This is a genomic window from Pseudomonas sp. H26/SER47-MNA-CIBAN-0231, from assembly GCF_040310465.1.
Taxonomy (GTDB): Bacteria; Pseudomonadota; Gammaproteobacteria; order Pseudomonadales; family Pseudomonadaceae; genus Aquipseudomonas; species Aquipseudomonas atacamensis.
Window position 1 is genome coordinate 1 of the sequence record NZ_JBEOPW010000011.1, and the last position, 113,811, is coordinate 113,811.

Here is a 113,811-nt window from a genome sequence, read left to right on the forward strand (position 1 = left end):
CCGACTTGAACGATTTGTATTGAATCCATAATCAACTCGGTCTTTCAGGTCGATGTATCCCGCAAGACAACTCGGTCGGTCCCCTCTCCCAGAGGGAGAGGGGGCTGAATGGGGAATATTGCAGAGGTTCACCGACTTGAACGATTTGTATTGAATCCATAATCAACTCGGTCTTTCAGGTCGATGTATCCCGCAAGACAACTCGGTCAGCTCCCTCTCCCTCTGGGAGAGGGCTGGGGTGAGGGTGTGCTTTTATTCGTGATGCGGCTCGCCAAGGAATGTCAGCGAACTGAACAACCCACGACTGTCCACATCCGCGCTGTCCCTCACCGGCACCTCGACCTGCGCCGCAATCACATTCAACCCTTCATTACGCACCAGCACCTGCGCACGCCCATCCTTGTCAGTCTCGGTGCTCAGCGTGTTCGGCGCGCTGCGATAGTCGCCATACAACTTCACCCCCGCCGCCGGTTTGCCATCGAGCAGCACCCGCACCGGTAACGATTTGCCCGGCCCGACGGTCAGCGGATCGACCTCCGGCAGGATCAGCAGTTTGATCTGCTCCAGTTTCGGCAACTTCGCCCCCGGCTGATAGATCGCCAGGCTGTACTTGAACGTCTGCGTGGCCTCGGTAGCGCCGGGCACTTTGCTGCGTCCTTCGTTGATCCACTTCTTGTCCGCCGTCTGCGACCACATGCCGTTGTTCAGCGCCACGGCCATCAGCGCCGGCGGCTTCAATGGTTTCAAACGGGCATGATCGGCCAGGCGCTCGACGCTGACCGGGATCATTTTGCCGCTTGCGTCATAAGCCCAGGCACCGCTGATTTTCTGCGCCTTGAAGGCGTTGTCTTCGGCGCCATGGCCGTAGATCACTTCGATGTTGCCGCGTCGCTCCTCTGTCCACAGGCCGTGGGCCGACACCTGACCGGTGAACAGCGCGGCGATGAGCAGAAGGGATTTGCCGTAGTGCATGGTGACGTCCTTTTACAGGTTGAGTGTCAGGCTGACAGTGAAATTGCGTGGCTCGCCGGGGTTGACCCAGTAGTTGCTGTAGGAGCGCTCGTAGTATTTTTCGTCGAAGATGTTGTTCAGGTTCAGGCCGACCGTGACGTTGTCGCTGGCCTTGTAATGCGCGAGCAAGTCGACGGTCTGGTAGGCCGGCAATTCGAAGTCGCTGCCGGATTCGCCCGAGCGATCGCCAACATAAGTGAACGCTGCGCCGACGTCTGAACCGCGCAGTCGGCCATCCTGAAATTCATAAACACCCAGCAGACTGCCGCTGCGTTTGGCCACGCCGAGGATGCGGCTGCCGGTGGGAATGGCCGCGTCGCCCTTGGTCACCTCGGCGTCGATGTAGGCGAAGGCGCCGATGACCCGCACCGCGTCGGTCACCTGGCCGCTCACTTGCCAATCGAAACCCTGACTGCGCGCCTTGCCCATGGCGCGGCTGGTGTCGGTGCCCGGATCGAGGGCGAGAACGTTTTCCTTGTCGATGTGGAAGAAGGCGAGGGTGCTGCTCACGCGCTCATCGAACAGTTCGTTCTTGATCCCCACTTCGTAACCGACGCCTTCTTCCGGGTCGAAGGATTTGCCGGAGGCATCCAGGCCGTTGTTCGGTTTGAACGAAGTCGAGGCGTTGGCGAACAGGCCGGTGTTCGGCGTGAGCTGATAGAGCAGGCCGGCGCGTTGAGTCAGTGCGTCGTGGCGCTGCTGGCTTTTGGCGTTGCGGCTGTGATCGTCGATGCGCTGATCGAAATGCTCGAAGCGCGCGCCGACCATGCCGCGCAGCTTGTCGGTGAAGATGATCTGGTCCTGCAGATTCAGCGCATGACTTTCAACGTGTTCGAAGAAGTCGGTGCCCGAGCGTACGCCATTGGGTTTCGGCTGGCCGTAAACCGGTTTATAGATGTCGATGGCGTAGGGGCCGCCAGCAATGGTGGTGACGCGTTCGTCTTTGCGGTAATTCTCGTACTCGGTGCCGATCAGCAATTCGTGCTGCCACGGCCCGAGGTCGAACAGACCGCGCAGTTCCAGTTGGGTGATGCTGTCGTGCCAACTCGTGTCGCGTTCGCGCAAGCGGCGGTTGACCGTGTGGCCGTCGGCGTTCAGCGGTCGTGCTTCGGAAGCGTCGCCCCAGAGCTTGCCTTCCTTGTAGTGGCTGGCCAGACGCAGTTTCCAGCTGTCGTTCAGATGGTGTTCAAGAGTGGCCTGGAGCAGGTTGTTGTGGTTGTCGATGTTGCCGTCGTTGGGCTCGCCGAGGAAGGTCGAGCGCGATACGCCGCTCCACTTGTTGTTCGGCGCCACCACACCACGATCGAACGTCGAGTTGTGACGGACGATTTCGCTCTCCACCAGCAGCGAGGTGTCCGGGTTCAACTGCCAACTGATTGAGGGTGCGACGAATACCCGCTGGCTGTCGACGTGGTCGCGAAAGCTGTTGTTGTCTTCTACGGCGAAGTTGATGCGCGAGAGCACATTGCCCTGGTCATCAAGGGGCGTGTTGACGTCCAGCGCGGTGCGGTAGCGATCCCAACTGCCGGCGCTGGTCTGCAAAGTGGTGAACGCTTCGGGCTGCGGCTTCTTGGTGACGATGTTCACCGTGCCGCCGGGATCACCCCGGCCGTACAGGCTGGCGGCCGGGCCCTTGAGCACTTCGATGCGTTCTATATTGGCCGCATCTGGCGTACTCGGATAACCGCGATTGGCACTGAAGCCGTCCTTGTAGAACTCCGAGGTGGTGAAGCCGCGCACGCTGTATTCGTACAGGGTCAGGCCGCCGAAGTTGTTCTGCTTCGATACGCCGCCGGCAAAATCCAGCGCGCGTTCAACGCTGGTGCTGCCCAGATCCGAGAGCACACTGGCCGGAACGACGCTGATGGCTTGTGGGATATCGCGAATCGCCGTGTCGGTTTTGGTCGCACTGGCCGAGCGAGTCGCGCGATAACCGCTGACCGGGCCGGAGGGTGATTCGTAGTCGGAAGTGACGCTGATGGCTTCCAGCTCAACGGGCTGCGGCTCATCGGCGAAGGCGGGATCGCAGAGCAAACCCAGAGTCAGGCCCAGCAGCGAGGCCTTTTTGCGAGACGACATGTTATGTTATTCCAATTGCTAGAATTGAAACAATATAACATGCCTGTTGAGAATGTCTGTTATTCGCGCCACTGGCGCGAAAACATTTTTACTCTTCTTTTTCTTTCACCGGTGCCGGTGGGGGACGCAGGCCGATTTCAGCGGTCAGCTTCAGCTCCTTGCCGTTGCGCATGACCTGAATTGTCACCTTGTCGGTCGGTTTGATCCGCGCCACCTGGTTCATCGAGCGGCGACCATCGCCGGCCGGCTCGCCATCGATGCTCAGAATCACATCGCCCAGTTGCAGGCCGGCTTTCTGCGCCGGGCCGTCACGGAAGATTCCGGCGACGACAATCCCCGGGCGCCCGGACAAGCCAAACGACTCCGCCAGTTCCTGAGTCAGCGGTTGTACTTCGATGCCCAGCCAGCCGCGAATCACCTGACCGTGCTCGATGATCGATTTCATCACTTCCATCGCCAGTTTCACCGGGATGGCAAAACCGATGCCTTGCGAGCCGCCGGATTTGGAAAAGATCGCCGTGTTGATACCGGTGAGGTTGCCGTTGGCATCCACCAGCGCACCGCCGGAGTTGCCCGGGTTGATCGCCGCATCGGTCTGGATGAAGTCTTCGTAGTTGTTCAGGCCCAACTGATTGCGGCCGGTGGCGCTGATGATGCCCATGGTCACGGTCTGGCCGACGCCGAACGGGTTGCCGATGGCCAGCGCGACGTCACCGATGCGAATGCTGTCCGAGCGGCCGACGGTGATTGCCGGGAGGTTTTTCAGATCGATTTTCAGGACAGCAAGGTCGGTTTCCGGATCGCTGCCGATCACCCGTGCCAGCGTTTCGCGACCATCCTTCAACGCCACAACGATCTGGTCGGCGCCGCTGGTAACGTGGTTGTTGGTGAGGATGTAGCCTTCCGGGCTCATGATCACCCCGGAACCGAGGCTCGATTCCATGCGCTTCTGTTTCGGCGAATTGTCACCGAAGAAGCGGCGGAACTGCGGATCCTCGAACAAGGGATGCGCCGGTTTGTTGATGACCTTGGTGGTGTACAGGTTGACCACCGACGGCGCGGCGATGCCCACCGCATCCGCATAGGACACCGGCCCCTGCTGCACGATCGTGGTCTGAGGGGCCTGTTGCAGATTGACGTCGAGGCTCGGCAGCCCGACCCACTCGGGGTAACGCTGAATAATCAACAGAGCGATAAGCACACCGGCCAACAGCGGCCAGCCAAAAAAACGCAGCGCCTTGAGCATTAAGCACGTTCCTGGAAAGGTTGCAGGCGAGGTCAGACCGCCCATAATGTCGCGCATTATACGAGGCCGCGAGCGCCTCTGAACGGGATATTTAGGAGTCTTTCATGGCCGTTGCCCTCAGCACCCTCGTCGAAGAAGCCGACCGTTACCTGGGCAGTGCGAAAATTGCCGATTATTGCCCCAACGGATTACAGGTCGAAGGCCGCCCGCAGGTGATGCGCATCGTCAGTGGCGTCACCGCCAGCCAGGCGTTGCTCGATGCCGCCGTCGAAGCCGAGGCCGACCTGATCCTGGTCCACCACGGTTATTTCTGGAAAGGCGAAAACCCTTGCGTCACCGGCATGAAACAGCGCCGCTTGAAAACCCTGCTCAAGCACGACATCAGTCTGCTCGCCTATCACCTGCCGCTGGATCTGCACCCGGACGTCGGCAACAACGTGCAACTGGCGCGTCAGCTCGACATCACTGTCGAAGGGCCGCTCGACCCGAGCAATCCGAAAGTCGTCGGGCTGGTCGGCTCACTGAATGAGCCAATGACTGCGCGGGATTTCGCGCGCAAGGTGCAGGAAGTCATGGGCCGCGAGCCGCTGCTGATCGAAGGCAGTGGCATGATCCGCCGCGTCGGCTGGTGCACCGGTGGTGGCCAGGGCTATATCGACCAGAGTGTGGCGGCGGGGGTCGATCTGTTCATCAGTGGCGAGGCCTCCGAGCAGACTTTCCACAGCGCCCGGGAAAACGACATCAGCTTCATCGCCGCTGGCCACCACGCCACCGAACGCTACGGCGTGCAGGCGCTGGGTGAGTATCTGGCGAAGCGCTTTGCCCTTGAGCACATCTTCATCGATTGCCCCAACCCGATCTGAACTCACCGCAAACCCCTGTGGGAGCGAACCTGCTCGTGAAGTCGTCAGACCTTCAATACAAAGGTGCCTGACACTCCGCCTTCGCGAGCAGGCTCGCTCCCACGTTCGGCCCTGACGGCCGAACTGGTGGGCATATTCATATACCCTTTCGATCTAGTTGGCGTCCTGATTAGAAGAGGTCGCTGTGCTAGGATTCCTCGCTCGAACACGGCCCGCTGGCCGTTCATAAGAAAGCTTTCGTGAGTAGCCATGGTCGACAAACTGACGCATCTGAAACAGCTGGAGGCGGAAAGCATCCACATCATCCGCGAGGTGGCCGCCGAGTTCGATAACCCGGTGATGCTGTACTCCATCGGTAAAGACTCCGCCGTGATGCTGCACCTGGCACGCAAGGCGTTCTTCCCGGGCAAACTGCCGTTTCCGGTGATGCACGTCGACACCCGCTGGAAATTCCAGGAAATGTACAAGTTCCGCGACAAGATGGTCGAAGACTTGGGCCTGGACCTGATTACCCACATCAACCCCGATGGCGTGGCGCAGAACATCAACCCGTTCACCCACGGCAGCGCCAAGCACACCGACATCATGAAAACCGAAGGCCTGAAACAGGCACTCGACAAGCATGGTTTCGACGCAGCGTTCGGCGGCGCCCGTCGCGATGAAGAGAAATCCCGCGCCAAAGAGCGTGTGTACTCGTTCCGCGACAGCAAACACCGCTGGGACCCGAAAAACCAGCGTCCGGAGCTGTGGAACGTCTACAACGGCAAGGTCAACAAGGGCGAATCCATTCGTGTATTCCCGTTGTCGAACTGGACCGAGCTGGACATCTGGCAGTACATCTATCTCGAAGGCATTCCGATTGTGCCCCTGTACTTCGCCGCCGAACGCGAAGTGATCGAGAAGAACGGCACGCTGATCATGATCGACGACGAGCGCATCCTCGAGCACCTGTCCGATGAAGACAAAGCGCGCATCGTGAAAAAGAAAGTGCGGTTCCGCACCCTTGGCTGCTACCCGTTGACGGGCGCGGTGGAGTCCGAGGCCGAAAGCCTCACGGACATCATTCAGGAAATGCTCCTGACGCGAACTTCCGAGCGCCAGGGCCGGGTCATCGACCACGATGGCGCAGGCTCGATGGAAGACAAAAAACGTCAAGGCTATTTCTAAGGGGCTGTCATGTCGCATGTTTCTGATTTGATCAGCGAGGACATCCTCGCCTACCTGGGCCAGCACGAACGTAAAGAGCTGCTGCGCTTTTTGACCTGCGGTAACGTCGACGACGGCAAGAGCACCCTGATCGGGCGCCTGCTGCACGACTCGAAAATGATCTACGAAGATCACCTCGAAGCGATCACCCGCGATTCGAAGAAAGTCGGCACCACCGGTGACGACATCGATCTGGCGTTGCTGGTTGACGGTCTGCAGGCCGAGCGTGAGCAGGGCATCACCATTGATGTCGCTTACCGCTATTTCTCCACCGCCAAGCGCAAATTCATCATCGCCGACACCCCCGGCCATGAGCAGTACACCCGCAACATGGCCACCGGTGCGTCCACCTGTGACCTGGCGATCATTCTGGTCGACGCCCGTTACGGCGTGCAGACCCAGACCCGTCGCCACAGCTTCATCGCTTCCCTGCTGGGTATCAAACACATCGTGGTCGCCATCAACAAGATGGACTTGAAGGACTTCGACGAAGGCGTGTTCGAGTCGATCAAGGCCGATTACCTGAAGTTCGCTGAAGGCTTGAAGATGAAGCCGACGAGCATGCACTTCGTGCCGATGTCTGCCCTCAAGGGCGACAACGTGGTGAACAAGTCCGAGCGCTCGCCGTGGTACACCGGCCAGTCGCTGATGGAGATTCTGGAGACTGTGGAAGTCGCCGGCGATCGCAACTTCACCGATCTGCGTTTCCCGGTGCAGTACGTCAACCGTCCGAACCTGAACTTCCGTGGTTTCGCCGGCACCCTGGCCAGCGGCATTGTGCACAAGGGCGACGAAGTCGTAGTGCTGCCGTCGGGCAAGAGCAGCCGCGTGAAGTCCATCGTCACTTTCGAAGGTGAGCTGGAACACGCAGGTCCCGGTCAGGCGGTAACGCTGACCATGGAAGACGAAATCGATATCTCCCGTGGCGACCTGTTGGTGCATGCCGACAACGTGCCGCCGGTCACCGACAGCTTCGAAGCGATGCTGGTGTGGATGGCTGAAGAGCCGATGCTGCCGGGCAAGAAATACGACATCAAACGCGCCACCAGCTACGTACCGGGCTCGATCGCCAGCATCGTCAACAAGGTCGACGTCAACACTCTGGAAGAAGGCCCGGCGAGCGCGTTGCAGCTCAACGAAATCGGCAAGGTGAAAATCGCGCTCGACGCGCCGATCGCCCTCGACGGTTACGAAAGCAACCGCACCACCGGCGCGTTCATCGTCATCGATCGCCTGACCAACGGCACCGTTGGCGCCGGCATGATCGTCGCTCAGCCTGTAGCGCATGGCACTGCAACCCACCATGGCAAATTGGCCCACGTGGCGACTGAAGAGCGTGCCCAGCGCTTCGGCCAGCAACCAGCCACCGTGCTGTTCAGCGGCCTGTCCGGTGCGGGCAAAAGCACCTTGGCGTATGCGGTCGAGCGCAAGCTGTTCGACATGGGGCGCGCGGTGTTTGTACTCGATGGCCAGAATCTGCGTCAGGATCTGAACAAGGGGCTACCGCAGGATCGCGCCGGCCGTACCGAGAACTGGCGTCGTGCCGCGCATGTTGCGCGTCAATTCAACGAAGCCGGTTTGCTAACCCTGGCGGCGTTCGTTGCGCCAAGTGCCGAAGGTCGCGAGCAGGCCAAGGAACTGATCGGCAAGGATCGCTTGCTGACGGTCTATGTGCAGGCGTCGCCGACCGTGTGCGCCGAGCGTGATCCGCAAGGGCTGTACGCTGCTGGCGGCGATAACATCCCGGGCGAGTCCTTCCCGTACGATGTGCCGCTCAACGCCGACCTGGTGATCGACACGCAGTCGCTGAGTCTGGAAGAAAGCGTCAAGCAAGTGCTGGAGCTGTTGCGGCAGCGTGGTGCGATCTAAGGTGGAAGCAGCGACAAGCTTCTAGCTGCAAGCGGCAAGAAAAAGCCCGCCGGTGAGTGATCATCGGCGGGCTTTTTATTTCAGAGCGCTGCAATTAAAACTGTGGGAGCGAGCCTGCTCGCGAAAGCTTTAACTCATTCAACATCTTTGTATGCTGATCCACCGCTTTCGCGAGCAGGCTCGCTCCCACAGGGGGTTATTGGTGACCTGGAAATTCGCGGTGCATCTGCTCCAGCAACGCATCCTTGTCCAGCCACAGCTGATTGATCCAGCCCTGGAACTGCAATCGATACTCGCCGTCCTGATCGTAGTTCTTGCCGATGAAGGCCGGCGGGATTTTGATTTCTTCAAAATGCACCACCACATCGCGCACATTGCCGCAGAGCAAATCCCAGAACCCCGGACGCCCGGCCGGGTAATGAATCGTCACGTTGACGATCGACTCCAGCTGTTCACCCATCGCATCGAGCACAAAGGCGATCCCGCCGGCCTTGGGCTTGAGCAGGTATTTGAACGGTGACTGCTGCTGCGCATGCTTGCCTTCGGTGAAGCGTGTGCCTTCGACGAAGTTGAAAATTCCCACCGGGTTATGGCGGAATTTCGCGCAGGTCTTGCGCGTGGTTTCCAGGTCCTTGCCTTTCTTCTCCGGGTGTTTTTCCAGGTACGCCTTGGAGTAGCGCTTCATGAACGGAAAGCCCAGCGCCCACCAGGCCAGGCCAATCACCGGCACCCAGATCAGCTCCTGCTTGAGGAAAAACTTCAGCGGTTGAATCTTGCGATTGAGCACGTATTGCAGCACCAGAATATCCACCCAGCTCTGGTGGTTGCTGGTGATCAGGTACGAGTGTTGATAGTCGAGACCTTGCAGGCCGCTGACGTGCCAGCGGGTGCGCCGTACCAGATTCATCCAGCCCTTGTTGTTGCTGATCCACGCCTCGTGGGTGTGGCTCATCAGCCAACCGGCGATGCGCTGGGTAAAGGCAAACGGCAAAGCCTTGACCAGCGCCACACAGAACAGGAACGAGCAGAGCAGAATCGTGTTGAGCGCCAACAGCAGCGAGGCGATCACGCCGCGCACGGGGGCGGGTAGAAAATCCAGCATTTACACATCCATAGGTCGGTTGGCGGCTTGAATCGCGGTGAGCGCGATGGTGTAGACGATGTCATCGACTTGCGCACCGCGCGGCAGGTCGTTCACCGGTTTGCGCAGGCCTTGCAGCATCGGCCCGAGGCTGACGCAATCAGCGCTGCGTTGTACGGCTTTGTGCGTGGTGTTGCCGGTGTTCAGATCGGGGAACACAAACACCGTGGCGCGCCCGGCGACCTGACTGTTCGGCGCCAGTTGCCGCGCCACCTCGGCGTTGGCGGCGGCGTCGTACTGCAACGGGCCGTCGATCAACAGCGAGTTTTGTTGCTCATGGGCGAGCAGAGTTGCCTCGCGGACTTTCTCGACTTCTTCACCGCGCGCCGATTCGCCGCTGGAGTAGCTGATCATCGCCACCCGTGGGGTGATGCCGAATGCGGCCGCCGAGTCAGCGCTTTGCAGGGCGATCTCGGCCAGTTCCGCGGCGCTCGGGTGCGGGTTCATCACGCAGTCGCCGTAGACCAGCACTTCTTCCGGGAACAGCATGAAGAATACCGACGACACCAGCGTGCAGCCCGGTGCGGTCTTGATCAGTTGCAGGGCCGGGCGGATGGTGTTGGCGGTGGTGTTGATCACACCCGAAACCAAGCCGTCGACCTCATCCAGCGCCAGCATCATGGTACCGATCACCACCGTGTCTTCCAGTTGCTGCTCGGCCATCGGAGCGTTGAGGCTTTTGCTCTTGCGCAGAGCGACCATCGGCTCGACGTAGCGCTCGCGGATATGGTCCGGGTCAAGGATTTCCAGACCCGGCGGCAGCACGATGCCTTGGGCGCGGGCGACCGCTTCGACATCTTCGGGTTTGGCCAGCAATACGCAGCGGGCGATCCCGCGTTCCTGACAGATCGCCGCCGCTTGCACGGTGAACGGCTCGCTGCCTTCGGGCAAGACGATGCGCTTGTTCGCCGCTTGCGCGCGCTGGATCAATTGATAGCGGAACACCGCCGGCGACAGGCGCATCTCCCGAGGCGTGCCGCAGCGCTGGTGCAGCCAGTTGGCGTCGAGGTGGCTGGCGACGAAATCGGTGATGATCTCCGCGCGCTCGCGGTCATCGATCGGAATTTCCTTGTTCAGGCCATTGAGCAGATTGGCGGTGTCGTACGAGCCGGTGCTCACCGACAACACCGGCAGACCGGCCTGCAACGCGCCACGGCACAGGTCCATGATGCGCGGGTCGGGCAGGGTGTCACTGGTCAGCAGCAGGCCGGCCAGCGGCACGCCGTTGATTGCTGCGAGGCTGACGGCGAGGATGATGTCGTCGCGATCGCCCGGTGTCACCACCAGCACACCAGGCTTGAGCAGTTCGACGGTGTTGCGCATGGTTCGTGCGCAAATGATGATTTTGCTCATGCGCCGGGTTTCGTAGTCTCCCGCGTTGAGCACTTGCGCACCCATCAGGTCGGCGACGTCGCGGGTGCGCGGCGCATTGAGTTCCGGCTGAAACGGGATGCAGCCAAGCAAGCGGAAATCACCGCTGCGCAGCAACGGCGAATGCTCCTTCAGACGCGTGGCGAAGGCGTCCATGCTCTCGTCGGTCTTGACCTTGTTAAGGATCACTCCGAGGACTTTCGGATCTTTCGGGCCGCCGAATAATTGCGCTTGAAGCTCGACGCGGCCAGAAAGCTCCGCGAGCACTTCGTTTTCCGGCGCCGAGACCAGAATCACCTCGGCATCCAGGCTCTTGGCCAGATGCAGATTGACCCGCGCGGCGTAACTGGCGCTGCGGGTCGGCACCATGCCTTCTACCACCAGCACGTCTTTGCCGACCGCCGCCTGCTGATACAGGGCGATGATTTCTTCGAGCAATTCGTCGAGCTGACCGTCGCCGAGCATGCGTTCGACGTGCGCCAGCCCCAACGGTTGTGGCGGTTTCAGGCCATGGGTGCGCGCCACCAGTTCGGTGGAACGTTCAGGGCCGGTGTCGCCGGGATGCGGCTGGGCGATCGGTTTGAAGAAGCCGACCTTGAGGCCGGCTCGTTCAAGCGTGCGCACCAGCCCGAGGCTGATGGAGGTCAGACCCACGCCAAAATCGGTGGGGGCGATAAAAAAAGTTTGCATGGGAATTCTCTATGCAAGGGTGTCAGCCTATGTCTGGCCGACTACCGAAATTCAGTCGCCAAGGTTAGCGCTAACCGAGCCTTGTGCACACCAACCGCAGGCAAAGGGTTGACCTGTTTTTTCAATACGTTGCGCCGGATCCAGGACCCAGGCGCGGGTTTGCCACGGCGGCTGGTGGCGCAGGTGCTGGGTGTGGCCACAGGAAAGCTCGACCACCCAATGGCCATCTTCGTCCTGATGGAAGCCGGTGATGGTCGAAACCCGTTTGTCCGGGTTGTGGTCGCTTTCACGCGATTGCTTCGCTAAACTTGGCCTTTCTATATTCTTATGCAAAAGGTCTCGCCCCATGCTGATCGCCGCCAATAAGGCTGTCTCCATCGACTATACCCTGACCAACGACGCTGGTGAGGTCATCGACAGCTCCGCCGGCGGCGCTCCGCTGGTTTACCTGCAAGGCGCAGGCAACATCATCCCGGGCCTGGAAAAAGCCCTTGAAGGCAAAGCTGTCGGCGACGAGCTGAAAGTAGCCGTTGAGCCTGAAGACGCTTACGGCGAATACGCCGCCGAGCTGGTCAGCACCCTGAGCCGCAGCATGTTCGAAGGCGTTGACGAGCTGGAGGTCGGCATGCAGTTCCACGCTTCGGCGCCGGACGGCCAGATGCAGATCGTCACCATCCGTGATCTGGACGGCGACGACGTCACCGTTGATGGCAACCACCCTCTGGCCGGTCAGCGCCTGAACTTCGAAGTGAAGATCGTTGATATCCGTGACGCCAGCCAGGAAGAAATCGCTCATGGTCACGTCCATGGCGAAGGTGGCCATCACCACTGATTTTCTGCGCTAAGCTTCGAGTACTGGAGAGGCGCCTGTGGGCGCCTTTTTAGTCCGCGGCTGTCCTTGGTGGCCTCGCCAAGTGGCTGTTTCGAGTAGAACACGAGAATCCTGGAGTTCGGCATGAGTGCTTTTCACGACCTTAAGTTGACAGCCCTGGATGGTCAGGAGCTACCGCTGGCGCCGTTCAAGGGCCAAGTCGTGCTGGTGGTCAACGTGGCCTCCAAATGCGGCTTGACCCCTCAGTACGCGGCACTGGAAAACCTCTACCAGCAATACAAAGATAAAGGCTTTGCTGTGCTGGGCCTGCCGTGCAACCAGTTTGCCGGTCAGGAGCCAGGCTCGGAGAAAGAAATCCAGGAGTTCTGCAGCCTCAACTATGGCGTGACCTTTCCGTTGTCGAGCAAGCTCGAAGTCAACGGCCACGAGCGGCATCAGTTGTATCGCCTGCTGGCGGGCGAGGGCGCCGAATTTCCCGGTGACATCACTTGGAACTTCGAAAAGTTTCTGCTCGGTAAGGACGGCCGGGTGCTGGCGCGCTTCTCGCCGCGCACCGCGCCGGATGATCCGACAGTGATTGCCGCGATCGAAAAAGCCTTAGCCTGAATCAGAAAATCGCAGCATTGAGCTGCGATTTTTTTTGCCTGCCTTTTGACCCTTAATCATTCAGATCAATAGTGCTGTCACGCTAAGAACGTGGCGGATATTATCGCCGTCATATCGATTAATGTCCGTCGCCAATGTTTTCGTGGAGCCTCTCGATGCCTGTTCAAGCCCTGTTCAAACCGTTCCACCTCGGTGCCCTCGAACTGCCGACCCGCGTGGTCATGGCGCCAATGACCCGCTCGTTCTCGCCGGGCGGCGTGCCGAATTCCAAAGTCATTGAGTACTACCGTCGACGTGCGGCCGCTGGGGTTGGCCTGATCATCACCGAAGGCACCACCGTCGGCCACGTCGCGTCCAATGGCTATCCTAACGTGCCGCAATTTTTCGGTGACGCGCCGCTCGCCGGCTGGAAAAAAGTTGTCGACGCCGTGCACGCCGAGGGCGGCAAGATCGTCCCGCAACTGTGGCATGTCGGCAGCGTACGCCGCCTCGGCACCGAGCCGGACGCCAGCGTGCCGGGCTACGGTCCATCGGAGAAACTCAAGGACGGTCAGGTCGTGGTGCACGGCATGACCAAACAGGACATTCAGGACGTGATCGCCGCGTTCGCCCAGGCTGCCAAAGATGCGCAAAGCATCGGCATGGACGGTGTGGAAATCCATGGCGCCCACGGCTATCTGATCGACCAGTTCTTCTGGGAAGGCAGCAACCAGCGCACCGACGAATACGGTGGCAGCCTGGCCAACCGTTCGCGTTTTGCCATCGAGTTGATTCAAGCAGTGCGCGCAGCCGTCGGTGAGGGTTTCCCGATCATCTTCCGCTTCTCGCAATGGAAGCAGCAGGATTACACCGCGCGTCTGGTACAAACCCCCGAAGCGCTGGGCGAGTTTCTCAAGCCGCTGTCAGACGCTGGCGTGGACATTTTCCACTGCTCGACCCGACGCTTCTGGGAGCCGGAGTTCGACGGTTCGGATCTGAACCTCGCTGGCTGGACCCGCAAGCTGACCGGCAAACCGACCATCACCGTGGGCAGCGTCGGCCTGGACGGCGAATTCCTGCAATTCATGGTCAGCACCGACAAGGTCGCGCAACCGGCCAGCCTGGAAAACCTGCTGGAGCGTCTGAACAAAGAAGAGTTCGACCTGGTAGCAGTGGGCCGCGCGCTGCTGGTCGATCCGGACTGGGCGCAGAAAGTCCGTGAAGGGCGTGAGCAGGACATTCTGCCGTTCAGCCGTGAGGCGTTGATGTCGCTGGTCTAAGCTGCGCCAGTTCGAACCATTCGCGAGCAGGCTCGCTTCCACCTTCGACCGCATTCCATCTGAAAGAATGCAGTACCCATGTGGGAGCGAGCCTGCTCGCGAAAGCTGTTTCTATGTCGCCGAAAATCTAAGGTTGTGTCTGCGCCCCAGGCACCACCAGCTCCCCCGCACAAGCCCCACGCAAATACCCCTCGAACTGCTCGATAATCGCTGCCCAGCCCTGGCGACTGCCATGCTGCCGCGCATTCAGCCGTACGCAACGCAACCGCTCATCCTCCTCCAGCAACCACGCCGCCGCCTCGCAAAACGCCTGCTCATCGCCCGGCATCGCTGACACGCCGTTGTAGCCGTGGCGAATATGCTGCGCCGCCGCTGCCTGATCATAGGCAACAACGCCGAGTCCCGAAGCCAGGGCTTCCAGCACCACATTGCCGAAGGTCTCGGTCAGGCTGGGAAATACAAACAGATCTCCTGAGGCGTAGTGCGCCGCCAGGGCTTCTCCCCGCTGCGCGCCGCAGAAGATCGCTTCCGGCAGTTCTTTTTCCAGCGCCGAACGCTGCGGGCCATCTCCGACCACGATCAGCTTCAGATGGCGCTGTGGATAAGTCTGCTGCAGGGTTTCAAAGCAGCGTTTGAGCAGGCCCAGATTTTTCTCCGGGGCGAGCCTTCCTACGTGGATGACCGCGATATCTTTATCAGAGAGTCCCCATTGCTCACGCAACGCGCTCTGACGCTTACTTGGATGAAACAACTGGCTGTCCACACCCCGCGACAACAACGCCAGCCGCTCGAAATGCCGCCGCTCCAGTTCCAGGCGCTGACTGACGCTCGGCACCAGAGTCATTGCCGAACGATTGTGAAACCAGCGCAGGTAATGGGTGAGCATCCGCGTCAGCAGACCGAGGCCGTACTGGCTGGTGTATTGCTGGAAGTTGGTGTGAAAACCGCTCACCACCGCAATCCCCAGGCGCCGTGCGGCGCGCAGTGCCGACAACCCGAGCGGGCCTTCCGTGGCGATGTACAGCACATCCGGGCGCTGGCGTTTCCAACGGCGCAGCAATTTATGCATCGACGACTGGCCCCATTGCAGTCCCGGATAGCCCGGTAGTGGCCATCCGCGACACAGCAACAGCGCATCGTCTTGGCTGCGCTGCGGATCACCGGCCTGACGTGGGCGCACCAGCTCCACCTGATGCCCGCGCGCGCGCAAGCCCTCGCACAAGCGGCCAAGGGTATTGGCCACGCCGTTGATTTCCGGTGGGAAGGTTTCGCTGATGAGGGTGATATGTAGAGCTGTCGTCATGACCTCAGTGTCGGCTGAGGCCATGTCGAGCTTGTTACGGTCGGATGATGGATTTGTGACGCGATCAGTGTTGGATCACCAGATTTTCGGCACCACGCTCGCGCACCCAGAACAACGTCGCCCCGGCTACCGCCGCCGGCATCATCAGGATGTTGACCACCGGAATCAGCAACACCAGATAGACGATCCCGCCAAAACTCATGCTCTGCCAGCGCTTCTGCCGCAGCCAGGCGAGCATCTCGTTCCAGCCCAGTTTGTGGTTGTCCGCCGGGTAGTCGATGTACTGGATGGCCATCATCCACACGCCGAACAGCAGCCATAACGGCGCGGCGACGATATTCACCACTGGGATGAACGACAGGATGAACAGGCCGATGGCGCGCGGCAGGAAATAGCCGAGCTTGCGCATTTCACGGGAGAGGGTGCGCGGGATCATCGCGATCAGTTCGCCCCAGCTGAACGCCGGGAAATCATCAGTGCCGCGCACCACCACTTCGACTTTTTCCGCAAGGAAGCCGTTGAACGGTGCGGCAATGATGTTGGCGAGCATGGTGAAGGTGAAAAACACCATCAAGGCCACGAGGACCACGAACAGCGGCCAGAGGATATAGCTGAGGAAACTCAGCCATTCAGGCAACGACGGCATCAGCGTGTCGACCCACAGGCTGAACTGGTGGCCGGCCAGATAGATCAATCCGACGAACAGCACAAGGTTGATCGCCAGCGGCAACAACACGAACAGGCGCAGGCCAGGGCTCAGGACCAGTTTGAGGCCTTCGCGCAGGTATTGCGGGCCGGACAGAACAGGGGCGGGCATAAGGTGCTCCGAAGCAAGGGAAAACGCGCCGACGTTACCGGCTTTGCCCCAGCGGCGAAAGCGCGGCAGAGCAATCGACATTCACTGTAACAAAGAGGTCTATCTCGTCAGCGTCTCGGCATAGAGACCACCTATGAGCTGGATTGTTAAACCGTATTTCCTTAATCTTGCCCCCCTCGATACGCTGCACCCAACTTTTTACAGGACTGTCGAGTTCAAGCCTTCCCCAAGGTGTCCACGGTCCTTTTTTATTCCGCCGGCCGTCCGGCGTCCGTGCCAGATTTTTCATGGCCGGCCAACAGGAGCAGATTCATGTCTGAAGTCCGTCATTCGCGAGTGATCATTCTCGGTTCCGGCCCCGCCGGCTACAGCGCTGCGGTCTACGCGGCCCGCGCCAACCTCAAGCCACTGCTGATCACCGGCATGCAGGCCGGCGGTCAACTGACCACCACCACCGAAGTCGACAACTGGCCGGGTGATGTTCATGGTCTGACCGGCCCGGTGCTGATGGAGCGCATGCGCGAGCACGCCGAGCGGTTCGAGACCGAGATCGTTTTCGATCACATCAACGCCGTGGACTTCGCTGCCAAGCCGTACACTCTGACCGGCGACAGCGCGGTTTACACCTGTGATGCGCTGATCATCGCCACTGGCGCCAGCGCCCGTTACCTGGGCCTGCCGTCGGAAGAAGCGTTCATGGGCAAAGGCGTGTCGGCCTGCGCGACCTGCGACGGTTTCTTCTATCGCAACAAGCCGGTCGCTGTGGTTGGCGGTGGCAACACCGCTGTCGAAGAAGCGCTGTACCTGGCCAACATCGCCAGCACCGTGACCCTGATCCACCGTCGTGAAACTTTCCGCGCCGAGAAGATCCTGATCGACAAGCTCAACGCCCGTGTGGCCGAAGGCAAGATCATCCTCAAGTTGAACGCCAACCTGGACGAAGTCCTCGGCGACAACATGGGCGTCACCGGTGCGCGTCTGCGCAACAACGATGGCAGCTTCGACGAAATCAAAGTCGATGGCGTGTTCATCGCCATCGGCCACACCCCGAACACTTCGCTGTTCGAAGGCCAGTTGACGCTGAAAGACGGTTACCTGGTTGTGCAGGGCGGCCGCGAAGGCAATGCGACGGCCACCAGCGTCGAAGGCATCTTCGCTGCCGGTGACGTGGCTGACCACGTTTACCGTCAGGCCATCACCTCGGCCGGCGCCGGTTGCATGGCGGCACTGGACACCGAGCGTTACCTGGACGGCCTGCAGAACGCCACGTTCTAATAGCGCAGGGCACAAAAAAACCGGCCAGAGATTGGCCGGTTTTTTTGTGCACGCTCTTCCTGCTCCAACGCAATTCGATCGTTCCCACGCTCTGCGTGGGAATGCAGCCCGAGACGCTCTGCGTCCCAAAGCGGACGCAGAGCGTCCAATGAGGCATTCCCACGCGGAGCGTGGGAACGATCCGAATCCCGTTGTTAGCGGCGGGTCAGGGGTTGTGTGGTGAATTTCACCCCGGCCAGGCCGTGCTTGATCAACGCGCGGATATTGCCGTGATCGCTGCCCTCAGGCGTCGCCAGCACCGAACGGTAATGCTCGCCGAAAGCCAGCAGTGCTTCTTCATCGCTCAGACCTTCCAGCAGTGCCAGACCCAGGGTCTTGCAGGAGCCTTCGTTCTGCCCTTCAGCGTTTTCCACGCCGCCGTTGTTGAATGCTTGCGGCTGGTAGTCGTAACCGGCGGCGATGAACGCCAGGGTGTCGGCGAAAGCATGCTCGCCACTCTTGAGGCTGGCGCGCAGGGTGTTCAGATCAGTCATTGGGTTTTCCTTTGGCAAACGCTGCTTGCTGCTCGGCGCTGGCTTCTTGCTGGTATTGGGCTTTCCACTCGGCGTAGGGCATGCCGTACACCACTTCGCGGGCGTCATCGAGGCTGACCTCGATCTGGCGCTGATCGGCTTCGGCCTTGTACCACTTCGACAGGCAGTTGCGGCAGAACCCGGCAAGGTTCATCAGGTCGATGTTCTGCACGTCCTTGCGGCTGTCGAGGTGGGCGACCAGTCGGCGAAAGGCGGCGGCTTCGAGTTCCAGGCGTTGTTGATCAGTCATGGGGGTCTCTTCGAGACAGCTTTGAGCGGCAAGCTTCAAGCTGCAAGATGGGTGTCTGTGAGCAAAGTTTACAGCTTGCGGCTTGAGGCTTGAAGCTAGCGACTCGCCGCGAGCGTAATCGATACCGACTCGGCGAAGCGCAGCGCGTGGGGCTTGTCGACTTCGACTTCGGCGTACAGCACCGATGCATTGGTCATCACCAGGTCGAGCAATTCCTGGGTCAGGCGTTCGAGCAGCGCGAAGCGGTTGCCTTCGACGTGGGCGATGATCGCTTTGGTGATGGTGCGGTAATTCAGTGCGTGGTCGATGTCATTGTCACGCACCGCCTCCTGCGCTGCGTACAGGATGGTCAGGTTGATCAGCACATCCTGCTTGTTGAGGATTTCGTCCTCGTTGATGCCGATAAAGGTGCGCAGGCGCAGATCCTTGACCCGGATGCGCGCCATCCCCGGTTGAAGTTGTGGCATTGATTTGCTCCGTCCAGTCTATTGCAGGCGTTCTGGTGGATCTTACTCGACTCGCGGCCGAAGCGGGACGGCCTATTTGACGTGCCGTCCACCGTTGACGGTGAGGGTCGTGCCGGTGACATAGGGATTGTCGAGCAGATAGCGCAGGCTCTGATAGATCACCTCGCTGCCCGGCTCGATACCCAGCGCGGACTTGGCCAACGCCTTGGCGCGGTACGCCGTGTCATCGTCGGGGTTGAACAATAACAGCGCCGGGGCGATGCCGTTAACCTTGATGGCCGGCGCAAAGCGCGCGGCAAACGACAGGGTCAGACTGTCGAGCCCGGCCTTGCTGGCGCAATAACCGATGTGCTTGCTGCTGCCTTTGCGGGTGACGTCGTCGCTGATGTGAATGATGTCGGCAGGCGTCGAGCGCTGCAGCAACTCGGCGCAGTGCAGGTTGATCAGGTAAGGCGCGAGCATGTGAATGTTGAACATGCGATTGAAGGCTTGTGCTTCGCTGCCTTGGGTTTCCGCCAGCCATTCGGAGGCGTTGTGCACAATCGCGCGCAAAGTGTCGGTGTGCGCTTTCAGTGAATCAATGAAGGCCAGTATTCCTGCCTCACTGGAAAAATCCGCGAACAGCGCTGTCGCGCCAAGATCGCGAAGGGCCTGCACGCCCGATCGCTCGGTGCGGTAAGTGAAAATCAGCGGGTGGCCATCCTCGATCAAGCGCTGCGCGCAGTGCAAACCGACACGCTGGCCGGCGCCGGTGATGAGGATCGGGGCTGCGGAATCTGGCATGGGCGGCTCGCATCGCGGTTGAAGCGAAAACTATAACAGGCTCGCCGCCCGCTGCAGATCAGCGATTCTGTGCCGACGGTGCGCCAGCCAATGGCCTCGTCGGCGTGCTGTTCAACCAGTTCGCCAGCAGACGCGTCGACAACGGGATGAAGAAATACACCATCAGCGGCGTCAGGCACGCCGTGCCGATCAAGATGCGCGGCAACAGGCTCAGCTCAGCGAGCAGCGGGCCGAGGGCAAAGTTGAATATCAGCGACACCGGAAAAAACGCCAGCCAGATCGCCACGGCCTGTTTCCAGCGCGGCGGGCGTTGGCCGGCAGCACCAAACCAGCCTTCAATGCCGCTGACCCGGTGCTCTTTGGGATGTTCGAAAAGATCGCTGCCACGATTCAGCCAGGCGGTACGCGACGCCGAGTATTCCCACGCATGCAGGGTCTGCTCATCGACAAAGCGAAAGATAATCTGGAATTCGTTGTCACCGGGCGGTGGCGCAAGGACGCCGGAGCCCAGGTAGCCGGGGAAGTCGGTGGCCAGTTGCTCGCCTTCGCGCAACCATGCAATGAGATCGTGATAGCGGCCATCAGCGACGCGACGCGCTACCATCAACGTAACGGGGGAAGTAGACATTTTGTATCTCCGTATTTCGAGTGCGTCGCTCCGGGTAAGAACTTCGCCTGACGCAGGCCGGGGTAGCGGCCTGCGCTTTACAACAAGCAAGGATTATTCCTGAATTTGCCGATTAAACCAGCCACTTTCGTCGCAGATCACTACTTGAAGGTTTCCAGTCCATCATGTTTAAAATGGGATCCAATGAACCGACATGGAAGTTGACCGCCAGATGCCTGTAAACACGGACACTCGCCCGGCTTCAACAGTACTCGGCACGATCGAGCGCGAAGAGCTTTTCCCTATCCGCGAAGTGGCGCGCCTGACCGGCGTCAACCCGGTGACTCTGCGAGCCTGGGAGCGCCGTTACGGGCTCATCCAGCCGACGCGCACCGAAAGCGGGCATCGTTTGTATTCAATGAACGATATCGAGCGCGTGCGCAGCATCGTCGACTGGATCGATCGCGGCGTAGCCGTGAGCAAGGTCGGCAAGATCCTGGCGAAAACAGAGCCTTTGAAGGTATTGGCCAACTTCATCCCCGATGACCATGTGCAGGCCGATTACAAGCAATGGCAGGAGCAGGTTCAGCAGGCGGTCAGTGCGTTCGACGATCAGCAGCTGGATCGCGTCTACGGGCAGATTTTCTCGTCGTACGCGCTGCCGGTGGTGTTCGAAGCCATTCTGATGCCGTTGTGGCGTCAACTGCTGCAGCGCCAGGACGCTTTCGGGCAAACCAGCGAATGGTTGTTTCTCGACGGATTTCTCAGGGCGCGCGTGCTGCAGCGCATCGTCATGCTGCGGGGGGCTCAACCGCGCCGGGTGGTCGTCAGTGCGCTTGCGGGGCAATGCAGAGAGCTTGAGTTGCTGGTCGCGGCGCTGTTTCTCAGCGGCAACGAGTCTGGCGTGCGTGTGCTCACCACGGGCCAGCCTTTCGATGAATTGACGCTGGTCTGCGAAAAGGTCAAGCCTGACGCACTTGTGCTGTTTTCAAACCATGCCCCCGGTCCAGAGCTGCCCCGGCGCCTGAATCGTCTGGCACTAAGTCTGGATTGCCAATTGATGTTGGCCGGCGATGCCTCGGAACTGGCCGAAGACAGCCTGGCCGGTTCATCGGTGGCATGCCTGGGGAATGAGGGCGCAACAATGCGTCAACGCATGAAGCAATTCATGGCAGGCAAACTGGATACCTGAAACTCAGGCGTGCAGGGCGGGGTGGGTCAGGCGATGCTGTTGCAGGATGAACTGGCGCAAGCGCTCGGTTTCGTCGGCATCGGTCTGGCTCAGTTCGTAGGCGAAGAAACCTTGCTCGGTCTCACGCTCGAAATGGCCGCGCAACGAGATGCGCTCATAACCGGAAGGGCTGAACCACAGGGCGAAATGTTTCGGTGGTTTGGTCTTGTTGCGCACTTCCAGCAACACGCCTTTGTGCGACACCTCGTGTACCCACAGCGTGCCGGGCTGGCCTTTGGCGTTTTCCAGCGCCACGGGCTCTTCAAGAACCAGGCGCCATGGGCGCACCATCGGGCCGTCTTCGTAGATGCTCGGCACACCGAGACGCAGATGCAGCGCGTGGAACTCGTCTTCCACCAGATGCAGCGGAAAAGTCATCTGTTGATTTTCGAAGTTGGCCTGGATCGTCACCTGCTCGTGAGCAGCCAGACGTGTCAGCAGGTCACGGATCTGCGAACCACCATTAACCAGCAGACTCGACGTTGCATCCCGCACGTTAAGTTGCGGGTTGTGCTGCATGGTCTGGATAAAATCCAGCTCGTCCTGAGTGAGGAGGGCGTCGCGCTGCATGGCTAACTCGAAGTGAATAGTTACAAAGTCATTGGTGATTGTAGTTAATGACCATCAGTTCGCGGTTTTGTTTGCGCCGTTCGTCGCTTTCAACGCCGCAAGCTCGCTTTGCAGCGCCGCGACTTGCGCTTCCAGCTGCGCAACCCGCTGCTGCGCCTTGACCTGAAGCGTTACATCTTTTTGCACGCCGATGAAATAAGTCTGCCCGTCATCGGCATTTTTTATCGTCGACAATGACAATTCGTTCCAGAACGGCGTGCCATCCTTTCTATAATTGCGCAGGATTTCCCGGCAGGATCCTCCTTCACGCAATGTCTCGCGAATCAGCTGCAGACTTGGTTGATCACGGTCTCCAGCCTGCAAAAAACGACAGTCCTGGTAGAGGATTTCCTCACTGCTATAACCGGTCATGCGCTCGAAGGCAGGGTTGACGTAAATAAGGATGTTGTCCTGCTCGCCTTCCTTTTCAGCAACCACGATTCCGTCATTCGACGCGTTGATCACCATTTGCAGCAGGCTGGCGTTGATCATCCGAGAATCCCTTCCGTTATGTCAGTGGCAGGCATTCTAGAAGAAAGCTGCGGACTGTCTATAGGCCAGCAGCTTGCATTGAGAGCCAATCGCAACTTCGCGGCATGGGCTGTTACTATCGCGGCTCTTTTTTTTCAGTTCCAGGATCAGATTGATGAAAGTCGCCATCCTCTCAGGTTCGGTCTACGGCACCGCCGAAGAAGTCGCCCGCCACGCCCAGAACCTGCTGAAAGCCGCCGGCTTTGAAACCTTCTACAACTCGCGGGCCGCGCTGGCCGATATTCAGGCGTTCGCTCCTGAGGCTCTTTTGGCCGTCACTTCGACCACTGGCATGGGCGAGCTGCCGGACAACCTGCAACCGTTGTATTCGACCCTGCGCGATCAGTTGCCTGCTTCGTTGCGCGGCCTGCCCGGCGCGGTGATTGCCCTCGGTGACGCAAGCTACGGCGACACCTTCTGCGGCGGTGGCGAGCAGATGCGCGAACTGTTTGCCGAACTGGGGGTAAACGAGGTTCAGGAAATGCTGCGCATCGACGCCAGCGAAAGCGTCACGCCGGAAACCGATGCCGAGCCGTGGCTGGCGCAGTTGATTGAAGCGCTCAAGGGCTGATTGCGGGCAGTAATCGCTGCACCTTTTAAGCGTTGTTGCGTTGAAACGGGTCAAGGCTGTTTGCCCGGCTGACTCGTTCAGTCATCAAGCTGGCTGCCAATGCAACTACGCGATTCCCTGCGCCTGACTAGACTGCTGACACGAGCAGAACAAGAAGAACGCAGAGGTGCATACAGTGAGCGTAGCCCCCGTCCAATCGTCACCGAACGTCAAAGATCAGGTCAGCGCTGCCGAGTGGCAGACCCGTGTCGATCTTGCCGCCTGTTATCGCTTGGTCGCGCTGCACGGCTGGGACGATCTGATCTTCACGCATATCTCGGCCAAGGTGCCCGGCACCGAAGATTTCCTGATCAATCCGTTTGGCCTGATGTTCCACGAGATCACCGCTTCGAGCCTGGTGAAAGTCGATCAGGCCGGCAACAAACTCATGGACAGCCCCTACGAAATCAACCCCGCCGGCTACACCATTCACAGCGCCGTCCACGAAGTGCGCCACGATGTGGTTTGCGTGCTGCATACGCACACTGCGTCAGGCGTTGCGGTGTCGGCGCAAAGGCAGGGGGTGCTGCCGATCAGTCAACAGTCACTGTTTGTGTTGTCGAGCCTGGCCTATCACGCCTACGAGGGCGTGGCCCTGAATCATGAAGAAAAGGCGCGCCTGCAAGCCGACCTCGGCGACAACAATTTCCTCATGCTGAACAACCACGGTCTGCTGACTTGTGGCGGCACTATTGCCGATACGTTTCTGATGATGTTCACCTTCCAGCGAGCCTGCGACATTCAGGTCATGGCGCAGACGGGAGGTGCCGAACTGATCGCCATCGAACCGCAGATTCTCGCCGGCGCCAAGGCAATGATTGCCGGCGTCACCAAAAGCGCTCAAGGCATGGGCGGCGCGCTGGCGTGGCCGGCGCTGCTGCGCAAACTCGACCTGCAGGATCCGGGGTATAAATTCTAATGCCACTCGCCGAGATTCCTCTGAGTGTCTGGCGCAAGCGCAGCCGGACTTTAGTCTTTCGTGGCCAGTCGATCCGCTACTGGACAGTCGGGCAGGGTGAACCGCTGTTGCTGATTCACGGTTTTCCCACCGCCAGTTGGGATTGGCACTACCTGTGGCAGCCACTGGCGCAGCGTTATCAGGTGATCGCTTGCGACATGCTCGGTTTCGGCGATTCGGCAAAACCGCGCAATCACACCTACAGCCTGCTGGAACAGGCCGATCTGCAACAGGCGCTGCTCGCCCATCTGCAGGTTGACCAAGCCGTGCACATCCTCGCCCACGACTACGGCGACAGCGTTGCTCAGGAGCTGCTCGCTCGGCACTACGAAAAACGCATTGAAGTGGCCAGTTGCGTATTCCTTAATGGCGGTCTGTTTCCGGAAACCCATCGTCCGCTGCTGATGCAGAAACTGCTGCTCAGCCCGATTGGCTGGCTGCTCGGCCGCGCCTTCAGCCGTGAGGCGCTGGTCAAAGGTTTCCGGCAGATCTTCGGCGCGCAGACCCAGCCCACTGAAAGCGAGCTGGATGACTACTGGAGTCTGGTCGAAAGCAACCATGGCCCGCGCATCCTGCATAAATTGATCACTTACATCCCCGAGCGCCGGGTGCAACGTGAGCGCTGGGTGACGGCCATGCAGCAGGGTGACATTCCCTTGCGGGTGATCGATGGCGCATTTGACCCGATCTCCGGCGTGCACATGGTCGAGCGATATCGCGAACTGATCCCTGATGCAGACACCGTGCTCTTACCCGGCATCGGCCACTATCCGCAAACCGAGGCGCCGGTGCTGGTACTCAAGCACTATCTGGCGTTCCGCGATCGTCTGGTATTGCCTCCGCGCAAGGTGGCTTACTCCTGATTCTCGCCGAGAGCACGGGCTCCCGGCGTCCGGACACTCGATCATCCCTCAGCCTTATCGCGCACCATTCAGCCGCAGCCGTGTTCGTTGTGACCCAAAGCGCCGTGCCTGACACTCGGGGCAATATCCCTTGGCCTGCTGGAGTTGCCGCGATGAATGAACCTGTGCGTTTTGAAGATAAAGTCGTGATTGTCACCGGCGCCGGTGGCGGCCTCGGGCGTGCCCATGCGCTGCTGTTCGCCAGACAGGGCGCCAAGGTGCTGGTCAACGATCTCGGTGGCTCGACGCAGGGCGAGGGCGCCAACGCTTCGGCTGCCGACCGCGTAGTGGCGGAAATCCGTGAGGCCGGCGGTATTGCCGAAGCCAACCACGACTCGGTGACTGACGGCGACAAACTGGTACAGAACGCCCTCGATGCCTTCGGCCGCGTCGACGTCGTGGTGAACAACGCCGGGATCCTGCGCGACAAGTCATTTCACAAGATGGACGACGCCGATTGGGATCTGGTCTATCGCGTCCATGTTGAAGGCGCCTACAAAGTTACCCGTGCTGCCTGGCCGCATTTGCGCGAGCAAAACTACGGTCGCGTGATTTTCACTGCGTCGACTTCTGGCATTTACGGCAATTTCGGTCAGTCCAACTACGGCATGGCCAAACTCGGGCTTTACGGGTTGACCCGAACGCTGGCGATAGAAGGGCGCAAGAACAACATTCTGGTCAACGCCATCGCTCCGACCGGTGGCACGCGCATGACCGAAGGCCTGATCCCGCCGCAAGTATTCGAGCAACTGAAGCCGGAACTGGTCAGCCCGCTGGTGGTGTACCTGGCCAGCGAGCAATGCCAGGAAACGTCCGGCCTGTTCGAGGTCGGCGGCGGCTGGATGGGCAAGGTGCGCTGGGAACGCAGCCTCGGTGCCGGCTTCGATCCGCGCGAGGGGTTCTCGCCGGAAGACGTCGCGGCGCACTGGCAGCAGATTTGTGATTTCGAAGGGGCGGCGCACCCGAAGGACAATATTGAAGCGTTGAAGGAAATGATGGCGAATTTGCAGAAGTATTCGATTTGAAATTAACGGAGCCACCAACCCTCGCGGCGGGTGGCTCCAGTTTTCAAATGTATCTTTTTTCTGTCATGAACTTGGGCGGCTTCCAGTTAGGTCCTTTGATAGCTAGGCCCTTTTCTCCCTCCAGCAAAATCCCGGCAGCGAAGAGCCGAGCGTACGATGCTTCCAGGGTCCCATGCTCGTCGATCAGGTCTCGATTGTGGCGTCTGATCATCATGTCCAGATGTGGCGTTGCCTGAAGTAACGCGAACACCGTAACTATGTCATCCAGAGGTTCATTTTTAACAATCATCTCAACGGTGCTCATTACCACATCTCCTTCAGCAATTTCTGGTAATCACGTTCTTCCTGCTCCATTGCTGCAGCCAGTGCTTCGGGCGTGTAGAGAAGTGCGGGATCGTCTTTCAACTGGAAATCTTCCAACGTTGCCGTATGCACGTTATTCCAGATCGGTGACCCGATCTCTGGCATCTCGGTATCACCAAAGCCTAAGGCTCTGAATCTTTCGAACTCCCTTATCTCGTGAGTGTAGAAACGTTTGTCAGTGTCGGAAGCTTCGAGTTCTCCGCGAGCGATTCGCTCCAGGCGATCAAGCATTACGTCATTGGCAGCTGATTGCGGAAACTTTGAAATGTGTAACTTCACGATGTCCGTTCCTTCCGATGAAACAGCGGCTGTTGCCCACTGCAAATCTGATATTTCATCTCCAATCTCGTCAGGGTTGAAACTACGCCCGCTGTGCTTCCCCTCTTCGGTCGCCCCTTCATAAGGACTACTGAACACCACATAAAGCGGCTCAATCCCCGAATCATCCGGAAACACGATGATGAATCGATCCCAGCCTTCAATCAGGATCGGGTTCAGATCCAGCCGCCCTTCAACCGCAACAACGGAAGCGCCGGAATAGGCGGGCGAACCGGTATCCACTATTGGCAAAGCGGTCGATTGGTCGCCCGGCGAGATTGCCGGCGTCCAGGTCAGGAAGTCGGTAGGCGAGTCCGATAGTGCGACCTCGTATACGTCGTTGAGCAAATCGTATGCGGCATTGAGGACCAGCACACTTGAGCGAATATGGAAGTCATCACTCGTAGCGACGAACACTTGCGTGCCAGCCCCGAGTCGCCTGACGCCTAGCCCGATCTGCATCTCCAAACTACCCTGCCGGTCCGCGATTTCATGTAGCGTCTCGGCCGGCTCGGACGACAACTCGGCCAGTGGAACGCTCATGGCGAAGCGTTCGCCGTTGCCCAGAGATGACGGCATCAATAGCGCTGCGAACCCCATCAGTACTGGACTGCCGAACAGCGCCGTGCCCGTCGCTGTCAGGGTCGCTTTGGCGGTACGTAGCGCATTGAGTATTCCCGCCGAGGTAGCCGGGCTGAGCGGGACGGCTGTCGAAGCGAAAGAAACGGCCGGGCCGTTGCTGGCCATTGCTCCAGAGGACGGAAAGACATGCTTCCTGTCCTCCTGTAACCGAGGCTGTTCTGCCGCATGGGCCAGCGCCGTTGCTTCAGCTTTGGCTTGTGCCTCGGCCTGGGCGATTTTCAACTTAGCCAGCCGCTCTTTCTCCCGAGCTTCAGCCTCGGCATTAAGGCGCGCGGTCTCAGCCGCCAATCGAGCCTGTTCGGCATCCCGACGCTGTTGCTCCGCCAACGCGGCCAGACGCGCCTGTTCGCGTGCGCGGATTTCTTCCTGCTCCCGGCGCATCGCTTCGGCAATGTCACGCTGGCGCAGATCCAGTTCTAACGGTGGAGGCTTTGGCATATTCATGTCCTTTTGAATGTGCGTTTTCACTCGCTCGAAAAGTGCGCACGGGTGGCGATGACATCCGTGTCACCAGCGAATGGTTGAGGTGTTTCAAGTTACCTCAGAGTGGCGGTAATCAAATCCGAGAAGCCCGTCAGTAACAGGGCGTTATGTCGAAAGGGTTTTCGCTGGTTTTTATCGATGCAGAGGGTATTCATCCGAGCTTCGAAGAAATGTCTGACGCGCTGATCGCAAGCTTTGCCGAACCGCTATCCAGCCTTTTTGAACGCCCATAAAAAAGGCCGCTGCAAACGCAGCGGCCAAGGTAAGACGTTGGATCAAGGAGCTACAAATCAACGTCAGTGAACACCGGGGCGGTAAACCGAAAACATCGATTTATCCAGAATCTGTAGCCAGTCGCTCGCGATTCAGCGTAGCGGGCTTCGCGCTTTGCGGCGTGTGCCGGGAAAGCGCGATCAGAATAAGGTCTCAAGCCTGTAGGAAAAATACCGATTCCAGACATGCACTGTTACGGGGCGCGCAACAGTGGCGTGCGCATGGATGGCGCTGATGACGCGCTATCCAGCCAGTCCATGAACCGCCCCAGGCCCCGCCGTGCAAGGCCATTCATCCTTTCGAGCGACAACGCAAATACCTCCTTGGTGCGCTTATCGACCGCAGCGCCCGGCAGTAGGGTGGGGCCTTCTGTCACTCACCGGGGAAGACGCATGACAAAAACAACAATGCGCGCCATCTTCACACCGCAGGCGCTTGCCGCTGCGGTGGCTCTGGGTTGCGGCGCCCAGGCGCACGCGGTCGCCTTCAACATCGGCGAAATCGAAGGCACCTTCGACTCGTCACTTTCGGTCGGCGCGAGCTGGGGCCTGCGCGATGCCGACAGTTCGCTGGTCGGCACGGTAAATGGCGGCAGCGGACAATCGTCCACCGGTGATGACGGGCGGCTGAATTTCAAGAAGGGCGAAACCTTCTCGAAAATCTTCAAGGGTATCCACGACCTCGAACTGAAGTACGGCGATACCGGCGTGTTCGTGCGGGGCAAATACTGGTACGACTTCGAACTCAAGGACGAAGACCGCGAGTTCAAACAGATCAGCGACAGTGGCCGCAAGGAAGGCGCCAAGTCTTCCGGCGCGCAGATCCTCGATGCTTTCGTTTATCACAACTACGCCATCGCTGATTTGCCCGGCACCGTGCGGGCCGGCAAGCAGGTGGTGAGCTGGGGCGAAAGTACCTTTATCGGCAACTCGATCAACAGCATCAACCCGGTTGACGTCTCAGCATTTCGCCGTCCCGGTGCCGAGATCAAGGAAGGCCTGATTCCGGTGAACATGCTGTTTGGTTCGCAGAGCCTGACCGACAAACTTTCGGTCGAAGGCTTCTACCAACTGGAGTGGGACCAGACCGTTCTCGACAACTGCGGCACCTTCTTTGGCGTCGACGTCGCGGCGGATGGTTGCAACAACGGCTACACCGTCGGCAGTCCGGCGGTGGCGCCACTGGTGCCGCTGACCACCGCGTTCGGCCAAGGCATTCAGGTCACCCGCGAGGGCGTGGTGATTCCCCGTGGCGGCGATCGCGATGCGCGCGATTCCGGGCAGTGGGGCACGGCGCTGCGCTGGCTCGGCGAAGACACCGAGTACGGCCTCTACTTCATGAACTACCACAGCCGTACGCCGACGGTCGGCACCACCACGGCGGGGCTGTCGACACTGGCGGCATTGCCAGGCATGGTCGGCATTGCCAACGGCCTCGCGCCTGGCAGCGGTGCGGGGCTGGCGCAAAGCGTGATGCTCGGGCGCGGTCAGTATTACCTCGAATATCCGGAAGACATTCGTCTGTACGGCGCGAGTTTCTCCACCACGCTGCCCACCGGCACCGCGTGGACCGGCGAGGTCAGCTACCGGCCGAACGCGCCGGTGCAGGTCAACACCAACGACCTGACCCTGGCGCTGGTCAACCCGATTGCCGGCGGCACCGCATCGCCACTCGCTACTTCGCCGGGTGCGGACAACAAAGGCTACCGGCGCAAGGAAGTCACGCAGATCCAGAGCACCCTCACGCACTTCTTCGATCAGGTGCTCGGCGCCGAACGTTTGACTGTGGTCGGCGAAGCGGCGGTGGTGCATGTCGGTGGTCTGGAGTCCCGCAGTGAGCTGCGTTACGGCCGTGATTCGGTCTACGGTCAGTACGGATTCGGCGGCGATACCGACGGCTTCGTCACCTCGACTTCGTGGGGCTATCGCGCCCGGGCGATTCTCGATTACGCCAACGTCATCGGCGGGATCAACCTCAAGCCCAACCTGTCGTGGTCCCATGACGTCGCCGGTTACGGCCCCAACGGTCTGTTCAACGAAGGTGCGAAAGCCATCAGCTTCGGCGTCGATGCCGACTACCGCAACACCTACACCGCAAGCCTGAGTTACACCGACTTTTTCGGTGGCGACTACAACGTCCTCGAAGACCGTGACTTCGTGGCCCTGAGCTTCGGCGTGAACTTCTGATCTGCCCGAGAAGGATGACTGCAATGCGCAAAACGATTCTGCAATGTGGCGTGCTGGCCTTGAGTCTGCTGGCCGCCAACGTGATGGCGGCGGTGTCGCCGGATGAGGCGAACAAACTTGGCACCAGCCTGACCCCGCTCGGCGCCGAGAAGGCCGGCAATGCGGACGGTTCGATCCCGGCCTGGACCGGCGGCATCCCGAAAAACGCCGGTGCGGTGGACAGCAAGGGCTTTCTCGCCGACCCGTTTGCCAACGAAAAACCGTTGTTCACCATCACCGCCGCGAACGTCGAGCAGTACAAAAGCAAGCTCTCCGATGGCCAGGTGGCGATGTTCAAACGCTACCCGGAAACCTACAAGATCCCGGTCTACCCGACCCACCGCACCGTGGGTGCGCCAGCGGAAATCTACGAGTCGGCCAAGCGCAGCGCGCTGAACGTCAACGCGATCAACGATGGCAACGGCCTGGCCAATTTCACTGGCAATCGCTACTACGCTTTCCCGATTCCGAAGAACGGCGTCGAGGTGCTGTGGAACCACATCACCCGCTACCACGGTGGCAATCTGCGGCGGATCATCACCCAAGTCACGCCGCAGACCAACGGCAGTTACACGCCGATCCGCTTCGAAGAAGAGATCGCCGTGCCGCAATTGATGAAAGACATCGACCCGGATAAAGCCGCCAACGTGCTGACCTTCTTCAAGCAATCGGTGACCGCCCCGGCGCGGCTGGCCGGTAACGTGCTGCTGGTGCACGAAACCCTCGATCAGGTGAAGGAACCGCGTCTGGCGTGGATCTATAACGCCGGTCAACGCCGGGTCCGGCGCGCACCGCAAGTGGCCTATGACGGCCCGGGTACAGCGGCCGATGGCCTGAGGACTTCCGACAACTTCGACATGTTCTCCGGCGCGCCGGATCGCTACGACTGGAAACTGGTCGGCAAGAAGGAAATGTACATTCCCTACAACAGCTACAAGCTCGACTCGCCGAAGCTCAAGTACGACGACATCGTCAAGGCCGGGCACATCAATCAGGACCTGACCCGTTACGAACTGCACCGCGTCTGGGAAGTGATCGGCACGGTGAAACCGAACGAGCGGCACATCTACGCCAAGCGCCACATGTACATCGACGAGGACAGCTGGCAAGTGGCACTGGCCGATCACTACGACGGTCGCGGGCAACTGTGGCGCGTCGCCGAAGGTCACGCCCAGTACTACTACGATCATCAGGCCCAGGCTTACACGCTGGAAGCGCTCTACGACATCATTGCCGGCCGCTACATTGCGTTGGGCATGAAGAACGAAGAGAAGCACAGCTTCGAATTCGGCTTCGAAGCCAAGGCTGCCGATTACACTCCGTCGGCCCTGCGCGCCGAGGGCGTGCGGTAACGGGTCTGCTGCACCGCTGGACAAAAGGCGACCGCACGGTCGCCTTTTTTATGGCCATCGATCAGCGTGCTGAATACTCGTCAACAAGGGCGCGGGAGAGGGCTAGGGTGAGCGCACAACGATAAGAAGGCTCACCCGATGACCGCCATGACCCCGTGCCTGGATCGACCCGGATTTTTGCCCAGGCTTTCTTCGCATCATCAACCTCGCAGCCGTTTGAGCGCACCTTTGCTGGCATCCAGCGCGCGGGTGAAGCTGTTGTGCGCGCCCGCGGGCAGTGGCAAAACCGCACTGCTCACCGAATGTCTTCTTCAGGCGCGTGCAGAGTGCGAGGCAATCTGGCTGCCGCTGGCGGGAGCGGCGCTCAGCAGCGAAGAATTCTGCCTGCGTCTGACGCGGGCGCTCGGGCTGGTCGAAGGCCTCGACGATACGCAACTGATGGCGGAGCTGGCCCATTGGTCGAGGCCGACTTCGCTGTTTATCGACGATTACAGTCGGCTGCCGGATCCGGCTGTGGATGCTCTGCTGGATCGCTTGCTGACGGTCAGCAGCCCGGCGCTCACTTGGTGGATCAGCACTCGCCGCCGGCCGCAGTGCAACTGGCCGCGCCTGTTGCTCGATGACGAACTCTACGAATTCGAAAGCGCCAGCCTGGCGCTGACTCACGATGAAGTGGTATCGGTCCTGCACCATTTGCCGCCAGACCAGGCGGAGCGTGTCGCTGCCCGTATCATCCAGCGTACCGGCGGCTGGTGCGCGGGGGCGCGCATAGCGCTCCTGCAACAGTGCGACTGGTCGCAAAACCTGCAACCGCAGCAGCGTGTCGACACTCTGCTCGATTATCTGCAGCACGAACTGTTCAGCAACCTGACCCCGGAGCAGGACGAGGCATGGCGTGTGCTGGCTCATCTGCCACGGTTCAACGCGCCGTTATGCGAGCATTTGTTCGGCCCTGGCGAAGGCGCTCAGCTGCTGCGTGATCTGCAAGTGCTCGGCTGCTTCATCGAGCCTTGGCAAGCGTCCGCTGACTGGCTCCAGGTGTTCCGCCCGCTGTCGCGAATCATCCAGGAGTCGCACTGGCCGTGTGCGCGTTCCTGGCACCGGCGCGCCTGTCAGTGGTTCAGCGCGACGCAGGATTGGCGAGCGGCGTTCGAGCAAGCGTTGTTGGCCGAGGAATACGAAACTGCCGTCAGCCTGTTGCAGCATTTCGGCTTCGAAGACTTGTTCGAAGACCAGACGGTCGTCCTGCTGTTGCGTTTGCACGAGCAGCAAAGCCAGCAGCTGACCCTGATGACACCCCAGCTGATCGTGCTGGTCACGGGCGCCTTATTGTTTGCCGGCCGGTTCGAACAGGCCGGGCAATGCCTGGCTCATCTCGGCCGCTTCATGCCACAACCGACAGCGCAGCTGGAACAGCAACTGCTGGCCCGCTGGCAGGCGCAACAGGGATGGCTGTTTCACCTGCAAGGGCAAATGGAGCCGGCACGCGCCTGCTTTCAGGAGGCGTTGTCTGCGCTGGCTGACGAGGCCTGGCAGGCCCGTGTGATGTGCCTGTCGGGACTGACCCAGCAGGCGTTGCTGTGCGGTGAGCTCGATCAGGCCCATGCCCTCAACCGCGAGGCGCTGTGCCTGGCGCGGGCTCACGGCTCGTTGCTGTTCGAAGGCTTGCTTGAGCTTGACCATGCGCAATGGCTCGAGCAGCGAGGCGCGCCTTTGCGTGCGGAAAGCCTGCTGGTGGAGATCGAGCACTTGCTGCGTCAACGCAGCATGGTGCCCACGCCGCTGCTCGGCCGTATCGCCCTGCGACGCGGACGACTGGCGCTGTGCATGGGCCTTGAAGAGCAGGCTGCGCAGCTGTTCAGCCAAGGCCTTGAAGATTGCTTGCGCAGCCAGGACAAGCGGGTCCTGTATGGTTATCTGGGGCAGGCGCAACTGGCCGGCAATCGCGGCGATTATGCCTGCGCTTTCGAGCGCCTGCGCGAGGCCGAAAGGGTCATGCAGCAGCGGCAGATTCCCGATACGGTCTATCGCGGGGTTGTATTGCAGGTCAGCAGCCAGTTCTGGTTGCAGCAGGGCAGACCGCATCTTGTCCAAGAAGCGTTGAGCCGACTGTTACGGCATTACCGGGGACCTTCTGCGTTGCAGGCGCCACCCGCGACGTTCGAGCTGATTATCCGCATCGAATACCTGCTGGCCTGCGCGAATGCGCAATCGGTCCCTGACGAAACCGCTCTGCCCACCATTGAACGATTGCTGAAACGCGCTCAGGCCAAGGGCATGCTGGCGGCAGAAACAGAGTTGCTGCTGGCCTTCGCCCAGTTGGCCGAATCGAACGGTGACACGGTGGCGGCGCAGCAAGCTTTCCAGCGAGCCGCAACGCTGGCGGAGCGCTGCCGGTTGCAGCAAGCCATGCGCGAGTGGGAATTACGCCGAGGCAGCGTCGGCACGGCGTGTGGCAAGCAGATTCCTGTCTGGCTGAGCGATAACGCTGATCATGCCCCAGGCCTCAGTCGACGCGAGCGCGAAGTGCTGGCATTGATTGCTCAGGGTGCTTCGAATCAGCAGGTTGCCGAACAACTGTTTATTTCATTGCATACAGTAAAAACCCATGCGCGGCGTATTAATGGAAAGTTGGGTGTGGAGCGCAGAACTCAAGCGGTGGCAAAAGCAAAGTTGATGGGGATACTGATTTAGGTTGTGATGTTTTGCAGTACAAAAGATTGCATGTGTTTGTTGGCATGTTTTGTAAATTGTTCTCCCTTCAAGTTGCCTGAAAAAGAAACTACCTTGCAACTATCTACAGTGGCTGTGTTCGCAGCTCTGGATAGTCAAGTAAGGAAAAGATGTGGTCAAGTTATATAAAAGTCTGATGCGTGGTTCTTTGGGTGAGCAAGTTACCTGGCCTGAAGAGTGGGAAAAAGCAATCCAGGCAAAAGAAGATCTTTTCAAGATTGTCGACGCCATGCCGAGCGTGCTGGATATTCTTCGCAGCATGCTTGGCAGTGAATTGAAGCGTTTGGGCAAGACAATCGATATTGACAAGGTTTATATCAATACGGACTCGGCTTTTCCCGATAATGGAAGTCGTCCTTCTGGCACTCTTTGGGAAGTGACTGTTCATTGTCTTGATAATAATGTCAGCCCCGCTTACATAATGGGCGGGGATGGGGTTTATTCTCTGCCGGACACCCGGAATGAGCAGTTCAAGGTCAGTGCTCTCAATGTCCTTATTGTCGAGGATCTGATTGCTGCGGTGACCACCGGGTTGCAAAAGACATTGCAAACCGAGATCGCAAAGTTCTGGGCGGCGCCAGCCAGGTCCATGCGACCGGACACGGCACCGTTGTCCAATAAGCAGGCTTTCATCGAAGCCTGCGCCGTGGTCACCAGTGCAGAGCTTTCGCTGTCGGTCATGGCCAATAATTTTGACGCCTGGTTGGGCGAGCGATTCGCTCATCTACTTGACGCAGATGGCGGTCGCGCAGCGTTTGAAGTCAGGCTGCAACCTGAACAGGATTACCTGCTGTCGCTTCAGCCTTGTTTCGTTCTGGACAACGCCGAGCGTGCGGATGCAGAAATGCCGCTGGTGAATGAGTCAACCTCTTATCTGCTGCATACGCCGGAAAACGGCTTTGAATTTTTTGAAAAAAATATCGATCTGCATAGCAAACTTCAGCAGCGACTGTCCCTGGGTGGAGACCAGATCAGGTATCTGAAAGCTGCGCAAAGTCCTCATGCATTTTGTGCCGAGGCTCACCTCAAGGGTCAGCTTGAAAGTGTTTCACTCTTGATCGGTGGCCAGGAACAACTGGCAAAACCGCTGACTTCCATGCTGCAGGACAATCAAGGCCTGCATGTGCTGCGTTACGGCATCGAAACCCGCTTCTATCTGCTGTGGGCTGCATTGAAACGCACCGATTGGCCGCTATGGCTGCATGCCGCGGGTAGCGATATGCAACAGCGCTATAGCGAGCTTGAAGAGTCGCGGGATCAATACCAGGCTGTCTACTCAAACACCTTCGATGCCTGTTTTTCATTCAAGGATTATGTAGTGCGCACATTCGCCGAATGGGCGGACAGGGTACTTGGTGAACAACTGGATCCGGAATCGATAAGTGTCCATAGCTCGTACAGTCTGCAAATTGCCGGGCGTACTATCGAACAGGAAGAAACCCGAACGCTGACGGAGTTTATTGTTTTCGGGCTGCACGACACTGGTTATAAAGCGGCTCTGACTATAATCGGCGCTCCCGCCGGAAGTCGGTTGACGGCAGTAGCGCTTGAACAGTGGCTGGAAAATCGTAACCTGCGACTGGAATTTACCGGCAGTCTTGCATACTCGCCCTCGGTGGCTTACCAAGAGGCTTATCGCAACTATCTCTGCAGTCAGATGGAGTTCGCGGCTTTTGTTGCTCGTCACTCCGGGAAACTGGATTCCACTGATGCCAATATCATCGCGCGGGCCATGGCCAATGATCCTGCGGTGACGGTTCAGGGAATGCGAATCCGATCCCAGGTGCCGGCGTTGAAAGAGGTCCTGATCATTTCGGCCCGAGAGTATGTACCGTCGCTGATGTTGATCAAATCGCCTGCCGGTGAATTCGAACTGCATAAATTTGCCGATATCTACGCGGCAAACCGCTGGCTGGAGTCGGCGTTGTCCGCAGATCGTGAATACGCTGCATTGCTGATCCATCCGGACTATCTGCACGAAGCGGGTGAGTTGCTCGGCAGCGCTCGTACACAACTGAGCTATCGCTATACGCTCGATAGCCGACCGGTTGATCTCGGCCTGAATCCCAAAGCACAGCTGGCTGATTACGCAAATGCCGCTTACCGCGCCGAAGTTGCCTTGCACAAGGCCATTGCACCGGCCGGTTATCGAGCACTTGGCGTCGAGGGCCGCAAGCGCTATTCGCGTCTGAGCACCGAATTCAAGGCACTGTCCATGGTTGATGCGCGAGACAATGGTTTTCCGACATTCGAGCAATTCACTTATGACTCGGTGAAAGCTCAGATCGAAGACATTTTGCGTTCGCGTGGCAGTAACGTTTCGGTCGATCCCGACCAGATCATTGTGCAAACCGAAGACTTTCGTAAGAGCGTTACCGACGTTTTGCTTGAAGGACTCGCTTTTGAAGCGGCGCACCCGTCCTACGAAACGAAATTCAGCCCGAAATACTATTTGGTCAACGGCCATCCCATCGTTGAAAAACTGGATATCCGCGACCTGTCCTCGCTGTCGAAAACATTCCGTCCCGGCGACAGATATACCGCCATGCTGAGAGAGCAATATCAGAACAAGGCCCATCCTGATTACTCATTCAAACGCGCTGTACACGCCCGGAAAATCCGTTGTGAGATGTACCGCAATGCGTTTGCCGACTTTACCAACGGCAGATTAACCACTGAATCTTTCTCTGCTGTCCAACGGGTTATCGACAATCTGAAAGAAGGTGGCGGCTATCCATCAATCGTCAATAGCGTCTCCGAAGGCGACATCGGGCTGTATAAATTCAACATCGGCACGCTGGGTCTGACGGCTGCCGGGGACCGTACAGTGGGTGGCGTTTATATTTTTCGACTGAAGTTATCGTCAGGTTTCTTCGACTTGCTCTATACGCCTGACGCGCCGGATCAAGTCAGCTTCCGGCCGATCGCCGAGTTCATTCCTTCGATTCGTTTTCGGAAAGGCCCGTTCAGGACCTACTACAGCGAGCGGATACTGCTGATTGACCAGAAAGTGATCAATGATTACTTCGATAATCTGGTCGCAACGGTTGATACCCGACCGGTCATTCGCACGCAGCAGCGTTCGTTACTGCCCGATCTGTTCACTTTTCACGACGAGCGAGTGCGCCGTGTATTGAGTGACATCGACGAACGGACCACCAGTCTCAATGAAATAATTGCCGCCCTGGTTTATGAAAACCTGTTGAAGGCCGCAAACATCGTCAGCCTGGTGGTGCCACCCGTAGGCACTGTGGTGGTGGCTGTGCAGGTGATGAAAAGCATCTACGACGCGTCGCAGTCGCACCGACGGGGTGATTATTCGGCCGCGCTGGGGCATGTGCAGGATGTATTGAGCGGACTGCTGACATTGGGTCAGGCTGCAGCGGCGGGGGCGCCGGTTAAAGAACTTACCCGTGCGCAACGCTCCTTTCTAAGTCTGTTTGAAGACGCCCGCACGGTCGCGGAACTCGTAACGTATTACACCGGCCATGAAGACCCCGCCGATGAGCTGATCGGTTTCTTCAAGTCACTGATGCAAGAGGGTGACAGCGCATTGAGCAAGACCACGGTGCGTTGAGTCGTTTCGAGCGCACATAAGCATTACTTAACTTTCGTAACCCATGCGCCAACTCACGGCCCGCGTCGCAGCCAACAACCGCTGCGCCGCCGGGCCGTTTTCGTCGGCGTGGAACAGCGAGGTCGGGCCGACGATGGTCAGCACCGCAGCGATCTGGCCGACCGCGTTGAACACTGGCGCAGAAAGCGCATCCACACCCGGCATCAACAAACCATGCACGTGATGCAGACCGCGTTCGCGGATCTGTTCACACAGCGCTGCATAGGCTGTCTCATCCTTGAGCGGATGCTCCGCGACAGCGATTTCCTGCTCGCGCAATTCATCGGTTTCCCGGTGCGGCAGGTAAGCGCTGAACACCAGCCCGGTGGACGAGCTGAGCAGCGGCAGCACCGAACCCAATTGCGTCACCACCGTCACCGCGCGCACCGCCGGTTCGATATGCACCACGGTTGCGCCCTGATTGCCCCACACCGCGAGAAAGCAGGTTTCGTTGAGTTCGTCGCGCAACTCGGACAGCGGCAGGGCGGCGACCTTCAGCACGTCCATGCTGTTGAGTGCGGCCAGGCCCACCCGCAGCGCTTCGCGACCGAGGCCGTAATGGTTGGTGGCGGCGTTCTGTTCGGCAAATCCCGAAGCAATCAACGCCTGCAGATAGCGATGCACCTTGCTCGCCGGCATCTGCACGTGTTCGGCCAGACGCGACAGCGAAGTCGACGGTGACAACTCGGCCAAAGCCTTGAGGATGTCGGTGCCGACCTCGGCGGAGCGGACTTTCTGTTTGCCGTTGCTGTCGCTGGTTTTTTCCATGGGGCTGGCGGTTCCGGTTCGAATGGGCGTCTTTATAGCTTGACGCTGGATAGCGAGCAAATTACGTTATGCGTAATCGGATTACGATAATAACAACCCCGGCGTGCCGAGACCTCTGAGCCAGAGCGATGGGCCATTGCCGACTCCCTGTTCAGGAGGCTCCATGAACCTCGATTCAACCGCGCAGGACCTGGTTTACCAGTCCGGCTTCGGCAACGAATTCAGCACTGAAGCGTTGCCCGGCGCGCTGCCCGTTGGCCAGAATTCCCCGCAAAAAGCCCCGTACGGCCTGTATACCGAATTGTTCTCCGGCACCGCGTTCACCACGCCGCGCAGTGAAGCGCGCCGCACCTGGATGTACCGGATTCAGCCATCGGCCAACCACCCGGCGTTCGTCAAACTGGAACGGCAACTGGCCGGCGGACCGTTGGGTGAAGTGACGCCCAATCGCCTGCGCTGGAATCCCCTGGAGCTGCCGACCGAACCGACGGATTTCATCGATGGCCTGGTCAGCATGGCCGCCAACGCCGGCGCCGAGAAACCGTCCGGCATCAGCATTTATAACTACACCGCCAACCGTTCGATGGAGCGGGTGTTCTTCAACGCTGACGGTGAAATGCTGCTGGTGCCGCAACTCGGTCGCCTGCGTATCGCCACCGAACTGGGCGTACTCGAAGTGGCGCCGCTGGAAATCGTCGTGCTGCCGCGTGGCCTGAAATTTCGCGTCGAACTGCTCGATCCACAGGCACGCGGCTACCTCGCCGAGAACCATGGCGCGCCGCTGCGCCTGCCAGATCTGGGGCCGATCGGCAGCAACGGTCTGGCCAATCCCCGGGATTTCCTCACCCCGGTCGCTGCCTACGAAAACCTGCAGCACCCGACTACTTTGGTGCAGAAATTTCTTGGCCAGTTGTGGGCCACTGAACTCAATCACTCACCGCTCAATGTGGTCGCTTGGCACGGTAACAACGTGCCGTACAAATACGACCTGCGCCGTTTCAACACCATTGGCACGGTGAGTTTCGATCATCCCGATCCTTCGATCTTCACCGTATTGACCTCGCCGACCAGCGTGCACGGTCTGGCCAACCTCGATTTCGTGATCTTCCCGCCGCGCTGGATGGTCGCCGAAAACACCTTCCGGCCACCGTGGTTCCACCGCAACCTGATGAACGAATTCATGGGCCTGATCCAGGGCGAATACGACGCCAAGGCCGAAGGCTTCGTGCCCGGTGGCGCTTCGCTGCACAGTTGCATGAGCGCCCACGGCCCCGACGGCGAGACCTGCACCAGGGCGATCAACGCCGAGCTTGCACCTGCGAAAATCGATAACACCATGGCCTTCATGTTCGAGACCAGCCAGGTGCTGCGCCCAAGCCGTTTCGCCCTCGACTGCCCTCAATTGCAATCCAGTTATGACGCTTGCTGGGCCTCGCTGCCCGCCACGTTCGACCCGACCCGGAGATAACCCATGACACAGAATTCCATCCCCCGCAGTTGGGTCGCTTCGGCCAATGGTCATAGCGATTTCCCGTTGCAGAATCTGCCGCTGGGCGTGTTCAGTCTCAACGATTGCAGTCCGCGCGCGGGCGTGGCGATCGGCGAGCACATTTTCGATTTGCAGGTGGCGCTTGAGGCCGGGCTGTTCGACGGCGTCGCACGCAGTGCGGTGGAAGCCATGCACGGCGGGCAGTTGAACGCGTTCTTTGAACTTGGCCGTGAGGCGCGGGTGGCCCTGCGCGAACGCCTGATCGAACTGTTCAGTGAAGGCAGCACGCTGCGCGGGAACATCGAAGCTCAAGGCGCGAAAGTCTTGCCACTGGCTGCCGATTGCCAGATGCACCTGCCGGCGCGAATCAGCGATTACACCGACTTCTACGTCGGCATCGAGCATGCGCAGAATGTCGGCAAACTGTTCCGTCCGGATAACCCGCTGTTGCCGAACTACAAGCACGTGCCGATCGGTTACCACGGTCGCGCTTCCACAGTGCGAGCGTCCGGCACCGACGTGCGCCGGCCGAAAGGCCAGACGCTGCCGGCGGGGCAGACCGAACCGGTATTCGGCCCATGCGCACGTCTGGATTACGAACTGGAGCTGGGCATCTGGATCGGCCAGGGCAATGAGATGGGCGAGCCGATTGCCATCGGTGACGCTGCCGAGCACATCGCCGGTTTCTGCCTGCTCAACGACTGGTCGGCGCGGGATATCCAGGCTTGGGAATACCAGCCACTCGGCCCATTCCTGTCGAAGAGTTTCATCACCAGCGTCTCGCCGTGGGTGGTGATGGCCGAAGCACTGGAGCCGTTCCGCATGGCACAGCCGGCGCGCCCTGAAGGCGATCCGCAGCCGCTGCCGTATCTGCTCGACAAGCGTGATCAGGACGGCGGTGCCTTCGACATCGAACTGGAAGTGCTGCTGCGCACCGAAGCCATGCGCGAGCAGAACCTGCCCGCCCATCGCCTGACCCTGAGCAACACCCGCTACATGTACTGGACCGTGGCGCAAATGGTCGCGCACCACAGCGTCAACGGCTGCCAGTTGCAGGCCGGTGACCTGTTTGGTTCGGGCACTTTGTCCGGCCCGGAAAACGGCCAGTTTGGCAGCCTGCTGGAGATTACCGAGGGCGGTAAGAAACCGATCGAACTGGCTTCCGGCGAAGTGCGCAAGTTCCTTGAGGACGGTGACGAAATCATCCTGCGCGCTCGCTGCGCCCGCGACGGTTTTGCCTCGATCGGCTTCGGCGAATGTCGCGGCACCGTGATCGCTGCACGCTGACAGGAGCGGCTTATGGATCTCTATGGCTATTACCGTTCCACTTCATCGTACCGGGTGCGAATCGCACTGGCGTTGAAGGGCCTCGATTTCCAGGCGCTGCCGGTCAACCTGATCGCACCGTCGGGCGGTGAACATCGGCAGCCGGCGTATCTGGCGCTCAATCCCCAAGGCCGGGTGCCGACATTGCGCACCGATGACGGCGCGCTGCTGATTCAGTCGCCGGCGATCATCGAGTATCTGGAAGAGCGTTATCCACAGGTGCCGTTGCTGCCGGATGATCTGCTGGCGCGCGCGCAGGTGCGCGGCGTTGCGGCGGTAATCGGCTGCGACGTGCACCCGCTGCACAACGTCAGCGTGCTCAATCGCCTGCGCCAGGCGGGGCAGAATGAGGCGCAAGTGGTGGAGTGGATCAGCCATTGGATCAGCCAAGGGCTGGCGACAGTGGAGCAGTTGATCGGCGACAGCGGTTTCTGTTTTGGCGAATGGCCGTGCCTGGCAGATGTGTATCTGATTCCGCAGTTGTATGCCGCAGAACGGTTCAATGTTTCGCTGGAGGCTTACCCGAAAATCCGCCGCGTTGCTGCGCTCGCTTTGGAACATCCAGCGTTCATCAAGGCCCATCCCGCCAACCAACCAGATACCCCTAAATGATCGCTCCCACGCTCTGCGTTGGAATGCATCTCGTGACGCTCTGCGTCACATTGGACGCAGAGCGTCCGGGGCGGCATTCCCACGCGGAGCGTGGGAACGATCAACACAGGTTTGTGTGGGCCTCAAGGATGGGGGCAGCCCGCAGAAGGTAGTTAATGCACGACGGAGTTGGGCGGCAGATGGCCGAGGCGTTCGGTCAGGCGCAGCCGCTGGATCGGGTCTTCGCTGAGCAATAACGCATGCTCCAGATCGAAGCGCTCAGCGTTCGGGCAATCCAGCCGTTGATACAGACTGGCCCGGGCCATGTAATCAGAGGCCTTCGCATCACCCAGTTCGAGCACTCGTTCTGCGTCGATAAGCGCGGCGATGTGATCGTCGTGGGTCAGATGCAATTGGCGCAGATTGCGTGACAGACGCTGCAGCATCTGCACTGGCGTGGCCGTCAGCAGATGCTCGGCGCTGAGCTGCATGTTCGGCCCGTATTGGCGTTGCAACAGTTCGCGACAGTCGTTGGGATACAAGCGTCGCCCGCCGCAAGGGTCGAGCAAGTGGTCGGCGCCGGGTACCCGCAACAGGAAATGCCCGGGAAAGTTGACCCCGACCAACGGAATCTCGAGGCCATGGGCCAGTTCCAGTGCGATCAACGCCAATGCCAACGGCTGACCGCGCTGGGTGTGCAACACGCGGTGCAGCAGCGCCGCCTGCGGGCGCAGCGGCAGGAAATCATCCTGTGCGAAACCGAGATCGACCATGCGCCGCAACAGCGGTTGCGCCAGTTCGCTGACCGGCAGCATCGGCAAGCCATAGCTGACGCGTAGTTGCAGATCCTTGAAGGTGCGCAACCATGCCTCGGGCTCGAGGGTTTTGTCGTGCTCGGCACTTATCCACAGCGCAGCTTCCAGCAGGGCTGGCGGTGAACGATGCAGGCATTCGAAAAAGCGTTGGCGCGCACTCATCAAAATCTCCCTCCAATGCCTCGTTTTAGCCCCGTCCGGGTTGTTCGTCCAGTGCCGGGCGCGTTGAGCGCGAGTTATAGCGGCGCAACATTGTCCGCTCGGCGGCTCATGCTGGTGCGCGCCAGCAATTTTCAGGGGCAAGCCTATACTGGCGTTCTACAAGAAGTGATTCGGGAGCCTGTCGATGTTCGCTCTCATGCAAAGCACTCGCCTGGAATCGCTGCACTTGAGCGTGGACCCGGTCACCGGGTTGAAGGCGGTCATTGCCATTCATGACAGTCGCCTGGGGCCAGCCCTGGGCGGCTGCCGTTACCTTGCCTATCCCAACGACGAATCTGCGGTCGAGGACGCCATTCGCCTGGCGCAAAACATGAGCTACAAAGCGGCGCTCGCCGGCCTTGCGCAGGGCGGCGGGGTGGCGGTGATCGTGCGCCCGGCCCATGTCGAGAATCGCGCCGCGTTGTTCGAGGCTTTCGGCCGCTGCATCGAGCAGCTCGACGGTCGCTACATCACCGCCATCGACAGCGGCACTTCAGTGGCGGACATGGACTGCATTGCCCAGCAGACCCGGCATGTCACCAGCACCACCTCGGCAGGCGATCCGGCACCGCACGCGGCCATGGGCGTGTTCACCGGCATTCGCGCCACGGCGATGGCGCGTCTGGGCAGCGACAACCTCGAAGGTTTGCGCATCGCGATTCAGGGGCTTGGCAACGTCGGTTATGCACTGGCCGAGCAACTGCACGCGGCCGGCGCCGAGTTGCTGGTCAGTGACATCGACCACGGCAAGGTGCAACTGGCGATGGAGCAGCTCAATGCTCACCCGATCGCCAACGACGCATTGCTCAGCACGCCGTGCGACATTCTCGCGCCTTGTGGGTTGGGCGGTGTGCTCAACAGTCACTCGGTGTCGCAACTGCGCTGTTCCGCTGTCGCCGGTTCGGCGAACAATCAACTTTCCCATCTGGATGTGGCGGATCAACTGGAACGGCGCGGAATTCTTTATGCGCCGGATTATGTGATCAATGCCGGCGGGCTTATTTACGTTTCGCTTAAACATCGTGGCGAGGAGTTGCCGACGATTACGGCGCATCTGTCGAAGATCAGTTCGCGGCTGACCGAAGTCTTTGCCCATGCTCAGGCGGAAAAACGTTCGCCGGCGCGGGTGGCGGATGAGTTGGCGGAAAAGGTTTTGTATCGCTGAAAGCAAAAGATCGCAGCCTTCGGCAGCTCCTGCACTCGGAATGCAGGAGCTGCCGAAGGCTCGGGCCGCGATCGGACGATCTTTCTGATTACTTCGGCGCTTTCGCTGCTTTGGCGGGCTTCGCCGGCGCCTCGTCAGGTTCTGCCGCTTCAGCTTTTTCGACAGGCTCGGCCGGCGCATTGATCAGCTCCGACAGCGCATCGGGCTGGCTCTTGAATGCCCGGGCGAACACATCACGATTCTTCGCCATGTAGATCCCGGCTTCTTCCACTTGCTGTTCGGTCAGGGACGGAACGGCTTTTTGCAGCACATCGGCCAGATATTCGGCCAATTCGAGCATTTTGTCATGACGATCAGCTTCGGCTTTATCCATGAACAAGCGCTCCAGATCTCGGCTGCTGCGGTATACCACTTCGACGGCCATTCACCACCTCACATGCCTTCACGTTAAGTTGTCTTGACGACTACTGTATCCATATACAGCGAAAAGGATAAGCGAATCCCTGCGCCATGGGTAGTGGCTTTTCAATGTAGACCGGATTTGGCGTTTGTCAGGGGACGGGGTGGCTGCTATTCGCGAGCAGGCTCGCTCCCACACAAACTCCAGCGGTGCGACCAAACGCCACGGCGCGGGATTTGCGGCGGATCGCCATGATGCGTGGCCCTGAACCTGCATGAAAACCGTTGCAACAAGGCGCGCGCGCAAAACCGTCACGTGCGATACGCATCATCCGCCCGAAACGGGCTAAGGAAACTCATCGTGAAAATAAACTGGGCCGAGAAACTGCGGCGTAATGTGCATCAACTGGCCGAGTCCCTGGGCAACCTGTTCGTTGAAACCTTTCACTACCTGGCGCTATTCGCTATCGGTGCGGTGACGGCGTGGGCGGCGGTGATGGAGTTTCTCGGGATGCTCGAAGTCGGGCACATCAAGATCGATGACATTCTGTTGCTGTTCATCTATCTGGAACTGGGCGCGATGGTCGGGATTTATTTCAAGACCAACCACATGCCGGTGCGCTTCCTGATCTACGTGGCGATCACTGCACTGACGCGCCTGCTGATCTCCAACGTCTCGCACCACAACCCGCCGGACATGGGCATCATCTACCTGTGCGGCGGCATTCTGCTGCTGGCGTTTGCGATCCTGGTGGTGCGTTACGCTTCGTCGCAATTTCCTTCGGTGAAGATCGAGAACCCGCAGCGCAAGCTCGGCACGGGCTCCAGCGAACATCCTGAAGTGGAGAAGGGCGAGCTTTAAAGGCCCGCCGCCTGGCCGGGCTGGCCTTTGACCCGTGGCGGTGGCGGGGTCAGCCCGGCGCCGCTGGTCATGGCTTCGAGAATCGACATGGCGCTGTGACCCTGTTCGATGGCGATGCCGAACTGGATGCTTTGCACCAGCCTCTTCAAACGCTCGGGATCGTTGCGCTGTTCGGCACTGATCATGCGCTTGGCCACGATGCGGCCGGCGTTGGACAGGGTCAGCATGATGCTGCCGTCCAGGCCCTGAATGCTCAGATTGATCTGATAGTCCGGCGCGAAAGCATCGGTAATGATTTGAAATGGGTTGTCCATGATGCGTCACCGCCTGATTGAACGTGCAGTTGTTGACCGGCCATGATCTGATTTGGTTCGCAACACCAGACCACTGGCATCTCGTTCGCTGAGGTTTGCAATGTCCGTTTGCCTCAAGGGTGATATAGCAAGGGGCATGCCGGAAAAATTGTCGAACAATAAACACGGCGAAAAAAACGGCGAGCCTCGGGGCTCGCCGTTTTTTGTGGCGCGTTTTCAGGGCAGGAATGAGCTGATGATCGCTGACAGTGCAGTCAGGCCGATCAGCACTCCACCCAGTTCACCGCCAGCCCGCCCCGCGAGGTTTCCTTGTATTTGTCGTGCATGTCGGCGCCGGTGTCGCGCATGGTGCGAATCACCCGGTCGAGGGAAATAAAGTGATTGCCGTCGCCGCGCAGAGCCATCTGCGTGGCGTTGATCGCCTTCACCGCCGCGATGGCATTGCGCTCGATGCACGGCACTTGCACCAGGCCACCGACCGGATCGCAGGTCAGACCGAGGTTGTGTTCCAGGCCGATTTCGGCAGCGTTCTCCAGTTGCTCCGGTGTCGCGCCGAGGACATCGGCCAGGCCGGCGGCGGCCATTGCGCAAGCCGAACCGACTTCGCCCTGACAGCCAACTTCGGCGCCGGAGATGGAGGCGTTTTTCTTGCACAAAATGCCGACAGCGGCTGCGCCGAGAAAGAACGCGACGACATCATCGTCAGACGCATCCGGATTGAATTTCATGTAGTAGTGCAGAACCGCCGGAATGATCCCGGCGGCGCCATTGGTCGGCGCGGTGACCATGCGCCCACCGGCCGCGTTTTCTTCGTTGACGGCGAGGGCGAACAGGTTGACCCATTCCATCGCCGACAGGGTCGAGCTGATCACATTCGGTTTGCCGATTTCCAACAGGCTGCGATGCAGTTTCGCCGCGCGGCGCGGTACTTTCAGACCGCCGGGCAGGATGCCTTCGTGGTGCAAACCTTGTTCGACGCACTCGCGCATCACTGACCAGATGTGCAACAGGCCCTGACGGATTTCGGCGTCGCTGCGCCAGGCGCGCTCGTTGGCCATCATCAGTTCGGACACACGCAGATTATGTTGTTTGCAGAGGGCGAGCAGTTCGGCGGCGCTGGAAAAATCGTAGGGCAACACCACGTCGCTGGTTGGCGCCACGCCAGATTCGGCTTCAGCCGCTTCGACGATGAAACCGCCGCCGACCGAGTAATAGGTTTGCGCGAACAGCTCGGCGCTTTCGCCAAAGGCGCTCAGCGACATGGCGTTGGGGTGGTAGGGCAGGCTCTCGTCGAGCAGCAGCAGATCGCTCTGCCAGTCGAAGGCAATCGAACGTTGACCGGCGAGGGACAGTTGCCCGGTTTCGCGCAGTTGCTGGATGCGTGGCTCGATGGTCGAAGGATCGATGCTGTCCGGCCATTCGCCCATCAGGCCCATGACCGTTGCGCGGTCAGTGGCGTGGCCGACGCCGGTGGCAGAGAGCGAACCGTAAAGGCGGATCTGCACACGTCGCACATCATTGAGCAGATGCTGATCGATCAGAGCCTGGGCAAAGGTCGCCGCTGCACGCATCGGACCGACGGTATGGGAACTGGACGGGCCGATGCCCACCTTGAATAGATCGAAAACACTGATAGCCATGCTAAACCCTTACAAGCAATGGAGTAGGAATCGCTGCCATTTTTTGTCGGACAAGCGCAATGTCGGCGATACTGCCTGCCTCGGTTCGAGGTGACCAACGAAACCTCCTAAGACAGCCTTTAGCAGGACTAAACAATGAGTCGTCAATTGCATGCCCAGACCTATGTCTGGCTGCAGGTGTTTGCCTGTGCCGCGCGGCACCTGTCGTTCACCCGTTGTGCCGAAGAGCTGCACATCACCCCGGGCGCGGTCAGCCAGCAGATTCGCCAATTGGAAGAGCGCTTGGGCTTTCGCCTGTTTCATCGGCGCGCGCGTGGCGTTGAGTTGAGTGCACAGGGGCAGCGGCTGGCGATTACCGTCAACGAAGCCTATGGCAGCATCGATGCGGAATTGCGCCGACTGGACGCGGGGATGATCAGCGGAACTCTGCGGTTGCGCTCGATCCCGTCGTTTCTCGGCAAGTGGCTGACTCCGCGCCTGCCGCGCTTGCAGCAACGCTTTCCGGATATCCAGTTGCGCCTGGTGGCCGAGGACAGCAGCGTGCCATTGCATGAGGGCGATTTCGATCTGGCCATCGACCTTAACGATGGCAGTTACCCAGGATTGTTATCCACAGCCTTGCTCGACGAGCAGATTTTCCCGGTGTGCGCGCCGAGCCTGCTCCGCGGGCGACCGCCGTTGCACGGGCCGGCGGATCTGGTGCATTTCCCGTTGCTGCACGACATCACCGCCTGGCGTGGCAGTTACGAGTACGCGGAATGGGAGTTCTATTTGAATGCGATCGGCTTCGAAGGCGCCGATGTGCGACGCGGCCACACCTTCAATCGCAATCACCTGACCATCGAAGCGGCGATTGCCGGCATGGGCGTGGCGATTGCCCGGCGCACGTTGCTCAACGATGAGCTGGAGCGCGGCACGTTGATCGTGCCGTTCGGCTTGTCGGTGCCCAACCATAAACGCTATGTGCTGCTGTATGCACCGGGGGCGTTGAGCCATCCGGGCGTGCGCGCTGTGCATGACTGGCTGGTGGAGGAGGCGGGAATTTTCCGCAGTCTGCACCCGCTGAATGAGCAGCAGATGTGAGCAGATTTTTCTGCGGAGCGGGTCGACCCAACTCCCGACATTAACAGCGCCTCGCTCGGTTGTCCGGCTTTTTTTGCGAATGAATATTTTTCTTTTTTCAGGGGTTGAAATGTTCGCCGCTCGGGCCGATTGTTGTAACCAGGAGGTCAGGAAATTCACTTCAAGGCCTCCAGCGAGCTAGCTGAAATAAGGGATGAACTATGCAAATCCAAGTCAACAGCGATAACCATATTCAAAGCAGTAAGCGACTGGAGGAGTGGGTACGTACAACTATTGAGAGCACGCTCGACCGTTATGAAGAAGACCTGACCCGTGTCGAAGTCCACCTGAGCGACGAGAACGGCGAGAAACCAGGTCCCCATGACTTGCGCTGCCAACTGGAAGCGCGGCCAAAAGGCCACCAACCGATTTCCGTGACCCACAAAGCCGATTCGCTGGAGCAGGCGATCGACGGTGCCGCCGAGAAACTCGAGCACAAACTGGATCATCTGTTCGGCAAACTGCGAGGTAAACCACGCGCCGCTGTAGTGCCATTTACCGGCAAGGCCAACGACAAGCTGTTGGCGGAAGAATTTGACGAGAACGAACAGGCAGCGATCAACAGTTGATGCGCTGATTTCACAAGTCACCGAAGGAGAACGGGCCTGCTGATGCAGGCCCGTTTTTTTTGTTCGAGGTGTTGGTTGTTTCGCGGCAGGGTTGGAGATCGTAGCCCCTCACCCCAGCCCTCTCCCGAGGGAGAGGGAGCCGATTCCGGTTGTTTTCAGGTCCAGCGTTCGGCTCGATATTGCAGGCGAGCGTAAATCGTAAATACACCTCGGTCAGTCCCCTCTCCCTCTGGGAGAGGGTTAGGGTGAGGGGCTTTTGATCTCCATGGGTTGGGATCAGAACGCCACCGACGTCTGCACATAAACTGTCCGCGGCTCACCCACATACTTGCCCTTGTTGTTGTCATCGAACGAGCGTGTGAAGTACTGCGTGTTGAAGATGTTCTTCACCCCCACCGCCACATTCAAATCCGACAGTTGCGGTCCGAAGTCATACCCGGCGCGGCTGCTGAACAGCATGTAGCCGGGGATCTTGCCGGTGCTGCCATCGGCGCTTTCCTTCGAAGTGTTGGCATTGTCGGCGAACTGGTCGCTCTGGAAGCTGCTGTCCAGATTCAGCTTCCATGGCCCTTCGGTATAACCGACGCCAATCGTGCCTTTGTGCTTGGAGGAAAACGGCACGCGGTTGCCTTTGTTCGGCCCGTCCTCGCGGATGGTGGCGTCGACATAGGCATAACTGGCGTAGACATCGAAACCGGCCAGCGCCGGGCTCAAGTCATCCAGCGCGTAATTGACGCTGGTCTCGATGCCCTGATGGCGGGTTTCGCCGCGAGCGATCACCGAGTCGTTGGTCTGGTTGCTTTCGTACTGGTTGTCGAAGTTGATCAGGAATGCGCCGATCTCCGCGCGCAGGGCACCGTTGTCGTAGCGCGTGCCGAGTTCCCAGGTGCGGGCCTTTTCCGGTTTCACTTCGCCGCTGCTCACGCGGTTGGGCATCTGGCTGTATTGCACGCTGCCGAACGAGCCTTCGGTGTTTGCATACAGGTTCCAGCTGTCGGTGAGGTGATAAAGCACGTTCAGCGCCGGCAGCGCGGTGTTGTAGTCGCCCTTGTATTTGACGTTGGTCAGGTTGTTGGTCTGTTGCGACTCGATCATCTCGTAGCGCACGCCCGGAGTGATGGTCCATTTGCCGATGTCGATGCGATCATCGACGAAGAACGCGTTGGCCTCGGTACCACCGCGAGTGTCGCGGTCGTTGCGGCTGCTGGTGGTCGGGTATTCGTTGGCGCTGATCGGCGTGCGATAACGCAGTTCGTGGCCGGCCTCGTTGATGTAGCGGTAGCCGACGCCGACTTCATGGCTGCTCGGACCCAGGTCGAAGCCTTGGGCGAAACGGGTTTCCAGGCCACGTACCCAATACTCGCGGGGCGACAGCGAAAGGAATGTGCCCTGATCCAGATAACCGCTGCGCAGGGTTTTGGTGAAGAAGGTGTTGGCGGTGAATTCGCGGCGATCTTCCTGATAGCGATAGCCGAAGTTGAACATCGTGCGGCGCCCCCAGAACTGGTCTTTCGGCCGCGTCGATTGATACGGATCGGCATCGTAATCGGCGACGTTGAGACCGCCGGGCATGTCGGCCTTGCCTTCGTAATACTGGGCCATGGCGTTGAAGCTGTTGGCCTCGTCGAGCTGATATTTGCCCTTGAGGATCAGGTCGTCGATCTCGGTATCGCTGTGTTCGCGCCAGTCACCGCCACGGGTGCCGGAGTACAACAGCGCACCACCGAGGCCGTTGGCGTTGGTACCGCCGGCCAGCAGATTGGCGCTGGTCTTGAAGCCGTCGTGGCTCGACGATGGGCTGGTTTCAGTCTGGAACCCACCCTTGACCGTTGGCTCGTCGGGAATCGCCCGGGTCACGAAGTTGACCACGCCGCCGACGTTCTGCGGGCCATAACGCACCGCGCCGCCGCCGCGCACCACGTCCACCGCATCCATGTTGCCCATGCTGATCGGCGCGAACGACAACTGCGGCTGACCATACGGCGCGAACGGCACCGGGATGCCATCCATCAATACTGTCGAGCGCGCGGCCAGGCGTGGATTCAGACCACGAATGCCGAAGTTCAGCGCCATGTCGTGGCTGCCGGTGCCGTTGTTCTCCGGCGCATTCACACCGGGGATGCGGTTGAGCACATCGCGGGCCTGGGTCGCGCCCTGGCGTTCGAATTCTTCGCGGCGGATCACATCACGCGCCCCGGGGTGTTCGAAGACATTGATCTGCGCCGCATCGCCGAGCCAGTCGCCGACTACGGTCGAGGTGCCCAGCTCCAGCGCCGCGTCAGCCAGCGGTTGCAGGCTGAAGGCATTGTCGCCTTCGGCGCGGGCTTGCAGGCCGGTGCCTTCGAGCAGGGCATCGAGGCCTTGTTGCGTCGTGTAATTGCCCTCCAGACCCCGGCTCTGCACACCGCTGGTGACTTGCGAGCCGAAGGAAATCAGCACGCCGGCTTCACGGCCAAACTGGTTCAGCGCGGTTTCCAGCGACGCCGGGGCGATGTGATAAACCTTGGCTTCGGCACCCAACGCGGCGGGCAGGGCGGTGAAACTCAGGCTGGCGCCGAGCAGAAGATTGCGCAGGCTGCGGGCCAGTGGCGTGAGGCGGGTGGACTGCATGTGGATGATCCTGAGAAGGTGGAATCAAGGGGGCTTTCCTTCTCTGTCACGCCAGATCTGAAAAACGGCTCATGGTTTTGGCGTTTTTTTTACACCCGCGCTTCGACGCTCACCCAATAACGGGTAAAGCGCTTCACTCTGACCGGCAGACTGATCTGCAGCAGGTCGAGAATCCGCTCGCTGTCATCCAGTGGATACGTCCCGGAAATCAGCAGATCGGCAACCTGGCTGTCGCACCGCAGCTGCCCGCGCCGGTAGCGGCCAAGCTCTTCGAGGAAATCACCGAGGCGCATATGAGCGGCGACCAGCATGCCGTCAGTCCACGCACCGCTGTTGGCGTCCAGTGGTTTGGCCGCGCTGACGGAGCTGGCAGTAAAACTCAACTGCCGCGCGACCGGCAGCAGCAGGGGCGCGCGCTGGTTGGCGACGAGTTCGACTCGTCCTTCGAACAGGGCGATCTGCGTGCGCTCAACAAACTGCCGCACATTGAGGCGCGCACCTTGGCTTTTCAGCACGCCGTGTGCCGTGCGTATCTCGAACGGATTTGCAGCGCTCAACAGCATTTCGCCCTCGAGCAGACCAATCAGCCGCTGCGCACCATCAACATCAACCGAGCTGGCGGTATTGAGCTGTAACGAATCGGCACCGCCCAGGCCGATCTCGCGCCGCTGGCCGACCGGCGTGCGGTAATCGGCGAGCAGCGACGGCAACGGCGTGTGCTCGCGCATGCCCCAGGTCGCCGCTGAGCCGGCACCGAGAATCAGCAACATTTTCAGCGCCTGACGACGGCTGCCAGACTTCGGTCCGTTCAACGCGGCGTGGGCCAACGGCGACGAAACGCCGCGCAAACGCTGATTGACCCGTTGCATGTGTTCCCACGCCCGGCGGTGTTCGCTGTGTGCATCCAGCCATTGTTGCCAGGCCTGTTGCTGGCGCGGGGTGAGGGTGCCCTGCTGCATTTCCAGCAACCAGTGCACCGCCTGTTCGGCGACCTGAGCGGAAAATTCCGGCACATGATTCATAAAGCGAAATAGCAGCGCATGGCCGCTTTGTTCAAATGGCGTTTGACCGTGGCCACCGAAATACCCAGTTCTGCGGCGATCTGTGGATAAGTCAGACCATCGACCTGAGCGAGCAGGAAAGCGCGTTTGATCTGGCGCGGCAAGCCGTCGAGCAGTTCATCGAGTTCGACCAGTGTCTGCAGGATGATCGCTTTGTGCTCTTCCGACGGCGCGACCATCTCAGGCATCTGCGCCAGTGTCTCGAGGTAGGCGCGTTCCACATCCTGGCGCCGGTAATGATTGAACAGCACGCGCTTTGCCAAAGTGGTGAGAAAGGCGCGCGGTTCGATGATCACCGGTGGCTCGCGAGCGGTCAGCACCTTGATGAACGTGTCCTGAGCCAGATCCGCCGCGCTGTGGGGGCAGCCGAGCTTGCGCCGCAACCAGCCGGTGAGCCAGCTGTGATGAGCGTGGTAGAGCGATTCGACGGGATGGGCGGGCGGCAACGAAATCACTCCGGACGCAAAACTTGCGTAGAGAACGTGCATTAGAGAACAAGAACGGTTCGCATTGTAGAGGCTGGCGACAGTGTCCGGCAATCAGATGCTTTTGCGTATGAGAATATTTATCATTAATATTGCTCGCCTGTAGATTCGGCTTGTCGGCCGAACGTTTCCGTTTCAGGGTCGAAACATGAAAGGCAAACTCGCCACCCTTCCCATGTCCTATCGTCTGGCCGTCACTTCGCGAGTGCTGGCGGCGATTTTCGGCGGCTATCTGGTCGCGGCGCTGGCCAGTGTCACCCTGACGTTGTGGCTGCCGCTGAACCGCGCCGAAGCGGTGGTCACTGGCATGACCGTGTCCTTTCTGGTCTATCTGGTCGCGGTGCTCTGGTGTTTTGCCTGCCGCAGCGCGTGGTCGGCGTGGGTCGGCCTGTTGGTGCCGAGCGTGATTCTCGCCACCGTTTCCGGTGCCGCGCGCGGTCTGGGGCTGGCATGAAAGAGGGCTTCCGGCAGGCGATGGCCTGGCTGCACACCTGGGCCGGGCTGGTGTTCGGCTGGTTGCTGTTCGCGATTTTTCTCACCGGCACGCTCGCTTATTTCAAAGATGAAATCAGCCACTGGATGCAGCCGGAAATCGCTGCACATTCGCTTGATAGCGAAGCGAGCCTGGCGCTGGCGCAAGATTATCTGCAACAACACGCCGCCGGCGCCTCGCGCTGGCTGATCGATTTGCCCGATGCCCGCGACCCCGGTCTGACCGTGCGCTGGCAACAGGCGCCGGGCAAACCCGGCGAGCGCGGCCGCTTCGAATCCCGAACCCTCGACGCTCAGACCGGGGCCGAGGTGCAGGGCCGCGAAAGCATGGGCGGCGAGTTCTTTTACCGCTTTCACTTCCAGTTGCAGATGCCTTATCCATGGGGGCGCTGGCTGGCGACTCTCGCCGCGATGGTGATGTTCGTTGCGTTGATCAGCGGGATCATCACCCACAAGAAAATCTTCAAGGACTTCTTCACCTTCCGCCCGCGCAAGGGCCAGCGTTCCTGGCTCGACGGGCATAACGCCGTGGGCGTGCTGGTGCTGCCGTTTCACTTGATGATCACTTACAGCAGCCTGGTGATTTTCATGTCGATGGTAATGCCGGCCAGCATCGTTGCCTCTTACGGCAGCGACGTGCGCAAGTTCTACGACGAAGTCTTTCCCGCCTCGAAGACGCCCGAGCGCGCCGATGTCGCCGCACCGCTGACCGCCATGGCGCCGCTACTGGCCAAGGCCAGCGAGCAGTGGTCGGGCGGCCACACCGCGCGCCTGTCGGTGAGCAATCCGGGCGATGCCAGCGCCACGGTGGTGCTGTCCCGCGCGGGCGATCGGGTGGTGCATGATTTCGGCCGGGCGGTCACCTTCAACGGCGTCACCGGGCAGCTTCTGAGCAGTACACCCGATCAACCCGTAGCGATGGCCGTGGGTGGCGCGTTCTACGGTTTGCACATGGGCCATTTCGCCGGGCCGCTGTTGCGCTGGCTGTATTTCATTTGCGGATTGGCTGGCACGGCGATGATCGGCACCGGGCTGGTGATCTGGCTCGGCAAGCGGCAGCTCAAGCACGTGAAAAGCGCGGCGCTGCCCTTCGAGTTGCGCCTGGTCGAGGTGCTGAATATCGCCAGCATGGCCGGCCTGGTATCGGCGGTGGCGGTGTTCTTTCTGGCCAATCGACTGCTGCCGGTGAGTCTGGCGGGGCGGGCCGATTGGGAAGTGAATGCGTTTTTTATTGCCTGGGGGCTTAGCCTGTTGCATGCGGTATTGCGTCCGGGGCGCAAGGCGTGGATCGAACAGCTGACGCTCGGCGCCGCGCTGTTTATCGCGGTGCCGCTGATCAATGCGCTGACCACACCGTGGAATCTTGGCGCCAGCCTGATGCAGCGCGACTGGGCACTGGCCGGATTTGATCTGACGTGTCTGGCGACGGGGCTTTTTCTCGGCTGGGCTGCGCGCAAGATGCAGCGTACGGGCGACTCCGTCAGCGTTCGCAACGCAAGTCCTTCGCCTCGCTCGATCACAGTCGAACAGGGGGCCAACTGATGCTGCTGGTCCTGTTGCTCACCTATGCCGGCTTCACCGCGTTGTGCCTGTCGATGCCACGTCATCACGCCGAATTGCTCGGCGCCAGACCGTCGACGCGCCGCCGTCAGGGTCTGGCGTTGGCGGGATGGCTGTTGCTGGCGCTTTCGCTGTGGGCGGCGGTGGCGGCCGGCGGCTGGAGTTTCGGTCTGGTCGACTGGTTCGCGGTGCTGATGCTCAGCGCTTTGGCATTGGTGCTGTTGCTGCCGTATCGCCCGCGGCTGGCCATGGCCCTGGCCGGGTTGAGCCTGTTGGCGAGCCCGGTCGCCGCCTGGGCGCAGTGCTGAAGTGCTGATCGGTCTGCCACCGGAATCGCGTGACGATGAAGCGCGTGGCGCGCGTGCGCATTTTCTCCAGGTGTTTCTGTCCCAGCGTGCGCAAATGGAGGCGCTGGTGAATCGGCGCGTCGGTTGTCGGGCGACGGCGGCGGATCTGGTCCAGGATCTGTTTTTGCGCTTCTGGCGGCGGCCGCTGGTCCAGGTCGAAGAGCTCAGCACTTATCTGCTGCGCTGCGCCGGCAACATCGCCATCGATCATTTGCGCAGTGAAGGCACGCGCACGCGGGTCAACGAAGGCTGGCAGCCGGACGAACCCGACAGCCATGGCAGCGAACCCCAGGCTGCGCTGGAGGCCGGCAATGATTTGCGCCATGTCGAGGCGGCGTTGCGCGCCTTGCCCGAACGCACGCGGCAGATCTTTCTGCTCAATCGCATTCACGGGCGCAAGTACGCCGAGATCGCCAAGGCCATGGGCCTGTCCCAAAGTGCCGTGGAAAAACATATGATGCGCGCCCTCGAGGCCTGCAAGGCCAGCCTGCGCGACCCCGCGCCACGCCTGCCAGGGAAAGCACCGTGAAGCCATCTGATCCGATCACACCGACGCCGGCCCAGGAGCAGGCCGCGCTGGCCTGGCTGAGCCTGTTGCACGACCGCCCTAGCACTGGCGATCAACTCACCTTCAGCCAATGGCTGCGCGCCGATCCCGCCCATGCCCAAGCGTATGCGCAGGCGCAGGTGATCTGGGAACTCAGTGAGGGCCCGGCGCGCACGTTGGCCGATGAAGATGCGCTCGCGCTGCAAGGTTATCTGCAGGCGATGGACGCCCCGCGTCGCTTGCCGATTTTGCGTTGGTCGGGCGCGCTGGCGCTGGCGGCGTGTCTGCTGTTGATGATCAGCCTCGGCACGGGGTGGCAGGCGCAGCGCTGGCTCGACGACTTGCGCGCCGATCATGTCTCCACGCCTGGCGAAATTCGCACGGTGATCTTGGCCGATGAATCGCAAGTGACGCTGGATGCCGACAGCGCGATTGCTGTGGATTTCAGCCATGGTCAGCGCCGCGTGAAATTGATCAGAGGCGCCGCTTTCTTCAGCGTCACTCACACCGGCGATCCGTTTGTGGTGGCGGCGGAGCAGGGCGAGGCGCGGGTGCTGGGCACGCAGTTCGAAGTGCGCCGGCAACTCCACGGCGCGCAAGTGACGGTGTTGTCCGGACGTGTCGCGGTGACGGCGGACGAGCACGGTCAACAACAGATTCTCACTGCTGGTCAGCAAGTTGCTTATGCCGACGGCACTGCGGAAAAACTGCATGCCGTGGACAGTGAAGCGCAATTGGCCTGGCGTCAGGGTTGGCTGACTTACTACAAGACCACGCTGGCCGAAGTCGTCGAGGATCTGCGCCGCTATTACCCGGGGCGGATTGTGCTGCTCAACGATGAGCTGGCGGCGCGCAAGGTCAGCGGCAGCTTTCCGAGCAAGGACCCGCAGGCGGTGCTCAATTCGTTGCAGGGGGTGTTGGGGTTTGAGCAGCATCGGGTGTTGGGGCAGCTGATTATTCTGCGCTGAGGCTGCCGGCCTCTTCGCGAGCAGGCTCGCTCCCACAGGGAACGCATTCCAAAGGTGGGAGCGGGCCTGCCCGCGAAGGCGTCAGCCCAGGCAACAAATTCCCCGAAAAATATTTTCAAATTAAAGGTGAGGTAACCCCGAGCCCCATCCGTGTAGTGACTGAAACTGCGAGCCATTCGCATCCGTTGCGGTTCTACACAGGTCATTGAGCAATGAAGTCCAGGGCAAAATCCGGTTCGGTCAAACAGTGGTTGGGCATGTCAGCGCTGAGTTTTTCCGCGTTGGCATTGCTGCCGATGAGTATCGCGCTGGCGGCAGAAGCGGTGAGCAATCAGGCGCAACAGCAATTCAATTTTGCCCTCGCCGCCAAACCGTTGCCGCAGGCCCTGAGCGACTTCAGCCGTGTGACCGGGCAGAGCGTGGTTTATACCGACGAAGCGCCGTACGGCCTCAATGCTCCGGCAGTCAACGGCCAGATGAGCGCCGAACAGGCCCTGCAACGCCTGCTCGGCAACTCCGGCCTGAGCTTCCGCCGCACCGACAGTCATACCCTGGCGCTTGAGCCGATGCCGACCGCAGGCGCGCTCAATCTCGGCGCCACCACCATCACGTCCACGCGCGACGAATCGATGAGTTATCAGCCGCCGGAAACCAGTTCGGTGATGCGCTCATCGGCGTCGCTGCAAGAAATTCCACAGACGGTCAATGTCATCCCGGCGCAGGTCATTCGCGATCAGGCGCCGCGCAATCTCGACGACGCGCTGGCCAATGTCAGCGGCATCACGCAGGGCAACACCTTGGGCAGTACGCAGGATTCGGTGATGACTCGCGGCTTCGGCGACAACCGCAACGGCTCGATCATGCGCGACGGCATGCCGCTGGTGCAGGGCCGTGGCATGAACGCGACCGTGGATCGCGTCGAAGTGCTCAAGGGCCCGGCCTCGTTGCTCTACGGGATTCAGGATCCGGGTGGTGTGGTCAATCTGGTCAGCAAGAAGCCGGAACTGACCCAGTACAACGCCGTGACCGTACGCGGTTCGAGCTACGGTGACGGCAAGAACGGCAGCGGCGGCGCCTTCGACAGCACCGGCGCGCTGGGCGATTCCGGCTTCGCCTATCGCATGGTCGTCGATCATGAAGACGAAGATTACTGGCGCAACTTCGGCACCCATCGCGAGACGCTGATCGCACCGTCGCTGGCCTGGTACGGCGAGCGCACCAAGCTGTTGTTCGCCTACGAGCACCGCGAATTTCTCACCCCGTTCGACCGTGGCACCTTGATCGATCCGCGCACCAACCATCCGCTGGATATCTCGCGCAAACAGCGTCTCGATGAGCCGTTCAACGACATGGAAGGGCGTTCGGATCTCTACCATTTCGAAGCCGACCACGAACTCAACGACGACTGGAAAGCTCACTTCGGCTACAGCTGGAACCGTGAAACCTATGACGCCAGCCAAGTCCGCGTGACGGCGATCGACACCAACAAAGGCACACTGACACGCAGCATGGACGGCACGCAAAACGCGATCAGCACCGACCGTTTCACCACCGCCAGCCTCGAAGGCAAGGTGAATGTACTGGGCATGCAGCATGATCTGGTGTTCGGTGTTGATGATGAATACCGCAAGATCTACCGCGAGGATCTGATCCGGCAGAAAAGCCTGACCACGTTCAGCTATCTCAACCCTGTGTATGGCCGCGAAGTGATGGGCACTACGGTGAGTGCGCCCGACAGTGCGCAGACCGATAAGCTGCGCAGCGATTCGCTGTTCCTGCAGGATTCGATTCACCTCAACGAGCAGTGGATTCTGGTCGCCGGCGGACGTTTTCAGGAGTACGACCAGTACGCCGGCAAAGGCGTGCCGTTCAAGGCCAATACCGACAGCAACGGGCAGAAGTGGGTGCCGCGCGCAGGGCTTGTGTATCGCTACACCGACGGGCTGTCGTTCTACGGCAGCTACACCGAATCGTTCAAACCCAACTCGACCATCGCCCCGCTGAGCGGCAGCAGTACCGTGCTCGACGGTAGCATCGCGCCGGAGGAAGCCAAGTCGTGGGAGCTGGGTGCGCGGCTGGATATGCCGGGCAGCATCACCGGCAATATCGCGTTGTTCGACATCAAGAAACGCAACGTACTGGTGGCCAATTCCGAAGGCCCGACAACGATTTACAGTGCGGCAGGCGAGGTGCGTTCACGCGGGTTGGAAGTTGACCTGAGCGGGCAGCTCAGCGAGCACTGGAACCTGATCGGCAGCTATGCCTACACCGATGCCGAAGTCACCGAAGACCCGGAATACAAAGGCAAGCGCCTGCAAAACGTAGCGAAGAATTCCGGCTCGCTGTCGGCGGTGTATGACTTCGGCAATGTGTTTGGCGGCGATCAGTTGCGTGTCGGGGCGGGCGCGCGGTACGTCGGTGAGCGTGCCGGCAACGCGGTGAATGATTTCGATCTGCCGAGCTACACCGTGGCGGATGCGTTTGCCACTTACGACACCACGGTTGACGGGCAGAAGGTCAAGTTTCAGTTGAACGTGAAGAACCTGTTTGATCGCACCTATTACACCTCGTCGGCGAGCCGCTTCTTTGTGTCGATGGGGGATTCGCGGCAGGTTTCGCTTTCCAGCACTCTGGAGTTTTGAGGCAAGATCAAAAGCCCCTCACCCTAGCCCTCTCCCGGAGGGAGAGGGGACTGACCGTGGGATATTCGAGAGATACACCGACCTGAAAGTAATGCTTGGAATCCATAATCGATGCGATTTTTCAGGTCGATGTACACCGCAAGACACCTCGGTCGGCCCCCTCTCCCTCTCCCGGAGGGAGAGGGGACTGACCGTGGGATATTCCAGAGGTACACCGACTTGAACGTGTTGCTTTGAATCTATAATCGATTCGGTGTTTCAGGTCGACGTACAGTGCGAGACACCTCGGTCGGCCCCCTCTCCCTCTGGGAGAGGGCTGGGGTGAGGGGAATGGGGTTACCGCAAAAACGCCTGCCGATACTCGCCCGGCGTCCCGCCCAAAACCTGCCTGAACCGATTAGTAAAATGGCTGGCACTGGCAAACCCGCACGCCAGCGCGATCTCGCCCAGCGGCAGCGCCGTGCCGCGCAGCAATTCCCGCGCCCGGCTCAAGCGCCGCGCCAGCACATATTGATGTGGCGGCAGGCCGAAGCTCAGGCGAAACATCCGCGCAAAGTGATATTCCGACAGCGCACACAGCCCGGCCAGTTGCCCGAGGCTGATCGGCTCAGCCAACTGGTTGTCGATGAACTCCACCAGTTGTCGGCGCTGATGCGGTGCCAGCCCGCCCTTGAGGCGCAAGCCCTGACGCGCACCCACCTGGCTGAGCAGCGTGTGGCTGATCAATTCGTGGGCGAGGCTGCTGGTCAGCAAGCGCTCGGCCGGCTCTTGCCAGTTCAGATTCAGCAATTGCCGGAAGCGCTGCGCCTGCTGCGGATCTTCGAGAAAAGTCTGCTCGCGTAATTGCATCTCGCGCGGTTCGCGATCGAGCAACGTGACGCAACCGAGGGCGAATTGTTCGGCGCTGAAATACAGGTGCGCCAGACGGATATCGCCATTGATCACCCAGCCCGATTCATGATCGGCCGGCAGGATGCACAGCTTGTCCGGCCCGCCTTTGCGGCCCGGCTGGCCACGACGGAATGTGCCGGTGCCGCCGGCGACGTAGCACGACAGCGTGTGATGACTTGGCGCTTCGTATTCCTGGGCATCGTGGTGGTTGGTCCACAAGGCCGCAGACATGCCGTCACCGAGCTCGGCGCTGTGCACAAGGCGTGCATTCGGCGAGCGGTTGAGGGCTTGAAAGACTTGCAGGGTATCGATCGCGGCCATGTTCGGTTCTCTCCAACGCCTTGCATCCTACTCCGTAGACGCCGCCCTGCCAGCCTGCCGCCAGACAAAAGCGCAAGATTGTGCAAGCGTCGAAGGCTGCCCGAGGCAGACACTCAAGGCCTGTTTAAGGAGTGTTTGCCATGAACCTGTCGTTGTACCTGCTGACCGTGCTGATCTGGGGCACCACCTGGATTGCCTTGAAATGGCAATTGGGCGTGGTCGAAATCCCGGTGTCGATTGTCTATCGCTTCGGCCTCGCCGCGTTGGTGCTGTTTGCGTTGTTGCTGCTCAGTCGACGCCTGCAACCGATGAACCGCCGGGGCCACTTGATCTGTGTGGCGCAAGGGCTCTGTCTGTTCTGTGTGAACTTCATGTGCTTTCTGACGGCCAGCCAGTGGATACCCAGCGGTCTGGTGGCGGTGGTGTTTTCTACGGCAACGTTGTGGAACGCGCTGAATGCGCGGGTGTTTTTCGGCCAGCGCATTGCGCGCAATGTGTTGATGGGCGGTGCGCTGGGGCTGTCGGGTCTGGGGCTGTTGTTCTGGCCAGAACTGGCCGGGCATCAGGCTAGTCCGCAAACCCTGCTCGGCCTTGGATTGGCGTTATGCGGCACCTTGTGTTTTTCCGCCGGCAATATGCTCTCGAGTCTGCAACAGAAAGCGGGATTGCGACCGCTGACCACCAACGCCTGGGGCATGGCTTACGGCGCGGCGATGCTGACGGTGTGGTGTCTGATCAAGGGCATACCCTTCGACATGGATTGGTCGCCGCGTTACGTCGGGGCACTGTTGTATCTAGTGATTCCCGGCTCGGTGATCGGCTTCACTGCGTACCTGACGCTGGTCGGGCGCATGGGCCCGGAGCGGGCGGCTTACTGCACGGTGCTGTTCCCGGTGGTGGCCCTGAACGTGTCGGCGTTTGCCGAAGGTTATCAATGGACCGCACCGGCGCTGGTCGGGCTGGTGTTGGTGATGCTGGGCAACGTGCTGGTGTTTCGTAAACCGAAAGTGCTGTTGTCTGCGGGTCAAGGGAAGTTGGCTTGATAAAGCGAGCGCTGATACTCAGCGCTCAACTTTCAAAGTGATGTAGATCATTACCGGGAAGATGAAGTCGACAATATGTCGCGCCCAGTCCTTGGCATTCCAGGATTGCGAAGTGTCCATGTCGAACCACTCGACGCCGACCGTTTGCAGGCATACGTAGTAGATGAAGATGGCGACCAATATGCCCATGATTGAAAACCTCTTGGCTTCATGGAATGCCGCTGGCGATGCATCGATGTAGCGATACAACTGGTAAGTACCGATCAGGCAAAGCACGGTATAGGTGACTTCCATAGTGATGATGAACCAGTAGATCCGGTGATGGATCATCGGCGAATCGATCGCCCGGTACATGATGTTTTCACTGGCGTTGGTGGTGTCCATGCTCAGGATATGTGCAACGTAAGTGTAGTTGGACTCGTAGTCAGTGAAGTTATGAATCATCACCAGCAAGCCAAAGAAACTTATATATGCCATCAAGATGACTTTGCTGTAACGAATGAGTTTGTCGGTGGTCAGGGTGTTCACGGGATCAGCTCTCCATCGCAAATAATCAATGAGTTGATAAGTTGCGAGAGCTTATATGGCAGTTACTGGGTCTGGCGTTCTTGTTCGGTTGCAAGTTATGTAAGGTGAGGGCCAGCGCAATGTTGCGCTGGCCTTTTTTTTCAGCCGCGCCAGACTTGCGGGTTGACCAGATCCTGCGGCCGTTCGCCGAGGAGGGCGCTGCGCAGGTTGGCCAGGGCGCGATTGGCCATGGCTTCGCGGGTCTCGGTGGTGGCCGAGCCGATGTGCGGCAGGGTCACGGCGTTCTTCAATTGGAACAGCGGCGATTCGGCCAGCGGTTCTTTTTCATAGACGTCCAGCCCGGCGCCACGGATGCGGTTGTTTTGCAGGGCTTCGATCAGTGCCGGTTCGTCGACCACCGGGCCGCGCGAGATGTTGACCAGGATCGCACCCGGCTTCATCAGCGCCAGCTCCCGATGGCTGATCAGGTGGCGGGTCTTGTCGCTCAGTGGCACCACCAGGCAAACGAAATCGGCTTCAGCCAGCAGCTCATCGAGGCTGCGGAACTGTGCGCCGAGTTCTTGTTCCAGTTCGGTCTTGCGGCTGTTGCCGCTGTAGATGATCGGCATGTTGAAGCCGAAGCGACCACGGCGGGCGACGGCGGCGCCAATGTTGCCCATGCCGACGATGCCGAGGGTCTTGCCGTGCACATCAGTGCCGAACAGCGGGGCGCCGACGCTGGCTTGCCATTGGCCGGCCTTGGTCCAGGCGTCGAGTTCGGCGACGCGGCGGGCGCTGCTCATGATCAGGGCGAAGGCGAGGTCGGCGGTGCTTTCGGTGAGCACGTCGGGAGTGTTGGTGAGCATGATCCCGCGTTCGTTGAAGTAGTCGAGTTCGTAGTTGTCGTAGCCGACCGAGACGCTCGAAACCACTTCGAGTTTTGTCGCGGTTTCCAGTTGTGCGCGGCCGAGTTTGCGGCCGACGCCGATGAGGCCGTGGGCGTGGGGCAGGGCTTCGTTGAACTGGGCGTTGATGTCACCGGTCTTGGGGTTGGGGACGATGACGTCGAATTGTTCTTGCAGGCGTTCGATCATGGGCGGGGTGATGCGGCTGAAGGCCAGGACTGTTTTTTTCATTGGGCTTGGGCTCGTCGGGGCTTGATTGCAAGCACGCTAACATTTTCTCGCTCGGGTTGTCTTGGCGGCCTCTGGGCCGACCATGCCTTGGTTTGTCTGGTGTGAATATCCGAAGGTTTCGGTGCGGCGGCTGGCGGTTTCGCCTGACGGCGACTTACTTTTTTACAAGCGCCTAAAAAAGTAAGCAAAAAACGCTAGCTCCTACGTTCGGCCCTCGCAGGCTCGGGTCCCTTCGCTCCGGGACTGATCCGGGCGCAGCGGCTCCGGTTTGCTTCGCTGCACCTCCTTCCGCTGTGTCTGGCTGCGCCAGACGGTCGCTGCGCTCCCACGCCCGGATCAATCCCTCCACTCAGCCTTCCGACGTCGCCGGTGGATCAAGATCAAGAGCACTCGAGCTAACGCTCATTGTTGAGTGGGGCGGCTTCGCCGCGGGCAGCTGCGCTGCTTTGCTTTTCTGTGGAAGTGAGCCTGCTGGCGATAGCGGTTTATCTGACACCTCGAGTTTGAATGTGTCGAGTCCTGGGCGGGCTCCGGCCAATTGATACGCTACCAATTCCATCCTTCTGCACTTTGTCTAGAACCAGATCGTAAGTTTCTTATAGCAAAAAATTTTGTTTTACTGTCATTTCTGTCAGGTGCGATCAGAGTTCAATCATGCAATCTTGTGTCTGCACACTATTTTCCTGTGTGTACCGGATCCATAGAGAGGGAACTTGTCATGCAAAATAAAATTCGGCTCCATTCGAAATCAAAAAAATCAGTATCAGGTTCGGCCAACGTGCTGATTGACAGCCTTCCACCGTTCAATGGCACTGTTTTGAAATTCTTGACTGATGGCAAGGAAGTCCTAGTTAGTGCAAATCAACAATTTGACGAAAAACGGTCGGCGTCGTTGAGCATCAGTTTTCCAGAGTCAATTGACAACAAAGAACATGATTACGTTAAAGACGGCGGTATCGACATTATCTATGTACTGATTGAAAAGGATGACGATGGGGAGACATATACTCCTTACTCAGCTGTTTACGGAAGCGGAAAAGTCACAGTTGCATTCGATTTGGAACGAGGCACATTCCATGCGACGTTCAATTTAAAGGTACAGAACGATCCAACAGAGCCCCAGCTGGGAGCAAACGGTGCGTTCAGAGACGTTCAAGGTCTTGAGCACGTACAGAAGTAACACTCTGTCTTTATCGCCGATTAGTGCTATCGCAACGACGTTGCATTGGGAATTCCGCGTCATCGGAGCGCGGAACTCCCTCCGGGTCTTTGAAAGTCAGGTCGCAACGCGCGCGCCAGCCAGGCTCCCGCTCAACTCATACGCGACCAATTCCGCCTGATGCGCCGCCAATATTTCCGGCAACGATCCACGCAAATATTCCACCCAGGTTTTGATCTTCGCATCCAGGTACTGCCGCGACGGGTAGATCGCGTAGAGGTTGAGTTCCTGCGAGCGGTAGTTCGGCATCACGCGCACCAGAGTGCCGTTGCGCAGGCCTTCGATGGCGGCGTAGACCGGCAACACGCCGACGCCCATGCCGCTGGTGATGGCGGTTTTCATGGCGTCGGCGGAGTTCACCAGGAACGGTGAGCTGTTGATGGTGACCGTTTCCTGGCCGTCCGGGCCGTCGAAGGCCCATTTTTCCAAGGGGATCACCGGGCTGACCAGGCGCAGGCAGGCGTGGTTGAGCAGGTCGCTGGGTTTCTGCGCGGCGCCGTTGGCTTTCACGTAGGCCGGCGAGGCGCAGACGATGCTGTAGGTGATGCCCAGGCGTTGCGAGACGAAGCCGGAATCGGGCAGTTCGCTGGCCAGCACGATGGACACGTCGTAGCCCTCGTCGAGCAGGTCCGGCACGCGGTTGGCCAGGGTCAGGTCGAAGGTCACGTCGGGGTGGGTCTTGCGGTAGCGGGCGATGGCGTCGATGACGAAGTGCTGACCGATGCCAGTCATGGTGTGCACTTTCAGCTGGCCGGCCGGGCGTGCATGGGCGTCGCTGGCTTCCGCTTCGGCTTCTTCGACGTAGGCGAGGATCTGTTCGCAGCGCAGCAGGTAGCGTTTGCCGGCCTCGGTCAGGGCGATGCGCCGGGTCGTGCGATTGAGCAGGCGGGTTTGCAGGTGGGCTTCCAGGTTGGAGACCGCGCGCGAGACGTTGGCGGTAGTGGTGTCCAGTTGCACGGCGGCGGCGGTGAAGCTGCCCGCTTCGGCAACACAACTGAAGGCGCGCATGTTTTGCAAAGTGTCCATGGGGTGCTCTCAAGGGAGATGGCAAATTGTGACACGAAGTTTCAGGGGCTGAGACCCCCGACCAAGGGATTATCTCGTTAACCGTAACAAAGATTCACAGAAATCCCAGCTTATCGCCGCAGAGGCAGCTCCATAGAATTGCGCCGATCCTGTGCCGGCGCTGCCGAAGGCTGCGATCTGTTGATTTTGTTTTAAGGGAAGCAAGATCAAAAGATCGCAGCCTGCGGCAGCTCCTGCACGGTCCTCGATCTATCCCTCTCTCAGGAATTCGCAGCTGTGCCGCGTCGCATCAACAGAGCGCTTTTGCCGCTCAGTGTTCTGGCTTTCACCCTGGCTCTCGGCGGCTGCATCTCTACCCAAGGCATTGCCCCTCACGGCGAAACGCTTGCGGCCGATTCACTGGCCACCGACGCCGCCATTGCCGAGGCCGCCAAAGACGCCCACTGGCCCAGCGCCCAATGGTGGCAGGCGTTTGGTGACGCGCAACTTGATCGCTGGATCGACCTCGCCGTGCAAGGCAGCCCGAGCATGGCCATGGCCGCTGCGCGGGTGCGTCAGGCCAAGGCTATGGCCGGTGTTGCCGAAGCGGCCGAGGCGTTGCAGATCAATGGCGAATCGACCCTCAAGCGCCACAACTGGCCGACCGATCAGTTCTACGGCCCCGGCGAACTGGCCAATACCACCACGTGGGACAACAACGCCGCGCTCGGCTTCAGTTACGCCCTCGACCTCTGGGGCCGCGAGCGCAATGCCAGTGAACGCGCGGTGGATCTGGCCCATGTGAGCGTGGCCGAGGCGCGCCTGGCGCAACTGGAACTGCAGAACAACATCGTCCGCGCCTACATCGAGCTGTCGCTGCATTACGCCCAGCGCGACATCGTTGCCGCAATGCTCAAACAGCAACAGCAGATTCTCGATCTGGCGCAGAAGCGTTTGAGCGGTGGCATCGGCACGCATTTCGAAGTCAGCCAGGCCGAAACGCCGTTGCCGGAAACCCATCGCCAACTCGATGCGCTGGACGAGGAAATCGCCCTGAACCGCAACCAGATTGCTGCGCTGGCCGGTAAAGGCCCAGGCGCGGCGGCGCAACTGCAACGGCCGACGCTGTCCCTCGCGGCACCGTTGAAGTTGCCCTCGGCATTGCCCGCCGAACTGCTCGGCCAGCGTCCGGACGTGGTCGCCAGTCGCTGGCAAGTGGCGGCGCAGGCGCGCGACATCGATGTCGCCCACGGCGGTTTCTACCCCAACGTCGATCTGGTCGGCAGCCTCGGCTACATGGCCACGGGCGGCGGCGCGCTGGAGTTTCTGACCGGCAAGAAACTCAACTACAACGTCGGCCCGGCGATCTCGTTGCCGATCTTCGACGGCGGTCGACTGCGTGGCGAATTGGGCGAAGCGGCGGCCGGTTATGACATCGCCGTGGCGCACTACAACCAGACCCTGATCAACGCGCTGAAGAACATTTCCGACCAGTTGATCCGTCGCGAATCGATGGACAAGCAGCAGGAATTCGCTGCCGAATCCGTGGCCGCAGCGCAGAAGACTTACGACATCGCGATGATCGCCTACCAACGCGGCCTCACCGATTACCTCAATGTGCTGAATGCGCAGACCTTGCTGTTCAAACAGCAGCAAGTGCAGCAGCAGGTCCAGGCGGCGCGGTTGAGAGCGCATGCCGAGCTGGTGACTGCCTTGGGGGGCGGCCTCGGTGCCGGTGATGACGTGCCGACAGCCGAGCAGACCCAAGCCCCGAAAACCCCGGCGCTGCTGCGGTGATCACAGCATCCATTGTGGGAGCGAGCCTGCTCGCGAAGAGGGCGTATCAGTCAATGAACATGTTGCCTGACACGCTGCTTTCGCGAGCAGGCTCGCTCCCACAGGTTTCGAGTCCGCATTGCATGCCTGAGTATTTTCAATGACCTCCTTGCCCGCCCTTCTTCGCTGGCTCCACTCCCTGGAATGGCGTCGCGGTTTTTTCGACTGGGCACGCAGCGATGGCGTGACCTGGGTGTATATCTTCAAGGTGTTGCTCGCCGCGTTTCTCACCCTGTGGCTGGCGATGCGGCTGGAACTACCGCAACCGCGTACGGCGATGATCACGGTGTTTATCGTCATGCAGCCGCAGAGCGGTCAGGTGTTCGCCAAGAGTTTCTATCGCTTGCTCGGCACGCTGGCCGGGTCGGCGATGATGGTCACGCTGATCGCTTTGTTTGCGCAGAACACCGAATTGTTTCTCGGCTCGCTGGCGATCTGGGTCGGCATCTGCTCGGCCGGTGCCGCGCGTTGCCGCAATTTTCGCGCCTATGGTTTTGTCCTCGCCGGTTACACCGCAGCGATGGTCGGTCTGCCGGCGCTGGCGCACCCGGACGGCGCCTTTATGGCGGCGGTGTGGCGGGTACTGGAGATCTCGCTGGGGATTCTCTGTTCGACGCTGATCAGCGCGGCGATTCTGCCGCAGACCGCCAGCGCGGCGATGCGCAATGCCTTGTATCAGCGCTTCGGTGTGTTCGCCCTGTTCGTCACCGACGGCTTGCGCGGGCGCAGCAAAGCCGAGGCGTTCGAAGCCAGCAACGTGCGCTTCATTGCCGAAGCCGTCGGCCTGGAAGGGCTGCGCAGTGTGACCGTGTTCGAAGACCCGCACATGCGCCGGCGCAACGGTCGTCTGAGTCGTTTGAACAGCGAGTTCATGGGCATCACCACGCGCTTCAACGCCTTGCATCAGTTGCTTGAACGCCTGCGCGGCAATGGCGAAGAGCATGTCGTGGCGGCGATCAAACCGGGCTTGCAGGACCTTGCCGAAGTGCTCGACAGCTTCAGCGGTCGCGCCCTGACCAGTCCCGATGCGGCACGTTTGGCGACCGCGTTGGCCACCTACAAGGAAGGTCTGCCGGCACGTGTCCGAACCCTGCGCGGGATCTTTCAGGACACTGCTCCGAGCGAAGCCGAACAACTGGATTTCCACACCGCCTACGAATTGCTCTACCGCTTCGTCGATGACCTGCACAGCTATGCGCAGACCCATGCGTCCCTGGCCGAGCACCGCCACGAACGCGAGCGCTGGGACGAGCCCTTCACCCCGCAAACCAACTGGTGGGCCGCAGCCGCGTCGGGAATTCGTGCCTCGTTCATCCTGATTGTGTTGGGCAGTTATTGGGTCGCCACCGCGTGGCCGAGCGGGGCGACCATGACCCTGATCGCCGCCGCCACCGTCGGCCTTTCCGCCGCGACACCGAACCCCAAACGCATGGCCTTTCAAATGGCCTGCGGCACGTTTCTCGGCGCACTGATCGGCTTCGTCGAGATGTTTTTCATCTTCCCGCTGATCGACGGTTTCCCCTTGCTCTGTGTGATGCTCGCGCCGGTGATCGTGCTCGGTTCGTTCCTCGCTTCACGACCGCAATACGCCGGTGTCGGCCTCGGGTTGTTGATCTTTTTCAGCACCGGTTCAGTGCCGGACAATCTCACGATTTACAACCCCTACACCTTCATCAACGACTACATCGCCATGGTCATGGGCATGCTCGTGTGTGCGGCGGCGGGGGCGATCATTCTGCCGCCGAACAGTCGCTGGCTGTGGCAGCGCCTGGAGCAGGATCTGCGTGGCCAAGTGGTCTACGCGATCAGCGGCAAACTCAAGGGCCTGGCCTCGCGTTTCGAGAGCCGCACCCGCGATCTGCTGCATCAGGCCTATGGCCTCGCGGCAGGGCAACCGAAAGTGCAGAAGAGTCTGCTGCGCTGGATGTTCGTGGTGCTGGAAGTCGGCCACGCGATCATCGAATTGCGCAAGGAACAGGCGATCCTGCCGGTGCACCCGGCGTATGCCGAATCGCAGCCGTGGCGCCAGGCAATCCGCGTGATGGGGCGTGCGTTGGTGCGGCTGTTTTTGCAGTCGAACGCGAGCAATCTCGAACGCGCACTGGTGGCGGTCGATCACGCGATCAGCCGCGTCGCCGCCACCGACGAGCCGTTCGCGCCGCACTTCGATACCTCGGCGTTGCGCCGGGTGAAAAGCTACCTGCATTTCATCCGCACCTCGCTGCTCGACCCGCAATCACCCCTCGCCGAATTCGCTTCTGCCAGGCCCGAAGGACTCGCCCATGCCTCGTGAAATCGCCTTCCACGGCGTGTACATGCCGACCATGACCCTGATGTTTTTCATTGCTGCGGGACTGGCCTGGGCAGTTGACCGCTTCCTCTCGGGGTTCGACCTGTACCGTTTTTTCTGGCACCCGGCGCTGCTGCGTCTGAGCCTGTTTACCTGTCTGTTCGGCGCCATGGCGCTGACTGTCTACCGTTGAGAACATCTTGATGAAAAAGTTTTTCAGCCTGCTCGCGACCCTGCTGGTACTGGCCCTGGCGCTGTGGATCGGCCGCACGCTGTGGGAGCACTACATGAACACGCCGTGGACCCGCGATGGTCGCGTGCGTGCCGACATCATCAACGTCGCCGCCGACGTCACCGGCGAAGTGGTCGAAGTGCCGGTGCGTGACAACCAGTTGGTGAAGAAGGGCGATCTGCTGATGCGCATCGACCCCGAGCACTACCGCATCGCGGTCAAGCAGGCGCAGTCACTGGTGGCTTCGCGCAAGTCGACCTGGGAAATGCGCAAGGTCAACGCGCACCGCCGCGCCGACCTCGACAATCTGGTGATCTCCAAAGAGAACCGCGACGACGCCAGCAACATCGCCGACGCTGCGCTGGCCGATTACCAGCACGCCCAGGCGCAATTGGAAGCCGCCGAACTCAACCTCAAACGCACCGAAGTGCGTGCGGCGGTGGACGGCTACGTGACCAACCTCAATGTGCATCGCGGCGACTACGCGCGCATTGGCGAGGCGAAGATGGCCGTGGTCGACATGAATTCATTTTGGGTTTACGGCTTTTTCGAAGAAACCAAACTGCCGCACGTCAAAGTGGGTGACCAAGCCGACATGCAATTGATGAGCGGCGAAGTGCTCAAGGGCCATGTCGAAAGCATTTCGCGCGGGATTTACGACCGCGACAACCCTGAAAGCCGCGAGCTGATTGCAGATGTGAATCCGACGTTCAACTGGGTGCGGTTGGCTCAGCGGGTGCCGGTAAGGATTCACATTGATGAGGTGCCGGCGGGGGTGTTGCTGGCGGCGGGAATTACTTGCACGGTAGTGGTGAAGCAGGACCTGGCAGACAATTGATTGACCGGGTCGCCCTTGAACCGGGCGACGCGGTGATCCTGCCACCTACCGAGCAATGTTGTAGCGATACAGACAACCCAGAGGATTTTCTGGATTGATGTTGAGGGCAACAATCAATTTGCCAGGGTCCTGCTGATAATGAAGCCTGGAGAGAGAGTCGGTGGTCTCCTCGCGGGGGATGACGCCACCCGCGTCTGAAAAATCGGAGTTGTAGCCACCGCTGCGTGCTTTCACACAGGCAATATAATTGCCCTTCTCGTCTCCACCAGAAACTACGATGTTATCAGCGAAAGGAACATGGTCCGCCCAGTTGACTCGCCTGTCGCTGCCGAGATCTGCTGGAAGCGGCATGATATTCGGACTGCCGAAAACGTCGAAATCGGGCTTACCTTCTTCATCGAAGGCGATCAACATGCCGTATCGCTCACTCAAGGCGTTGCCCATGTTGGTGTAGCCGGATGCCGTGAACCTATTGGGGGCTCGCTGTCTCACAGTATTGAGTTCGGCACCCCTGGAGTTGTACCGGACTACCAGAATCCCGGGTCTTTCCGGGTGACCGAAATTCTCATGGGGCGCGCCACTGTCTGAATTCAACATCACGACGAGACCGTCCGCGTTCACGTCGGGCTCGTATTTTTCGTAGCCTGCAAATAACAACAGTCCATTGTCGAGCACGCAACCGTCGCTGAGTGAGGTCGATGCATGCCGTAGCCCGTGCTTTATTTCGACTCGGCCATCTGTGCCGAATGCCTTAACGGGTGCTCCCTGCGCATCGAACTTGTAAAGGTGCGCCCTGAGCACGGCAGGCGTGTGGTAATCAACGCCGACAATAACGCTGCCGTCGGGTAGCGCGAACACGAATGCCGGGCCTTTTTTCGTAAGCCGTTGTGTGTCTGGGGGATCGATGATGACTTGGCCATTGTCGCCAAAGCTGCTCACTCGATTGCCTTTGCTGTCGAGGCAGAGAATCGCGGGGCTAACCTCGCTCGACTTCCCATTGGTTGTGCTGCCCGCCATGAACAGCCGCCCATCGGCACCTTCTGCAATAGGCCCGCCAGCGGCCTGCTCATTGGCCAGGAACGAACCCATGACACGCCCTTCGACCCCAAACGCCAGGTCTACGGCACCCAAGTGGTTCAGCTTGGAAATGAAGAAGGAGCTATTGTCGAAGGTACTGGTAACCAGCAACGATTTATCGCGCAGCAGCGTCGATCCGGTGAGGGGCCGGGACTTCGCCGGGTCGTCCTGAAATATATCGTCAAGTTGAAGTTTGCCCTGGCCGCTTCCCCATGTAGCGTCGATTGTTGCCCTGATGTTCGTGGCCTTCTTAGCGGTTGTCATATACGTCCCTGCGCGGTTGTCGTGAGGTCGGATTACTCGCCGGGCTTTAACACCGCCACAACACCGTTCACCTGGCTTGAACTCACGATAGGCCTTCCTTTAGAGGGCGCCTACTGTCAACTCTGACAGGTCGGGATACCGCTCGTCGCAACAACTGGGTATCAGAGCTTTGCGCGCAATCCGAAGCGCTTCATCAACGTCGATTCCAGCAAACCCTTCGGCAACAACGCCGCCAACAACGGCAACGCCCGACTGCCGTTGCCGATGCGAACCAGCCGTGACGGCTTGCTCTGCCGCACCGCTTTCAACAGCTCGGCAGCAAACTCACTGGCCGGGGTGGGTTTGTCCTGCGATGCCTTGGCCCGTGCCCGAATGCCTTCACGCAATGGAAACCACGGCGATTGCTCGTTGATCAATTGCTCGGCTTCATGTCCGGCATTCTTCGCAAAGCTCGATTCGATGGCGCCGGGCTGGACTTCCATCACACGGATGCCAAACGGTGCCAGTTCCATGCGCAAGGCATCGCTCAATGCATGCACCGCCGCTTTCGAAGCGCAGTAGGCGCCGGCAAATGGCGTGACCAGCACACCTGACACGCTGCCGATATTCACCACCAGCCCCTTGGCCCGACGCAGCAGCGGAAACAACGCGCGGGTGACGCCGACAATCGAAAACACGTTGGTCTCGAACTGGCGCTGCATCGCCTGCACGCCGCCGTCGAGCAGCGGCCCCATCGCGCCGTAACCGGCGTTGTTGATCAGTACATCAAGGCCGCCATGTTGCTGGCTCAGACGCTCGGCGAGTTGTTCCAGCGCGGCGCCATCGTTGACGTCCAGCTGAATCGCGGTGAAACCGGCGGCGCTGAGCGCAGCGACGTCTTCAGTCTTGCGCGCACTGGCCCAGACTTCGTAGCCGGCGGCTTTGAACGCGTCGGCGAGGGCGCGGCCGATGCCGCTGGAACAACCGGTAATCAACGCAACGGGCATGGCGCATTCCTTGTGCAAAAAAGTCGGGGGAGGGGATCAGTCGGCAAAACTACCCTGCAAATGCTCGGCGCGAAACTCCAGGGTTTGCGGGCGATAGCCGGGACGCAGCGGCGGCAGTGGCAAGCAATCTTCCCAGGTCGCGCCGGCCTGCAGTTCGCCGGGGCCGCGATAGCGCGGGGCGGTGTATTGATTGTCGGCCAGATTGACCGTATCGCCCGGCGCGTACGCGGCGATGCGCCAACGCAGTTCGGTCAGCGGCACATCGTTACCGTTGTTCATTTTCAATTGCAGTGGACGGTCGGCCGGACATTGTTCGGGAGCATAGGCAATGCGCAGTTCCAGGCGCGCCAGTTGTTTGATCTCGCGGTTGTCCAGCCACACCACCCACATGGCTACGAAGCCGAGGCCGATGGCAGCGGCCACCGACACCGGCAAGGCCTTGGCCGGATAGCGCAGCAGCAGGATCAGCCAGGTGATGACCAGCAGGATGCCGATGAACATGCTTGAACGCTCCACGGGTGAATGAGCCCCATCCTACCGAAGGCATGGCGCGATGGGTATTCGGGACGAGTTTGTGCGCACCGTTGGTCGGGACTGTAATTTCTGACAGTAGGCATCCACGTCCGGGCTTGCTCTCATGCGCGAAGGGCACACTGGGACGTTGACGCACTATGGGCATCCACCGCAATACGCCAACGCTTGCCGTGAACGATCCGCGCGGTTTGGCCATCCTCAACGTCAACTACTGGCGCGCCGATGCGGCGCTGGCAAGTGAGCCCCGAATCGAGCGGAAGTTGCGGGACGTTGCCGGGCGTGTAGTCAAACAATGGGATGCGCGATTGTGGGCGTTGCAGGTGATCGATCCGCAAGCGCCCGCCAGCCTCACCACCACCCATGCCTTGAACGATATCGCGCTGCGCTCGGACAGCAGCGATGCGGGAGTCCAGGTCCGGTTGCCGGGTTTGGCCGGCCAGACGCTGTTCAACTGGGACAGCCGTGGCACATGCCGCGAGATTGCATACGATGACTTGCTGCGCCCTGTCGCGGTGTTCGAAGAAGGCACAGGCGTACCTCGCCGCTGCGCCGAGCGTTTTGCCTATGGCCGGCCCGGCTTTGGCGAGGCGCTGCGCAATCAGCTCGGTCAGTTGATCCGGCATGACGATCCGGCCGGTAGTGTCCTGTTCGAGCAATTCGCAATCACCGGCCAGTGTTGTGAAAACACCCGACGCTTCGCGCTCGATCCGGTTGTGCCGGATTGGCCAGATGCTGACGTTGAGCGCAAGGTACCGCTGGAGTCCGAAGGGGCAACCACGCAATGGCGCTTTTCACCGCAGGGCTCCGTGCTGGAACAGGTGGATGCCGCTGGTCATCGGCAGGTGTTCGCGCTGACTCACGACGGACGATTACGCGGGGTTGATCTACGGCTCAGGTATCAGACTTCAGACCATCCTGTGGTCAGTGATATTCGGTACAACGCCGAAGGTCAGGTGACCCAGGAGCTGGCAGGTAACGGCGTTCTGACCACGCTGAGCTACCGCCCTGAAGACGGCCGTCTGCTCATGCGTCATGCTCAGGATCAAGAGGGCAATGTTTGGCAGGACCTGTTGTATGCCTATGACCCGATGGGCAATGTGCTGAGCATCGAAGACCAGGCATTGCCGGTGCGCTGGTTCGCCAACCAGCGCGTCGAGCCGGTCAGTCGCTACCGCTATGACAGCCTTTGCCAGTTGATTCACGCCACTGGCTGGGAGGCCGGCGCTGCCGGTGGCGGGCCGACCGCTGTCGCCAACTACAGCCAGAGTTATCGTTATGACGCCGGGGGCAATTTGCTCGAGCTGACTCACGTTGGCCCACAGAGTCCAGGTCATCAATTGCAGGCCGCGCGCTACAGCAATCGTTGCTTGCCGTGGCATGACGGTAAGCCGCCATCTGAGGCCCAGATCGCTGAGGCGTTCGATGCGCGAGGCAATTTGCTGTTGCTGGATCAAGGACGCCGGTTGCAGTGGAATCTGCGGAACCAGCTGAACTCGGTGGTGCTCGTGCTGCGCGTATCAGGCGCCGATGACTGTGAAAACTACCTCTACGACGGCGCCGGTCAGCGGGTATTGAAAACGCGTTCGTCACGCACGGCTGCGCGCAGTCTTCTTGCACAGGTGCGGTATCTGCCAGCGCTGGAGTTACGCACCGACACTGGCACCGGAGAAAGCCTGCAAGTGCTCACCGTGCAGACCGGACTCAACACCGTACGCGTCCTGCATTGGCAAAGCCCACCGCCGACCGGCCTGAATAATCTCTACCGATACAATTTCAAAGATCACCTGGGTTCGATCAGTGTTGAGCTGGACGCCGATGCGCGGCTGATCAGCCGCGAGCATTTTTATCCGTTTGGCGCGACGGCGTGGGCCAAGGAGCCCGACGTCAGCTACAAGACCGCGCGCTATTCGGGAAAGGAACGTGATGCCACGGGGCTTTATTACTTTGGGTTTCGCTATTACGTGCCGTGGCTGCAACGCTGGTTGAATACCGATCCTGGCGGGGCGATCGACGGTCATAATCGCTATCGCGCGATGCGCAATAACCCAGTCACTTACAGAGACAGCGACGGGCGCAAGCCCGACAAGCATGCTCCCGATCGGGTGTACCACGATCTTGCCGACAAGAAACTGGTCAATCCCGTGCAAGCCGCCGGCATGCAGCCAGTGCGCCGTTACTTCGAGAATGACCCCAATCCCGACGTCCAGGCCTATCGCCGCGAAATACCGGTAGCGCTGGCAGAGCTGGGAGCCCGGGACAACTCCGTGCTCAACACACATCAGGCACATGTCATTGCCGCCGTGCGGACGCACACCGCGCCACCTTCGGGGGCCGTGCTGTACCACTCCGGTGAATTCGTTTCTTCGACAATGAATCGGGTGTTGGGGGAGGAGACCACCAGCCGGATCATGGGACCCATGTCCGTTGCGTTCAACAGCCCTGTCGAAGAACCGCAAGTGCTTGCAGCCAGGCGCGGTGCCGTGGCCAAAGGCTTCCAGATCGGCGGAAATCTGCTGATGCACGCCGCTAACCCCGCAGTTCAGTTGGTGGGCTCACTGAGTGTGGCAATGGGCAATGCCATGCAGGTTTCCGAGGCTCAGACGCGGATCCAGTACAAACTGCTCAGCACACCCGTTGCCGTGCCTCTTGCCATCTCCTCGAACAGTCCGGCGGTCGACTTGCAGTCCTTCAATCGATCGACCCGGCGGCAGCCGTTGTTTGCAGAACCGGAATCAACACCCACACCGTTGGCCCAGCAACTGTTTGCAGCCGCGTTTACACAAGGTCCCGCGGGGCTGGCGCAGGGGACGGAAGGCGAGTCGGTCGATGAAGATTCACCGCTGGCGAGACGCCGCAATTCAGTCTTCGGCTAGACAAAAAAAGCCCCCGCCCAGCCCGCTGCGGATAGGGAACGCAACGGGCTGGACGAGGGCTTCTCGTTTTAGTGATCGATTACTGCGCGATGGTCTTCACCGACACGCCGCGTTCGATCGGGGTGGAGCGGCCGTAAATATCTTCGAAACGCTCGATATCGTCTTCACCCAAGTACGAACCCGACTGCACTTCGATGATTTCCAGCGGGATCTTGCCCGGGTTGCGCAGGCGATGCACCGAGGCGATCGGGATGTAGGTCGACTGGTTTTCGGTGAGCAGGAACACGTTCTCGTCGCAGGTCACTTCGGCGGTGCCGCTGACCACGATCCAGTGTTCGGCGCGGTGGTGGTGCATCTGCAGCGACAGGCACGCGCCCGGCTTGACCGAGATGTGCTTGACCTGGAAACGCCCGCCCATGTCCACCGAGTCGTACGAGCCCCACGGACGATAGACTTCGCAGTGGTTCTGGGTTTCGCTGCGGCCCTGGGCATTGAGGGTGTTGACCATCTGCTTGACGCCCTGGACCTTGTCCTTGTGGGCAATCATCATCGCGTCCTTGGTTTCGACCACGACGATGTTCTCCAGACCGATCACCGAGACCAGTTTGCCGTTGCCGTGGATCATGCAGTTCTTGCTGTCCTGGATGACCACGTCGCCTTTGCTGACGTTGCCGTTGGCGTCTTTCTCGTTGACTTCCCACAGCGACGACCAGCAGCCGACATCGCTCCAGCCGGCGGTCAGCGGCACCACGCAGGCGCGCTGGGTTTTTTCCATCACCGAGTAGTCGATGGAGTTGTCCGGGCAGCAGGCGAAGGTGGCTTCGTCGAAGGTGATGGTGTCAGCGTCCTGCTGGCTGCGCTCAAGGGTCAGCAGGCAGGTGTCGTAGATGTCCGGATCGTGCTTTTTCAGTTCTTCGAGGAAGCGGCTGGCGCGGAACAGGAACATGCCGCTGTTCCAGTAGTAACCGCCGGATTCGACGTACTCGGTGGCGCGCTTGACGTCCGGTTTTTCGACGAAGTGCGAGACGCGGCTGACGCCTTCGGGCAGCAGCGAATCAGCGGTGGATTTGATGTAGCCGTAGCCGGTTTCCGGTTTGGTCGCCGGTACGCCGAACAGGACCATCTCGCCGTTCTCGGCTGCGACAGTCGCCAAGGCCAGCGCACGTTGCAGGGCTTTCTGGTCTTCCAGTACGTGGTCGGCCGGCAGCACCAGCATCAGTTCGTCACGGCCTTCATTGACCAGCATCATCGCGGTCAGGGCCACGGCCGGCGACGTGTTGCGGCCGAACGGTTCCATCAGGATGCGCTGGCATTCCAGATTGCGTGCGGCCAGTTGCTCGTTGACGATGAAACGGTGCTCTTTGTTGCAGACCACGATTGGCGTGTCCATGCCCTCGAACACCAGGCGCTCGAGGGTTTGCTGGAACAGTGTGTGTTCGCCGGTCAGGGCGAGGAATTGCTTGGGGAACTGCTTACGCGAAAGAGGCCACAGACGCGAACCGCTACCACCTGACAAGATCACCGGAATCATAATGTTTACTCCATAAAATCAATTTGGTTAGAGCCCTGTGGGAGCGAGCCTGCTCGCGATGGCGATGGCTCAGTCGACATTGATGTTGCATGTCAGACCGTATTCGCGAGCAGGCTCTCTCCCACAAGGGGTACTGCGTCAGTTCACAAAAGGATTAGCGAGTCGACACCGGGCGTTTCACCCAGACTGGCGACAGGTTGCTGCCGTTGCCGGTGACGTACAGTACGGCTGCCTCACCACGCTCCAGAGCGACCGGTTTCACGTCGCCGACTTTCTTGTCGCCTTCGTACAGCGCCAGGCTGACTTTCACCGGGTTGATTTCACGTTCGCCACGGCCCTTGGCAGCGACGTTCGGCACCACTTCGGTCTTGCCGTCGGCGGTCTTCAGGGTCAGCGGCTTGTCGCTGAGGTTCTGTACACGAACCAGGGATTTCTGCTTGTTCTTGAACGGCGGCTCTTCGATCAGTTGTGGCGCGCCGGAAGCGTTGTTGACCAGGGTGTAGTAGTGGTCACCTGCCAGTTTCACCGGCAGGGTCTGGCTGCCGACTTTGGCGCTGTAGTCGCCGCCTGGCATGAAGCTGAAGTCGCTGCTGGCCAGTGGCGCGATGTCGCTCAGGTTGGTGCTGCCGACAGTCGCGCTGACTTCAGCGTTGCTGGCGTTGTAGACACGCACGAAGGTCGAGCCTTTCGGTGCGGTCGGGCCGTACAGCGCGGCGTCGCCGCCGGCGAAGGCTGGGACGGAAAGTACGCTGAGGCCAGCAACCAGTGCGAAGCTTTTAGCGAGACGACGAGGAGTAGTAGTGAAAGTCATGGTGTACCTCTCTTTCAGTTTTGCGCCCGATCGGGCGTCTCGGATTTAGTGTTGATGGCTACGTTTTGTTGGCGGGCGCCGGCTTGTTTGAGCTCTGCGACCCACTGCGGGTCGGCGTCGCCGATTTCGTTGTTCACAGGCAGATATCGTTCAGGAAACTCCCAGATCAGCACTTGTGGCGGGCTGTTCTTGAAGTCATCGCTTTTCAGGTAGCTGAGCATCGGCAGAATCGGGCCATGGCCGTCTTCGGCGTAATTGACGACGTCGCTGTGCAGCGCTTGTTTGAGCGCACCGACGAAGTTCCAGTTGGGGTTGGCGCTGTAGCTGGTGCCGATCAGCGCGACCGGTACTTCGCTGTTGGCGAACAGGGCGTCGTCACCGGCAGGTTGCTCGGCGGCAACGGTGTTGCGTTTGAGCAGTGGCTCAGGCGCCGGCATCATGTTTTCGAACAGCGGATCGAGCGGCAGGAACAGACGCAGATCGCCCTTGTGCGTGACCTTCTCTGCTGGCGTGGTAACGAAGCGCTGTGGCTCGCCGCTCAGCGGGAATTTCTCGGCAATGGTTTTCGCCAGCGTGTTGGCGGCGATCTCGGCGCCTTCCGGCGTCCAGTGGGTGTCGGTGCGCAGGAACACTTGCTGACCGTTCTGCTTGGCCTGTTGCAGCGGGCCGAGCAGGTCAGGGGCGAGGATCTTGTCGGCCGCGACACGGGCGTGGAAATCCTGATACAGGTTCTGGTGAATGCTCGAAGGCTTCACTTCATCCAGATGCTCCGGATACAGACGCACCTTGGCCGGCACGATCGCCATCACCAGTTTCACGCCTTTCTCTTTCAGGGTCTGGCGCACGCCTTCGACCAGCGCGTAGTTGCCTTGCAGGTTCTGTTGTTCGTTGACGATCGGGTTGAATTCCTCATCGCTGTACAACCACTGGTCGCGGCCGAGCACGACGCCCGGACGACCTTCGTTGAACAGTTTGAAATCCAGCGCGGCCCAGAGGTTGGTGCCCAGACGCTTGATCGGGAATTCATCGTCGTAGTGGGTTTCCACCGCCTTGGTCCAGCGGCCATTGAGCACCGTCGCGTCGGCGTTGGTGCTGAAGCCGAAGAAGCTGCGAATCGACCACAGACCGAGGACCAACAGCGTCACCAGGAACAGGGCGATGTAGAAGATGCGTAATGAGCGGGTCATGTCAGATCCCTCAGAACTGGAAGTAAAGGAACGGCGAGAAGCTTTGCGCCGAGAGTTTGAGAATCGAGGCGATGAACAGCAGCAGAATCAGCCCGCGCATCACGTAGCGCGACCAGTCAGCGGTCCAGTAAGCCGGTTGCACCTGGGCTTCGACGCCGACGGTGTAGCCAGGTTCGTGGATGCTCGCCGGATTTTCCCCAGGTGCTGCCTTGATCATTCCCGGCGTCGCGGTCGCAGGGCCATCAGCCTCGACGTTGACTTCCGGTTTGGTCTTGGCTGGCGGCTGATTGGTGTACAGATCACGCAGGCCGAAGAACGCCAGGGTCACGTAAGCCACAACCAGAGTCGCCACTTGCAGACCGGTGAGGCTGGCCTGATTGAGTTCCGACAGCGACCAGTCACCGAAGCTGAACATCGCGCCGTACATGCGCCCGGCAACGTGCAGGTTTTCGGCACGGAAGATCACCCAGCCCATGACCACCAGCAGGAAGGTCAGTGCCCAGCGGATCGGGTTGAGGCTGCGCGGCGAAGTGTTCAGGCCGAGCATTTTTTCGATCGCCAGCCACATGCCGTGCCAGGCGCCCCAGATGATGTAAGTGATGTTCGCACCGTGCCACAGACCACCCAGGAGCATGGTCAGGAACAGGTTGCGATAGGTCATCAGCGTGCCTTTACGGTTACCGCCGAGGGTGATGTACAGGTAGTCACGCAGCCAGGTGGAGAGGCTGATGTGCCAGCGGCGCCAGAACTCGGTGATCGACTGGCTGATGTACGGCTGTTTGAAGTTTTCCATGAAGCGGAAACCCATCATCAAGCCCAGGCCGATGGCCATGTCGCTGTAACCGGAGAAGTCGAAGTACAGCTGCGCGGTGTACGCCAGCGCACCAAGCCAGGCGTCACCCGTGGTCGGGTTTTGCAGGGCGAAGCAATGGTCGGCGACCACGGCGAGGGTGTCGGCGATGAAGACCTTCTTGATGAAACCCTGCATGAACCGCGTGCAGCCCTCGGAGAACTTGTCGAGGGTGTGCGTGCGGTTGTTGAACTGATCGGCGAGGTCGCGAAAACGCAGGACCGGGCCGGCAATCAGGTGCGGGAAGATCGCCACGAATGCTGCGAAGTCGATCAGGTTGCGCGTGGCCGGAGTGTCGCCACGGTACACGTCGATGATGTAGCTGATCGATTCGAAGATGTAGAACGAAATACCGATCGGCAGCAGCACGTGGGTGAGGATGAACGGCTCGAGACCGAACGAAGTCATGATCTCGTTGATGCTGTCGACACCGAAGTTGGCGTACTTGAAGTAGCCCAGGATGCACAGGTCGACGGCCACGCCGAGCAGCAGCCAGCGCTGCGCCGGTTTGGTTCTGACGCCAGCGGCACCGACTTTCAGGCCGATCCAGTAGTTCCACAGCGTGACCGCTGCGAACAGCGCGAGGAAGTCCACTCGCCACCAGGCGTAGAACACGTAGCTGGCGATCAGCAGCAGCAGGTTGCGATAGCGTTGCCCGCTCAGGTAGTACAAGCCGAGAAAGATCGGCAAGAACAGAAACAGGAACACGTTGGATGAAAATACCATCCCGATCTCTCCATGTTTGAACCAACAGTCAAGGGCCAAAGCCCCCCCAAACCCCCCGTGGTAGTGGGGGGTGAAACAGTCCTGCGATCGTTCCCACGCTCTGCGTGGGAATGCCTCAATGGACGCTCTGCGTCCGCTTCGGCATGGGACGCGGATCGTCCCGGGCTGCATTCCCACTCGGAGCGTGGGAACGATCAGCCATCAGTGTTTTCAGGAACCTTTGTTGCCCTTTTCATGCGACGGGTCGTAGACCTTGGTCAGGTCGCCGCCAAGACGGAAGGTCTTGAACGGTTGCATGTCGCGCTTCTTCTCGATCACATCCGGCGCACAGGTGTAGAGCGTGCAGAACGGTTCGAGCCAGGCGAATTTCATGTCCTCTTTGAGGTCGGTCATGTCCTGCTTTTTGCCGTTCTTTTCTTCGAACTCGTCAGGGTCCTTGACGCCGGCCAACACGCGGTCACCCAGCCGCTTCAGTGCGCCATTGTTTTCCTGACGCAGATCGACACCATTGACTTGGGCGAAACTGGCGATCATCGCCAGCGGCGGCAGGGCGTAGTTGTGATAGGCGAGGGCGCGTTGCTGGCGCTTGAGTTCGTTGGGCAGGAAGCCATCGGCATCGACTTGATTGACGCCGACCTTGTATTCCTTGACGGCCCAGTCGAACAGGTCGCGGCGGTTGGTGGCGACGGCGGTGGCCATCACCGACCAGGCGGCCCAGTACGAGTGGTTGTTGGTTTTTTCCAGCGGCAGGTTGTCCCAGTCGCTGACCACCTGATCAGCCATTTTGCTGAACCAGGCTTCGATCACCTGCGCTTCCTGCTGGTGCTGGGCCAGTGGATGCGAGTCGGAAAATTTCAGGCGAATGTACGACGAGGCCATGCTGCCCAGCGCCCATTTGCGCATCGACTTGCCGGTGTGGTTGAAGTCTTTGGACATCAACGCGTCAGCCTTGGCCCACGCGGTCAGCCAGTTGAGCGTGCATTCGAGCTGCTCCGGGCGACCGTCACGCATGAACTGCATGACGCGCTTGGCGGTGCCGCGCTCCAGCGTGGTGATGTCTTTGGTGGTGTCGCGAAAGGCTTTTTCCGACTGCACGTTCAGCGTCGCGCGGGCCTTGTCCGAACCTTCGTACTTGCTGCGAAATTGCAGCGGACCGGTGTATGGCGCCGGCATCGCGTCGCAGCCATCGCTGTTGTCGCCGGTCTTGAATTTATCCACCGGGGCGAAGTAGCCCTGCGGTGGACGCAATGGCGCGGCAGCCTGAGTTGCCCCGGCGAACATCGCCAGGCTCAGAAGTGTCGGTGCCAACAGGTTTTTCAGTTTCGGATTTCGCATAGCAGACCTCATTGCCCGAGCTGCGCGGTCTGTTGACCGACGCCCGGGAATACGTTGCGTTTGCAGATTTTCGCTTCGACTTTTTGTGGCGTGGCGCCAGGTCCGGCTTCAGGACCCTGGACTTCAACGGCCAGCAGGTTTTGCGAGGCCCAGTCTTCGTCCGTGCGCAGCTCAAAGGCGAAACGACCGTCGGTGTCGGAGGTTTCCGGTTTCTCGATCTTGATGTCCTCGTGGCGACCGTTCATGTACCAGAGGGTGGCTTGCAGGGTTTTCACCGAGGTGTCGGCGAAGCGGATGTCGACCTGATGGTTGGCGTTCTGCAGGTTCAGGTTCTTGCTGTTGACCAGCAGTTCTTGCTTGCTGCCCGGCTTCAGCGTGGCGCTGGCGGACATCTGCGCGTCTTTGCCTTCGCAACCGTTATCGAGCAGCGCCATCATCTGGCGATAGATGGTTTCCTGATCGAGGCGATACAGCGGCGAGAATTCCCAGATGAGAATCTTCGGCGGGGTCTTCTGGAATTCTTCGCTGCCCAGGTACTGCAGCATCGAACCTTCGAAACCGCCGCCGGGGAAGGCCACGTTGAGGATGTCGGCGCCGATGGCTTCTTCGAGGAAACCGGCGAAGTTGTAGTTCTTGCCGCTGTGCGATGTACCGACCAGAGTGATCTGCGGATTGCCGGAATCGCCGAACAGATCGCCGTCACCGGCCTCGCCTTTCGGCTCGGTGGTGAACTGGTCCATGTACTGGATCGCATAGCTGGTGCCGCACAGTTGCCCGGCCATGTTGTGCAGGGTGCCGGTCTTGCCCATGCGCCCGGAGCGCTTGGTCTCGAATTCACGCTTGGGAATGTCGGCGAAGGCCGGGATCTGCTTGACCTTTTCGGCGACGATTTTTGCCGTGCGCTGGGCACCGTAAGGTGTCCAGTGCTGGTCGCCACGGAAGTAGAAATCGTGGGCGGGCAGGGTGTCCGGCAGCGATTCGTTGGTCAGTGGCGACAGGTCCGGCACCACATAGCCCATCTTGGCGAAACGGCCGAGCATGGTCTTGTAGTTGCCCAGCGCTTTCTCGTAATCGAACGCGGCTTTTTCCTGCGGGTTGAGCTTGTTGCGGTTCACCAGGCCACGGGTCGGCTGGTAAACGATCACCAGCTCCACGCCTTTGCTCTTGAACGCATCGTGCAGTTGTTGCAGGCGCTTGTAGCCGGCCGGCGTGGTGTTGAACTCGGTGCGCAGGTCTTCCTGGGTACGGAACAGCCAGTCGCCCTGGGCCTGCACCAGCGTGGTGAAGTTCTGCTGATAACGCGTGGTGTAGTTCTTCGCGTCATGGGCCGCCGGGCACAGGTTGCAGCACGGTTCGGCGGTGAACTTCGGTGGCGTGACGCTTGCGCCGTCAGCGTCGGCGCGGGCGTTGCCGGCAGCGAGAATGCCGAGGGTCAGGGCCGAGAGGCTGAGCAGTTTGATCATGTGTGGGTGCATAAAAATTATCCTCAGTCCTGCAATTCGGTCTGGCGTTCGACAGGGTCGATCAGCACGGCTTTCTGCTGGCGCACCAACAGATCGAGAATTTCATCCTGGCGCTCGCCGAGGATGCCGTTGAAGCTGATCCCGCTGGACTTGGTCGGCGCCAGCATCGACACGCGATACAGCTCGACACTCAGCGGCGAGTCGATCGACAGCGGGCCGCTGCCATTGGCCGCCAGCTCGCCGCCGACCACGATCAGCGAGACCTGCGCGTCGAACGGGTCGAGCTTGATGTCACGGTCGGTGTCGGTCAGGTCCTTGATGTGGCCGTAGATCCCGGTCAGGCCGTTGGTCATGGCAACGTTTTCGTAGAGGCGGATGTTCACGCTGTTACGAATACGAATGCCGTGACGGGTATTGCTGATGACCTTGTTGCCCCACAGCAGGTTGTCGGCAGACTCGTAGAGCGTGATGCCGTCGGTGTGGTTCTTGTAGATCTCGTTGTAGGCAATGATGTTGTTGACGCTGTTACGGTCGATCACCAGGCCCGACAACTTGTTGTCGAAACTCTTGTTGTTGAAGATGAAGCTGTCGTTGACCTCACGGGAAATAATGATCCCGTGCTTCTTCTTCGTGCCGTGAACGGTGTTCTCGGCAATGATCAAGCGGTGCGAGCGGTCATGTGGGTCGATGCCGTAGACGATGTTGTCTTTGTAGGTATTGCCCTTGACCACAAAGTCGCTGGTTTCGTAGCAGTAGAAGCCGTACCACATGTCCGAGAACTCGGAACCGACGATCCAGCCGGTCGGTTCCGGGCGCTTGAGGACCTTGGCCATGTTTGGCGTGTACTGGGAAATACTCACCCCGTACGACTTACTGTTGGCGTAACCGAAACTGGCCATCTTGCTGTTGACGATGTAGGTCTCGGTGCCGCCCCAGGAGAGCAGGAACGGACGGAATTCCTTCGGCGAACGGAAGGTCGCCGGGCCGTTGTCCTTCTCGCGCCAGCCGGTGACTTTGGTGTCACGCACGAACAGCTTGCCGTCGTTGACCAGGAACGAACCGGCTTCCTGGGACAGGCGCAGTTCCTGGGTCTGACCATCGATTTCGAGGATGCCTTTCTCGCCGACCACGATCGGCAATTTTGCCAGGTACACGCCAGGGGACGTCTCGCTGAAATACTGCTTGGGCAGTTTTTTCGCCAGATCCTTAAGGTTCATGTAGCCGTCGTCGATGAAGATGGCCTGCGGGATGCCGTGCTGACGCACCACCCATTCGGCCATCTTGTTATCGCCGCCGATGAAGTCCTTCAGGGCGTTTTCCTGCATCATCCGGCGCACGCTGATCTTGCCCGGCTTGCTGCGCACGATCTTCGCGGCAGCGGCTTCGGCGGTGAAGCCGGACAGGTCGGGCAGTGTCGGCTTGGCCAGTTTCAGCGCGTCGGTCGGCGCGCTGCTGACGGTGTAGGTCTTGGCCTGTTGCAGTTCTTTGGCCACGTTCGCAGGTTTCGCCGGTTCAACATTGGCGAAGGCGCTGGCGCTGGCCAGCAGCATCGCGCCGGCCAGCAGGCTGAGTGAGCCTGTTCTGGTGCTGATCATGTCGGGCACTCCCTTGGCGGTTTGCATCAGAAGCGCCAGATCACGTCAATGAATGCGCGGTGCATGTAGGAATCAACCTGGCTACCGTAGGCATCGCCCGGTTTGAACACACCTCCACGGAATCGCACCAGTGCCGAAGGCTCGTCGATCGACTGGCTCAACGCCGCCGGCAACAGGCCTTGCTTGAAGTACTTGGTGACGACCAGGTCCATTTCCTGACCCAGGTCCTTGTTGCCATCTTCAAGCGGCAAGGATGTGCTGGAGAGGATTGCGCCGGTGACGTCGTCGGTGTTGTTTTCCACCGCGTTGATGCCGTTGCTGCCGACCGGCTTGTTGCCGTCGACACGCCAGAACTTGTGGTAGATCAGGCTGGCGTCGTACTCGTCGTTGACCATCCACGAACCGAACAGGGTGGCGGTCTGCATGTTGTTCATTTCGCCACGGAACGCTTCGCCGAAACGGTGCACGCGCGAGCGGGTACCGGTGTAGTTGGAGCGGTTGCTCTCCAGACCGTTCTGTTCGTAATCGGCACTGGCGCGGGCGTATGCACCGCCGACTTGCCACTGCGGATCGAGGCGCAGACGCACGCCGACATCGGCTGCCCAGCCGCTGATGTCATCGCTGCGCTTGGCTTGTGCCGGGCGCGTGCCGTCGGCGTTCAGCGCATTGACCGTGTCGCGGTCGCCGCTCATGCCGGTGATGCTGCCCCAGTAGTTGACAGTGTTGGTGTTGCGCCAGTTGTAGGCGTCGCTGTCGGCAGTCAGGCCGATCCAGCTGATGTCGCCGTTCTCGGTCTTGTCCAGCGAGTCGCGCGGGACGCCCGGCTCGGCGTAATCGAGTTTGCCATCATCGTGAGTGTGGTGGCCGCGAATGCCGACCCACTGCCCTGGCGTCCACTGGTAAGCAGCGTCGGCGTAGGCGTGCAGGCGATCCTTGTCTTTCGGCGCCAGCTCTTTCAAGTCGGTGCGGTATTCGCTGAAACGCTCGGCAACACCGGCATTGGCCCGCAGCAGGGTGGTGTCAAAGGTCCAGTTCAGCGCTTCGATGTTGGTGTCACGCCATTGGCCGTCGTCATTGCGCAGACGCTGGCGACCGAACTTGAGCATCTCGCCCGGGTACGGGGTGAGGCCGCTGTAGCCGACCCAGAACTCGCGCATCGCCAGGTAGTTCTTCTTGGTTTTGCGATCACTGTTGTCGGTGGCTTGTTCACCGTCGGATTGTTGCAGGGTGTCGGTCTCGATGATGTCGGTCGAGGTAACCGCCTGACCCATCGCGTAGGCGCTCCACGCGCCGCTTTCGCCGTAGATCCACGGACGCAGGTCGAGGCCCACGCCATTGACGTCACCGCCGCCGGCAGTGCCGAGGTCACGGTCGTCTTCGGACTGGCCGGTGAGTTTCACTTCCAGACCGAAGTTCTTGGTTTCAGTCATCGCAGCCAGTGTCGGGCAAGACCAGAGCAGCGCGAAGGTGAGGCCAATACCGGCCTTCACGAATGGGTTCAGCTTCATAGTTTTTCCTCGCCGTCTTCTTCTTGCAGGGCGTGCAGTTGCAGCGTGTTCGAGTTCAGGGCGCCACGGCTGGCCTGTTCCTGTTGCAACAGGCGGCGGGCTTCGGGCAGGCGCTCGGGCGGCAGTTGCGCCTCGAGGGTCGCTGCCAGTTCATCGGCTTGCGGGGTGTTCTGGGCCTTGGCCAGTTGGCTGAACACGTAGGCGTTCAGCGGGTCGGGCTTGGTGCCCTTGCCTTGGGAAAACAACTGGGCGATGGCGAAGTCGGCACTGTTCTGGCCGTTGCGCGCAGCGGTCAGCAGATGGTCCAGAGCCTTCTGCGGATAGACCTTGCCCAGGTAGCCACGACGGTAGATCTGGCCGAGGTAGTAATCGGCGGCGACTTCGCGGCCGACGGCTTTCTGGAAATGTTCCTCGGCGACTTTCGCGTCGGCCGGGACCAGTTTGCCTTCGTAGTAGACCTTGCCCAGCAGCAGTTCGGCGCGCGGCTGGTCGGCAGCGCGGCCGTTGTCCAGGTACTTCATCATCTGGTCGACGTCGCCCAGTTCGGGGAAGTCGTAAAGCAATTGCGCGAGGGTGACCCACGACGCCGGGTAGCCCGGAGCGATCGGCTCGAGCAGCGCCTGCGCGGTTTTTTCGTCGGTCTTGCCCAGGGTCGAATCGGCCAGCACGCGGGCCACGGAATCGACACGCTGCGCGGTGACGGTGCCACGGCTGTAACCGGCCTGCATCTGCTTGATCAGCTCGGCCTGTTGCTCCGGCTGGCCACGTTTCTGGTAGACGGTGGCCAGTTCGACGTAGCAGATGTCGGTGGTGTTGAGCGCGGCCTTGCAGATTTTTTCCACGTCATCCAGGTGCTGGTCGTAGGTGCCTTGGGTGCGATACAGCAGCACCTGCGCCAGACCCGCTTCCGGGTAACCGGATTTGCGCCACTGATCGATCTGCTGCTGGGCGTTGATGTTCGGGAAGCTGTGCGGGTATTGCAGATACAGCATCGCCAGCGGGATCAACGTGTTGCCTTCGCCATTGGCGGCGGCTTTTTTCAGCAGGGTTTCGGCTTCGTGGTGTTCGGCTTCGGTGGAGCCCGGCTTGGCCACCAGCAAACGACCGAGACGTGCCTGGGCACGCGGCGACACGCTGGCCGCTGCGCGGTAAGTCGCCTCGGCCTGTTTCATCTGCGCCGGGTCACGGCTGTCGACCTGGATATCGGCCAGGCCGACTTGCGCCTCGCTGTAACCCAGATCGGCCAGTTGCTGGTAATTCTGCGCAGCGGTGGCGGTGTCGCCACGCTTGAGCGCTTCGTTGGCCAGACGCTGATCGGGCAGCCCGGCGCAACCGGCCATAGAAACTGCTAGTGCCAGCGAGCACACCATCAATCCCATGTGGGAGCGAGCCTGCTCGCGAAGCAGTCGACTCGGTACTTCAGACAAACCGCGCTGGCCCTTTCGCGAGCAGGCTCGCTCCCACAGGGTCGGCGGTGTGTTCAAGTTATGCGTAGTCACAGGCATGTCCTCGACTTAAAGACCGGCAGCCATGGCTTTGTCGATCAGCCAGTTCAGGTTCGGGCCACGGTCGCTGTTCACTTCCACCGGGCGGCCGGCCAGGCTGCTGTCGAGCGGCTCGTCAGGCTGGATCTGTACGCGGATGTCGGAGGACAGGTCGGCGCTCTTCAGGCTGGTGCTGCTGACGATCTTGCCGGTGCGGGTCTTGTCTTCGCCGGCGATCTGGAAGCTCACCGGGGTGCCCGGGCGCACGTCACCGAACTGGCGATAGGAGAAGCGTGCTTCAACGTTGGCCTGGGTGTTGCGCGGCACCAGTTGGAAGATCACGTCGCCCTTGCTCGCGTACTGACCGTCAGCCACCAGTTGCTGGGCCACGGTGCAATCGCACGGCGAGGTCAGGGTGCCGGTCATTTGCTTGCCGAACAGTTCTTCAACCTTGGCCGGGGCCAGTTGGTCTTCGGCCAGATGGCCCTTGAGCACGTCGAGCATGCTGGTGCTGAAGGTCGCCAGTGGTGCGCCTTTGGCGGCAACGCCGTCGGACTTGACCAGGCTCTGCACTGTGCCGTCACGCGGCATGGTGATGTTCATCCCCGGCACGCTGACCAGACCGGCCTGGGCGTGGCTGACGAAGTACATGCCGTACACCGACTTGAAGATGAAACCGGCAGCGACCAGGCCAACGGCGAAAATACCGGCGCTGAAGGTCACGGCTTTCAGACGGCCAAACGGGGTCATGCCGGTGTCGTTGGTCTTGTTCTTGCGCGCCTTGGTGAAGTTGTCGCGCTGCAGGGTCGCCAGCACTTCGCCGATGCTGACGATGTCGCCGGCCAGGTGCGAAGTGATCAGGTGGCGCAGGGTGGAAATGTCCTGCGGCTCGAGGTTCTGGAACTGGCAGCCGGCGCGGCCGGTGGCGCGGTCAAAGGAACGCACCTGCAGTTCAACGTCCATGGCCAGGCCGAGGTTGTCGATGACAAATTGCAGACGCGCCTTGTACACCTCGCCGATGGTCAGCGGCATCTGCCCGGCGTTGAACGCCAGACCGCCAGCCGACAGATCGAGGACCCGCGCTTCGAGCGGAGTCCGGTCAGGGCCGAAGAAACGCAGTTTGGCCGGGATTTTCACGCGAGCGTGCTGGCGCTGGGCTTCGGATTCATGCACTACGTTGACGTTGACGGCGGTATTCATAGGGGCGATTTCCTTGTTAATTCAATAGGAGCGGGTCAGACCATCATCAGCAGCACGGCGACAAAAATGCTGCCGGCGGAGAAGGTCATGGTCCGAGACGACCAGGTGTTGAACCAACGTTGAAAGCTGGCGAGATCACGGGTCAGGGATGTGGGCTGGCGAGTCCAGGATTGTTGGTCGAGGCGGAAGAACACGTAGATCTTCACCAGGGCGCCAACGATCTGGTTGTAATACAGAATCGCCGGGTAAGCAGGGCCGATGCGGTGGCCGGAACACGACAGCAACAGCGTCAGGATCAGGCGGGTGATGCCGATCCACAGCAGGTACACGAGAATGAACGCGGTGCCGTACTTGAAGCTGGCGATCAGTGCGACGGTCAGGCCGAGCAGCGAAGTCCACATCGACACGCGCTGGTCGAACAGCACCACCGAGGTGAACGCGCCGAGGCGGCGGATACCCAGACCCAGTGCACGGGAGTTCTGGCGCAGGTTGTTGCCGTACCAGCGGAACATCAGCTTGCGGCTGGCCTTGATGAAGCTCTTTTCCGGCGGATGTTCAACGGTGTTGATCGCGGCGTCCGGCACGTAGAAGGTGTCGTAACCCAGGCGCATCAGGCTGAACCAGCTCGACTTGTCGTCACCGGTCAGGAACTTGAAGCGGCCCAGACGCCAGTGTTGCAGCGAGTCGCTTTCAACGTCGGCGATGAACTCCGGATTGGTCACCACGGAGGCTTTGAACACCGACATCCGACCGGTCATGGTCAGTACGCGCTTGGACAGGGCCATCGAGCACATGTTGATGTGGCGCTGGGCGAAACGCAGCTTGTGCCATTCGCTCATGATGTAGCCGCCGCGCACTTCGCAGAACTCGTTGGTGGTCAGGCCGCCGACATTGCCGAACAGCTGGAACCACGGCACGGTCTTGCGCACGACGCCTTCGCCTAGCACGGTGTCGCCGTCGATCACGGCCACCACGGCACGGTCGTCCGGCAGGTGGCGGGAGATCGCGCGGAAACCGAAGGCCAGACCATCGCGCTTGCCGGTACCGGGAATACGCACGAAGTCGAGCTTGACTCGCTCCGGCGGATTCATCCGTGCCCACAGCGCCTTGACCAGCAGCTCGTCGGACATTTCCACGATCGAGCAGACAATGGTGGTCGGCAGTTCGCAGTCGATGGCTTCGCGGATCACCGAGCTGTAGACCTGCGCGGTGGTCAGCGCGTCAATACGAAAGCTGGTGACCATCAGAAACACATGCGACGGATCGGCCGCTTTACCCAGCTTGCGGACTTTGCGACGCAAGTGCGGGTAAACGATGTAGAGAAAAATCATGCCGCGCACAAAGTGCGTTGCACCCATCGAGTAGCGCCAGATACCCACGGCGCCAATCAGGAAAATGAAGTCCTTCGACTCGGAGTCGAATGTGGACGTGGGCAGCATCAAGGCCAGGCCCATCAGCAGACTGAGATAAAAAAGCCAGCCGGCTGATTGCAGAAAAAAATGTTTGAGCTTGGTCATAACCGTCATCCGAAGGTAAGGGAAGCTGCAAGTTGCAAGCTTCAAGCTGCAAGCCAATCGCGTTGACTTGCAGCTCGACGCTTGTCGCTTGGGGCTGCGTTACCAGCAAATGCCTTCGGTGCGGCTACCGGCGCTGGTGGGCTTGGACATGAAGCCCACCAGGTCGATGACTTGCTTGCCGTGCGGCGCTTCCTGGGCCAGCGAACGGAATTTCTCGTCGCGGTTGCCGAGGATGATCACGTCGGAGTTGTCGATCACCGAGTCGAAGTCGGAGTTGAGCAGGGACGATACGTGCGGAATCTTCGATTCGATGTAGTCCTTGTTCGCACCGTGGACACGGGCGTATTCGACGTTGCTGTCGTAGATGCTCAGGTCGTAACCCTTGCCGATCAGCATTTCCGCCAGTTCGACCAGCGGGCTTTCGCGCAGGTCGTCGGTGCCGGCCTTGAAGCTCAGACCGAGCAGGGCGACTTTGCGTTTTTCATGGCTTTCAACGATGTCGAAAGCGTTCTGCACTTGCGATTCGTTACTGCGCATCAGCGAGTTGAGCAGCGGTGCTTCGACGTCCAGGGAACCGGCGCGGTAGGTCAGCGCACGCACGTCTTTGGGCAGGCACGAACCGCCGAAGGCGAAGCCCGGGCGCATGTAGTACTGGGACAGGTTCAGGGTCTTGTCCTGGCAGACTACGTCCATCACTTCACGACCATCGACGCCGACGGCTTTGGCGATGTTGCCGATCTCGTTGGCGAAGGTCACTTTGGTCGCGTGCCAGACGTTGCAGGTGTACTTGATCATCTCGGCAACGGCGATGTCCTTGCGGATGATCGGTGCGTCGAGTTCTTCGTACAGCGATTGCAGAACGTCGCCCGACGCGGTATCGAACTCGCCGATGACGGTCATCGGTGGGTGATCGTAGTCGGCAATGGCGGTGGATTCGCGGAGGAATTCCGGGTTGACCGCTACGCCAAAATCGACGCCAGCCTTCTTGCCCGAGCAGTCTTCCAGAATCGGGATGACCACGTTGGCCACGGTGCCTGGCAACACGGTGCTGCGCACGACGATGGTGTGACGGGTGGTTTTTTCACGCAGGACAAAACCGATCTCGCGGCACACGGCCTCGATGTAGTTCAGTTCCAGGTCGCCGTTCTTTTTGCTTGGCGTGCCGACGCAGATCATCGACAGGTCGGTATCACGAATCGCCTCGGCGAAATTGGTCGTACCGCGCAGACGAGCGGTCTGGACTCCCTGTTGCAGCAGTTCGCCCAAGCCCGGTTCTACAATCGGCGATTTGCCGGCGTTAATCATGTCGATCTTGTCTTTGGCAACATCGACGCCAACTACGTCATGGCCCCGTGCAGACAGGCAACCGGCACATACTGCGCCAACGTAACCCAAACCAAATATGCTGATGCGCATCGCAATTACCTCTGTATATATCAGGCCTTAGAGGCCGGAGTTAATGGTGTTCAGCGGTCACTAGTGCACTCGGAAGTGCGGCTTACAGGCGCCACAATGCCGTGTGCAGGCATACAAAGTTCCGAGTGTCTAATAAGTGCACTCAAGATGTGCGCAACTAGGCCTTGTTGTTATGACTTGCCCTGTTATGCAGCCGATCTTCCGTGCGGGAAGACTCTAGTGCAGTCGTGTAGCCTGCTCGACGTCCGGTAGGGAGCCGGTAAATCAAGCAGTTAGGTGCTCAGGCGAGCACGTTTATAGGGGCGCGGCCTTGGCCTTTGTAGGGGATATTAATGGTGCGTATCTCCTGTCCTTCGATTGTTTTGAGACTCGTTAGTCACTCAGGCAAGTTGCTGTGACAACTTGGTTACATGGCTATCAGCTCTGCGTAAGTTATCTCGTACAAACTCGGCGAGAATCGTTACCGGTGGTATGAGCAACGCATTTGGACATAGTTCCAGCCCGCTCATCGTGCCAGCCGAAATTTTTTGAAATATTGATGAAGATGGCACTGGGTGCAAATTGATAGCACTAACGATTTCGCCCTTTAGTTATCGGGGCGAAACCGGGGTCGATAGTTTTGTGCCACTACGGGTGAAAAATTTAAGTGCCACTACTGAAAAAAAACTTCAGTGTCGAGTGAAACTAAAATTAAAAAATAGAGTGTGGTTTTATTGGCGCCATGAAATTGGCGATATGTCGCGAGGGGATTTTGACTTCGGGCGGACTGCACGACTCTTGAGGAAAAGAGTCGTGCAAAGGGCATGCTTTATTCCGGGGCGTGGTCGCGCAAAAACACCAGATTGTCGGGTTTCGATTGCTCGGCGCTGTAGCGATAACCCTGCACATCGAATTGCTTGAGCTGAGCCGGGTCGTTGATCCGTTCCTGGATCACAAAACGGCTCATCAGGCCGCGCGCTTTTTTCGCGTAGAAACTGATGATCTTGTACTGGCCGTTCTTCTGATCCTTGAACTCGGTGTTGATGATCCGCGCCTTCAACGCGCTGCGCTTGACCGCAGAAAAGTATTCGTTGGATGCAAGGTTGAGCAGTACGTCATCGCCTTGCTCGGCCAGCGCTTCGTTCAGCCACTCGCTGATGCGCGTGCCCCAGAACGCATACAGATCCTTGCCACGGGCGTTGGCCAGTTTGGTGCCCATTTCCAGGCGATAGGGTTGCATCAGGTCCAGCGGCCGCAGCAGGCCATAAAGGCCGGAGAGCATGCGCAGGTGTTTTTGCGCGTAATCGAATTGCGCCTCGCTGAAGGACTGCGCATCCAGGCCGGTGTACACATCGCCCTTGAAGGCGAGCAGCGCCTGTTTGGCGTTTTCCGGGGTGAAGGCCGGCGTCCAACTGCCGAAACGCGCGGCATTGAGGCCACCGATCTTGTCGGACACGTGCATCAACTCGCTGATCTGCGCCGGACTCAGCTCGCGCAGCTGCTGGATCAATTCCTGGGAATGGTCGAGGTACTGCGGCTGGGTAAAGCGCTGGGTCGCCGGCGGTGTTTCGTAGTCGAGGGTCTTGGCGGGGGAAATCACCATCAGCATGAAGTCGTCTCCTTTGATCGTGGGGGCGATTCTAGGGGGTTGTCCGGGTTGACTCCAGCTATCAAGCCCATAGGTGATCGACGGCTTAACTCAAACCCCTTGTGGGAGCGAGCCTGCTCGCGAAAGCGGATTTACATGATCGTTCCCACGCTCCGCGTGGGAATGCAGCCCGTGACGCTCTGCGTCACAGTCGTCGGACGCGGAGCGTCCGGGGAGGCGTTACCACGCAGAGCGTGGGAACGATCATCCGTGGCTGAGGGGGAACAGGACAGGATCAGCTATAGTGCCGCGCGGGTTTTGTTATGGAGACATCCCTTTGCGCATTGTTCTTATATTCACCGCGTGGCTGCTGAGCTTCGGCGCCATGGCGGCGCCCGGCGACGCGGCGACGCTGGATCGCACGACCTGGCCGGAACAGCTCAGCAATCCGACGCTGTTCGACGTCGCGTCGCGGGCGGAAATTCTCATGTTCGCTCGCGGCCTGCTCGGCACCGAGTCCATCGACGAGGCGGCACTGGCCCAGCGCCTGGGCCTGCGCACGGTCAATATCGATGCGGTCAATCAGCTGCGCCAGCGCCTCTGGCAGCGCTTGCTCGCCAACTACAACCACGCCCAGCAAAGCTGCGATCAGGACGCCTCGTTCTGCTTCCTCGTCGAAGACCTGCCGACCCTGCGCGAGCAGGCGGCCAAGTTCGTCGTCAGCGACGACAGTTACTACACCAAATGGGCCGAGCCGAGCCGGATCTTCCATCTGCAGTACCTCGACGAGCTGATGCGCAAGGCCGCGCTGTCGCCGCAAACCAGTAATGAATTCGATCGTTTCGGCGACTACGAGCGCAACGGCGACGACATGCACGACCGGCTGTTTCTGCTGACGTTCGACAGCGCCGCCAACGTGCAACCGGACAACACCGACTGGCTGACCGAATACCTGCGCAAGTCCAATCTGAGCGGGACATTCTTTGTCTTGGGCAAGGATATTCAGGCGCGACTCACCGGCCGTTCGGTCAGCAGTCTGCAGGCGAGTTTCTCCCGGCAGTGCGTGGGCGTGCAGGGCTGGGAGTTCCGCTCCCACAGCCATTGGCAGGACTGGCAGGATTCGGTGCGACGCAGCGCCGATCTGGTGAAGAACAAACTGCCGGAAAACTACGTGCCGCTATTCCGGCCGCCGGATGGCCAGCGCCGCAGTGACGCGCAGGGTTTTTTCAATAGCCAGGGCCTGCAAGTGGCACTGTGGGACATCGATGCCCAGGACGGTGCCGGCAAACTCAAAGGCCCGGCCAGCGCGCAGCGGGTGCTGACCCTGATGCTGTTGTGGCGGCACGGGGTGATCAATTTCAACATGAAACAGGATGCGGTGAAGACGTCCTTGCCGTGGCTGATCACCCAGACTGCGCAGAGCGGCATCGGTTGGGAAGACTGTCAGGACGCGTTTCGTTGAGAAACGACAAAAAGCCCGGAAACATTGGGCTTGGGGTAATTTTCAGGAGGAATTCGATGCAGGCGGACTTCCGACTTTAGCGGGGTACGGGGAGTCCGCCAAGGGCTTTTCGTCACTCTGCAAAATAAACTTAAAAAAACCGTCAAAGTGCTTTTTTATGTCATCGGTTTTGGAGTATTACGAAGACAGACCGCCGAAACCTGCAACACAGGTGGCGTCTTCCCAGACTCCTATTGTGTGCAGTTCATCCAGGCCCTCGTGGATGAATTCGGCAGTCACCTCGAGGCGCAGCACTGTCAAGGTATTGCGTCGAATGGCTCCCACAAAGGTGACCGAGTATGGATGATCACGGACGCAGCCCTTCCTCCAACCAGCCAATCCTGTATGTACTCGATACCAACGTATTGATTCACGATCCAAATGCCCTGCTGAATTTCGAAGAACACCACGTCGCCATCCCGATGACCGTGCTGGAAGAGCTGGACAAGCTCAAGAGCGGCCATCACAGCGTGGCCGCCGAATGCCGTCAGGCGATCCGCCTGATCGACAAGACCCTGGGCGATGCGTCCCCCGAGGACGTCGAACTCGGTGTGCCGATCCAGCGCGGCAAGGGCGGGCCAAAGGGCTTGCTGTCAATTCTGATGAGCAAGCAGGCCGAGTCGAATCTGATTCTTCCCGAGCACCTGAACGACAACAAAATCATCAACCAACTGATTGATCTGCACACCCGCGATCCGCAGAAACCGGTGGTGCTGGTCACCAAAGACATCAACATGCGCCTCAAGGCGCGCGCCTGTGGCATCGACGCCGAGGACTACAGCACCGACCAGTTGGTCGATGACGTGTCCCTGCTGCCCAACGGCTACCACAACATGACCGGCTCCTTCTGGGACCGCGTGAGCAAGGTCGAAACCCGTCAGGACCACGGCCGCACCTGGCATCAGGTGCAACTGATCGACAACCTGCCGGCCGTGCACATCAACGAGTTCATCATCGACGAGCAGGGCTTTGTCGGCTGGATCAAGGAAATCCAGGAAGACCGCCTGCTGATCCTCGACCTGCATCAGGAACCGCTGCTGCATCAGGAGGCCTGGGGCCTGAAGCCGCGCGACATCTATCAGAGTCTGGCGCTGTATGCGTTGCTTGACCCGGACATTCATCTGGTCAACCTGTCCGGCGCCGCCGGTTCCGGTAAAACCATTCTGGCGCTGGCCGCTGCGATCGAGCAGACCATGGTCAGCAAACGTTATCGCCGCATCATCGCCACCCGCAGCGTGCAGGGCCTGGACCAGGAAATCGGCTTCCTGCCCGGCACCGAAGCGGAAAAAATGGAGCCTTGGCTGGGCGCCATCACCGACAACCTCGAAGCCTTGCACATGGATGACGAAAACACCCATGGCAGCGTCGACTACATCCTCAGCAAAGTGCCGTTGCAGTTCAAATCGCTCAACTACATTCGCGGTCGCAGCTTCCAGCAAAGCCTGATCCTGATCGACGAATGCCAGAACCTCACGCCGCACCAGATGAAAACCATCATCACCCGTGCCGGCGCCGGTTCCAAAGTGGTGTGCCTGGGCAACCTGGCGCAGATCGACACCCCTTACCTGTCCGCGACCAGCTCCGGGCTGACCTACCTGACCGAACGCTTCAAGGATTTCCCCAACGGTGTGCACATCACCCTGCAAGGGGTGCCTCGCTCGATCCTGGCCGAATACGCCGAATCGCATCTGTAACCCTTCACCCAAACCGGGCGGCCCTTAAAGCCGCCCGGTTTTTTTATGGATAAATGCATGTCTCCTGTGGGAGCGAGCCTGCTCGCGAATGCGATGTATCAGTCGACATCTATGGTGAATCTGAATCCGCTTTCGCGAGCAGGCTCGCTCCCACAGGGGGCAACGGTGATTTCATAATCAGTGATGCGGATATCTGACCCACAGGTTTACAATCCACGCTCCTGATCAGGAGTAATCCCGTGCTGACTCATCTCGATTCCCAAGGTCGCGCCAACATGGTCGACGTCACTGAAAAAGCCGTGACGTTCCGTGAAGCGACCGCTCAAGCGCTGGTGCGCATGCTCCCTGAAACCCTGCAGATGATCGTCAGCGGCGGCCACCCCAAGGGCGATGTGTTCGCCGTGGCGCGCATTGCCGGGATTCAGGCGGCGAAGAAAACCAGCGATCTGATTCCCCTGTGCCATCCGCTGATGCTGACTGGCGTCAAAGTCGAACTCAGCGCCGAGGGTGAGGACAGCGTGCGTATCGTCGCGCGCTGCAAGTTGTCCGGGCAGACCGGTGTCGAGATGGAAGCGCTGACCGCCGCCAGTGTCGCTGCCCTGACCATTTACGACATGTGCAAAGCCGTCGACCGTGGCATGACCATCGAAAGCGTGCGTCTGCTGGAGAAAGTCGGCGGCAAGAGCGGCCACTTCCAGGCGGAGCAGCCATGAAACTGACCGTGAAGTTTTTTGCCCGCTACCGTGAAGCGCTGGGCGTGGATTCGGTTGCGGTTGAAGGCGATTTCGCCACCGTCGATGACGTTCGCACACTGTTGGCGCAACGTGATGGCGCCGAAGTGCTGAGCGAGCAGAACCTGATGTGCGCACGTAACGAAGACCTCTGCCAGCTCGACGAGCCGGTGGTCGATGGCGACGAAGTGGCGTTTTTCCCCACCGTGACCGGAGGCTGAGCATGGCGATTCGCGTGCAGGCCACGCCGTTCGATCCGGGCGCTGAAGTCAATGCGATGCACGCGGCCAATGTCGGCGTTGGCGCGGTGGTGAGCTTTGTCGGTTACGTGCGCGACTTCAACGACGGTCTCGACGTGGCCGGGATGTTCCTCGAGCATTATCCGGGCATGACCGAAAAAGCCCTCGGCAAGATCGCCGTCGAAGCCGAGCAGCGCTGGCCGCTGTTGAAACTGGAAGTGCTGCACCGCATCGGCGCGCTGGAGCCGGGCGAACCGATCGTCTTCGTCGGCGCCGCCAGCGCCCACCGCCAGGCCGCATTCGATGCCTGCGCCTTCGTCATGGACTACCTGAAAACCCGCGCGCCGTTCTGGAAGAAAGAAAACACCAGCGATGGACCACGTTGGGTCGAAGGGCGTGACAGTGATCATGCCGCCGCTGATCGCTGGAAAAAGTAATTCCTGTAGCGCCCCTCAGTACGCCTTCGCGAGCAAGCTCGCTCCCACATTGGATCTGTGTCGTTCACAAATCCAATGTGGGAGCGAGCTTGCTCGCGAAGGGGCCATCTGTAACGGCAAAAACCTCGCAGACACTCTCTTCTCGCGGATTGACGGTTTGTACCTATAAGTCCAATATGGATTTCCAGGTACAAAAAAAGCTTCAATCCTGCCGCTCGTAGCTCCCCGCTAGCAGCTGCTCTTCTTCATCTTGCCAAACCAACAACAACCCGCGAGAGAATGAACAATGAAGAAACTCCCCCTCATCACCGGCCTTGCCTTCAGCTTGCTGGCTTTTACCAGCACCTTTGCCGCCGAGAAAACCTTGCGCATCGGCATCGAAGCGGCCTATCCGCCGTTCGCTTCGAAAACCGATAAAGGTGAAATCGTCGGTTTCGACTACGACATCGGCAATGCCCTGTGTGCGCAGATGAAGGTCAAGTGCGTGTGGGTTGAAGGTGAGTTCGACGGGCTGATTCCTTCGCTGAAAGTGAAGAAGATCGACATGGCGCTGTCGTCGATGACCATCAACGAAGATCGCAAGAAGTCGGTGGATTTCAGCCACAAGTACTATTTCACTTCTTCGCGTCTGGTCATGAAGGAAGGCGCTACCGTCGATGATCAGTACGCCAGCCTCAAAGGCAAGAACGTCGGCGTGCAGCGCGCGACCACCACCGATCGTTATGCCACCGAGGTGTTCGAACCCAAGGGCATCAACGTCAAGCGCTACAGCAACAACGAAGAAATCTACATGGACCTGGCGGCGGGGCGCCTTGATGCGATTTTCGCCGATACCATTCCGCTTAACGACTTTCTGTCGATGCCGCGCGGCAAGGGTTATGCGTTTGTCGGGCCAGAGCTGAAGGATCCGAAGTATGTGGGCGAGGGTGCGGGGATTGCCGTGCGCAAGGGCAATGCTGAGCTGGTCAGCCAGTTGAACAGCGCCATCGACGGGATTCGCGCGAATGGCGAGTACCAGAAGATTTCCGAGAAGTATTTCAAGACCGATATCTACGGCGATTGATCAAGCGCTTTCGCGAGCAGGCTCGCTCCCACAGGGGTAACGCATTCCAAATGTGGGAGCGAGCCTGCTCGCGAAGAGGCCAGCGCTAGCGATGCAAATCTTCAGCCCTTCAATTCCTTCAAATGCTTGTACACCGTCGCCCGCCCCATGTTCAGCACATTGGCCACGTAGTTCGAGGCGCTCTTGCCCTTGAACGCGCCCTCGGCGTGCAGCGCCAGCACCAGTTCGCGTTTGTGGTCACGGGTCAGCAGATTCAGGCTCAACTGCCGCTCGCGCAGCCAGGCGTGGAGGAAGGTGTTGATGCGCTCCTGCCAGTCATCACGGAACAGCGAGTCCGGCTGCGGAATCAGCTTGCTCGGCGAGAGAAACAGATCCAGCGCCGCCTTGGCGTTCTCGAACAGGGAAATATTCAGATTGATGCACAGCACCGCCAGCGGACGACCTTCGCTGTCACGCAGCACGGTACTCAGGCTGCGAATTTTCTGGCCATCCCAGTTGAGCTTTTCGTACGGGCCGATGTTCCTGTCGCTGACATCCTCGCTGAGCATGTCTTCCAGCGACGAGTCGTCGCCGATCTCGCGCTTGGACAGGTTGTTGGCGATGTAGTCGACCTTCTGCGTGCGCAGGTCGTGCAGCACCACCTCGGCATGGGGAAAGAACAGCGTGGCGATGGCGTCGGCGATGGCGCGGAAGTTATCCAGCGCCGGGTCGAATTCGGGGGCAGTCATGACAGTGGAGCTCCAGGCAGCGTCAGCGCCCCTTGTGCCGGGGCGCTGCGAGTGTGCCGCAATCTTTTCGACGAGTCGATGCGATCAAGCCAGTCGGGCCGGGGAGAGCATGGCGCTGTCCAGACCGAATTGATGCAGGTGCTCAGGGAATGGCTCGCCGCGCACCAGCGCCGCACTGGCTTGGCCCATCGCCGGCGACGTCTGGATGCCGTAGCCACCCTGCGCGGCGACCCAGAACAGCCCCGGCACCTGCGGATCGAAGCCGCTGAGCAAATCACCGTCAGCAACGAAACTGCGCAGGCCTGCCCACGTGCGGGTCGGGCGGCGGATGGTCAGCGTGGTGGCCTCTTCGATCTGATAGATGCCCATGGCGATGTCGAGTTCTTCCGGCTGCACGTCGTGCGGTTCGACCGGATCGGCGTTGGCCGGCGAGCCGAGAAACATGCCGGCGTCGGGCTTCATGTAGAAGGATTCGTCGAGGCTGACCAGCATTGGCCAGTGATGAGTGTCCACGCCTTCCGGGCCGGCAAAGATAAATGCGGCGCGGCGCTTCGGTTGCAGCCCCAGCGGCTGCGCTCCGGCCAGGGTAGCGATCTTGTCGGCCCAGGCACCGGCGGCGTTGATGAGCACCGGTGCGCTGAATGTCTCGCCGTTGGTCTGCACGATCCACAGGCCATCGGCATCGCGGCTCAAGCCAAGCACCTCGCAATCGGTGCGGACTTCGCCGTGATTGCGCCGAATGCCGCGCAGGTAGCCTTGATGCAGCGCGTCGGTGTCGATGTCGCAGGCCGATGGGTCGTAGATCGCGCCGTGGACTTTGTCCCGGCGCAGGATCGGCAGGCGCGCGCAGGCTTCGTCGGCGCTGAGCAGTTGCATCTGCGGCACCGTGGCTTTGGCGCTGAGGTATTGGTTGTTCAGTTCGGCGGGATCTCCGATGAAGTCGACGGTCATTTCGCCGCGCGGGGTCAGCAGCGGGTGCTCGCAGAAGCCGCTCGGAGGGCTGTCGAAAAACGCGCGGCTGGCCTGAGTCAGTGCGCGGACCTGTGCGGTGCCGTAGGCGGCGGTGTACAGCGCGGCGGAGCGACCGGTGGAGTGATAGCCGGGATGGGTTTCACGCTCGAGCACGATCACTTTGCCGTGCGGCGCCAGCCAGAACCCGGTAGAAGCGCCGGCAATCCCGCCGCCGATGATGATGAAATCTGCGTGGCTCATGTAGGTCTCCAGTGGGTACGCAATATCAAGGCGTTCGCTAGTCCCTTGTGGGAGCGAGCCTGCTCGCGAAGCGGTGTATCAGTCGACATCTTCGGTGAATGTCAGTCCGCATTCGCGAGCAGGCTCGCTCCCACAGGGGATTTTTGGCGTTAGTGGGTTAAGTGATAAACCGCATTGGCGAGGGCGATGTCTTCCAGGCCCAAGCCGATTGAACGGAAAAACACGTGGCGGTCGTAACCCGGGCGCTGCACTTTTTCGCTGAGCAAGTCGGCGAGGTCGCCAACAATCGAATCCTTGCTCCAGCCATGCTGTTCGGCGGCAATCAGCATCTCACCTGCCGAACCCGGCGTGGTCTGACGATAGTCGCAGAACACCTGCATGTCGTTGAGGCTTTGCGGCGGTACTTCATGGGCGCGCGGGGCGTTGGTGCTGATCGAGGTGATCAGCGCCGGTTTGTGCAGTTGCGCCGGATCGATCACCGGCCCGGCAGACGAGGTGCAGAGCATGATCACGTCAGCATTGGAGAGGGCGGTCTCGCGGCTGTCGGCAATCTTCAGTGACGGCGCGATGGACTTCAACACAGTCTGTGTTTCCACATCTTCCAGCAGCGATGGCGAATACAGGCTGATGCTCTGCCAGTCGCGCAGCGCCTTGGCATAATGCAGATGCGCCTGAGCTACCTTGCCGCTGCCGATGATTGCCAGTCGCTGGGCGTCCAACGGGGCGAGGGCGTCGACCGCCACTGCCGTGGTCGCGGCGGTGCGCGCGGTGGTCAGTTCGCCGGCATCACAGAGCAGCAGCGGTTGGCCGGTTTTCATCGACATCAACAATGTCCATGCCGTCACCAGCGCACCCTGCTCACGGACGATGTACGGCGAAGTCTTCACTCCGTATACGCCGTCCTCAGCCAGCACGCCCAGATAATTGATGAAGTCGCCTGCGCCCTTGGGGAACTCGACCCATTGCTGCGCCGGCTGCACGGCGTTACCGGCCGCCAGATCCCGGAACAGCTTGCGCAGGATTTGCGGAACATCGATACGCGCCAATAGCTCATGGGCCTGGGCTTGATCGATCACATAAGGCGTACTGGACATTTCGCGCTCCGAAACTAAACTTATTTTTCCATTATGGACTTTTAGTTCTGGCGAGCAACCATCGGGCATAAAAAAAGCGCAGTCCGTTTCCGGCTGCGCTTTTTCATTTCGTGACGCTTACTGCGGGCGCTTGCGCTCAACTGCGCGCAGCAGATGCGTCGGCGGCGTTTCGCAGCTGATCTTGCGACCGAGTTTTTCTTCGATGGACGGCAACTGATAGGAGTCGTCCTCGCCAGCGAAGCTGATCGACACACCGTCAGCGCCGGCGCGACCGGTACGGCCGATACGGTGCACGTAGTCGTCCGGCACTTCCGGCAGGGTGAAGTTGATCACGTGGCTGATGCCGTCGATGTGAATGCCGCGACCGGCAACATCGGTGGCCACCAGCACGCGAATCTTGCCTTCGCGGAAACCTTCCAGAGTCTTGATGCGCTTGTGCTGCGGTACGTCGCCGGACAGCTGCGCAGCGTTGATGCCGTCACGCACCAGGCGCTCTTCGATGCGGCGTACTTCGTCCTTGCGGTTGGCAAACACGATGACCCGCTCCCAACCGTTGTCGTTGACCAGGTTATAGAGCAGTTTGTATTTGTCGGCAGCGGCCACGGCGTAGATGTGCTGCTCGACGTTCTCGTTGGCGACGTTGGTGATTTCGATTTCGACGATGGCCGGGTCGGTGGTCCATTGCTTGGCCAGATTCATCACGTCTTCGGTGAAGGTTGCGGAGAACAGCAAAGTCTGGCGTTCGGACTTCGGCGGGGTCTGGCGAATGATCTGCCGTACCTGTGGGATGAAACCCATGTCGAGCATGCGGTCGGCTTCGTCCAGGACCATTACTTCAACCATGTCCAGATGCACGTCGCCGCGCTGGTTGAAGTCGAGCAGGCGGCCCGGCGTGGCGACGAGGATGTCGCAATGACGTGCTTCGAGGTGCTTGAGCTGTTTGTCGAAGTCCATGCCACCGACGAAGGTCATGACGTTGAGGCCGGTGTACTTGGTCAGGTCAGCGGCGTCCTTGGCGATCTGCACCACCAGCTCACGGGTCGGCGCGATGATCAGCGCGCGCGGTTCGCCCATGTAGCGCTCTTTCGGCGGCGGAGTCTGCAGCAACTGGGTGATGATCGAGATCAGGAACGCGGCGGTCTTGCCGGTGCCGGTCTGCGCGCGGCCAATGGCGTCTTTGCCGGCGAGGGTGAAACCCAGCACCTGCGCCTGGATCGGCGTGCAGTACGGAAAGCCCAGGTCCTGGATGGCGTGCATCAGTTCCGGAGCAAGCTTGAAATCGTGAAAGCGGGTTTTGCCTTCCTGCGGCTCGACGACGAAGTCTTCGAGTTTCCATGGAATGACCGGTGCCTTGGGCTTCGGTTCGCGACGTGGCCTGGCCGGTTTCGGCGCTTCGCTGGGTGCAGGCTCTACGGCAATTGGCGCTGGCGCAGCGGGTATTTCTTCTGGCTTCGGTGCGGCTGCGGGAGCGGGGCGGTCGGCCTGCGGGGCATCGGTGCGATGACCGGGGGCGTGCGACGGCGCACTGGGAACTGGCGCGAGCTGCTCAGCCTCGCTTTTACCGAACATCTTCTTGAGTGCTTTGAGCACGGTCATCTCATCAGTTGGTTAAGGAATGTACGCCGGCCAGTGTAATGCAAGAATCGGGCGCGGCGTAGTAGGAGGGATCAATGGGCGGGCATTGCTCGCAAATCAGCGCAGGCGTTCGCTCAGCCAGACGCCGACGTCGCGGATCTCTTCAGGTAACACTTCGTGCTCCATTGGGTATTCCTGCCATGTCACGGTGACACCATGCTTCACCAAATGCTCATAGGCAGTGCGCCCCATCGAGTTCTGCACCACGCCATCGAACTGCCCGTGCAGACACAGCACCGGAATACGCTGCTGACTGGCGGATAACTCCAGTTCGTCGCTGAATGTCGGTGCGTACGTCGACAGCGCCAGCACCCCGGCCAACGGTCCCTGCCATTTAAGGAATGCGGTGTGCAGCACCACTGCGCCGCCCTGGGAAAACCCGGCAAGAAAAATCCGCGAGGCGTCTATTCCGCTGGCGCGCTCGTTTTCGATCAGCTCGATGATGCGCTCTGCCGACGCCTCCAGTTCGTCGCGATCGATCGCCCGGGCCGGGCTCATGGCCTTGATGTCGTACCAGCTGGGCATGGCATATCCGCCATTTATCGTCACTGGACGGGTCGGGGCCTGCGGCAGCACAAAGCGCGTGCTCAACAGACTTTCCTGCAATGCCTCGGCTACCGGCAGGAAGTCGTAACGGTCGGCGCCGAGGCCGTGCAGCCAGATCACGCAGGCGTCTGCGGGCTTAACAGGCTGAAGAATCAAGGGCTCGGTCATGTCTGCTCCAAAAATGTGCGGGCGCTCACAATGAGTGCGTGATTGAAGTGCGCGCCCGGTTGATCCGTTAACAAGATGTCGCAAGGTTACAAGTTTAGCTATTGACGTGTCGCGCAATCACTTTCGCAAGCGGTGTGGTACGGCGTTTGCTATGGAGCTTTGCGTACGAAGCATCCGTTGCGCGGCGGTAACACTATCAGTGTCAGTCGCGCGATGGGATAGCAACGAATCCGGTGATGGATGTTCGCCAATGGCCGCTACGGGCTTAGCGAACGTGAAAGGGCTACAGCCCGTTCGGCCGATTGGTGAGAAGTGAGTGATCCATGATGTGGATTTTCTCCTACTAGACTCATAGCGAAGGTCTTACGTCGGTTGACCCCAAAAAAAGCCAACACGGGTCAACAACGCCTCAAAAGGGTGCGACAGGACTCAAGCTCCGACACAACAAGAGCAAAACTGGAGGTTTGAATGAAGATGTTGAAATCCACTCTGGCGGTCGTGACTGCTGCAGCAGTACTCGGCGTCAGCGGGTTCGCTCAGGCGGGTGCAACCCTGGATGCGGTACAGAAAAAAGGTTTCGTGCAGTGTGGCGTGAGCGACGGTCTGCCGGGCTTCTCGGTACCGGATGCGACCGGCAAGATCCTCGGCATCGATGCTGACGTCTGCCGCGCTGTGGCGGCAGCCGTTTTCGGCGACGCCAACAAGGTCAAGTTCAGCCAGTTGAACGCCAAGGAGCGCTTCACCGCGCTGCAATCCGGCGAGATCGACATCCTGTCGCGCAACACCACCATGACCAGTTCCCGTGACGCGGGCATGGGCCTGAAATTCCCGGGCTTCATCACCTACTACGACGGCATCGGCTTCCTGGTGAACAACAAGCTGGGCGTGAAAAGTGCCAAAGAGCTCGACGGCGCGACCATCTGCATCCAGGCCGGTACCACCACCGAACTGAACGTTTCCGACTACTTCCGTGGCAACGGTCTGAAATACACCCCGATCACCTTCGACACCTCCGATGAAAGCGCCAAGTCGCTGGAATCCGGTCGTTGCGACGTGCTGACCTCCGACAAGTCCCAGCTGTTCGCCCAGCGCAGCAAGCTGGCCTCGCCGAAGGACTACGTGGTGCTGCCGGAAACCATTTCCAAAGAACCATTGGGCCCGGTCGTACGTAACGGCGACGACGAGTGGCTGGCGATCGTGCGTTGGGTCGGCTACGCGCTGCTCAATGCCGAAGAAGCCGGCATCACTTCGAAGAACGTCGAAGCTGAAGCCAAGTCCACCAAGAACCCGGACGTAGCCCGTATGCTCGGCGCTGACGGCGAGTACGGCAAAGACCTGAAACTGCCGAAAGACTGGGTTGTGCAGATCGTCAAGCAAGTCGGCAACTACGGCGAAATCTTCGAGAAAAACCTCGGCAAGAGCACTCCGCTGGAAATCGACCGTGGCCTGAACGCCCTGTGGAACAACGGCGGCATTCAGTACGCACCACCAGTGCGCTAATGGTTCTATCGCCCGGCGGGCCAACCGCCGGGTGATGTTCTTGTTCCATTTCTTCCGGGGCACTTCATGCAAAATTCAATCGGCGCACCAAAGCAGAGGCTCAGCCTCAGCGATCCACGAGTGCGTGCGTGGCTATTCCAGATCATCACCGTTGTGGCGGTGGTCTCGCTTGGCTGGTACCTGTTCGACAATACGCAAACCAACCTTCAGCACCGGGGCATCACCTCCGGCTTCAGCTTTCTGGAGCGCAGTGCCGGATTCGGCATCGCTCAAACCCTGATCGACTACACCGAAGCGGACAGTTACGCGCGGGTGTTTGTCATCGGCCTGCTCAACACCTTGTTGGTGACCTTTATCGGCGTGATCCTGGCGACGATTCTCGGTTTCATCGTCGGCGTGGCGCGGCTGTCGCAGAACTGGATCATCGCCAAACTGGCGACGGTGTATGTGGAAGTATTCCGCAACATTCCGCCGCTGCTGCAGATCCTGTTCTGGTACTTCGCGGTGTTCCTGACCATGCCGGGGCCGCGCAACAGCCACAACTTCGGCGACACCTTCTTCGTCAGCAGCCGTGGCCTGAACATGCCGGCCGCACTCGCTGCCGACGGTTTCTGGGCGTTCGTGATCAGCATCGTCCTGGCCATTGTCGGCATCGTGCTGATGTGCCGCTGGGCCAACAAGCGCTTCGAAGAAACCGGCGTACCGTTCCACAAGTTCTGGACCGGCCTGGCAATTGCGCTGGTGATCCCGACCCTGTGCGCGCTGATCTTCGGCGCTCCGCTGCACTGGGAAATGCCCGAGCTCAAGGGCTTCAACTTTGTCGGCGGCTGGGTGTTGATCCCGGAACTGCTGGCGTTGACCCTGGCGCTCACCGTGTACACCGCAGCGTTCATCGCCGAAATCGTGCGTTCCGGGATCAAGTCGGTCAGCCACGGCCAGACCGAAGCGGCGCGTTCGCTTGGCCTGCGCAACGGCCCGACCCTGCGCAAAGTGATCATCCCGCAAGCCCTGCGCGTGATCATTCCGCCGCTGACCAGCCAATACCTGAACCTTGCGAAGAACTCCTCGCTGGCCGCCGGTATCGGTTACCCGGAAATGGTTTCGCTGTTCGCCGGCACCGTGCTCAACCAGACCGGGCAGGCTATCGAAGTGATTGCCATCACCATGAGCGTGTACCTGGCGATCAGTATCAGCATTTCCCTGCTGATGAACTGGTACAACAAGCGCATTGCGCTGATCGAGCGGTAAGGAAAAGCGCATGAGTACTCATACTTTCAAACCCGACATGCCTCCACCGAACAGCAGCATCGGCGTGGTGGCGTGGATGCGCGCAAACATGTTCTCCAGCTGGCTCAACACCCTGCTGACGCTGTTTGCGTTCTACCTGATCTACCTGGTCGTGCCACCGATCCTCAGCTGGGCGATCGTCGATGCCAACTGGGTCGGCACCACCCGCGCCGACTGCACCAAGGAAGGCGCCTGCTGGGTGTTCATTCAGCAGCGCTTCGGCCAGTTCATGTACGGCTATTATCCGACCGAACTGCGCTGGCGCGTCGACCTGACCGTGTGGCTGGCGGTCATTGGCGCAGCACCGCTGTTCATCTCGCGCGTGCCGCGTAAAGCGGTGTACGGCCTGAGCTTCCTGGTGCTGTACCCGATCATTGCCTTCACTTTGCTGCATGGCGGTTTCGGAATGACCACCGTGCCGACCAGCCAGTGGGGCGGCCTGATGCTGACCCTGGTGATCGCCACCGTCGGCATCGCCGGAGCATTGCCGCTGGGCATCGTACTGGCGCTGGGGCGACGTTCGAACATGCCGGCGATTCGTGTGGTCTGCGTGACCTTCATCGAGTTCTGGCGCGGCGTGCCGTTGATCACGGTGCTGTTCATGTCGTCGGTAATGCTGCCGCTGTTCCTGCCTGAAGGCATGAACTTCGACAAGCTGCTGCGGGCGCTGATCGGCGTGATCCTGTTCCAGTCGGCCTACGTCGCCGAAGTGGTGCGCGGTGGTCTGCAAGCGATTCCCAAAGGGCAGTACGAAGCGGCTGCAGCGATGGGCCTCGGTTACTGGCGTTCGATGGGCCTGGTGATTCTGCCGCAAGCCCTGAAGCTGGTGATCCCGGGCATCGTCAACACGTTCATTGCGCTGTTCAAGGACACCAGCCTGGTGATCATCATCGGTCTGTTTGACCTGCTCAACAGCGTCAAGCAAGCCGCCGCCGACCCGAAATGGCTGGGCATGGCCACCGAAGGCTACGTGTTCGCCGCCCTGGTGTTCTGGATTTTCTGTTTTGGTATGTCGCGCTATTCCATGCATCTGGAACGCAAGCTCGACACTGGCCACAAGCGTTAGGAGTTCTCTGTAAATGAGCGAAGCAATCAAAAAGCCTGTGGGTCCGGAAGGCATTATCCAGATGCAGGGCGTGAACAAGTGGTACGGCCAGTTTCACGTACTCAAGGACATCAACCTCAACGTCAAACAGGGCGAGCGCATCGTCCTGTGCGGCCCGTCGGGTTCCGGTAAATCGACCACGATTCGTTGCCTGAATCGTCTGGAAGAACACCAGCAGGGGCGCATCGTCGTCGATGGCGTGGAACTGACCAACGACCTCAAGCAGATCGAAGCGATCCGTCGCGAAGTCGGCATGGTGTTCCAGCACTTCAACCTGTTCCCGCACCTGACCATTCTGCAGAACTGCACCCTGGCGCCGATGTGGGTGCGCAAGATGCCCAAGCGCAAGGCCGAAGAAATCGCCATGCATTACCTGGAGCGCGTACGCATTCCGGAGCAGGCGCACAAGTATCCGGGGCAACTGTCCGGCGGTCAGCAACAGCGTGTGGCGATCGCCCGCGCCTTGTGCATGAAGCCGAAAATCATGCTGTTCGACGAACCGACTTCAGCGCTTGATCCGGAAATGGTGAAAGAGGTTCTGGACACCATGATCGGTCTGGCCGAAGACGGTATGACCATGCTCTGCGTGACCCACGAAATGGGCTTTGCCCGCACCGTGGCCAACCGCGTGATCTTCATGGACAAGGGCGAAATCGTTGAGCAGGCCGCGCCGAACGATTTCTTCGACAATCCGCAGAATGATCGGACGAAGTTGTTCTTGAGTCAGATTTTGCATTGATGCCCGTCAGGCACTGAAACAAACCCGGACTCAGTTCCGGGTTTGTTTTATCTGGGCTCATCTGGCCAGAACAGATTCCCGCTCCGGGTAACGAGTTTCAAGAAGCTGTTTGAGACCGTCGTCTGTGTGAAGTGCCTGAATTTCCTCTAGCAGTTCGGGATGACGATCCAGAAGCCGCATCAGTGTGAACAACGGCTGCGGCGGAGCCAGTTCGCCGCGTTCATATCGTGAAAACGCATTATGCCCACCTCCTGACAGCCACTTCACCGCACTTCTTTGAGTGAGATGGAGCTTTCGGCGAATACGCTTCATTTCGGTACCGATCAGCCCAAGTACGTCTTCGAGTAATTGATCGCCGGCATCTACGTAGCGCTCGGCACTGTCGGTACCACTGTCAAAAATGATTTCGCCACAGACCCTGCACTCCCAGCCGGCGAGAAGGTGTACGGGCCGCGAAAACTGTTTGTAATTGACGTCGAGACTGCGATCTTGAAAGTGGTGCATTGCGTGTTCGGTGCCGCAACTCAGGCATTGCCTCTTGCTCATGTGTTTTTCTCCTTGAAGGAGATCACCGGAGAACCACCGCTGGTGCAGTAGGTCACTTTGATGTAGATCTCCCGATTTCGAAACGATACGTGATAGACGTCGTGCCAGTTCCGATGGTTGGAATAAGAGGTCATGGATTTGTAGAGCATCCGCCGCTCAAGCGTTGCCACAACCTGCATCATCACTTTCCAGGACATGCCCATGTCCCGGCCTGTCTCAAGTGCATAACGTGTAAAGGCTTCTTTGCCTCGTCTGATTACTTCGGCCTTCACGACTGCCAAGTCGTAATGGGATGTGTTCTTTTCCATAAGAAGCCAAAACCCTGTCCCTGAAATTACCCTTAAAGGGTAATTTTGACCAATCGAAAATGCCGCTCCATGTGTCTCCGATTGACCCTAGGTGGTTGCCGTCCTACATGGGTCTGACTAACATGTCGGAAAATTCATCCTATGATTGGATGAAAAGGCGAGGCTCATGTCTGAAATTTCCCCTTTGATCAAGCGATCCCTGGTCGATCAGGCATTGGATCAACTGCGTCAGCGCATCAACAGCGGTGCGTGGCAGGTCGGCGAGCGGCTGCCGACCGAGCCTGAGCTGTGCGCCGAGCTGGGTATCAGCCGCAACACGGTGCGTGAGGCGATGCGTGTTCTGGCGTTCTCGGGATTGATCGAAATTCGCCAGGGCGACGGCAGTTATCTTCGTGCGCTGGTCGACCCGCTCGACACACTTAAAGCGCTATCGCGTTGTTCGCTGGAGCAGGCCCGGGAGACCCGGCACATCCTTGAAGTCGAGGCCATCGGCCTGGCGGCGTTGCGTCGTACCGATGAGGATCTGGCGGCGCTGCGTGAAGCGCTCGGCACCAGCGGCAGCCATTACCACGGCGATCTCGACACCTATATCGCCTGCGATCTGGTGTTCCATCGCCGACTGGTCGATGCTGCGCACAACCCCACCCTCAGCGAGTTGTATCGCTACTTCTCCAGCATCGTCGGCGCGCAATTGCGCCAGACCCTGAATATCTCCCCGCGCCGTCAGGAAGTGTTCGATCTGCACATCGACTTGCTCGATGCGGTCGAGCAACGCGACCCGGAACGGGCAAAAACCTTGTCGAGGCAGTTGATCAATGAACCTTGAAACCGAGAAAACCATGTCCCGCAGTGAGTTATCCACAGCGTCGAAGCGCACCCGCGAACTTGAAGAGCTGCTGATCGATGCCGAGGCTGATGACGAGCAGGTGCAGCAAAGCCATCCGTTGGTGAAACGTCCATGGTTGCTGCTGCTCGGGTTGATTCTGGTGGCGCTGAACCTGCGCCCGGCGTTGTCGAGCATGGCGCCGTTGCTCAGCGAGGTCTCCAGAAGCCTCGGGCTGACTGCGGCGCAGGCGGGATTGCTGACCACGTTGCCGGTGCTGTGCCTGGGATTGTTCGCACCGCTGGCGCCGATTCTGGCGCGGCGTTTCGGTGCTGAGCGGGTGGTGCTGGGGATTCTGCTGACACTGGCCGGCGGCATCATCCTGCGCAGCAATTTCGGCGAGATCGGCCTGTTCGCCGGCAGCGTCCTTGGCGGCGCCAGCATCGGCATCGTCGGCGTGCTGCTGCCAGGCATCGTCAAACGCGACTTCGCCAAACACGCCGGGACCATGACCGGCGTCTACACCATGGCCCTGTGCCTGGGCGCTGCGATGGCGGCGGGTTCGACCGTGCCGCTGAGTGAGCACTTCGGCAACAGCTGGGCGATGGGCCTGGGCTTCTGGGTGATTCCGGCATTGGTGGCGGCGGTTTTCTGGCTGCCACAAGTCGGCTCCAAACATGGCGCACACAACGTCGCCTATCGCGTGCGCGGCTTGCTGCGTGATCCGCTGGCCTGGCAGGTGACCTTGTACATGGGCCTGCAATCGTCGCTGGCCTACATCGTGTTTGGCTGGTTGCCGTCGATCCTCATCGGGCGCGGGCTTACACCGACTCAGGCCGGATTGGTGCTGTCCGGTTCGGTGATCATTCAGCTGGCCAGTTCGCTGGCCGCGCCGTGGCTGGCGACCCGGGGCAAGGATCAGCGTCTGGCGATTGTGGTGGTGATGGCGCTGACCCTCGGTGGGTTGTTCGGCTGCCTCTATGCACCGATCGAAGGCCTGTGGGGTTGGGCGATTCTGCTGGGGCTGGGGCAGGGCGGGACTTTCAGTCTCGCGTTGACGTTGATCGTACTGCGCTCGCGTGATTCGCATGTCGCGGCGAATCTGTCGAGCATGTCGCAGGG

At 59.9% G+C, this 113,811-nt stretch carries 99 protein-coding genes and 1 pseudogene (1 of these 100 only partly in view); 48 read left to right on the plus strand and 52 right to left on the minus strand.

Annotated features, from left to right (window positions below; translation table 11 throughout):
- Positions 1 to 252: 252 nt before the first annotated feature.
- The 3 genes from AAEZ10_RS17265 to algW form a co-directional block, all read right to left on the minus strand.
- The gene (locus AAEZ10_RS17265; protein WP_350570229.1) at positions 253 to 972 is read right to left on the minus strand and encodes a DUF4198 domain-containing protein; all 720 of its coding nucleotides are present in this window, start codon (positions 970 to 972) and stop codon (positions 253 to 255) included.
- 12 nt (positions 973 to 984) lie between these two features.
- Positions 985 to 3,090, minus strand: a complete 2,106-nt coding sequence (locus tag AAEZ10_RS17270) for a TonB-dependent siderophore receptor (RefSeq protein WP_350570231.1) — start codon at positions 3,088 to 3,090, stop codon at positions 985 to 987.
- 88 nt (positions 3,091 to 3,178) lie between these two features.
- Entirely contained in the window at positions 3,179 to 4,336 is a 1,158-nt protein-coding gene (algW, locus tag AAEZ10_RS17275; RefSeq protein WP_016770590.1) for a Do family serine endopeptidase AlgW, read from the minus strand.
- 104 nt (positions 4,337 to 4,440) lie between these two features.
- Here algW and AAEZ10_RS17280 point away from each other — a divergent pair, with 104 nt between their 5' ends.
- The 3 genes from AAEZ10_RS17280 to cysN all read left to right on the plus strand — a co-directional run bounded on the left by AAEZ10_RS17280 (position 4,441) and on the right by cysN (position 8,274).
- Entirely contained in the window at positions 4,441 to 5,199 is a 759-nt protein-coding gene (locus tag AAEZ10_RS17280; RefSeq protein ID WP_110646360.1) for a Nif3-like dinuclear metal center hexameric protein, read from the plus strand.
- A gap of 249 nt (positions 5,200 to 5,448) precedes the next feature.
- Positions 5,449 to 6,366 (plus strand): sulfate adenylyltransferase subunit CysD, encoded by a 918-nt coding sequence (gene cysD, locus AAEZ10_RS17285; RefSeq protein ID WP_016771664.1) that lies wholly within the window; start codon positions 5,449 to 5,451, stop codon positions 6,364 to 6,366.
- Positions 6,367 to 6,375: 9 nt separating this feature from the next.
- Positions 6,376 to 8,274: a sulfate adenylyltransferase subunit CysN gene (gene cysN, locus AAEZ10_RS17290; protein WP_110646361.1), complete on the plus strand. Its 1,899-nt coding sequence runs from the start codon at positions 6,376 to 6,378 to the stop codon at positions 8,272 to 8,274.
- 196 nt (positions 8,275 to 8,470) lie between these two features.
- Here cysN and yihG read toward each other — a convergent pair whose 3' ends face one another.
- The 3 genes from yihG to AAEZ10_RS17305 are packed head-to-tail and all read right to left on the minus strand — an operon-like array spanning position 8,471 to position 11,854.
- The gene (gene yihG / locus AAEZ10_RS17295) at positions 8,471 to 9,376 is read right to left on the minus strand and encodes a 1-acylglycerol-3-phosphate O-acyltransferase, YihG family (RefSeq protein WP_323167522.1); all 906 of its coding nucleotides are present in this window, start codon (positions 9,374 to 9,376) and stop codon (positions 8,471 to 8,473) included.
- Complete coding sequence (pta, locus tag AAEZ10_RS17300; protein ID WP_336353366.1) at positions 9,377 to 11,476, minus strand: phosphate acetyltransferase; 2,100 nt, start codon at positions 11,474 to 11,476, stop codon at positions 9,377 to 9,379.
- A 51-nt stretch (positions 11,477 to 11,527) separates the two neighbouring features.
- Complete coding sequence (locus AAEZ10_RS17305) at positions 11,528 to 11,854, minus strand: DUF3565 domain-containing protein (protein ID WP_073473919.1); 327 nt, start codon at positions 11,852 to 11,854, stop codon at positions 11,528 to 11,530.
- On the opposite strand from AAEZ10_RS17305, the gene AAEZ10_RS17310 reads away from it, so the two are divergent.
- The 3 genes from AAEZ10_RS17310 to AAEZ10_RS17320 all read left to right on the plus strand — a co-directional run bounded on the left by AAEZ10_RS17310 (position 11,823) and on the right by AAEZ10_RS17320 (position 14,173).
- The gene (locus AAEZ10_RS17310; RefSeq protein WP_016771661.1) at positions 11,823 to 12,308 is read left to right on the plus strand and encodes an FKBP-type peptidyl-prolyl cis-trans isomerase; all 486 of its coding nucleotides are present in this window, start codon (positions 11,823 to 11,825) and stop codon (positions 12,306 to 12,308) included. The genes AAEZ10_RS17305 and AAEZ10_RS17310 overlap by 32 nt on opposite strands.
- 123 nt (positions 12,309 to 12,431) lie before the next feature.
- Positions 12,432 to 12,914 carry a glutathione peroxidase gene (locus AAEZ10_RS17315; protein WP_016771660.1) on the plus strand — a complete coding sequence of 161 codons (483 nt, stop codon included), beginning with the start codon at positions 12,432 to 12,434 and terminating at the stop codon, positions 12,912 to 12,914.
- A 155-nt stretch (positions 12,915 to 13,069) separates the two neighbouring features.
- Entirely contained in the window at positions 13,070 to 14,173 is a 1,104-nt protein-coding gene (locus AAEZ10_RS17320; RefSeq protein ID WP_073473758.1) for an NADH:flavin oxidoreductase, read from the plus strand.
- A 127-nt stretch (positions 14,174 to 14,300) separates the two neighbouring features.
- Here the strand turns inward: AAEZ10_RS17320 and AAEZ10_RS17325 are convergent, their stop codons facing one another.
- On the minus strand, positions 14,301 to 15,500 hold the full coding sequence (locus tag AAEZ10_RS17325) for a glycosyltransferase family 4 protein (RefSeq protein ID WP_110646363.1): 1,200 nt from the start codon (positions 15,498 to 15,500) through the stop codon (positions 14,301 to 14,303).
- A 40-nt stretch (positions 15,501 to 15,540) separates the two neighbouring features.
- On the minus strand, positions 15,541 to 16,293 hold the full coding sequence (gene cysZ, locus AAEZ10_RS17330; RefSeq protein ID WP_038861129.1) for a sulfate transporter CysZ: 753 nt from the start codon (positions 16,291 to 16,293) through the stop codon (positions 15,541 to 15,543).
- A 312-nt stretch (positions 16,294 to 16,605) separates the two neighbouring features.
- Between cysZ and trxB the strand changes: the two genes are divergently transcribed.
- Positions 16,606 to 17,568, plus strand: coding sequence for a thioredoxin-disulfide reductase (gene trxB, locus AAEZ10_RS17335; protein WP_016771656.1), 963 nt, complete (start codon positions 16,606 to 16,608; stop codon positions 17,566 to 17,568).
- A 194-nt stretch (positions 17,569 to 17,762) separates the two neighbouring features.
- On the opposite strand, the gene AAEZ10_RS17340 is transcribed toward trxB, so the two are convergent.
- From AAEZ10_RS17340 to AAEZ10_RS17360, 5 genes are all read right to left on the minus strand, one after another.
- Positions 17,763 to 18,101 carry a HopJ type III effector protein gene (locus AAEZ10_RS17340; RefSeq protein ID WP_323167524.1) on the minus strand — a complete coding sequence of 113 codons (339 nt, stop codon included), beginning with the start codon at positions 18,099 to 18,101 and terminating at the stop codon, positions 17,763 to 17,765.
- On the minus strand, positions 18,094 to 18,390 hold the full coding sequence (locus AAEZ10_RS17345; protein ID WP_056782977.1) for a DUF1244 domain-containing protein: 297 nt from the start codon (positions 18,388 to 18,390) through the stop codon (positions 18,094 to 18,096). The genes AAEZ10_RS17340 and AAEZ10_RS17345 overlap by 8 nt, the downstream gene beginning before the upstream one ends.
- A gap of 95 nt (positions 18,391 to 18,485) precedes the next feature.
- Positions 18,486 to 18,857, minus strand: coding sequence for a dihydroneopterin triphosphate 2'-epimerase (folX, locus tag AAEZ10_RS17350; RefSeq protein WP_016771653.1), 372 nt, complete (start codon positions 18,855 to 18,857; stop codon positions 18,486 to 18,488).
- 72 nt (positions 18,858 to 18,929) lie between these two features.
- Positions 18,930 to 19,640 carry a dihydromonapterin reductase gene (gene folM, locus AAEZ10_RS17355; RefSeq protein WP_350570239.1) on the minus strand — a complete coding sequence of 237 codons (711 nt, stop codon included), beginning with the start codon at positions 19,638 to 19,640 and terminating at the stop codon, positions 18,930 to 18,932.
- Between the two features lie 58 nt (positions 19,641 to 19,698).
- Entirely contained in the window at positions 19,699 to 20,268 is a 570-nt protein-coding gene (locus tag AAEZ10_RS17360) for a putative antibiotic biosynthesis monooxygenase (RefSeq protein ID WP_041477999.1), read from the minus strand.
- 211 nt (positions 20,269 to 20,479) lie between these two features.
- Between AAEZ10_RS17360 and AAEZ10_RS17365 the strand changes: the two genes are divergently transcribed.
- Positions 20,480 to 21,439: a MerR family transcriptional regulator gene (locus AAEZ10_RS17365; RefSeq protein WP_273527550.1), complete on the plus strand. Its 960-nt coding sequence runs from the start codon at positions 20,480 to 20,482 to the stop codon at positions 21,437 to 21,439.
- 3 nt (positions 21,440 to 21,442) lie between these two features.
- On the opposite strand, the gene AAEZ10_RS17370 is transcribed toward AAEZ10_RS17365, so the two are convergent.
- A complete protein-coding gene (locus AAEZ10_RS17370) occupies positions 21,443 to 22,048 on the minus strand; it encodes a hypothetical protein (RefSeq protein ID WP_024011639.1) in 606 nt (201 codons plus the stop codon).
- A gap of 54 nt (positions 22,049 to 22,102) precedes the next feature.
- A complete protein-coding gene (locus AAEZ10_RS17375; RefSeq protein ID WP_016771648.1) occupies positions 22,103 to 22,579 on the minus strand; it encodes a PAS domain-containing protein in 477 nt (158 codons plus the stop codon).
- Between the two features lie 154 nt (positions 22,580 to 22,733).
- On the opposite strand from AAEZ10_RS17375, the gene AAEZ10_RS17380 reads away from it, so the two are divergent.
- The 4 genes from AAEZ10_RS17380 (at position 22,734) to AAEZ10_RS17395 (ending at position 26,113) form a co-directional block, all read left to right on the plus strand.
- The gene (locus tag AAEZ10_RS17380) at positions 22,734 to 23,189 is read left to right on the plus strand and encodes a flavodoxin (protein ID WP_056782981.1); all 456 of its coding nucleotides are present in this window, start codon (positions 22,734 to 22,736) and stop codon (positions 23,187 to 23,189) included.
- A 175-nt stretch (positions 23,190 to 23,364) separates the two neighbouring features.
- Positions 23,365 to 24,147 (plus strand): class II aldolase/adducin family protein, encoded by a 783-nt coding sequence (locus AAEZ10_RS17385; protein ID WP_073473740.1) that lies wholly within the window; start codon positions 23,365 to 23,367, stop codon positions 24,145 to 24,147.
- Positions 24,147 to 25,049 (plus strand): alpha/beta fold hydrolase, encoded by a 903-nt coding sequence (locus tag AAEZ10_RS17390; RefSeq protein ID WP_122747696.1) that lies wholly within the window; start codon positions 24,147 to 24,149, stop codon positions 25,047 to 25,049. Before AAEZ10_RS17385 ends, AAEZ10_RS17390 begins: the two co-directional genes overlap by 1 nt.
- A 152-nt stretch (positions 25,050 to 25,201) precedes the next feature.
- On the plus strand, positions 25,202 to 26,113 hold the full coding sequence (locus tag AAEZ10_RS17395) for an SDR family oxidoreductase (RefSeq protein ID WP_056782986.1): 912 nt from the start codon (positions 25,202 to 25,204) through the stop codon (positions 26,111 to 26,113).
- Between the two features lie 43 nt (positions 26,114 to 26,156).
- On the opposite strand, the gene AAEZ10_RS17400 is transcribed toward AAEZ10_RS17395, so the two are convergent.
- Positions 26,157 to 26,417 carry a hypothetical protein gene (locus tag AAEZ10_RS17400; protein ID WP_071174416.1) on the minus strand — a complete coding sequence of 87 codons (261 nt, stop codon included), beginning with the start codon at positions 26,415 to 26,417 and terminating at the stop codon, positions 26,157 to 26,159.
- On the minus strand, positions 26,417 to 27,874 hold the full coding sequence (locus AAEZ10_RS17405; RefSeq protein WP_350570245.1) for an S-type pyocin domain-containing protein: 1,458 nt from the start codon (positions 27,872 to 27,874) through the stop codon (positions 26,417 to 26,419). The genes AAEZ10_RS17400 and AAEZ10_RS17405 overlap by 1 nt, the downstream gene beginning before the upstream one ends.
- A 710-nt stretch (positions 27,875 to 28,584) precedes the next feature.
- On the opposite strand from AAEZ10_RS17405, the gene AAEZ10_RS17410 reads away from it, so the two are divergent.
- The 4 genes from AAEZ10_RS17410 (at position 28,585) to AAEZ10_RS17425 (ending at position 38,079) form a co-directional block, all read left to right on the plus strand.
- Positions 28,585 to 30,378, plus strand: a complete 1,794-nt coding sequence (locus AAEZ10_RS17410; RefSeq protein ID WP_038860649.1) for a DUF1302 domain-containing protein — start codon at positions 28,585 to 28,587, stop codon at positions 30,376 to 30,378.
- A gap of 23 nt (positions 30,379 to 30,401) precedes the next feature.
- Positions 30,402 to 31,769, plus strand: a complete 1,368-nt coding sequence (locus tag AAEZ10_RS17415) for a DUF1329 domain-containing protein (protein WP_016771641.1) — start codon at positions 30,402 to 30,404, stop codon at positions 31,767 to 31,769.
- 138 nt (positions 31,770 to 31,907) lie between these two features.
- A complete protein-coding gene (locus AAEZ10_RS17420) occupies positions 31,908 to 34,463 on the plus strand; it encodes a LuxR C-terminal-related transcriptional regulator (RefSeq protein WP_350570248.1) in 2,556 nt (851 codons plus the stop codon).
- Positions 34,464 to 34,614: 151 nt separating this feature from the next.
- Positions 34,615 to 38,079 (plus strand): dermonecrotic toxin domain-containing protein, encoded by a 3,465-nt coding sequence (locus AAEZ10_RS17425; RefSeq protein ID WP_350570250.1) that lies wholly within the window; start codon positions 34,615 to 34,617, stop codon positions 38,077 to 38,079.
- Between the two features lie 27 nt (positions 38,080 to 38,106).
- Here the strand turns inward: AAEZ10_RS17425 and AAEZ10_RS17430 are convergent, their stop codons facing one another.
- On the minus strand, positions 38,107 to 38,886 hold the full coding sequence (locus tag AAEZ10_RS17430; protein ID WP_024011648.1) for an IclR family transcriptional regulator: 780 nt from the start codon (positions 38,884 to 38,886) through the stop codon (positions 38,107 to 38,109).
- Between the two features lie 163 nt (positions 38,887 to 39,049).
- Here AAEZ10_RS17430 and hmgA point away from each other — a divergent pair, with 163 nt between their 5' ends.
- From hmgA to maiA, 3 genes are read left to right on the plus strand one after another with little or no spacing between them, the layout of a single operon-like run.
- Positions 39,050 to 40,354, plus strand: a complete 1,305-nt coding sequence (hmgA, locus tag AAEZ10_RS17435; protein ID WP_350570252.1) for a homogentisate 1,2-dioxygenase — start codon at positions 39,050 to 39,052, stop codon at positions 40,352 to 40,354.
- Between the two features lie 3 nt (positions 40,355 to 40,357).
- Positions 40,358 to 41,662 carry a fumarylacetoacetase gene (fahA, locus tag AAEZ10_RS17440; RefSeq protein ID WP_350570254.1) on the plus strand — a complete coding sequence of 435 codons (1,305 nt, stop codon included), beginning with the start codon at positions 40,358 to 40,360 and terminating at the stop codon, positions 41,660 to 41,662.
- Between the two features lie 12 nt (positions 41,663 to 41,674).
- The gene (gene maiA / locus AAEZ10_RS17445; protein ID WP_350570256.1) at positions 41,675 to 42,313 is read left to right on the plus strand and encodes a maleylacetoacetate isomerase; all 639 of its coding nucleotides are present in this window, start codon (positions 41,675 to 41,677) and stop codon (positions 42,311 to 42,313) included.
- A gap of 152 nt (positions 42,314 to 42,465) precedes the next feature.
- Here maiA and AAEZ10_RS17450 read toward each other — a convergent pair whose 3' ends face one another.
- Positions 42,466 to 43,269, minus strand: coding sequence for a SirB1 family protein (locus AAEZ10_RS17450; RefSeq protein ID WP_024011653.1), 804 nt, complete (start codon positions 43,267 to 43,269; stop codon positions 42,466 to 42,468).
- Between the two features lie 184 nt (positions 43,270 to 43,453).
- On the opposite strand from AAEZ10_RS17450, the gene AAEZ10_RS17455 reads away from it, so the two are divergent.
- Positions 43,454 to 44,473, plus strand: coding sequence for a Glu/Leu/Phe/Val dehydrogenase family protein (locus AAEZ10_RS17455; RefSeq protein ID WP_016771635.1), 1,020 nt, complete (start codon positions 43,454 to 43,456; stop codon positions 44,471 to 44,473).
- Between the two features lie 169 nt (positions 44,474 to 44,642).
- Here AAEZ10_RS17455 and AAEZ10_RS17460 read toward each other — a convergent pair.
- Positions 44,643 to 44,897, minus strand: a pseudogene (locus AAEZ10_RS17460) (YebG family protein); the annotation flags it as partial.
- Positions 44,898 to 45,233: 336 nt separating this feature from the next.
- On the opposite strand from AAEZ10_RS17460, the gene AAEZ10_RS17465 reads away from it, so the two are divergent.
- Positions 45,234 to 45,734 (plus strand): phosphate-starvation-inducible protein PsiE, encoded by a 501-nt coding sequence (locus AAEZ10_RS17465; protein ID WP_039759287.1) that lies wholly within the window; start codon positions 45,234 to 45,236, stop codon positions 45,732 to 45,734.
- Here AAEZ10_RS17465 and AAEZ10_RS17470 read toward each other — a convergent pair.
- Both AAEZ10_RS17470 and AAEZ10_RS17475 read right to left on the minus strand, forming a co-directional pair.
- Complete coding sequence (locus AAEZ10_RS17470; RefSeq protein WP_016771632.1) at positions 45,731 to 46,048, minus strand: DUF3509 domain-containing protein; 318 nt, start codon at positions 46,046 to 46,048, stop codon at positions 45,731 to 45,733. The genes AAEZ10_RS17465 and AAEZ10_RS17470 overlap by 4 nt on opposite strands.
- Before the next feature lie 263 nt (positions 46,049 to 46,311).
- Entirely contained in the window at positions 46,312 to 47,688 is a 1,377-nt protein-coding gene (locus AAEZ10_RS17475) for an L-serine ammonia-lyase (protein ID WP_071174428.1), read from the minus strand.
- A 135-nt stretch (positions 47,689 to 47,823) separates the two neighbouring features.
- Between AAEZ10_RS17475 and AAEZ10_RS17480 the strand changes: the two genes are divergently transcribed.
- Positions 47,824 to 48,771, plus strand: a complete 948-nt coding sequence (locus AAEZ10_RS17480) for a LysR substrate-binding domain-containing protein (RefSeq protein ID WP_016771630.1) — start codon at positions 47,824 to 47,826, stop codon at positions 48,769 to 48,771.
- Positions 48,772 to 48,971: 200 nt separating this feature from the next.
- Positions 48,972 to 49,379: an HPF/RaiA family ribosome-associated protein gene (locus AAEZ10_RS17485; RefSeq protein ID WP_016771629.1), complete on the plus strand. Its 408-nt coding sequence runs from the start codon at positions 48,972 to 48,974 to the stop codon at positions 49,377 to 49,379.
- A gap of 276 nt (positions 49,380 to 49,655) precedes the next feature.
- Here AAEZ10_RS17485 and fecA read toward each other — a convergent pair whose 3' ends face one another.
- The 3 genes from fecA to AAEZ10_RS17500 form a co-directional block, all read right to left on the minus strand.
- Positions 49,656 to 51,989, minus strand: coding sequence for a TonB-dependent Fe(3+) dicitrate receptor FecA (fecA, locus tag AAEZ10_RS17490; RefSeq protein WP_350570260.1), 2,334 nt, complete (start codon positions 51,987 to 51,989; stop codon positions 49,656 to 49,658).
- A gap of 89 nt (positions 51,990 to 52,078) precedes the next feature.
- Positions 52,079 to 53,011 carry a DUF4880 domain-containing protein gene (locus tag AAEZ10_RS17495; protein ID WP_350570262.1) on the minus strand — a complete coding sequence of 311 codons (933 nt, stop codon included), beginning with the start codon at positions 53,009 to 53,011 and terminating at the stop codon, positions 52,079 to 52,081.
- Positions 53,008 to 53,538 carry a sigma-70 family RNA polymerase sigma factor gene (locus AAEZ10_RS17500; protein WP_350570264.1) on the minus strand — a complete coding sequence of 177 codons (531 nt, stop codon included), beginning with the start codon at positions 53,536 to 53,538 and terminating at the stop codon, positions 53,008 to 53,010. The genes AAEZ10_RS17495 and AAEZ10_RS17500 overlap by 4 nt, the downstream gene beginning before the upstream one ends.
- 145 nt (positions 53,539 to 53,683) lie before the next feature.
- Here AAEZ10_RS17500 and AAEZ10_RS17505 point away from each other — a divergent pair, with 145 nt between their 5' ends.
- From AAEZ10_RS17505 to AAEZ10_RS17530, 6 genes are all read left to right on the plus strand, one after another.
- Positions 53,684 to 53,989, plus strand: a complete 306-nt coding sequence (locus AAEZ10_RS17505; RefSeq protein ID WP_041479671.1) for a DUF3649 domain-containing protein — start codon at positions 53,684 to 53,686, stop codon at positions 53,987 to 53,989.
- Positions 53,986 to 55,569, plus strand: coding sequence for a PepSY-associated TM helix domain-containing protein (locus AAEZ10_RS17510; protein ID WP_350570266.1), 1,584 nt, complete (start codon positions 53,986 to 53,988; stop codon positions 55,567 to 55,569). The genes AAEZ10_RS17505 and AAEZ10_RS17510 overlap by 4 nt, the downstream gene beginning before the upstream one ends.
- Positions 55,569 to 55,895: a DUF3325 domain-containing protein gene (locus AAEZ10_RS17515; RefSeq protein WP_110646390.1), complete on the plus strand. Its 327-nt coding sequence runs from the start codon at positions 55,569 to 55,571 to the stop codon at positions 55,893 to 55,895. Before AAEZ10_RS17510 ends, AAEZ10_RS17515 begins: the two co-directional genes overlap by 1 nt.
- 1 nt (position 55,896) lies before the next feature.
- Positions 55,897 to 56,463, plus strand: coding sequence for an RNA polymerase sigma factor (locus tag AAEZ10_RS17520; protein WP_016771621.1), 567 nt, complete (start codon positions 55,897 to 55,899; stop codon positions 56,461 to 56,463).
- Positions 56,460 to 57,449 carry a FecR family protein gene (locus AAEZ10_RS17525; RefSeq protein ID WP_350570269.1) on the plus strand — a complete coding sequence of 330 codons (990 nt, stop codon included), beginning with the start codon at positions 56,460 to 56,462 and terminating at the stop codon, positions 57,447 to 57,449. Before AAEZ10_RS17520 ends, AAEZ10_RS17525 begins: the two co-directional genes overlap by 4 nt.
- A gap of 212 nt (positions 57,450 to 57,661) precedes the next feature.
- Entirely contained in the window at positions 57,662 to 60,091 is a 2,430-nt protein-coding gene (locus AAEZ10_RS17530; RefSeq protein WP_350570271.1) for a TonB-dependent siderophore receptor, read from the plus strand.
- A gap of 336 nt (positions 60,092 to 60,427) precedes the next feature.
- Here the strand turns inward: AAEZ10_RS17530 and AAEZ10_RS17535 are convergent, their stop codons facing one another.
- On the minus strand, positions 60,428 to 61,303 hold the full coding sequence (locus AAEZ10_RS17535; protein ID WP_071174437.1) for a helix-turn-helix domain-containing protein: 876 nt from the start codon (positions 61,301 to 61,303) through the stop codon (positions 60,428 to 60,430).
- A 140-nt stretch (positions 61,304 to 61,443) separates the two neighbouring features.
- Between AAEZ10_RS17535 and AAEZ10_RS17540 the strand changes: the two genes are divergently transcribed.
- On the plus strand, positions 61,444 to 62,346 hold the full coding sequence (locus tag AAEZ10_RS17540; RefSeq protein WP_122751906.1) for an EamA family transporter: 903 nt from the start codon (positions 61,444 to 61,446) through the stop codon (positions 62,344 to 62,346).
- 18 nt (positions 62,347 to 62,364) lie between these two features.
- On the opposite strand, the gene AAEZ10_RS17545 is transcribed toward AAEZ10_RS17540, so the two are convergent.
- A complete protein-coding gene (locus AAEZ10_RS17545) occupies positions 62,365 to 62,874 on the minus strand; it encodes a DUF2165 domain-containing protein (RefSeq protein ID WP_110646394.1) in 510 nt (169 codons plus the stop codon).
- A gap of 140 nt (positions 62,875 to 63,014) precedes the next feature.
- The gene (locus tag AAEZ10_RS17550; protein WP_323167539.1) at positions 63,015 to 63,989 is read right to left on the minus strand and encodes a 2-hydroxyacid dehydrogenase; all 975 of its coding nucleotides are present in this window, start codon (positions 63,987 to 63,989) and stop codon (positions 63,015 to 63,017) included.
- Positions 63,990 to 64,707: 718 nt separating this feature from the next.
- On the opposite strand from AAEZ10_RS17550, the gene AAEZ10_RS17555 reads away from it, so the two are divergent.
- The gene (locus AAEZ10_RS17555; RefSeq protein ID WP_073473692.1) at positions 64,708 to 65,169 is read left to right on the plus strand and encodes a hypothetical protein; all 462 of its coding nucleotides are present in this window, start codon (positions 64,708 to 64,710) and stop codon (positions 65,167 to 65,169) included.
- A gap of 96 nt (positions 65,170 to 65,265) precedes the next feature.
- On the opposite strand, the gene AAEZ10_RS17560 is transcribed toward AAEZ10_RS17555, so the two are convergent.
- The gene (locus AAEZ10_RS17560) at positions 65,266 to 66,234 is read right to left on the minus strand and encodes a LysR family transcriptional regulator (protein WP_024011667.1); all 969 of its coding nucleotides are present in this window, start codon (positions 66,232 to 66,234) and stop codon (positions 65,266 to 65,268) included.
- A 276-nt stretch (positions 66,235 to 66,510) separates the two neighbouring features.
- Between AAEZ10_RS17560 and AAEZ10_RS17565 the strand changes: the two genes are divergently transcribed.
- The 4 genes from AAEZ10_RS17565 (at position 66,511) to AAEZ10_RS17580 (ending at position 71,409) form a co-directional block, all read left to right on the plus strand.
- The gene (locus AAEZ10_RS17565; protein ID WP_350570275.1) at positions 66,511 to 68,010 is read left to right on the plus strand and encodes an efflux transporter outer membrane subunit; all 1,500 of its coding nucleotides are present in this window, start codon (positions 66,511 to 66,513) and stop codon (positions 68,008 to 68,010) included.
- 139 nt (positions 68,011 to 68,149) lie between these two features.
- Positions 68,150 to 70,342 (plus strand): FUSC family protein, encoded by a 2,193-nt coding sequence (locus tag AAEZ10_RS17570; protein WP_350570277.1) that lies wholly within the window; start codon positions 68,150 to 68,152, stop codon positions 70,340 to 70,342.
- Positions 70,332 to 70,532: a DUF1656 domain-containing protein gene (locus AAEZ10_RS17575; protein WP_016771611.1), complete on the plus strand. Its 201-nt coding sequence runs from the start codon at positions 70,332 to 70,334 to the stop codon at positions 70,530 to 70,532. The genes AAEZ10_RS17570 and AAEZ10_RS17575 overlap by 11 nt, the downstream gene beginning before the upstream one ends.
- Positions 70,533 to 70,542: 10 nt before the next feature.
- On the plus strand, positions 70,543 to 71,409 hold the full coding sequence (locus AAEZ10_RS17580; protein ID WP_073473686.1) for an efflux RND transporter periplasmic adaptor subunit: 867 nt from the start codon (positions 70,543 to 70,545) through the stop codon (positions 71,407 to 71,409).
- A gap of 45 nt (positions 71,410 to 71,454) precedes the next feature.
- Here the strand turns inward: AAEZ10_RS17580 and AAEZ10_RS17585 are convergent, their stop codons facing one another.
- The 3 genes from AAEZ10_RS17585 to AAEZ10_RS17595 form a co-directional block, all read right to left on the minus strand.
- Entirely contained in the window at positions 71,455 to 72,750 is a 1,296-nt protein-coding gene (locus AAEZ10_RS17585) for a hypothetical protein (protein ID WP_350570280.1), read from the minus strand.
- A 161-nt stretch (positions 72,751 to 72,911) separates the two neighbouring features.
- The gene (locus AAEZ10_RS17590) at positions 72,912 to 73,736 is read right to left on the minus strand and encodes an SDR family oxidoreductase (protein WP_073473681.1); all 825 of its coding nucleotides are present in this window, start codon (positions 73,734 to 73,736) and stop codon (positions 72,912 to 72,914) included.
- Between the two features lie 36 nt (positions 73,737 to 73,772).
- Positions 73,773 to 74,237: a multidrug transporter gene (locus AAEZ10_RS17595; protein ID WP_071174448.1), complete on the minus strand. Its 465-nt coding sequence runs from the start codon at positions 74,235 to 74,237 to the stop codon at positions 73,773 to 73,775.
- A 170-nt stretch (positions 74,238 to 74,407) separates the two neighbouring features.
- Between AAEZ10_RS17595 and AAEZ10_RS17600 the strand changes: the two genes are divergently transcribed.
- Positions 74,408 to 77,143 (plus strand): RHS repeat domain-containing protein, encoded by a 2,736-nt coding sequence (locus AAEZ10_RS17600; protein WP_350570283.1) that lies wholly within the window; start codon positions 74,408 to 74,410, stop codon positions 77,141 to 77,143.
- A gap of 79 nt (positions 77,144 to 77,222) precedes the next feature.
- On the opposite strand, the gene AAEZ10_RS17605 is transcribed toward AAEZ10_RS17600, so the two are convergent.
- From AAEZ10_RS17605 to yaaA, 13 genes are all read right to left on the minus strand, one after another.
- The gene (locus tag AAEZ10_RS17605) at positions 77,223 to 78,674 is read right to left on the minus strand and encodes a mannose-1-phosphate guanylyltransferase/mannose-6-phosphate isomerase (RefSeq protein WP_024011673.1); all 1,452 of its coding nucleotides are present in this window, start codon (positions 78,672 to 78,674) and stop codon (positions 77,223 to 77,225) included.
- Positions 78,675 to 78,828: 154 nt separating this feature from the next.
- The gene (locus tag AAEZ10_RS17610; protein ID WP_016771605.1) at positions 78,829 to 79,485 is read right to left on the minus strand and encodes an alginate O-acetyltransferase AlgF; all 657 of its coding nucleotides are present in this window, start codon (positions 79,483 to 79,485) and stop codon (positions 78,829 to 78,831) included.
- 14 nt (positions 79,486 to 79,499) lie between these two features.
- Entirely contained in the window at positions 79,500 to 80,672 is a 1,173-nt protein-coding gene (locus AAEZ10_RS17615) for an alginate O-acetyltransferase (RefSeq protein WP_016771604.1), read from the minus strand.
- A gap of 10 nt (positions 80,673 to 80,682) precedes the next feature.
- Positions 80,683 to 82,248, minus strand: coding sequence for an MBOAT family O-acyltransferase (locus AAEZ10_RS17620; protein WP_024011674.1), 1,566 nt, complete (start codon positions 82,246 to 82,248; stop codon positions 80,683 to 80,685).
- Positions 82,249 to 82,458: 210 nt separating this feature from the next.
- Positions 82,459 to 83,583 (minus strand): mannuronate-specific alginate lyase, encoded by a 1,125-nt coding sequence (locus tag AAEZ10_RS17625; RefSeq protein WP_339100515.1) that lies wholly within the window; start codon positions 83,581 to 83,583, stop codon positions 82,459 to 82,461.
- An 8-nt stretch (positions 83,584 to 83,591) separates the two neighbouring features.
- Complete coding sequence (locus AAEZ10_RS17630) at positions 83,592 to 85,058, minus strand: alginate O-acetyltransferase (protein WP_130928293.1); 1,467 nt, start codon at positions 85,056 to 85,058, stop codon at positions 83,592 to 83,594.
- An 11-nt stretch (positions 85,059 to 85,069) separates the two neighbouring features.
- Positions 85,070 to 86,641: a mannuronan 5-epimerase AlgG gene (algG, locus tag AAEZ10_RS17635; protein WP_151551540.1), complete on the minus strand. Its 1,572-nt coding sequence runs from the start codon at positions 86,639 to 86,641 to the stop codon at positions 85,070 to 85,072.
- A gap of 26 nt (positions 86,642 to 86,667) precedes the next feature.
- A complete protein-coding gene (locus AAEZ10_RS17640; protein WP_073473673.1) occupies positions 86,668 to 88,149 on the minus strand; it encodes an alginate export family protein in 1,482 nt (493 codons plus the stop codon).
- The gene (gene algK, locus AAEZ10_RS17645) at positions 88,146 to 89,654 is read right to left on the minus strand and encodes an alginate biosynthesis TPR repeat lipoprotein AlgK (RefSeq protein WP_181424116.1); all 1,509 of its coding nucleotides are present in this window, start codon (positions 89,652 to 89,654) and stop codon (positions 88,146 to 88,148) included. Before algK ends, AAEZ10_RS17640 begins: the two co-directional genes overlap by 4 nt.
- Positions 89,655 to 89,663: 9 nt before the next feature.
- Positions 89,664 to 90,833 carry an alginate biosynthesis protein Alg44 gene (locus tag AAEZ10_RS17650; protein WP_024011680.1) on the minus strand — a complete coding sequence of 390 codons (1,170 nt, stop codon included), beginning with the start codon at positions 90,831 to 90,833 and terminating at the stop codon, positions 89,664 to 89,666.
- A 35-nt stretch (positions 90,834 to 90,868) separates the two neighbouring features.
- Positions 90,869 to 92,350 (minus strand): mannuronan synthase, encoded by a 1,482-nt coding sequence (gene alg8 / locus AAEZ10_RS17655; protein WP_162098720.1) that lies wholly within the window; start codon positions 92,348 to 92,350, stop codon positions 90,869 to 90,871.
- Between the two features lie 99 nt (positions 92,351 to 92,449).
- Complete coding sequence (locus tag AAEZ10_RS17660) at positions 92,450 to 93,766, minus strand: nucleotide sugar dehydrogenase (protein ID WP_125927509.1); 1,317 nt, start codon at positions 93,764 to 93,766, stop codon at positions 92,450 to 92,452.
- A gap of 808 nt (positions 93,767 to 94,574) precedes the next feature.
- On the minus strand, positions 94,575 to 95,354 hold the full coding sequence (gene yaaA / locus AAEZ10_RS17665) for a peroxide stress protein YaaA (protein WP_016771594.1): 780 nt from the start codon (positions 95,352 to 95,354) through the stop codon (positions 94,575 to 94,577).
- Positions 95,355 to 95,718: 364 nt separating this feature from the next.
- Between yaaA and AAEZ10_RS17670 the strand changes: the two genes are divergently transcribed.
- From AAEZ10_RS17670 to aotJ, 6 genes are all read left to right on the plus strand, one after another.
- Positions 95,719 to 96,795: a polysaccharide deacetylase family protein gene (locus AAEZ10_RS17670; protein WP_370593496.1), complete on the plus strand. Its 1,077-nt coding sequence runs from the start codon at positions 95,719 to 95,721 to the stop codon at positions 96,793 to 96,795.
- 338 nt (positions 96,796 to 97,133) lie between these two features.
- Positions 97,134 to 98,528 carry a PhoH family protein gene (locus AAEZ10_RS17675; protein ID WP_024011685.1) on the plus strand — a complete coding sequence of 465 codons (1,395 nt, stop codon included), beginning with the start codon at positions 97,134 to 97,136 and terminating at the stop codon, positions 98,526 to 98,528.
- A gap of 239 nt (positions 98,529 to 98,767) precedes the next feature.
- Positions 98,768 to 99,241: a cyclic pyranopterin monophosphate synthase MoaC gene (gene moaC, locus AAEZ10_RS17680; RefSeq protein ID WP_008080206.1), complete on the plus strand. Its 474-nt coding sequence runs from the start codon at positions 98,768 to 98,770 to the stop codon at positions 99,239 to 99,241.
- Positions 99,238 to 99,480 carry a MoaD/ThiS family protein gene (locus AAEZ10_RS17685; RefSeq protein WP_350570290.1) on the plus strand — a complete coding sequence of 81 codons (243 nt, stop codon included), beginning with the start codon at positions 99,238 to 99,240 and terminating at the stop codon, positions 99,478 to 99,480. Before moaC ends, AAEZ10_RS17685 begins: the two co-directional genes overlap by 4 nt.
- Before the next feature lie 2 nt (positions 99,481 to 99,482).
- Entirely contained in the window at positions 99,483 to 99,935 is a 453-nt protein-coding gene (gene moaE / locus AAEZ10_RS17690; protein ID WP_016771590.1) for a molybdopterin synthase catalytic subunit MoaE, read from the plus strand.
- A gap of 286 nt (positions 99,936 to 100,221) precedes the next feature.
- Positions 100,222 to 100,998 carry an L-arginine-binding protein AotJ gene (gene aotJ / locus AAEZ10_RS17695; RefSeq protein ID WP_122508275.1) on the plus strand — a complete coding sequence of 259 codons (777 nt, stop codon included), beginning with the start codon at positions 100,222 to 100,224 and terminating at the stop codon, positions 100,996 to 100,998.
- A gap of 101 nt (positions 100,999 to 101,099) precedes the next feature.
- On the opposite strand, the gene AAEZ10_RS17700 is transcribed toward aotJ, so the two are convergent.
- The 5 genes from AAEZ10_RS17700 to AAEZ10_RS17720 form a co-directional block, all read right to left on the minus strand.
- Entirely contained in the window at positions 101,100 to 101,726 is a 627-nt protein-coding gene (locus AAEZ10_RS17700) for a helix-turn-helix transcriptional regulator (RefSeq protein WP_122610760.1), read from the minus strand.
- Positions 101,727 to 101,810: 84 nt separating this feature from the next.
- On the minus strand, positions 101,811 to 102,938 hold the full coding sequence (locus AAEZ10_RS17705; RefSeq protein WP_350570293.1) for an NAD(P)/FAD-dependent oxidoreductase: 1,128 nt from the start codon (positions 102,936 to 102,938) through the stop codon (positions 101,811 to 101,813).
- 149 nt (positions 102,939 to 103,087) lie between these two features.
- Complete coding sequence (locus AAEZ10_RS17710) at positions 103,088 to 104,032, minus strand: ornithine cyclodeaminase family protein (protein ID WP_350570295.1); 945 nt, start codon at positions 104,030 to 104,032, stop codon at positions 103,088 to 103,090.
- Between the two features lie 117 nt (positions 104,033 to 104,149).
- The gene (gene rhlB, locus AAEZ10_RS17715; protein ID WP_016771585.1) at positions 104,150 to 105,628 is read right to left on the minus strand and encodes an ATP-dependent RNA helicase RhlB; all 1,479 of its coding nucleotides are present in this window, start codon (positions 105,626 to 105,628) and stop codon (positions 104,150 to 104,152) included.
- 96 nt (positions 105,629 to 105,724) lie between these two features.
- Positions 105,725 to 106,381 (minus strand): alpha/beta hydrolase, encoded by a 657-nt coding sequence (locus AAEZ10_RS17720; protein ID WP_350570298.1) that lies wholly within the window; start codon positions 106,379 to 106,381, stop codon positions 105,725 to 105,727.
- Positions 106,382 to 106,849: 468 nt separating this feature from the next.
- Between AAEZ10_RS17720 and AAEZ10_RS17725 the strand changes: the two genes are divergently transcribed.
- The 4 genes from AAEZ10_RS17725 (at position 106,850) to AAEZ10_RS17740 (ending at position 111,012) form a co-directional block, all read left to right on the plus strand.
- Positions 106,850 to 107,881, plus strand: a complete 1,032-nt coding sequence (locus tag AAEZ10_RS17725) for an amino acid ABC transporter substrate-binding protein (protein WP_016771583.1) — start codon at positions 106,850 to 106,852, stop codon at positions 107,879 to 107,881.
- A gap of 66 nt (positions 107,882 to 107,947) precedes the next feature.
- Positions 107,948 to 109,129, plus strand: a complete 1,182-nt coding sequence (locus AAEZ10_RS17730; RefSeq protein ID WP_071174462.1) for an amino acid ABC transporter permease — start codon at positions 107,948 to 107,950, stop codon at positions 109,127 to 109,129.
- Positions 109,130 to 109,139: 10 nt separating this feature from the next.
- The gene (locus AAEZ10_RS17735; protein WP_016771582.1) at positions 109,140 to 110,234 is read left to right on the plus strand and encodes an amino acid ABC transporter permease; all 1,095 of its coding nucleotides are present in this window, start codon (positions 109,140 to 109,142) and stop codon (positions 110,232 to 110,234) included.
- A gap of 13 nt (positions 110,235 to 110,247) precedes the next feature.
- Positions 110,248 to 111,012: an amino acid ABC transporter ATP-binding protein gene (locus AAEZ10_RS17740; RefSeq protein ID WP_016771581.1), complete on the plus strand. Its 765-nt coding sequence runs from the start codon at positions 110,248 to 110,250 to the stop codon at positions 111,010 to 111,012.
- 57 nt (positions 111,013 to 111,069) lie between these two features.
- On the opposite strand, the gene AAEZ10_RS17745 is transcribed toward AAEZ10_RS17740, so the two are convergent.
- Both AAEZ10_RS17745 and AAEZ10_RS17750 read right to left on the minus strand, forming a co-directional pair.
- Complete coding sequence (locus tag AAEZ10_RS17745; RefSeq protein WP_073473650.1) at positions 111,070 to 111,558, minus strand: type II toxin-antitoxin system MqsA family antitoxin; 489 nt, start codon at positions 111,556 to 111,558, stop codon at positions 111,070 to 111,072.
- Complete coding sequence (locus tag AAEZ10_RS17750; protein ID WP_350570302.1) at positions 111,555 to 111,866, minus strand: type II toxin-antitoxin system MqsR family toxin; 312 nt, start codon at positions 111,864 to 111,866, stop codon at positions 111,555 to 111,557. Before AAEZ10_RS17750 ends, AAEZ10_RS17745 begins: the two co-directional genes overlap by 4 nt.
- A gap of 166 nt (positions 111,867 to 112,032) precedes the next feature.
- Here AAEZ10_RS17750 and AAEZ10_RS17755 point away from each other — a divergent pair, with 166 nt between their 5' ends.
- A complete protein-coding gene (locus AAEZ10_RS17755; RefSeq protein WP_350570304.1) occupies positions 112,033 to 112,692 on the plus strand; it encodes a FadR/GntR family transcriptional regulator in 660 nt (219 codons plus the stop codon).
- On the plus strand, positions 112,682 to 113,811 hold the 5' portion of the coding sequence (locus AAEZ10_RS17760) for a CynX/NimT family MFS transporter (protein WP_350570306.1). The gene runs 175 nt beyond the window's last position; only the first 1,130 of its 1,305 coding nucleotides appear in the window; its start codon is at positions 112,682 to 112,684; the stop codon falls past the right edge of the window. The genes AAEZ10_RS17755 and AAEZ10_RS17760 overlap by 11 nt, the downstream gene beginning before the upstream one ends.

Bases quoted from the DNA above. Each gene is read 5' to 3' on its own strand.
- AAEZ10_RS17580 (WP_073473686.1), top strand. From the start codon at position 70,543: ATGAAAAAGTTTTTCAGCCTGCTCGCGACCCTGCTGGTACTGGCCCTG.
- moaE (WP_016771590.1), top strand. From the start codon at position 99,483: ATGGCGATTCGCGTGCAGGCCACGCCGTTCGATCCGGGCGCTGAAGTC.
- cysN (WP_110646361.1), top strand. From the start codon at position 6,376: ATGTCGCATGTTTCTGATTTGATCAGCGAGGACATCCTCGCCTACCTG.
- AAEZ10_RS17650 (WP_024011680.1), bottom strand. From the start codon at position 90,833: ATGAATACCGCCGTCAACGTCAACGTAGTGCATGAATCCGAAGCCCAG.
- AAEZ10_RS17755 (WP_350570304.1), top strand. From the start codon at position 112,033: ATGTCTGAAATTTCCCCTTTGATCAAGCGATCCCTGGTCGATCAGGCA.
- alg8 (WP_162098720.1), bottom strand. From the start codon at position 92,350: ATGACCAAGCTCAAACATTTTTTTCTGCAATCAGCCGGCTGGCTTTTT.
- AAEZ10_RS17685 (WP_350570290.1), top strand. From the start codon at position 99,238: ATGAAACTGACCGTGAAGTTTTTTGCCCGCTACCGTGAAGCGCTGGGC.
- AAEZ10_RS17325 (WP_110646363.1), bottom strand. From the start codon at position 15,500: ATGGCCTCAGCCGACACTGAGGTCATGACGACAGCTCTACATATCACC.
- AAEZ10_RS17415 (WP_016771641.1), top strand. From the start codon at position 30,402: ATGCGCAAAACGATTCTGCAATGTGGCGTGCTGGCCTTGAGTCTGCTG.
- AAEZ10_RS17570 (WP_350570277.1), top strand. From the start codon at position 68,150: ATGACCTCCTTGCCCGCCCTTCTTCGCTGGCTCCACTCCCTGGAATGG.
- AAEZ10_RS17535 (WP_071174437.1), bottom strand. From the start codon at position 61,303: ATGGCCGCGATCGATACCCTGCAAGTCTTTCAAGCCCTCAACCGCTCG.
- AAEZ10_RS17750 (WP_350570302.1), bottom strand. From the start codon at position 111,866: ATGGAAAAGAACACATCCCATTACGACTTGGCAGTCGTGAAGGCCGAA.
- AAEZ10_RS17430 (WP_024011648.1), bottom strand. From the start codon at position 38,886: ATGGAAAAAACCAGCGACAGCAACGGCAAACAGAAAGTCCGCTCCGCC.
- folM (WP_350570239.1), bottom strand. From the start codon at position 19,640: ATGCCAGATTCCGCAGCCCCGATCCTCATCACCGGCGCCGGCCAGCGT.
- rhlB (WP_016771585.1), bottom strand. From the start codon at position 105,628: ATGACCGTGCTCAAAGCACTCAAGAAGATGTTCGGTAAAAGCGAGGCT.
- AAEZ10_RS17475 (WP_071174428.1), bottom strand. From the start codon at position 47,688: ATGGCTATCAGTGTTTTCGATCTATTCAAGGTGGGCATCGGCCCGTCC.
- AAEZ10_RS17360 (WP_041477999.1), bottom strand. From the start codon at position 20,268: ATGTCTACTTCCCCCGTTACGTTGATGGTAGCGCGTCGCGTCGCTGAT.
- AAEZ10_RS17365 (WP_273527550.1), top strand. From the start codon at position 20,480: ATGCCTGTAAACACGGACACTCGCCCGGCTTCAACAGTACTCGGCACG.
- AAEZ10_RS17505 (WP_041479671.1), top strand. From the start codon at position 53,684: ATGAAAGGCAAACTCGCCACCCTTCCCATGTCCTATCGTCTGGCCGTC.
- AAEZ10_RS17340 (WP_323167524.1), bottom strand. From the start codon at position 18,101: ATGACTGATCTGAACACCCTGCGCGCCAGCCTCAAGAGTGGCGAGCAT.
- yaaA (WP_016771594.1), bottom strand. From the start codon at position 95,354: ATGCTGATGGTGATTTCCCCCGCCAAGACCCTCGACTACGAAACACCG.
- AAEZ10_RS17540 (WP_122751906.1), top strand. From the start codon at position 61,444: ATGAACCTGTCGTTGTACCTGCTGACCGTGCTGATCTGGGGCACCACC.
- algG (WP_151551540.1), bottom strand. From the start codon at position 86,641: ATGATCAGCACCAGAACAGGCTCACTCAGCCTGCTGGCCGGCGCGATG.
- AAEZ10_RS17375 (WP_016771648.1), bottom strand. From the start codon at position 22,579: ATGATCAACGCCAGCCTGCTGCAAATGGTGATCAACGCGTCGAATGAC.
- AAEZ10_RS17395 (WP_056782986.1), top strand. From the start codon at position 25,202: ATGAATGAACCTGTGCGTTTTGAAGATAAAGTCGTGATTGTCACCGGC.
- AAEZ10_RS17560 (WP_024011667.1), bottom strand. From the start codon at position 66,234: ATGGACACTTTGCAAAACATGCGCGCCTTCAGTTGTGTTGCCGAAGCG.
- fecA (WP_350570260.1), bottom strand. From the start codon at position 51,989: ATGCAGTCCACCCGCCTCACGCCACTGGCCCGCAGCCTGCGCAATCTT.
- AAEZ10_RS17530 (WP_350570271.1), top strand. From the start codon at position 57,662: ATGAAGTCCAGGGCAAAATCCGGTTCGGTCAAACAGTGGTTGGGCATG.
- AAEZ10_RS17610 (WP_016771605.1), bottom strand. From the start codon at position 79,485: ATGACTTTCACTACTACTCCTCGTCGTCTCGCTAAAAGCTTCGCACTG.
- AAEZ10_RS17470 (WP_016771632.1), bottom strand. From the start codon at position 46,048: ATGGACAACCCATTTCAAATCATTACCGATGCTTTCGCGCCGGACTAT.
- AAEZ10_RS17615 (WP_016771604.1), bottom strand. From the start codon at position 80,672: ATGACCCGCTCATTACGCATCTTCTACATCGCCCTGTTCCTGGTGACG.
- AAEZ10_RS17700 (WP_122610760.1), bottom strand. From the start codon at position 101,726: ATGACTGCCCCCGAATTCGACCCGGCGCTGGATAACTTCCGCGCCATC.
- AAEZ10_RS17630 (WP_130928293.1), bottom strand. From the start codon at position 85,058: ATGCACCCACACATGATCAAACTGCTCAGCCTCTCGGCCCTGACCCTC.
- AAEZ10_RS17590 (WP_073473681.1), bottom strand. From the start codon at position 73,736: ATGCCCGTTGCGTTGATTACCGGTTGTTCCAGCGGCATCGGCCGCGCC.
- AAEZ10_RS17380 (WP_056782981.1), top strand. From the start codon at position 22,734: ATGAAAGTCGCCATCCTCTCAGGTTCGGTCTACGGCACCGCCGAAGAA.
- AAEZ10_RS17730 (WP_071174462.1), top strand. From the start codon at position 107,948: ATGCAAAATTCAATCGGCGCACCAAAGCAGAGGCTCAGCCTCAGCGAT.
- trxB (WP_016771656.1), top strand. From the start codon at position 16,606: ATGTCTGAAGTCCGTCATTCGCGAGTGATCATTCTCGGTTCCGGCCCC.
- AAEZ10_RS17315 (WP_016771660.1), top strand. From the start codon at position 12,432: ATGAGTGCTTTTCACGACCTTAAGTTGACAGCCCTGGATGGTCAGGAG.
- AAEZ10_RS17640 (WP_073473673.1), bottom strand. From the start codon at position 88,149: ATGAAGCTGAACCCATTCGTGAAGGCCGGTATTGGCCTCACCTTCGCG.
- AAEZ10_RS17390 (WP_122747696.1), top strand. From the start codon at position 24,147: ATGCCACTCGCCGAGATTCCTCTGAGTGTCTGGCGCAAGCGCAGCCGG.
- AAEZ10_RS17370 (WP_024011639.1), bottom strand. From the start codon at position 22,048: ATGCAGCGCGACGCCCTCCTCACTCAGGACGAGCTGGATTTTATCCAG.
- fahA (WP_350570254.1), top strand. From the start codon at position 40,358: ATGACACAGAATTCCATCCCCCGCAGTTGGGTCGCTTCGGCCAATGGT.
- algW (WP_016770590.1), bottom strand. From the start codon at position 4,336: ATGCTCAAGGCGCTGCGTTTTTTTGGCTGGCCGCTGTTGGCCGGTGTG.
- aotJ (WP_122508275.1), top strand. From the start codon at position 100,222: ATGAAGAAACTCCCCCTCATCACCGGCCTTGCCTTCAGCTTGCTGGCT.
- AAEZ10_RS17500 (WP_350570264.1), bottom strand. From the start codon at position 53,538: ATGCACGTTCTCTACGCAAGTTTTGCGTCCGGAGTGATTTCGTTGCCG.
- AAEZ10_RS17320 (WP_073473758.1), top strand. From the start codon at position 13,070: ATGCCTGTTCAAGCCCTGTTCAAACCGTTCCACCTCGGTGCCCTCGAA.
- AAEZ10_RS17515 (WP_110646390.1), top strand. From the start codon at position 55,569: ATGCTGCTGGTCCTGTTGCTCACCTATGCCGGCTTCACCGCGTTGTGC.
- AAEZ10_RS17280 (WP_110646360.1), top strand. From the start codon at position 4,441: ATGGCCGTTGCCCTCAGCACCCTCGTCGAAGAAGCCGACCGTTACCTG.
- AAEZ10_RS17480 (WP_016771630.1), top strand. From the start codon at position 47,824: ATGAGTCGTCAATTGCATGCCCAGACCTATGTCTGGCTGCAGGTGTTT.
- AAEZ10_RS17410 (WP_038860649.1), top strand. From the start codon at position 28,585: ATGACAAAAACAACAATGCGCGCCATCTTCACACCGCAGGCGCTTGCC.
- AAEZ10_RS17725 (WP_016771583.1), top strand. From the start codon at position 106,850: ATGAAGATGTTGAAATCCACTCTGGCGGTCGTGACTGCTGCAGCAGTA.
- AAEZ10_RS17710 (WP_350570295.1), bottom strand. From the start codon at position 104,032: ATGTCCAGTACGCCTTATGTGATCGATCAAGCCCAGGCCCATGAGCTA.
- cysZ (WP_038861129.1), bottom strand. From the start codon at position 16,293: ATGCCCGCCCCTGTTCTGTCCGGCCCGCAATACCTGCGCGAAGGCCTC.
- AAEZ10_RS17745 (WP_073473650.1), bottom strand. From the start codon at position 111,558: ATGAGCAAGAGGCAATGCCTGAGTTGCGGCACCGAACACGCAATGCAC.
- cysD (WP_016771664.1), top strand. From the start codon at position 5,449: ATGGTCGACAAACTGACGCATCTGAAACAGCTGGAGGCGGAAAGCATC.
- AAEZ10_RS17270 (WP_350570231.1), bottom strand. From the start codon at position 3,090: ATGTCGTCTCGCAAAAAGGCCTCGCTGCTGGGCCTGACTCTGGGTTTG.
- AAEZ10_RS17625 (WP_339100515.1), bottom strand. From the start codon at position 83,583: ATGCGAAATCCGAAACTGAAAAACCTGTTGGCACCGACACTTCTGAGC.
- AAEZ10_RS17555 (WP_073473692.1), top strand. From the start codon at position 64,708: ATGCAAAATAAAATTCGGCTCCATTCGAAATCAAAAAAATCAGTATCA.
- AAEZ10_RS17510 (WP_350570266.1), top strand. From the start codon at position 53,986: ATGAAAGAGGGCTTCCGGCAGGCGATGGCCTGGCTGCACACCTGGGCC.
- AAEZ10_RS17735 (WP_016771582.1), top strand. From the start codon at position 109,140: ATGAGTACTCATACTTTCAAACCCGACATGCCTCCACCGAACAGCAGC.
- maiA (WP_350570256.1), top strand. From the start codon at position 41,675: ATGGATCTCTATGGCTATTACCGTTCCACTTCATCGTACCGGGTGCGA.
- AAEZ10_RS17585 (WP_350570280.1), bottom strand. From the start codon at position 72,750: ATGACAACCGCTAAGAAGGCCACGAACATCAGGGCAACAATCGACGCT.
- AAEZ10_RS17605 (WP_024011673.1), bottom strand. From the start codon at position 78,674: ATGATTCCGGTGATCTTGTCAGGTGGTAGCGGTTCGCGTCTGTGGCCT.
- AAEZ10_RS17720 (WP_350570298.1), bottom strand. From the start codon at position 106,381: ATGACCGAGCCCTTGATTCTTCAGCCTGTTAAGCCCGCAGACGCCTGC.
- AAEZ10_RS17550 (WP_323167539.1), bottom strand. From the start codon at position 63,989: ATGAAAAAAACAGTCCTGGCCTTCAGCCGCATCACCCCGCCCATGATC.
- hmgA (WP_350570252.1), top strand. From the start codon at position 39,050: ATGAACCTCGATTCAACCGCGCAGGACCTGGTTTACCAGTCCGGCTTC.
- AAEZ10_RS17705 (WP_350570293.1), bottom strand. From the start codon at position 102,938: ATGAGCCACGCAGATTTCATCATCATCGGCGGCGGGATTGCCGGCGCT.
- AAEZ10_RS17400 (WP_071174416.1), bottom strand. From the start codon at position 26,417: ATGAGCACCGTTGAGATGATTGTTAAAAATGAACCTCTGGATGACATA.
- AAEZ10_RS17420 (WP_350570248.1), top strand. From the start codon at position 31,908: ATGACCGCCATGACCCCGTGCCTGGATCGACCCGGATTTTTGCCCAGG.
- yihG (WP_323167522.1), bottom strand. From the start codon at position 9,376: ATGCTGGATTTTCTACCCGCCCCCGTGCGCGGCGTGATCGCCTCGCTG.
- AAEZ10_RS17450 (WP_024011653.1), bottom strand. From the start codon at position 43,269: ATGAGTGCGCGCCAACGCTTTTTCGAATGCCTGCATCGTTCACCGCCA.
- AAEZ10_RS17310 (WP_016771661.1), top strand. From the start codon at position 11,823: ATGCTGATCGCCGCCAATAAGGCTGTCTCCATCGACTATACCCTGACC.
- folX (WP_016771653.1), bottom strand. From the start codon at position 18,857: ATGCCACAACTTCAACCGGGGATGGCGCGCATCCGGGTCAAGGATCTG.
- AAEZ10_RS17595 (WP_071174448.1), bottom strand. From the start codon at position 74,237: ATGTTCATCGGCATCCTGCTGGTCATCACCTGGCTGATCCTGCTGCTG.
- AAEZ10_RS17620 (WP_024011674.1), bottom strand. From the start codon at position 82,248: ATGGTATTTTCATCCAACGTGTTCCTGTTTCTGTTCTTGCCGATCTTT.
- AAEZ10_RS17405 (WP_350570245.1), bottom strand. From the start codon at position 27,874: ATGCCAAAGCCTCCACCGTTAGAACTGGATCTGCGCCAGCGTGACATT.
- AAEZ10_RS17740 (WP_016771581.1), top strand. From the start codon at position 110,248: ATGAGCGAAGCAATCAAAAAGCCTGTGGGTCCGGAAGGCATTATCCAG.
- AAEZ10_RS17265 (WP_350570229.1), bottom strand. From the start codon at position 972: ATGCACTACGGCAAATCCCTTCTGCTCATCGCCGCGCTGTTCACCGGT.
- AAEZ10_RS17675 (WP_024011685.1), top strand. From the start codon at position 97,134: ATGGATGATCACGGACGCAGCCCTTCCTCCAACCAGCCAATCCTGTAT.
- AAEZ10_RS17305 (WP_073473919.1), bottom strand. From the start codon at position 11,854: ATGGAGACAGCCTTATTGGCGGCGATCAGCATGGGGCGAGACCTTTTG.
- AAEZ10_RS17495 (WP_350570262.1), bottom strand. From the start codon at position 53,011: ATGAATCATGTGCCGGAATTTTCCGCTCAGGTCGCCGAACAGGCGGTG.
- AAEZ10_RS17485 (WP_016771629.1), top strand. From the start codon at position 48,972: ATGCAAATCCAAGTCAACAGCGATAACCATATTCAAAGCAGTAAGCGA.
- AAEZ10_RS17600 (WP_350570283.1), top strand. From the start codon at position 74,408: ATGGGCATCCACCGCAATACGCCAACGCTTGCCGTGAACGATCCGCGC.
- AAEZ10_RS17670 (WP_370593496.1), top strand. From the start codon at position 95,719: ATGGCGGCGCCCGGCGACGCGGCGACGCTGGATCGCACGACCTGGCCG.
- AAEZ10_RS17455 (WP_016771635.1), top strand. From the start codon at position 43,454: ATGTTCGCTCTCATGCAAAGCACTCGCCTGGAATCGCTGCACTTGAGC.
- AAEZ10_RS17575 (WP_016771611.1), top strand. From the start codon at position 70,332: ATGCCTCGTGAAATCGCCTTCCACGGCGTGTACATGCCGACCATGACC.
- AAEZ10_RS17660 (WP_125927509.1), bottom strand. From the start codon at position 93,766: ATGCGCATCAGCATATTTGGTTTGGGTTACGTTGGCGCAGTATGTGCC.
- pta (WP_336353366.1), bottom strand. From the start codon at position 11,476: ATGCAAACTTTTTTTATCGCCCCCACCGATTTTGGCGTGGGTCTGACC.
- AAEZ10_RS17345 (WP_056782977.1), bottom strand. From the start codon at position 18,390: ATGACTGATCAACAACGCCTGGAACTCGAAGCCGCCGCCTTTCGCCGA.
- algK (WP_181424116.1), bottom strand. From the start codon at position 89,654: ATGCCTGTGACTACGCATAACTTGAACACACCGCCGACCCTGTGGGAG.